Below are 115,343 nucleotides of genomic sequence, written 5' to 3'. Positions count from 1 at the left end.
CCATCTGGAAGAGTATCATCATAGACTTCCTCAGTTTCAAAGGCAATCGATTCTGTATGCGAAGCAACTTTCTCTGTAACTTCCAAGGCTGGATTTTCGTGCGTTGGTGCTGTATCTGGAAGACCAGTTACGATAGACTCTTCAGTCTTCTTTGTCCCAATTTCAATAATTTTTGGAGTAGCAGTTTTGGTAATTTCGGATGAAATTTCTTCTTCCTTCAGAACCTGACCGTCTACAAGTGTTTGCTTGATGGTAATGGTCCGCTCGCCATTTTGACCTTCTTGAACAATTTTTTCTGTCCCCTCGGCCAAGGCTGGATTTTCAACCGTTTGAGTCTCAAAGGCTACGATTTCCAACTTTGTGATAGTCTTCTCAGTAATATCAGCTGCTGGTAGCTCATGACTTGGAGCAGTATTTGGAACTTCGGTTACGATTTCTTGGTTCCCATTATCAGCTGGTATCTCCTCCTCTGCCGGAAGCTCTTCTACCGCCTTGCTATCTTTAAAATAGCCCACATAAACATAGCCTTCAATCTCAGCTGGCGCTGGCAAAGCCTGACCTGCAGAACGTTCCACCGCATGGTTGAATTGAGCCAGAATATGGCTAGTTAATGCTGAACCTGTCGGTGCCAAGAAACTTGCACCCGTTGCGGCAAGAATGATTACTCCCGCAAATTCTTTCTTCCCTTTTTTGCCTAATTTTACAGCAATAATCAGGAGAGATAGACCTGCAACAACCATCGCACTATTTTCCAATACACCTGTTTCAGGTAAGATTTTTGAATCAGAACCTGTAGACACTACAGGACGATAAACCAAATAGTAGGTAGAATCCGTTTCTTGTACCAAACCTGGCAAGTCGCGAATAATCAATTCTTTTTCCGCATCAGTCAACTCTTCTTCGGTCACATAGGTGTAATTGATAGACTGCGCACTGACTGAAGGGGCAGTAGCAATAGAAGTCACAAAAAATAGACTTGCTAGGGTTGCAGAAACAAGTCCAATGGATAATTTACGGAAAGCAAATCGTTCTCGCTTTTCATTAAAAATGTTTTTCATATTTTCTCCAATAATCGCTAATTATACATACAATTATATCGTCTCATAATGGTTCGTACAATTTTTTTGTTTATTTATTTTTCATCTTAAGGACGGCAAATTTCAATTCCGAGTTAGCCACCTATAAGAAATTCTCTCGGTGACTTGTAGCCCAAACATTTTTTGGGATAGTTATTGATCCAATTTTCGATAAAAGCGACTTCTTTCGGGGTCGTTTTTGTGGTTCCTTTCGGCAACCACCGTCGGATAGGCCTACGACTACCTTTTTGGACTTTGGTGTTCTTTGCCACCTTATCCGCTATATACGCCTTTGTATCACGTTTCTGTTCGTAGTGCCACGATGTCGCTATCCCTTCCTCTGATGGTCTTGGTTTCTAGCGTCAGACTTAAAACGGTCTCTCCTCAGACCGTTTTAATCCACTACCTCACGATAGTCAGGCTTGGGAGTCGCTAGCGGGTTCACCGGTAGCGACTCCCCACAGAGGACTTCCACCTCAGATGTACGACGTGCCCGTCGTACAAAGAAAAGTTGAAGACACTCCATCTTCAACTTTTTTCCTTTATCTTGGGCTAATCCCCAGTGTAATGCGTCCCAAACGGCTGATACGGGTCATTTTCCAGGCCGGCGACCATACGATTTCCACCTGGGCATCTTCGATTCCGTCAATGGTTTTTAGAGCCGCAATCAATTCATCCGGCATGGTATCTGCACAGGAGCAACCTGCATCCGTGAAGGTCATGATGACCTTGCATAGACCAGCCTCATCCACAGTGATTTCATAGACCAAACCAAGATTGTAGATATCCAATTCAATTTCTGGATCATAAATGGTTTCCAAAACAGCAATTAGCTGCTCAGACAGCACCTCGGCTCTCTCGTTGAGTTTAATATCCTCTCTCACAAGTCTTCCCCCATTGTTTAGATAATATAATTGTTATTCTACCACAATTTGAAGAAATCTACACCTCTTGGCTAGTTTACAAGGTCCGAATGGTGCCAGATGCACCCTTACCAATTGAAAAGACATACTTATGTCCCTGGGTTAAACTATGGTAAAAGCCTTTCCCCTCATACAATTGAAAGACCTGCATGTCATTGCTATCCTCATCCTTGTAAATATGCTGGTAATAAGGATTGTCCGCAAAAATGGTCTTCAAATAATCATTTTCCACCGGACGAACCAAGCCTTCAATCCGCACGACCTGAAGCAGATAACCATCTTCTGACATGGCTGTCAAAGCGATACGCGGATTCCCCATTAATTGCTTATAAAAATGAGTTTCGGGACTGGTCATGAAGAAAATCCCATCCTCAGTGGCCGCTGTGATATGAATGTGACGGGCATGCGGATTTCCATCTTGATCCAAGCTCGCAAAAACCCCCAACTTCATCTCTTCCAACAATTGCATGACTTCTTTTAGTTCCATGATGACACCTCTTGAAAACGGATTCTATACCTTGATTATAGCAAAAAAACAGATTTATTGTTAAGCCTAACTTAGTGATCCTATCGAGATTTTTAGAGCTTTCAACCACTTAAAAAGGGAGTGAGCTCAACTCGACAAAGCTAAGAATAGTTCGTCAACAAGTCTTTATTTCTTGTTATTGATTTAAAACGGTCTATCCCCAGACCGTTTTAGCCCACCCCGCACAGCTCCAACAGTCGGAGTAGTGACTGTTGGAGGCTGGAGATAAGGCGAACATTGTTCGCATCAGAAAGGTTTATGAAACCTTTGGAGGTTGGAAATTGAACGAACGGAGTTCGTATCATTCGTTAGGATAGGTTTGGAGCATTAAACGCGAAGTGCTGAGGATTGTTTCACAATCCCAATTTCCCACCTTTCACAGTTCCCCAAACTGTGAAAGCCAATCACCCCTGCGCTAAGATGTTAACACGAACTAAAGAAAGCGAGCCTAGGATTGAACCCAGGCTCTTAGTAATTCACGATTATTTCACTTCTACTTTTTCTGTCCAAGGACGGGCTGTTGTAGCTAGAACTCCATTGAGTTCTTCCACGTTACGACGACCTTGGTCTGCCAACCATGCCTTAGCAGCCTCTTCACCTTCTTTGGCAAAGATTGCCACAGCATCTTTCCAAGTTGCACGTCCGCAGAGAACACCGTTGAAGTCTGAACCTGCCTCTTTGGCAAAAACAAGCGTTTCTTGGAAGAGTTTTGCAGATACACCCGCACTGAGGTAGATATATGGCAAATGCGTGCTTTCAGACTGCTCTTTGAAGTAGGCTTTTGCTTCTTCTGCAGTGTAGACTGGCTCTTCTGTTGTGTAGCCTTCCACAAAGTTCATGTTGACAGGTACTTCCACCTTGAGAACGTCAGCGTTATAGCGCGCCTTGCTGAATTCACGCATAGCGCCATTGACCTTGTGTGGTTTGAGGGCAGCATATTCGCGAGAAGTCACGTCCATATCGCTGGCATCGTAAGTCAAGATTTCCACGAAGTAAGGAATATCTTCTGCCAAACACTCGCTACCGATGCGTTCAACCCAAGCATGTTTGATGTCGTTGATTTCTGGCTTGTCATCCACATCATAGTAGAGCAAGATTTTCACGGCATCTGCGCCCAATTCCTTGATCCGTTTTGCTGACCAGTTTGGCAATAAATCTGGCAAACGACCCGGAGTTGAGGCATCATAACCTGTTTTTTCATAGGCAGCGATAAAGCCACAGTCCGCATGGCGCAATTCTGACGCAGGTACACCATATTCTGCATCCAAAAGGATAGAGCTGGCATAAGGTGTCAGGTCACTTGAAATCACTTTTTTGAAATCAATCAAAATATCGTCGCCGAATTCACCACCACCAGCAGCTGCCGCCAAAAGGCGTTTCAAAGCACCGCGTTGGTCAATAGCAAGAGCCGCAATGACTTGATCACTGTTTGACAAACGTGTCATGTGATCAAACTTAGCTTGCGAAAGTTGTAGTTTTGTCATTAGAATCCTCCTTAGGAAAATGAGATAAACAAAGTTAAGTAGGCTAGCCTAGTGCCTAACAAGTTAATAACAAAGCAATAAAAGATAAACGAAATGACGAAATTTAGCCGAAGCGCTTCACACCGTCCAGATAGGTCGCTTTGAGCTGACCTTGATCATCCACGACAATGAAATCTGCTGCGCGACCTGGAGCGATTTGACCGCAGACATGGTCAATGTTAACAGACCGTGCTGGTGCAAGAGAGGCCATTCTCAAGGCATCAGGCAGGCTGACCAAGTCCCACTCGACCACATTTTGCACCGCTTGGATAAGCTCCAAGATAGAACCAGCCAAGCTACCGCTGTCTTTGAGGCGAGCTGTGCCGTCTTTGACCACGACTTCAAATTCACCCAGACGAGACTCGCCCTCGCCCATACCACCAGCCCGCATACAGTCCGTAATCAAGACCGTTTCCTGCGCTCCTCTGGCTTTGACAACAATTTCAGCTGCTGCAGGGTGGACATGATGGCCGTCACAGATCATTTCTGCGTAGACATCTTTGAGACTAAGCGCAGCGCCCACCATACCCGGTTCACGATGGTGAAGACCGCTCATACCGTTGTAGACATGGACAAAGATATTGGCACCTGAATCAACCGCTGCCTGCGCTTGTGCAAAAGTCGCATCCGAATGCGCTAGCGCTGTATGGATTTGCTTGCTATTGGCAAATTCGATAAATTCCTTAACGCCCTCGCGCTCTGGAGCAATGGCAATCTTATTGACCAAGCCATTGGAAAGGCTGTGCCACTTGTCCAATTTCTCTATCGAAGGGTCACTCATGTATTTTGGATTTTGGGCACCCTTGTATTTTTCAGTGAAAAATGGTCCTTCGAGGAAGATTCCTTGAATTTTCGCACCGGTCTCCTCACCAGCATGTTTCCCAATGGTTTCACATACTGCATCCAGATTTTCTGTGGAATCTGTCAGGGTTGTTGGAAGCCAAGAGGTCACACCGCAAGCTAACAGACCTTCTGAAATAGTCTTAATCCCCTCAAAGTCATTGTCCATGACATCGTGAGAAGCGTAGCCGTGAATATGCGTATCGACCAATCCCGGTGCAAGGTGATAAGCTGAATGGTCAATGATTTGACCGCCCGTCGGCTCTTCTGTCAAGATTTGACCGAACTGACCGTTTTCTGTAATTTCTAAGTAAGCGTTTTCTATCTCTTGTTCAGCAAGAATAATTGATTTTGCTTTAATATAGGTTGGCATGCTATTCCTCCTATTAAACTGGTTATATCCACTTGTTATTATATTGTATAATGCTTCACTTGTCAAGTAGAAACCGAAAAATCGGTCATTCTTTCCCAAATTTTACAACAAGCAAAAAGAGCTGAGAATATTCCCAGCCCATCTAACTATTCTATATATTGTCGATAAATGCGTGAAGACAGCAGACAAACCACCTCATAATTGATAGTCCCCACATAATCTGCCCAGTCTTGGACGGTGATTTCTCGGTCCCCATCCTGACCAATCAAGGTTACCTTGGTCCCCAGGGGATAAGGTTTTGGTAGACGAATGGTAATCTGATCCATGGAGACACGACCAACAATCGGACAAGGCTCCCCATCAACAAGAACTGAGAATCCCTGCATAGCCCGCAACAGGCCATCTGCATAGCCAATTGGCACCGTCCCGATATACTCGTCCCCCTGGCTCTCGTAGGTCATACCATAACCTATCTTTTGGCCCGCGTCCAAGAGCTTCGTCTGTACCAATTGGGACTCCAAGCTCAGGGCCGGCAGAAGAGCATAGGGCAGTTCTAACTCCCGACCGCTTGGGTTGAGGCCATAGAGAGCATCCCCCAGGCGAATCATATTGAAAACAGCATCTGGATGCCAGATACTGGCCGCAGAATTACTAGCATGAATCAAATCCGGCAGGCTTGTCAATTGGTCCAGAATGCTCCGGAAATTTTGCAACTGTTCCTGATAATAGCAATCGTCCGCCTGGTCTGCAGCCGCAAAATGAGTAAAGATACCCTCAAAATCTACATCAGCAGCTGCCAATTCTTCAATCAGTTCAGTGATTTCCTCAACATTCCGAAAACCCAGACGCCCCATACCTGTATCCACCTTGATATGGACAGACAGGCCGTCCAGTTCCAATCCTGCCTCCTGCACCAAGTGCCACCAATCCAGACTAGACACTGTCAGACTAATATTTGTCTGGCGGGCCAGAGGAATGCAGTCGATTGGGACCACACCAAGAATCAAAATTGGATGTTCCAGACCGGCCTGGCGGAGCTCCAAGGCCTCGTCCATATTGGAAACACAGAAGCCATCTGCCTTGGATGACAATTCACGCGCCACTTCCACAGCCCCATGGCCATAGGCACCGGCCTTAACAACCGCAAACTTCTTCGTTCGAGCTGGCAGATTCTCTGTCAGCCTATCAAAGTTGTGACCAATATTGCCCACCTTCACCTTAGCTACTGTGGGCCGATGTATGCTAGCTTTCATCCTCTTCCTCCAAAATGACACTGGCCTGGACAAAATTCCCTGAATGACTGATACTCAGCCAAACTTTACAGGCTACAGGCGATTTTGTGACCACTGGACGCCCCTTCTCATCCGGCAAAATCTCCAAATCCTGAAAACCGATTTTTCCAATCCCCGTTCCCATGGCCTTGACAAAGGCTTCTTTTGCCGCCCAACGACCAGCCAAAAATTCAACTTGTCTGCGCCCAGACAGGCTCGAAAACCATTCTCTCTCTGATTCAGTCAGCACCTTTTCTACAAAACGGGGCTTGCCCTCCATTGCCGCTGCAATCGCTGCGATTTCCTGTAAATCTATACCGTGACCAATAATCATTTTCACCTAAAAAATAGAGCGGGGAGGCTACTCATTCCTGCCCCACCACGCTCCTGTTCTGTTTATTCTTTATCTATTCGAAAAGCTGTTACTGTCTTCCGTGACAGTTTTTAAATTTCTTCCCTGAAGCACATGGACATGGTGCATTGCGATCGACACCCTCAAAGGCCTCTTTCGGAACTGCACGAGTCGGTGGGATGATATTCTTAACTGCTGTTGTATGCGCCTCATGGGCTGCACGTTCACGTTCAATATTGTCGTGAATCTGAGCCTTCATCATCAAACGCGTCACATCAAACTCAATCGAACCAATCATGTCATTGAACATGGTAAAGGCTTCTGACTGGTACTCGACAATCGGATTGTTCTGAGCATAACCACGCAGACTAACTGCATTTCGCAATTGATCCAGAGCATCGATATGATCTGTCCATTTATTATCCACTACACGCAAAATCAAGACTTTTTGGAACTCGCGAATACGGTCCTCATCTTTTAATTTGGCAATCTGTAAATCATAAACCGCAATGGCTCTGTCGTACAATTCATCTGCAATTTCCCCATAGCTGAGGTCTTCCAAATCAGATAGGCGCAAACTCTCCTCGTCAACCAAATTGGCATGAGCAAATTTGAGAATTGAATCCAAGGCCTCTTCACGACTGAAGCTCTTATGGGCGTCAATCAGGCGCTCAATTGTCCGCTGAATCATAGAGCGAATTTCCGGACCCAAATCGCGTTCAGCAGTAATCACATCATGGCGTTGGCTGTAGATAATCTCGCGCTGTTCACGCATAACATCATCATACTGAAGGACCTGTTTACGAGAATCGTAGTTGTTTCCTTCGACACGCTTCTGCGCCGCCTCAACCTGACGGGTCAACATGCCAGACTTGATGACAGACTCTTCTTCAGACAAGTTCATCCGCTCCATGAAGGCCTTGATTCGCTCTGAGCCAAAGCGTTTCATCAAATCATCTTCCAAGGATAGGTAGAATTGTGATTCACCTGGATCCCCTTGACGACCGGAACGTCCGCGGAGCTGATTATCGATACGGCGGCTCTCATGGCGCTCCGTACCGATAACGCAAAGACCGCCAAGTTCACGCACACCAGGACCCAACTTGATATCCGTACCACGACCGGCCATGTTGGTGGCAATAGTAACAGCACCACGCTGACCAGCGTTCATGATAATTTGAGCTTCACGGTAGTGGTTCTTAGCATTAAGAACCTCGTGCGGAACCCCTGCAGCCACCAATTTTTGAGAAATCAAGTCAGAGGTCTCAACCGCAACAGTACCGACAAGAACTGGTTGACCTTTTTGGTAACGTTCTTTGACATCACGCACTACAGCATTAAACTTGTATTCCAAGTTTGGATAGAGTAAGTCTTCATGGTCGATACGTTGAATTGGACGGTTGGTTGGAATAGGAATGATGCGGATATTGTAAATTTCTCGGAATTCTTCCTCTTCTGTCTTACCAGTACCCGTCATACCAGACAATTTCTTATACATACGGAAGAGGTTCTGATAGGTGATAGAGGCAGACGTCTTGGATTCATTCTGGACAGGTACACCTTCTTTGGCTTCAATAGCCTGGTGCAGACCGTCAGAATAGCGACGTCCTTCCATGGTACGACCTGTAAATGGATCGATGATCATGACTTCCTGCTCTTCATTGACCAGATAGTCAACATCGTAGGTCATGATATAGTTGGCACGGAGGGCATTGTCCAAGAAGTGGGTAATAGCCACGTTCTCAATATCATAGAGGTTGTCCAGCTTGAAGAATTTCTCAGCCTTGTCAATCCCTGAATCCGCCAAACCAATGGTTTTAGACGGTACATCGATGATATAGTCGTCGCGATCCAAAGATTTGACCAACTTATCCGCCAAGAAATAGAGCTGGTTTGTTTCTGAGCCTTGAGGACCTGAAACGATCAAAGGTGTACGGGCCTCGTCGATCAGGATTGAGTCAACTTCATCGACCAAGGCATAGTTGAGCGGGCGCTGTACCATATCTTCTGCACGCACCACCATGTTATCACGAAGGTAGTCAAAACCAATCTCCGAGTTGGTGGAGTAAGTGATATCGCAGTTATAGGCTTCACGCTTTTCAAAAGGTGATTTGGCTGCCAAGTTGATCCCAACCGACAGACCCAACCATGAATAAAGTTCACCCATCTCAGTCGCATCACGAGTAGAAAGGTACTCATTGACCGTTACTACATGTACCCCTTCACCTGTCAGGGCGTTGAGGTAAACCGGCATGGTCGCCGTCAAGGTCTTCCCTTCACCAGTACGCATCTCTGGAACGTCACCATTGTGGAGAACGATACCACCCATGACCTGAACCTTATAAGGATAGAGACCCAGGACACGACGCGCACCCTCACGAACAACGGCAAAGGCTTCATATAGGAGTTCATCCAAGGTTTCACCTTTGGCAAGGCGGTCCCTAAACTCCTGCGTCTTGGCCTGCAACTGCTCATCCGTCAAGGCTTCCATGGCATCTGCATAAGAGAAAACCTTGTCCGCCATTTTTTCTAATTTTCTTTGCTCACCCTTATCATTTTCAATAATGGAGCGGAGCATATTTCTAACCATTCTGTACTTCCTACTTAACTTGATTTTGCTTGTCTGACCTGTCACAAGGATACCCTTCCGTCTTTGGGTAAGCTACATCCATCAATAGCTGACAACCATTTGACAAGAACCTAAAAATTCCAGGCCAGATGACATAGTTCAATAATATATTCTAGCACAAGATTTGGTTTTTTTCAAGGTTGGAACAACTCTCAAACACGCTTTTCACAAAGAAAACAGCCCCTTAGCAGGACTGCCTTCCAGATTCTATGGATGACTAACTATCATTTCCAATTGCCCTGAAAATTCCCATTCCAGCACATTGCTTGGCAAAATAAAGTGGCTTCCTTTTTCAATCTCGTAGACTTGACCATCAACCTGCAATTGGCCTACACCATCAAGGACGCTGACTAGATAGTAGGGAGCTTGTTTTTTGAAAATGACCGCACCCTCGATTTCCCACTTGTAAACCGTGAAAAATTCATTGCTGACATAAGTTGTGGCCCTCAGCGCCCCAGCTTCAACAGTATCGGGGTGGCTGTTTGCTGGCTCACCAATGGTCAGGACATCAATAGACTGCTGGATATGGAGATCACGGAGGTTGCCAACATCATCCTTGCGGTCAAAATCATAGACCCGATAGGTCGTGTCGCTGGACTGCTGGGTTTCCAAAATCATAATTCCCTTGCCGATAGCGTGCATGGTTCCGCTTGGCACATAGAAAAAGTCACCTGCCTTGACCGGCACATGGGTCAACAATTTTTCCCACTCCTTGTCCTCAATCATCTGGGCCAATTCTTGACGGCTCTTGGCCTCGTGACCGTAGATAATCTCAGCTCCCTCATCCGCCGCAATCACATACCAGCACTCAGTCTTTCCCAATTCGCCCTCATGCTCTAAGGCATAGCTATCGTCCGGATGAACCTGAACAGACAACCAATCATTGGCATCCAGAATTTTGGTCAAAAGCGGAAAAACTGGACTGTCGCTGTCGCCAAATAAATCACGACGCTCAGCATATAACTTGTCCAAGGGAGTACCCTTGTAATCGCCATTGGCTACGACGGAAACGCCGTTGGGATGAGCCGAAATGGCCCAAAATTCACCGGTCGTCTGGCTGAGAATTTCATAACCGAATTCGGTCTCTAAACGATTCCCACCCCAGATTTTTTCCTGCATGACGGAGTTTAAAAATAATGGTTGTGCCATAATAGTCTCCTTCTCAATTCTTCTAGCCCTATCTTATCAAATTTCTCAATAAACGCCAATGAAGAGCCACAGAAAAGCCTGGCAGAGCCAAGCTTCTCTCTTATGTCAGACTTATTTTTCAGCTACTTTTTTGGCTAAAGCAAAGTTTCCGAGTGTCGCAGAACCATTTTCCGCAACAGCAGGTGTCACGATATAGTCCTTGACATCTGGCGTTGGCAGATAGTCATTCATGAGGCCTGTAAATTTCTCACGGACACGGTTAAGCATGTGCTCCTGCGCCATCACACCACCACCGAAAACGATGACTTGCGGACGATACAAAAGTGTTGCCTGCACTGCGGCCTGAGCAATATAGTAAGCCTGTACATCCCAGACATCAGAGTTGAGCTCAATCAACTCACCGCGGATGCCTGTACGACCTTCCAAGGAAGGACCAGCTGCCAGACCTTCCAAACAGCCATTGTGGAAAGGACAAACGCCGTTGAATTCATTTTTTACATCGTAAGGGTGGAGTGCAACGTAAGTATGGCCTGCTTCGGTATGGCCGAGACCACCGATAAACTCACCATTTTGAATAGCCCCAGCACCGATACCTGTACCAATCGTATAATAAATCAGGCTCTTCACACCCTTGCGCACCAAGGTCTCACCAAAAGCAGAAGAGTTTACATCTGTCGTAAAGTAGAAAGGAATGTTAAATTCTTTTGCAATCAAGCCCAGCAAGTCAATATTTGACCAATGAGGTTTTGGCGTTGAAGTGATATAGCCATAGGTTTGTGAGTTTTGATCAATATCAATCGGACCAAACGAACCAATAGCAATCCCAGCCAAACGATCTTCGTAGCGTTTGAAAAATTCTACCGTACGCTCAATGGTTTCATAGGGCGTTGTTGTCGGAAATTGCGTTTTTTCAATTACTTGGAAATTCTCATCACCAACCGCACAAACAAACTTTGTACCACCAGCTTCCAAGCTTCCGTATAATTTTGTCATGAATTTTCTCCCTTTTTGTTTTTTTCATTATACCATAGATAGAAATAGAAGAAAAAGGCTTACCGCCTTTTTCTGTGCTTATTTTACGGATTATTTAACAACTTTCAAGAAGTCCGCACCATGAGCGATTGTACCCTCAGCAAGTGGAGCTACTTCTGTAAAGTCTGCAGTGTTTGTCACGATGATCATGGTTGTATCATCAAGACCTGCTTCAGCAATTTTCGCTGCGTCAAATTTAGCAAGTGGTGTACCAGCTTTTACCTTGTCACCAGCAGCAACCAATTTCTCAAAACCGTTACCGTTCATAGAAACTGTATCGATACCGATGTGAATCAAGATTTCAGCACCAGTCGCTGTTTTCAAACCGTAGGCATGGCCTGTTTCAAAAGCGATGGTTACTTCTGCATCCGCTGGAGCATAGACAACACCTTCAGTTGGCTTAACTGCCAAACCTTTACCCATAGCACCTGATGAGAATACTGGGTCGTTCACATTTTCAAGAGCTACAACGTCACCTGAAAGTGGAGATACAAGAGTTTCTTGTGCAGTAGAGATTTCTGCAGTTTCTTCAACTTTTTCTGAAGTTTCAACTACAGACGCTGTCACTGCTGCCGCAGCAGCTGTTGCTGCTTCATCAGCGAAAACTGCTGATGCTTTTGTCTTACCATAAACGTAAGTAAAGGCAAAGGCTGCAGCAAAAGCAATCAACTCAGCAACTACATACATTGGGATAGAAGATGCTTTGATTGAGAGGAAGCCAATAAAACCTGCTGCCCCAAGAGATACAGCGATAACATGAGTCAAACCTGCAAAGAGGGCACCGATAGCCGAACCTGCAAGAGCACAGAAGAATGGGAATCTGTACTTCAAGTTAACCCCGAAGAGGGCAGGTTCTGTAATTCCAAGGAAGGCAGAAACTGCTGCTGAACCGGACAAACCTTTTGTTTTTGCATTTTTTGTCAAGAAATAAATAGCAAGAGTTGCAGCACCTTGTGCAACGTTAGCCATTGAAGCAACTACAAAGATGTAGTCTCCGTATCCTGTACCATTATTGTTGTAAGCAGACAAAAGTTGTGTCTCGATGGCTGGGAATGATTGGTGAAGACCAGTCATTACGATCAATGAGTAAGTACCACCAAAGATACTCATACCCAACGCACCAGTTGTATCGTACAACCAAACAATTGCGTTAGTAATCGCATCAGATACAGTCAACATCACAGGACCGATGAATGTAAATGTCAAGAAACCTGTAATCATTACTGACAATAATGGTGTGAATGTAAAGTCAACTGCTGATGGCAACTTCTTGTGGAAGAATTTTTCAAGCGTCGCAAGAAGCCAAACTGCTGCAAGAACTGGAATAACCTGATATGCATAGTTTGTTTGAGCTACTTGGAAACCAAAAATATCCCAAAAAGCTTCTTTACCACCCAAATCTGGAGTGGTCATGATCATACCAATAGCCGCACCGAGGAATTGGTTTGCACCAAAGCGTTTCGCAGCGGAGATACCTACAAGGACTGGCAAGAACATGAATGGAGCTGCTGACATCAATTGAATCATCGCAGAAATGCCTTGGATAGCAGGATACATTTCCTCAATTGATTTTGGACCAAATAAATCTGGGGAAGTCAAGAAGTTACGAAGCGCCATCAATAGACCACCAGCAACGAGAGCCGGAATGATTGGCACAAAGATATCTGACAAGAGCTTGATTAAGTCCATCAATGGATTGAACTTCTTATCTTGCGCTGCAATCTGTTTCAAATCATCTGTTGAAACTTCTTTTAAGCCTGTAGCCTTGATGAGCTCTGCATATACAAAGTTTACATCACCAGGTCCGATGATAACTTGATACTGACCATTCGTACTGAATGTCCCTTTGACATCTGCATTGTCATCGAGGGCTTTTTGGTTCACTTTGGATTCATCCTTCAGAACCAAACGAAGACGAGTAGCACAGTGTGCTGCCGCAACTAGATTATCTTTCCCAACCGCTTCGATCACTTCGGCAGAAACTTTTTTATAATCCATTTACAAAAATCTCCTTTTTGTATATTTTTATTATTGAAAGTGTTTTCACTCTTTCGATGTTTTTATTATATATGGTTTTTACGAATATGTCAAACGTTTTGCAGATTTTTTTAAAAAATTCCAAGAATCACAGTAAAAGCTTGATTTTTTTCAAGAAAACGTTTACTATATTAAATGAATAATTAGAAGATATGGAGTAGACAAATGGCTTTTACAACTGAAGAGCGCTACCGAGCTTATGCTGACTGGTCGCCAGAATACATTGAAAAAATTAAACAAAATACTGCAAGCTCACCTTGGAGAACTAACTTCCACATCGAAACACCTCACGGTTTGCTCAATGACCCTAATGGTTTTTCTTACTTTAATGGAAAATGGACCCTCTTCTACCAGTATTTCCCATTTGGTGCAGCTCACGGTCTCAAATCTTGGGTCCATACTGAGTCAACTGACCTGGTGCATTTTGAGCCGACTGGTACAGTTGTCTACCCTGACACGCCTCTGGACAGCCACGGTGCCTACTCTGGTTCTGCTATGGAATTCGGCGATAAACTCTTTTTATTCTATACAGGAAATGTCCGCGATGAAAATTGGCAACGCCACACCTATCAGATTGGCGCCCTCATGGACAAGGATGGCAAGATCGAGAAGATTGACAAGGTCTTGATTGAGCAGCCAGAGGACACGACAGACCATTTCCGTGACCCACAGATTTTCAACTACAAGGGACAATATTACGCCATCGTCGGTGGACAAAATCTGGATTTGAAGGGGATTGTTAAGCTCTACAAGGCTGAAAACAACGACTACCTCAATTGGACCTATGTGGCGGATTTGGATTTTGAAAATGACCTGACGGCCTACATGATGGAATGTCCAAACATTGCCTTCGTCGGTGACCAACCCGTCCTGCTCTACTGCCCACAGGGTCTGGACAAGTCTGTTCTGGACTACGGCAACATCTATCCAAATATGTACAAGATTGGCCAGGCATTTGACCCTGAAACAGGAAAAATTGTAGCACCGAGTGAGTTAATCAACCTTGACTACGGTTTTGAGTGCTACGCAACCCAGGCTTTCAATGCTCCGGATGGCCGTGCCCTATCTGTCAGCTGGTTGGCCCTTCCAGATGTTGAATACCCAACCGATGCTTTCGATTACCAAGGTTGCTTGTCCTTGGTCAAAGAGCTGACAATCAAGGACGGCAAACTTTACCAGTACCCAGTCGAAGCCATTACCAGCCTGCGTCAAGAAGCTCAGCCATTTTCAAACCAAGAAACAACCAATAATGTTTACGAACTAGACTTGACTATTCCTGCCAACAGCAAGCATGAAATCGTCCTCTTTGCCAATGCAGACCAAAAAGGCTTGGTGCTGACAGTTGATACAGAAAAGGGACAGATTAGCTTGGACCGCGAACATTGTGGTCAGCCCTTTGCCCTTGAATATGGAACAAGCAGAACTTGTGACATTGAGTCTGGAGCTTTGACTGCCAATATTTTCATAGACAAGTCTGTCTTTGAAATTTTCATCAATAAAGGAGAAAAAGTATTTTCTGGTCGCGTCTTCCCTGATGCTGATCAAAATGGCATTGCCATTACCAGTGGCAACCCAACCGGAACTTACTACCATTTAGATTATGGTCGCAAAACTAACTGATGTTGCTGCCCTAGCCGGTGTCAGTCCCACAACCGTGTCCCGCGTCATCAATAAAAAAGGCTACTTGTCAGAAAAAACTGTCAAAAAAGTGCAGGATGCCATGCGGGAATTGGGCTACAAGCCCAACAATTTGGCGAGGAGCTTGCAGGGAAAATCGGCCAAGCTGGTCGGACTCATCTTCCCTACTATCAATAATATTTTCTATGCCGAGCTGATTGGACACCTGGAAAGCCAACTCTTCAACCGAGGTTATAAGACCATTATTTGCAACAGCCAGCATGAATCGGACAAGGAAAGAGAGTATCTAGAGATGTTAGCGGCCAATCAGGTTGACGGCATCATCTCGGGCAGTCACAACCTGGGTATCAAGGACTATGACCGGGTTTCCGCCCCAATTATTGCCTTTGACCGCAATCTCTCTCCTACTATTCCCGTTGTCTCTTCTGATAACCACGGAGGAGGAGTCTTGGCGGCCCAAACCCTGAAAAAGGCAGGCTGCAAACGACCTATCATGATTTCGGGGAATGATAATTCCGACTCCCCTACTGGTCTGCGTCGGTCTGGTTTCCTCTCCGTCTTACCAGATGAAACCGTCTATCACGTTGCCAGCGACTTTACACCCATTCGCAAGGAAATGGAAATCAAGTCCATTCTGGAAAAGCACGCCCCCGACGGCATCTTTGTGTCAGACGATTTGACAGCTATGCTGGTCTGGAACGTTGCCCAATCGCTCAATTTGACTATTCCGCAAGACCTCAAATTGATTGGCTACGATGGGACTTATTTCATTGAAAATTATTACCCACAGCTGACAACCATTAAGCAGCCATTGACTGACATCGCCAAATTGATGGTGGATTTGTTGATTGATAAAATCGAGGGCAAGGAACTGGATAAACGGAACTACGTTTTGCCAGTCAGCCTATCCGCCGGAGCTAGTATATAAGACAAGTATTGTGTAATGCTTGTCTTTTTTGTCAAATTCTACTTCTCCTGTATCATCCAACAAACAGCCAAACTAGTCAACTCTGAACATTTCATGGCATCCTTCCGAAACTGAGCGTTTATTAAGTCAGGTGGGCTGAATTCTTTCTGAGAGTAATCTCCCTTTTCCAACTCAAAAAGAAACGAAAAAAAGAAACCTGATTAGGCTTCTTCTTGGATAAATTGGCTTAATACGCCGTTTACGAATTTAGCGGATGACTCGTCTGAAAATTCCTTGGCTAGCTCGATGGCCTCATTGACTGCGACGCGGTCTGGTGTTTCTTGGAAATATTGAATTTCAAATAAGCCCAAACGCATGATATTTTTATCAATCAAGGTCAAACGGTCCAGGGTCCAGCCAGACTTGAGCTTGCTAGACAATTCCTTGTCCAATTCTTCTCGATAGGCTGCCACACCATTGACCAAGTTGAGGAGAAAGAGAGGAATTTCCACACCTTCTGTCTCTTCCTCACGGTCATAGAGGTAAGAAAATTGAGCAGCCTGGACAGGCTCTTGGCCAAATTCTAGGGATACAATCGCCTGCAAAGCGCACTTCCGCAGGGCATGTCTATTATTCTTCATCGAGGAAATCCTCTCCGAACAAGTCTTTCAGGGCTGGTTTTGGTGTCTTATCTGGAACGATGCCGTTGACGTGGATATTAACCGCAGCCAACTCCACCTCTGCATAGTTAAAGACAGCAGTCTTGACAGCTCGCTGGATATCCATTGATACAGCAGGGACATTGACGCCATACTCCAGGTAAACGTAAATATCAGCCGTCACTTGCCCTTCCTCATCTGTATGAAGGTAGACACCCTTGTTGAGAGATGATTTTGACAGGCTATCTGCAACCCGCTTATTTTGAAGAGAATGGACCCCCTCAACTTTTGCTGCTGCAATGCCTGTAATTACTTCAAGAACGCGTGGTGCAATAACGATTTCGCCTTGGTATTCTGTTGTCATAGGCTCTCCTTTTCTAAGAGGGGCAATTAAGCGCGTGATACGTAAGTTCCCTCTGCTGTGTTGATAACGAGTTTTTGACCTGCTTCGATGAAGTCTGGCACGTTTACAACCAAACCGGTTTCCATGGTTGCTGGCTTACCTGAACCTGTTACAGTCGCTCCTTTGATAGATGGCTGGGTTTCTGCAACCACCAACTCAACAGTAGTTGGAACAGTAACACCAATCACTTCCGTTCCGTAGAATTGGATTTTCACGTCAGAATTTTCCAAGATGTAAAGTAATTCTTCTTGAATTGTTGCTACTGGAATTTCATACTGGTCGTAAGTCTCAGTATTCATGAAATAGGCAGTGTCATCCATTTGGTAAAGGTATTGAGCTGGGACGGTTTCGATGATAGCTTGTTCAAATTTCTCATCTGGACGGTAGGTCGTGTCAAAAGTTGAACCTGTACGCACATCACGCAATTTCATACGCATGATGGTATTGCCCTTACCTGGCTTGTGGTGACTTGCATCCAAAACCTTAATCAACTTACCTTCTGCTTCGAAGGTCATACCTGCTCTAAGTTTACTTGCTTCAATCATTGTATTGAATACCTCTTCAAATTTTATTTATTCGGTTTATTTTACCACAAACTGACAGATTTCTCAAATGACAATCAATTCTTTGGGGGCCAAAGTCAACACCTTACAACCCGTGTCCGTAATTAGTAGGTCGTCTTCGATACGGACACCGTATTTGCCCTCGAGATAAATGCCCGGCTCATCAGTCAAGACCATACCCGCCTGAATGGTATCCGTAGCCGTTCGGCTAAAGTAGGGATACTCGTGGACATCCAAGCCCATACCGTGCCCGATACCGTGGGTAAAGTAAGGACCATAACCAGCCTGCTCGATGACACGACGTGGGACACCGTCAAACTCCTTGTATTCCATACCCGCCTTAGCCGTCGCAATCAAGGCTTGATTCGCCGCCAGAACGGTTTCATAAATCTCTCGCTCTTCATCACTAACCGAACCGACATAGACCGTCCGCGTCATATCGCTGACATAGTGGTCATACAAGCAGCCAAAGTCCAGCGTCAAAGCCTCACCAGCCTCAATTACCTTATTGGACGCACGTCCGTGGGGCATAGCAGAGCGGTAACCCGAAGCAGCAATGGTATCAAAGGACACCCCTTCTGCCCCCATTTCCCGCATACGAAAGTCCAAGAAATTGGCAATTTCAATCTCTGTTTTACCTGGTTTGATAAAGTCTAAAGCGTCAATAAATGCCTGGTCTGAAATCTGACAAGCTCGCTGAATGGTGGCAATCTCTGCCGCATCCTTAATCATCCGCAGATCCGCAATCAGATTGGTTGTTGGTCTAAGAGTCGTTCCAGCAAAGACAGCTTCCATGGATTTGAAATAGGCTACTGAAATCTCATCCTCAAAGGCCACTTCCTTGATGCCCATGTCCTTGACCAAACCAGCTGCCGTTCCCAACTCATCTCGATTGGAAATCACTTCAAAGTCTGTGACAACAGATTGGGCGTAGGTGATATAGCGGTCATCTGTAATCAAAACCTGGCGGCTAGGTGTAATCAGCACCACTCCTGCCGACCCCCAGAATCCTGTCAAATAATAAACATTTTTCAAATTGGTCACATAGAGAGCCTCTATCGACTGCTCTGCCATTTTTCCACGAAGTTTTTCAAGTCGTTTTTGCATAACCTACCTCCAAAGATATTGTAACTATTATAGCAGAAATGCACAGAATTACCAATAAACTTCCAGCAAACAAGAAAAAGCCGCTTGGCGACTTTTTACTTCAACTTAGTTTTCAAATACTGGCCTGTAAAGCTAGCTGGGTTAGCTGCTACTTCTTCTGGTGTTCCTGTTGCAACAACGGTACCACCTCCGACACCGCCTTCTGGTCCCATGTCGATAATGTGGTCAGCTGTCTTGATGACATCCAGATTGTGCTCGATGACCAGCACGGTATTGCCATCATCAACAAAGCGAGCCAAGACTTTGAGTAACTGGGCAATGTCCTCCGTATGCAGACCTGTCGTCGGCTCATCCAAGATATACAAGGATTTACCAGTTGACCGCTTGTGGAGTTCAGAAGCCAACTTCATCCGCTGGGCTTCCCCACCTGATAGGGTCGTTGCTGGCTGACCTAGAGTAACGTAGCCCAAACCTACATCTTGAATGGTGCGAAGTTTCCGTTCAATCTTCGGAATGTGTTTGAAGAACTCGACCGCATCATTGACGGTCATATCAAGGACTTGGGCGATATTTTTCTCCTTGTAATGTACTTCCAAGGTTTCAGAATTGTAACGGTGTCCATGACAGACTTCGCAAGGAACAAAAACATCTGGCAGGAAGTGCATTTCAATCTTGATAATCCCGTCACCAGAACAAGCCTCACAACGACCACCTTTGACGTTAAAGGAGAAGCGTCCTTTCTTGTAGCCACGGATTTTAGCTTCATTGGTCTGGGCAAAGAGGTCCCGAATATCGTCAAAAACACCTGTATAGGTGGCTGGGTTGGAACGCGGTGTCCGTCCAATCGGGCTTTGGTCAATATCAATCAAGCGATCCAAGTGTTCAATTCCTGAAATGGACTTGAACTTACCTGGCTTGTCCGAATTGCGATTGAGTTTCTGAGCAATAGCTTTTTTCAAAATGGAATTGACCAGGGTTGATTTGCCTGAGCCAGACACCCCTGTCACCGCTACAAATTTTCCAAGCGGGAAACGAACAGTCACATCTTGCAGGTTGTTTTCCTTGGCACCTGTTACCTCCAGGAATCGACCATTACCAACACGACGTTCCAAAGGAACTGGAATTTCACGTTTGCCAGACAGGTACTGGCCTGTAATGGATTTCTTATTTTTAGCTACTTGGGCAGGCGTTCCAGAAGCCACGATTTCTCCACCGAAGACACCCGCACCTGGACCGATGTCAATCAGCCAGTCTGCCTCACGCATAGTGTCCTCATCGTGTTCTACCACAATCAGGGTATTTCCCAAATCACGCATTTTCTTAAGACTGGCAATAAGGCGGTCATTATCCCGTTGGTGCAGACCGATCGACGGCTCATCCAGAATATAGAGGACACCTGACAGGTTGGACCCAATCTGGGTCGCCAAACGAATCCGCTGGCTCTCACCACCCGAAAGCGTACCTGCTGCTCGTGAAAGCGTTAGGTAATTTAGACCAACGTTGTTAAGGAAGGAAAGGCGATCCTTGATTTCCTTGACAATGGGCGTCGCAATCGTCGCTTCATTTTCAGACAAGGTCAGATTTTCAATGACTTGCAAATGATCCGCTACGGACAAGTCAGATAACTGCCCGATATGCAGTCCCTGTTCGCCACCGACTTTGACAGACAAGGCTTGGTCATTGAGGCGATAGCCGTGGCAGGTTCCACAGGTCAATTCGTTCATGTATGTCTTCATGACTGTCCGCGTATAGTCACTGTTGGTTTCACGGTAGCGGCGATTGATATTGGTAATCAAGCCTTCAAAGGGAATATCGATATCACGCACCCCACCGAACTCATTTTCATAATGGAAATGGAATTCTTTTCCGTCAGAACCGTTGAAAATCAGGTTCTTCTCCTCTTCCGTCAATTCCTCAAAAGGCTTGTCCATGTCCACACCAAAGTGGTTCATGGCCTGCTCCAACATCTGAGGATAGTAGTTGGAAGAAATAGGATTCCAAGGAGCCAAGGCACCGTCACGCAGGGTCTTGCTGGCATCTGGGACAATCAAATCCGTATCCACTTCCAGCTTCATGCCCAAACCGTCACAATCGCTACAAGATCCAAAAGGAGCATTGAAAGAGAAAAGACGAGGCTCCAACTCGGGCACTGTAAAACCACAAACTGGGCAGGCATAGTACTCAGAGAACAGCAGTTCCTTCTCATCCATGGTGTCAATGATGACATAACCGTCCGCAATTCGAAGAGCAGCCTCAATCGAATCAAACAAGCGAGAACGAATGCCCTCCTTGATGACAATTCGATCGACCACGACCTCAATATTATGAGCCTTGCTCTTGGACAATTCAGGCACTTCAGACACATCATAGACATCCCCATTGACACGGACCCGCACATAGCCATCCTTCTGCACCTTCTCAAAAATGGTCTTGTGTTGACCCTTTTTCTTGCGAACAATCGGTGCTAGAATCTGCAAACGTTGGCGTTCTGGCAATTCCAAAACCTCATCGACAATCTGCTCCACCGAAGAAGCCGCAATGGCCCCGTGCCCATTGATACAGTAAGGCACCCCTACCCGAGCATAAAGCAAGCGGAGATAGTCATTGATTTCTGTTGCCGTTCCAACCGTCGAACGCGGATTCCGCGAGGTTGTTTTTTGGTCTATGGAAATAGCAGGGCTGAGCCCCTCTATGGAATCCACATCAGGCTTGTCCATGTTGCCCAAGAACTGACGAGCATAGGCAGACAAAGACTCCACATAACGACGTTGGCCTTCGGCATACAGAGTATCAAAAGCCAAACTCGACTTACCAGACCCCGACAAACCAGTCACCACCACCAACTTCTCACGCGGAATGGTCACATCAATATTTTTCAAATTATGGGCACGCGCCCCATGAATCACAATATTTTCTTGCATAATTTAAGATATAGAGCCCGTAAAACGCACGGTGAAAATAGGCGGTAAGTCCGAAATCTGTGATTTCGAAGACGCACCCCCGTCAAGACAACTAGTGCTTTCACAGGTCGAAAACCGAAGAAAGCACAGATGTCTACGACGCAGAAGCCAGTTCCACACGCTTAAACATGAAGAAACCAACAATTTTTCAAACAGCGTATAGGGCGTGTTCAGTTCCTTTCAAAATCAGCTATAAATAGGCACGCATCCTATCCAGCATAAAATATACCCCATTATATCACACTTCAAAAAAATCATTCCGTATTCCTGCATTTTTTGGTATAATAAAGGGTACGTTTACATGCAAGAATGAAAAGGAGGGCACTAATATGAAACAGATTTTTCTATCAACGATGACTGATTTAGAAGAAATCCAAACCTTTGAACCAGGCGCTTGGATCAACTTGGTCAACCCCTCCCAGAGTGAGTCCATGGAAGTGTCCGAGCATTACAAGATTGATATCGCCGATCTGAGGGCACCGCTCGATGCAGAAGAAACTTCTCGTATCACGGTCGAAGATGACTACACCTTGATTGTCGTCGACGTTCCCATCTTGGAAGAGCGGAATAACAAGACCTACTATATCACCATTCCGCTTGGTATTATCCTGACAGATGACGCCATTATCACGACCTGTTTAGAGCCACTGCCGCTCTTTGATCAATTTATCCACAGACGCCTGCGCAACTTCTTTACCTTTATGAAGTCACGCTTCGTTTTCCAAATTCTCTATCGAAATGCCCAGCTCTACCTGTCTGCCCTGCGGACCATTGACCGAAAGAGTGAGGAAATCGAGAAACAGCTCCACGAAGCCACTCGAAATGAAGAACTGATTGTCCTCATGGAATTGGAAAAAACTATCGTCTACTTCAAGGCCTCTCTCAAAACCAATGAACGCCTGGTCAAAAAACTGGCCAGCTCCACCCGCCTCCTCCGCAAATACGAGGAGGATGAGGACTTGCTGGAAGATACCCTGGTCGAAACCCAACAGGCTATTGAGATGGCGGACATCTATGGTTCTATCCTGAACTCCATGACCCATGCCTTTGCCTCAATCATTTCCAACAACCAGAATACCATTATGAAAACCCTGGCCCTCATGACCATCGTCATGTCCATACCGACCATGGTCTTCTCGGCTTACGGCATGAACTTCAAGGACAATATTATTCCCTTCAATGATATTCCCCATGCCTTCTGGTGGATTATCTTGTTTGCCTTTGCTATCAGTTTATCACTAACCTTCTATTTCATAAGAAAGAAATGGTTCTAATCCAAGGAGATTGCTATGTCATTTACAGAATTTAAAGAATTAACCAAGAAAAACCAGGAATTTATCCACATTGCTACCAACCAATTGATCAAGGATGGCAAGACGGATGCCGAAATCAAGGGGCTTTTGGAAGAAATCCTGCCGACCATCATCGAAAAGCAAAAAACAGGCCAAACTGCCCGTAGTCTTTTTGGTGCACCTAGTGAATGGGCCGCAAGCAAGTCTGCTGCTCCCAGCCAAGAAAAGCAAGAAACGGTCGAATACAATGAAAATCCATGGCTCATGTGGCTGGACTCTAGTCTCTTTATGTTGGCCATCATTGCCGGTATCAATGGTCTGATGAATCTCTTTAATCAAGGCGCTCAGTATGGTTTGGTGACCCTGCTGGTTATCGGATTCGGTGTGGGTGCAGGTATGTACTTCATGTACCACTTTGTTTACAGAGAGCAAGCTAAAACCGGTAAACGACCAAATCTACTCAAGGCCATTCTGTTCCTGGGTGTGGCAACTTTGGCCTGGTCTGCAGTCTTCTTCCTGGCTGCCCTAGTTCCAGCCAACCTCAACCCAATTCCTCATCCAATTCTCACTATCTTAATCTGTGCTATTGCCTTCGGAATCCGCTATCTCTTGAAAAAGAAATACAATATCCGCAACGCCATGCAGCCTGTGCAATAATCATTCAATTCCATTTCAACTGTTGCAAACTTGCAAGCGACGCGTTGTAGCCGTCATAGAAAGTGCTCGGGTTATCCGATCCACCTACGATATAATCTACACTCCATTTCGGTGTGATACGAAATATATTTTATACATCCCAGCTGTTGGCTTCCAAAGCTGGGATGTAACATCTGTTCATTCATTTTATGTAACACGAAGGTTGGCCACCTGGACGAGCATAACTACCTGCTCCAAGCAACGACAGCCAAGCTGATGAAGACTCCATTAACTCAGTTTGTCGAAGGGATCTTTGCCAACATCGTGGTCAACATCGCTGTCTTCATTTCTATGCGGATGAAGGACGACGCTGGACGCGTAATCTCCCTCATTTTTATCATCTTCATCTTTGCTTTCTTGGGCTTTGAGCACGTGATTGCCAACTTCTCAACCTTCTCTCTTGCTTTCTTTGCAAATGGCGGAGCTGTCGAGGGAATGACGGTGATGAGCGTATTGATCAACTTCCTCTTCTCAGGTCTTGGAAACTTCGTCGGCGGTGGTATCCTGATTGGCTTCCTTTACAGCTGGCTCAGCAATAAATCAAAACTCTATGTGGACTAAACCACAAAATGGACTGGAATGCCAGTCCTATTTTTTTTTTGAAAAAATTTCTCTCAAATGACTTGACAATTTATTTTAGTGGGTGTATATTTTATATATAGAGAATTTTGATATATACAAAAATCAGTATATAGCAAATATCAACTTAAAAGGCGATCATCATCGAAAGGAGTGAGCCGCATGCATTTTCCCGTACCTGCAGTGCTGACGGAATTTCTCATTATGGCCATTTTAGAATCCAATGATTCCTACGGCTATGAGATCTGTCAGACCATCAAGCTGATTTCCAACATAAAGGAATCCGCTCTCTATCCCATTCTGAAACGCTTGGAACAACAGGATCTCTTGACCACCTATTCTCAGGAATTTCAAGGACGGATGAGGAAATATTATAGTTTAACCCAGCTAGGCCATGAAGAATTGGTCCAACTGAAAGAAGATTGGGATATCTATACGACTACTATCAACGGCATCATAGAAGGGAGTGTCCGCCATGACAAGAACTGAGTACATGGAGCAACTTGAAAAACATTTGAAAAAGTTGCCCCACAAGGAATACTTGGAAGCCAAAAACTTTTTTGAAGAATACTTTGACGAGGCAGGTCCTGAACGTGAAGCCGATATCATGGAAGAGTTGGGGTCTCCTAAGGAAGCAGCCAATGAACTGATCAACAACATGCTCAACCGTCAATTAGAAGATACAGCTCCAACACAAGATGTGACCAGTCCACAAGACAAGCGTTTCTTGCTTACCCTAGCTTTTTTGAGCGCTGCCCTTCTCATTTCTACCTTCTTCCTCTTTGTTGAACCACTGCTTGGAATCATGGGGATCTTCCTGGTCACTATCAGCGCAGCTTTTTACATCGGTAAAAACTTAGAGCAATTGAAACATACACGGAAAACAGTTTGGTTGGCCAGTCTTGCTCTGATTACCCTTCCGATCACTATCCCTCTTCTTCTCTTGATGATCGGGGCCTTGTTGGGCTTGATATTAATAATTGTCGCCTTCATCATTGGTGCATTTGGTTTAGGAGTCGGCTTGATGGTTACTGGTGGTTCCTTGATTTGGGAAGGATTTACCTTGCTATCAAAAGGATTCAATGTCTTCATCATGGGTTTTGGTGCTGGCATATCCTTGTTTGGTGCGGCAATCCTACTCTACCTTTTGACCGGATTTTTCACCTATTGGGCATGGCGCTTGGTCAAAACCTTCTTCCAATGGATCTTGAAACGAGGTAAACGAGCATGAAAAAGAAACTTACGATCGCCCTCATCACGGGCTTTGTCAGCTTGATTTCTGGCTTGATTCTGGTTGGAATTGGATTTTTCTCTGGGGGTCTCAACCGCCTGGAAGAAATCGCAAAGCCAAATCAGGTTCAAACATCCTATACTTCCCTATCAGAAATCCAGATTAAAGATCTTCCACATTCAGTTACGATCAAGGAATCAACCGATGGACTCTTCCATGTGTCCTATGCCAACTCAAAAAATAACACCCACAACACAGTTGAAGTCACTGAGAAAAATGGCATCCTGGCTCTCAGCTCAAAAAATCCCCAACTGTCCATTCAAGGTATCATGCAGGTTCTCGGGGAAAGATTAGCCGATGACACTATTGACATCTACTCTGTTACCATTGAAGTTCCAACAGGTAAGCAACTGGACAGACTCATCAGTAACAATACCTATAATAGCTACTTCGATAGTCTCTACATTGAAAATGTCCATATCAAGGAAATGACCGTCGAGCAGGGCCGGATGCTCTATCTCAACAATGTCCAATTGGATTCAGGTACTGTAAGTAGTTACTATACAAATATCAGTAAATCAACGATTAAAAATACCACTATCTCTGCACAAGGTGACAATATCCATTTCTATCAGACCCAGCTCGAAAATGTTTCTGTTGAAAACTATGGCCAACTGGATTTGATTGAAGGAACTCTCCTAGGAGACAACAAATTCCTCCCACACGAAGACCGAGCTTATACCGTGACCAATATCGATTTGACTGACCAATCATTAGCAGACATCAACCTCCAGATTCAAAATAAGCTTGACTTGAGAAGTCTAGGCGAATTTATGGGCTACTACTACGAGTCAGATGAAGAGTGGGAAACTGCCCAAAGCGAATCAAGTCTGATTGACGAAAGTCAGTTGAATGACATTGGTATTTTTACAAGAGACCAGTATGAAAAACTAGAGGTCAAGGAAACAGAAGATGGTTTTAGTCTGACTGTTGAAAAAAAAGAAAGCAAAAACAAATTAACCGTTGAAGCAACCAACGCGACTATCAACCTCCGTGATCCAAAATAAATGACCGAACAGATAACAAAGACCAACTTAGGATTCCTAAGTTGGTCTTTTCGTTCTATTGTAGGCAGACTTACTTGCTCGTTAAGCCTTTCTTCAAGCTTCTCCAAAAGCCGATATCATCGGTCTGTAAAATCAAGCCTGCATAGGATTTGCCTATAAAGACGATTGCGCCAATCGTGGTCGCTGCGAGAATGAAGAAAGATAGCCAGGTCTCCCAATTACTTGCCCAGCCATTTATCTGGCGAATCGGCATAAAGAAGGAGGATAAAAATGGGATAAACGATCCGATTTTCACCACCATATGTTCTTGTGCTTGTTGCCCAAAGGTCATGGCCCCTAAAAAGCCGATGATAATCGGATAGATAACCGGTTGCACAGCCTTGTTGACATCTTCTGGCCTCACCACAAGAGAACCACACAAGGAAGCCAGGGTTACTCCTAGGAGCAGACCGAAAATAGCAAAGAGAATCATGGTCCAGTCCAAGTTGTCTAAAACAGCTTGCACCAAGACCTGGTTTGACTCAAAGATTTCCTTGGTCAATTCCAATTGTCCTGCTAGGTGATAGGCCAAGATGCCACCTACAAGATAGACACCCAAATGGGTCGCAATGACGAGGAAGATGCCAAAGATGCGACCATAGAAATAGGTCCAGGCTGGAACACTAGAGAAAATCACTTCCATGATTTTCGTTCCCTTTTCACTGGCTACCTCCTGGGCAGTTGTAGAAGCATAAACAATAGTCATGATGTACATGAGGAAAATCAAGCCAAAGAAGGTAATCATCTGTCCAATTTTTTCCAGCCCCTCTTGGTCACCAACTTCCTCCACATAGGAAGGCTGGATGGCTAGAAATTCAAGCTGAGTTGGTGTCAATTGAGCATTTGCTTCATTGAGCTGCTGCTGCAAGCTCTCTAGAATAGACTGGAAGGTTTGCTGAACGGATTGAGAAGGGACCTCATTTCCATGATAGGTCGCCTGGTACTGCTGGTCCACTACTGCGACCTTGATATAGCCTTCCAACTCTTCTTCTGAAAGCTGCTGCTTGGCCTCTTCTTCTGTCACAAGAACCAAGTCTAAGTCAAGTGTCGCAAAGGCCATTTGGGCCATAAAGTCCTCACTTACGAGACCAATTTTTTCCGACCCAGCATCCATGCTAGAGCTTGTTAGATAGCCTGTTCCCAAAGATATGCCGAGAAAGAGGAAAGGGGATAGGACCATAAAAACAAAGGACCAGGATTTGACCTGCCGTAGGTAGGTCTCTTTTGCGACTAGGATAAAAGATTTCATTCTGCCACCCCCGATTTGATTTTAAAGATTTCATCAATGGTTGGCGCCTGCTGGTCAAAGGTTGCCAGATAGTGACCACCACTGATCAACTGGAAGAGCTCTGGACCTGCTGCTTCATCGTCTAGGACAAGGCGCCATTTATCGTGATTGGTCATTTGAACAGAGAGGACATGGGGCAGGCCTTCTAGCTGCTCTCTCGGAATATCCGAGGAAACAAAGAGGCGGGTCCGACCAAACTGCCGACGAATATCCTGAATGCCTCCATTCAAGACCAGCTGCCCATCTTGGATCATCAAGAGTTGGTCACAGAGTTCCTCCACATTGGTCATAACATGATCTGAAAAGATGATGGTTGCCCCGCGCTCCTTTTCCTCTAAAATCACACGTTTTAGGAGGGCGGTGTTGACAGGGTCCAACCCAGAAAAGGGCTCATCCAAAATAATCAGGTCTGGTTCATGGAGCAAAGTTACAATCAACTGAATCTTTTGCTGGTTTCCTTTGGATAGGCTTTTAATCTTGTCTGTCACCTTGCCCTTGACTTCCAACTTTTCCATCCAAAACGGTAGTTTTTCAGCCACTTCCTTGCTGGCCATCCCCTTAAGGCTAGCCAAATACCTGACCTGTTCAAAAACAGAAAGCTTGGGCATGAGGCTCCGCTCTTCTGGTAGATAGCCGATTTTTGAAAACAAGTCTGGCGTGACAGCCTGCTGGTCAAGGGCAATCTCTCCCTCGTAGCTGACAAATCCTAGTAAGGAATGGAAGAAAGTAGTTTTTCCTGCACCATTTTTCCCTACCAAACCACAGATGATTCCAGATGGAATAGTAAAGGAAATGTCCTTCAAGACTTCCTTGGTCCCGTAACTTTTACATAAGCGACGAACTTCTAACATCTCAACCTCCTTAGAATTGATTGCTTTTATTGTACACCTTTTTCTTGGTATTGTAAATAATGCATGGAAAAAATGATAAAAAATAACAGAACAGAAATCTTCTCTGCTTTTTTCAGAAAATCCTTCGCTATTTTCTTATATTTTCATCATCACAGGCGAATAAATCGTGATATAATGATTACGCAAACGTTTTCTCAAGGAGATCATTATGATAGAAGCGCAGCATTTATCCAAAACCTACTACGTGGTCGATAAGGAGGTGGGGCTAAAAGGCTCAATTAAGGCCTTCTTCAAGCCCAAGAAAAAAACCATTCAGGCGGTGCAGGACATCTCCCTGTCCATTCAGAAGGGAGAGATTGTCGGCTATATCGGATCCAACGGGTCCGGCAAGTCAACTACGATTAAAATGTTGACGGGGGTGCTACACGCCGATGAGGGCACGGTCACCATTAACGGCCTGGTTCCCAAGGATAATCGCAAAGCGGTCAACAAGCAGATCGGTGTCCTTTTTGGGCAGAAATCACATCTGGATTGGAACCTGCCTGTGCAGGAGTCCTTTATTCTCCATGCCAAAATCTATGATGTACCTGAGGCGGTTTTTCAGGAACGACTGGCACGCTTGATTGACTTGCTGGATTTGGCAGACATTATGAAGCAGTCCATCCGCAATCTGTCTCTGGGACAGCGGGTCCGCTGTGAATTTGCGGCTATTTTTCTCCACCAGCCTTCTGTGGTCTTTCTGGACGAGCCAACCATCGGCCTGGACGCTAGTGTCAAGGAGACCATTCGTTCTTTTATTCGCTACATGAATGAAGAGCACGGCACGACTTTCTTGATTACTTCCCACGATATGAAGGACATTGAAACCCTCTGCGAGCGGATTTTCATCATCGATAAGGGAAAAAAAGTCTACGACGGCTCACTCAGTCAGCTCAAGGAGCGATTTTCTCAAATCAAAACCATTAGTTTTTCTACCGAGCATCCGCTGACCAAAGATATTCAGGCGACTGGTCTGGAATTTGACCGCAAGGATGATTACCACTTCGACATTCACTATCAGGCTAACCAATGGACCAGTGCCCAGGTCATCACCTTGGTCTTTGAGCAGATCGAGGTCGATGATGTGACCATGAAGGAGCTGGAAATTGAGTCCATTGTCCGTCAGATTTACGAGGAGGGCATTCATGCATAAGTACCTCTACATGACACGGCTGACTATGATGACAGCCCTGCAGTACAAGGCCTTTTTCCTGGCTTCTTTCGTATCTGTGCTAGCACGGATTTTGGTGTCTCTCTTTGTCTGGAAGACTATTTTCTTCACACAGCCTGAGGTCAATGGTTACACCCTCCAGACCTTCACCACCTATATCATCTTCGCTAGCCTTCTGGCAAGCCTCAACTCCTTTTCAATCGGTGAAGACCTGTCCCACTCGATTTTGCAAGGGCAGATTGCTGGGGAATTTTTGCGGCCCTACTCTTTTATCCTCTCCCTCTTCTTCAAGGATTTAGGGACAAAATTGATTGAACTCTTCAAGTTTTTGGTGGTCTTTTTCATCATCCTCTTGGTGCAGAGTGATTTTTACCTACCAGATGGAAAGACTATATTAGTCTTTCTCCTATCTGCTATCTTGGGAATGTTTATTGTGCAATTCTTAGACTTGGCTTTTGGTTTTGCGACTTTCTTTACGGTCAATGCTTGGGGAGTCATGCTGCTACGCATGGGACTCTTCAACCTGTCATCCGGAGCCCTCTTACCGCTAAGCTTTTACCCTGAAAAAGTCGAAAAAGTCTTGAGTTTCATGCCCTATAACTATGCAATCAATGTGCCTATTTCTATTCTCTTAGGCAGAGAAACTGACCTGTCCTTGCTGGGCTTGCAGTTGCTCTGGTTGCCTGTCCTTGCTGGCTTTATCGCGGCTCTATGGTCCCAAGCCAAGCGAAAAATTGTCATTTTTGGAGGCTAGGATGAAAAAGTATATAGGTCTTTATTTGTACAATGTCAAGGTCTTCATGATGGCCCAGATGTCTTTTCGGGTAGATTTTTTCATCGGTCTGGTCTCATCTTTGGTGGAGCAGGTGGTCTATTTGATTTTCCTCAATGTCCTTTTTAGTAATATCAAGGAGATTGCAGGCTTTAACTACGGGCAGATGCTGTTTATCTATGGAATGGCAACGGTGGGGCGGTCGGTCCACTTGATTTTCTTTGATAATCTGTGGATGTTCGGTAGCCGCTACATTCGTCGGGGGGAGTTTGAACGCCTCTTGCTCTTGCCGGTCAATCCGCTCTTTCAGCTGGTCTGCGAACGAATTCAGCCTCAGGGCATCGGTACGACGATGATTGGTGGCGTGGCTCTCTGGCAGTCTTCGCAGATTTTGGGCTTGGAATGGTCTGTCTGGAAGATTCTCCTGTTGGTTTTTATTGCCATTTGCATCGGTCTGCTCTATGCGGCAATTCAGCTGGGACCAACAGCTCTTGCCTTTTGGATCGTGGAATCCTTCCCTCTCACCATGGGGATTTTCGCACTCAACCAAATGGCCCAATACCCGCTCAATATCTATCCAAAAGTCATTCAATTCCTACTGATTTTTGTCTTTCCCTATGCCTTTACCGCCTACTTCCCAGCCCTCTACTTCCTGGACCTCTCCATGTGGGGCCTCGCACTCCCCCTCGTTGTTGCCATCATCTTTACGATTAACTATAAACTCTTCCGCTATGGTATGACCAAGTTTACGAGTGTTGGTGGTTGACGGAGCCCGGGGAGATGCTCCATCAAGTTGGAGATAGAGGCGACCAGAGTCGGCTGTCATTAACAAGTCTACGGATAGACTTGCTCAAGTTGGAGATAAAAGCTAGCGACAGCTAGCCACAGAATGAAGACAAACATCTCGATTGATGTTTGTCTTTTTCTGTTTATTGGTCTGATAGTCGGTCTTTTTGCCAGAATCGTGGCTATTTGTACAATATAAAAAGGCTTCCCTGCCCTCATTTTTACCAATTTCTTGAGATTTAAACACGCCAAAGTCAGTCCAACCTTATCTTCCATTTTGGACTTGCCTTTCTCTCTTGTATAACGAAGATTGTGGTACTCGTTGGCTGTCCCAAAGAGGCGTTCAATCTCCTCACTGCGCAATTGTGCTTCTCAAGTTTAACGAGCACAAGTAAAAACGACCTATCAGTGTTGAACCTATCTAGTTTCTAGGGGGCTAGCTAAATAGGGCTTTGAAGCTCCTAATTCGCTCTCATATTTTCAAGCTCATGAAAAAATGGTCCACTCTGTCATTGCGCTTTACACATTTCTAGAGCGCAAGAAAAAATGACCCGTTGGGGTCATTTTTTTAATCTTCGTTTACGAATGGTAGCAATGCCATAACGCGAGCACGTTTGATAGCTGTTGTTACTTTACGTTGGTTTTTAGCTGAAGTTCCAGTTACACGACGTGGAAGGATTTTTCCACGTTCAGAAATGAAACGGCTAAGAAGCTCAGTATCTTTGTAATCAACATATTCAATTTTGTTAGCTGCGATATAGTCAACTTTTTTACGGCGTTTGAAACCGCCACGACGTTGTTGAGCCATGTGTTTTCTCCTTTATATATTTAGTATCGACCTAAAATGGTAGGTCATCGTCTGAAATATCCATTGGGTTTGATGCACCAAATGGACTTTCTTCTCGAGCGAAGTTCGGTGTAGATTGTGCAGGTGCTTGATAAGGTGAATTGTAATCATTGCCACCAGCAAATGAATTACCAGCAGAATATCCGCCACCTTGACCTTCACGGGCAGTACGGCTTTCCAAGAGTTGGAAACTTTCAGCAACTACCTCAGTTACATAAACGCGTTGCCCTTGCTGATTGTCGTAACTACGGGTCTGAATGCGACCAGTCACGCCAATGAGAGCACCTTTCTTAGCCCAATTCGCCAAATTTTCAGCTTGTTGACGCCAGATAACTACGTTGATAAAGTCCGCTTCACGCTCGCCATTTTGATTTTTAAAATTACGGTTAACTGCAAGTGTAAAAGTCGCAACAGCTTGGTTTGACGGAGTGTAACGAAGTTCTGCATCGCGGGTCATACGACCAACCAATACTACATTATTTATCATATAAAACCTTCTTACGCGTCAAGTTTCACAATCATGTGACGAAGAATGTCGCCGTTGATTTTTGACAAACGGTCAAACTCTTTAAGAGCTTCGTCGTTAGTCGCTTCAACGTTAACGATGTGGTACAAACCTTCACGGAAATCTTGGATTTCGTAGGCAAGGCGACGTTTTTCCCATGCTTTTGATTCAACGATTGTTGCACCGTTGTCAGTCAAAATAGAGTCAAAGCGTGCTACCAAAGCGTTTTTAGCTTCTTCTTCAATGTTTGGACGAATAATATAAAGAATTTCGTATTTAGCCATTGATATGTTCCTCCTTTTGGTCTAATGCCCCCAGGTCCTAGCCTGTGGGAAGTGAGGGATACTCACAAGAAACTATTATATCATATTTGGACCAAATAGCAAGAAAAACATCCACAAAATACACAAGAAAAGAACAGTCAGACTGCTCTTCTCATGGATTATTCTACACTAAATAGATATGGATAGACTGGTTGGTTTCCTTGATGGATTTCAACCTCTACATCTTCAAATTTCTCTTCCAATTGATCAGCAAGGGCTTGTGCTGTATCCTCGTCACCATCCTCACCAATATAGATAGTCACGATTTCACTATCTTCATCCAACATTTTATCAAAGGTAGCAACAAGCGTCTCCATCATATCTGGATTAGAAACCACAATCTTGCCATCAACCATACCCAAGTTATCATTTTCATGAATTTCCAGACCATCGATAGTTGTGTCACGGACTGCAGTTGTCACGCTACCACTTTTCACTTCTGCAAGTGATGCCGTCATCGCTTTAAAGTTGCTGTCCAAATCACGACTTGGATCAAAGGCAAGCAAGCTAGTGAAGCCTTGTGGTAGAGTCTTGGTTTCTACCACCTTAACCGCCACTTCAGCAACTTCTGCTGCAGTCTGAGCCGCCATCAAGATGTTCTTGTTGTTTGGCAACAAGATGACATTGCGAGCATTGACCAATTCAATAGCATTGACAAAATCCTCTGTTGAAGGGTTCATGGTCTGACCACCTGAAATCACATAATCAACGCCTTGTGATTTGAAGATCTCTGTCAATCCTTCTCCAGCTGCAACAGCGATAATGCCGTATTCTTTTTGCTCAGCTGGTTTTTGGTAGGCTTCTTCTTTTTCAACTTGCGCTTCATGTTGTTCACGCATATTGTCTACTTTTACCTTGACTAAGCTACCATATTGGAGACCTGCTTGCATAACCAAGCCTGGATCTTCTGTATGGACGTGAACTTTTACAATTTCATCATCATTGACTACAAGGAGTGAATCTCCTAGGTCGTTGAGGTAGTTACGGAATTCTTCATAATCAAAGTCTTTCACATAAGTAGGACCTTGGCGAAGGGCAACCATGATTTCCGTACAGTAACCAAAGGTAATGTCCTCAGTCGCTACATGACCAGCAACTGACTTGTGGTGTTCTGCATTAATCATTTCTGTCATGACTGCTGGAGTTGCTTCAAAATCCTCAGAAGCAATGTATTCACCAGTCAAAGCTGACAAGAAACCTTCGTAGATATAAACAAGACCTTGACCACCAGAGTCAACAACCCCAACTTCTTTCAAGACTGGAAGCATATCAGGTGTTTTCTTGAGGGCACGGTTGGCACCTTCAAGAGTTGCACGCATGACTTCAATGGCATCATCTGTTTCTTCTGCTTTTTTTAGGGCAGCCGTCGCTGCACCACGAGAAACGGTCAAAATGGTACCCTCAACTGGCTTCATAACGGCCTTATAAGCCACTTCTACACCATGTTGGAAGGCCTGTGCCAAATCCTTACCATCTAATTCAACCTTGCCTTTAACAGACTGGCCAAAACCGCGGAACAATTGTGACGTAATAACGCCAGAGTTTCCGCGAGCACCCATGAGTAAACCTTTTGATAAGATTTGAGCGACTTCACCAACTGTATTTGCTGGCTTATCCGCAACTTCTTTGGCTCCATTGGTAATGGTCATACCCATATTGGTACCAGTATCCCCATCTGGAACAGGGAAAACATTAAGTGAGTTGACGTATTCAGCTTGTTTATTCAGACGAGTTGATGCTGCCTGCACCATTTCTTGAAATAAACTAGTAGTAATTTTAGACACAATTATTCTCCTACGACTTTAATATTTTGGATGAAAACATTAACGGCATCCACAGAGATACCCAATTGATTTTCCAAGTTGAACTTGACACGTTCTTGGATATTGCGAGATACTTCACTGATTTTTACACCGTAGCTCATAACAGTGTAGACATCAACTGCAATACGACCATCTTCCAAGGTCTTGATGACAACGCCCTTGGCATAGTTTTCCTTTCTCAAAAGAGCCTGGAAATTGTCTTTGATGGCGGATTTGCTAGCCATGCCGACCACACCAAAAATCTCGGTCGTAGCTCCACCGACAACTGTGGCAATCACGTCGTCAGTCAATTCAATTTGGCCGTCTTTTGTATTGATTTTAACAGTCATATTACTTTACCTCAAATAGTTTTATCACTCCATTTTACCATACTTTAGCCATTCTGTAAAAAACAAGCTTGTGACAGCAGACGGAAGACTAGGTTTCTTTGGCAAAAAAAATAACCCAAAAGGGTCATTTCTTAAACGCGTTCTACTTTACCTGATTTAAGGGCACGAGCTGAAGCCCAAACTTTTTTAGGTTTACCGTCAATCAAAACAGTAACTTTTTGAAGGTTTGGTTTAACTGCGCGTTTAGTTTGGTTCATTGCGTGTGAACGGTTGTTACCTGATACAGTCTTACGACCAGTGAAATAACATACTTTAGCCATTGTATCTTCCTCCTCATTTGATCAAATATATCGGATGTGCTAGCACCACATACCATACTATTCTAACAGAAAAGAATGAAGTTGGCAAGGAATATTTTTATTTTTTTCTTTCGACAGTTCTCCAAGAATATTGAAGCCTGTCTATCAGACAGAATTGACATTTGACCAAGCTTGTTTCAAATCTTCTAAGGACAAGCCATTGAAAAAACGGATTTCCTTGTTCGCAATCAGAGATTGCTTCACAGAATAGGACTGTTTGAAACAGTAGATTAGATAAAACTCAAAAAACCAACCTTGCGGTTGGTTTAGATAGCATTACTTATATAACATTAAGCTTTGTTCGCTGAACCAAATACGTCGATTCGCTCTTCAACAGATGCTTGGATAGCTTTTACGCCGTCAGCCAAGAATTTACGTGGGTCAAAGAGTTTTTTCTTGTCGTATTCTGCTTCGTTTGCTTCATAAGCTGCTGCAAACTTACGAGTTGCGTTTGCAAATGCGATTTGACACTCAGTGTTAACGTTAACTTTAGCAACACCCAATTTGATTGCTTCTTGGATTTGTGCATCTGGAATACCAGAACCACCGTGCAATACGATTGGGAAACCAGGTACAGCTTCAGTCAATTTACGCAAGTGGTCAAGGTCAAGACCTTCCCAGTTTTCTGGGTATGGACCGTGGATGTTACCGATACCAGCTGCCAAGAAGTCAATACCAGTTGCAACCATTGCTACTGCATCTTCGATTGGAGCCAATTCACCAGTACCAACGATACCGTCTTCTTCACCACCGATAGTACCAACTTCAGCCTCAACTGAGATACCTTTAGCGTGAGCCAATTCTACAACTTCTTTTGCTTTTGCAAGGTTTTCTTCTACTGGAAGGTGTGAACCGTCAAACATGATAGAAGTGTAACCAACTTCGATACACTCAAGTGCATCTTCGTAGTGACCGTGGTCAAGGTGAATAGCAACTGGAACTGTGATGTTCATTGACTCGATCAAGTTTGCGATCAAGTTGCGAGCTACTTTGTAACCACCCATGTACTTAGCTGCACCCATAGAAGTTTGGATAAGAACTGGAGCTTGTTTTGCTTCTGCTGCACGCAAGATAGCTTGAGTCCACTCAAGGTTGTTTGTGTTAAATCCACCAACTGCATAACCGTTGTCACGCGCTGCTTGGACAAATTTTTCTGCTGAAACTAATGGCATTTCGATAGCCTCCTAATATATTTTGAGGTAGCACCTCATACTTCTCTATTCTACCACTTTTATTTTGAAAATGCTAGCTGAAACTGTATCCGTATGAGAAAATTTTCACATAACTTTCAGACATAAAAAAAGACTGGTTAAACCAGTCTGAAAGTCCTATGCGGAGAGAGGGACTTGAACCCTCACGACCTAAAGCGGTCACAGGATCCTTAATCCTGCGCGTCTGCCAATTCCGCCATCCCCGCTGAACACTAGATAAGTATATCACGGGGTAATACCCTTGTCAACACTTTTTTGAAAAAAAGTTCATATTTATTACTTTCTTCTCTCCAGCACCACTATCTGATCATAGTCTGCCTCATGATATGAACGATGACTAATATGAATGACCGTTGTCCTCTCCAAGTCAAGCAGGGCTTGTTCCACCATGGCAAAGGTCCGATCATCTAAACCTGAAAGGGATTCATCTAGGAGCAAGACAGGTTTGTGGAGCAAGAGGGTCCGCACCAAGGCCAAGCGTTGTTGTTGCCCACCTGAAAGAGTTGATTCTGCATCAAATAGCTCACTTTCCAACTGCTGACGACTTGCAAAACGTTGTCCCAAGCCTACCAACTGCAACCAAGTAAGAACCTCCAACTCGTCAATATCCCTTCCCAAACTGATATTCTCCCAGATGCTGGCATGAAAAAGTTTCACTTTTTGTGGCAGAAAGGCAAGATAAGATTGAGCCACCTCTTCTCCCAATTCCTTCAAAGGCTGCCCATTCAGATAGACTCCTTCATCACCCTGCCCCATCTGTCCCATCAGGAGGTAGGCTAAGGTCGATTTACCTACGCCGCTCTCTCCCTGAATCAGATACTTCTTCCCAGGCTCAAAGTTTAGACTCAACTCCGAAAACAGGGGAGTTCCTTCTATAGAAAAAGAAAGATTGCGCACCTGAAGAGAGGTGAAGGGGTGTTTGGTTTTTTGGGAAAAAGGCAGAGCTGGTTCCTGTTTTAAGAGCTGCTCACGTAGATTGCGAACAGAAGCCATATCCGCAATAGACGATGCAATTAAGCTAATCGGCATGGTCAATTCTAAAGAAATACTATAAATTGCCACCAAGGCTCCTACTGTCATTTGCCCTGCCAAAATCCTTTGACCTCCCAAACAGAGAATCAGAACCGTCAATAGATAGAAGAACAAACCAGATAAGACATTCAACAAGGCTGACAGAAAAGCCTTCCGGTCTTCCAGTTGATAGATTCGTTTGTATTGATCATTTGTCTTGTCAGAAAAATACTGGCTACGATCGGCATTTTTGATAATGACTAGACCTGAAAGGAGGTCATTGAGTAGAATCTGATAGGCAGCCTTCTCCTGAGAGATGGCCTCCTGAACCCTTTGCCTACTATTTTGAAAAAGGTAGGGAAGCCCAATCGGCACCAAGGTCAAAAGCAGGATTGCTATGGATACCTGACTATCCAAGCCAAAGAGAGCCAGACAGGCAAACAAGAAGGACACCACTCCTTGATAGAGGGAAAACAGGGTATCATAGTAGAGTTCCTTGACCATCTCGCTATCATTATGAATAGCCGAAACTCGTGCCGCTACTTCTGATTGCTTGAGCAAGCTCGGCCCCTGCAAAAAACGATTGACTAGAGTAGCCTGAATCTTGTAGCCAATCCTATTCAAAAACCGCTGATTGCAGACTTGACGAACAAACTCTGCCACCAGCATCAAGCATAAAATCGCAAGCAACTGCCAAATCTGTACCATAAAACCAGCCCTATCCCCACTAGTTAAACTATCGGTTATTCCTGCTATCTGGTAGTTAAAGAGCACGTTTAATCCTGCTACCAAGCTAATCGCCACCAATGTCGCGATAAAATGAAGGTTCCTCACTTCTTCTCCCTCCTTTTCCTAGATCACTCATTACACATATTAAAAAACTAACAGAATCCACCAATTCGTCAAGCCTTGCTCAAAAAAATTGAGCACCCTTAGGATACTCAACTCAAATGCGCTTGTCAATACTTATTTGCTTTCATTCGCAACTGCAGCTGTGACAAAGGCAGTATAGAGTCCTTCAGGACGATTTGGACGAGATTGGAGTTCTGGGTGATACTGACAGGCCACAAAGAACTTGTTCTCAGGAATTTCAACAATCTCAACCAAGCGGTTGTCTGGCGATACACCAGAGAAGACAAAACCAGCTTCTTCAAATTGCTGACGGAAGTCATTGTTAAACTCGTAGCGGTGGCGGTGGCGACGCTGGACAACTTCTTGGTTGTCATAGGCTGCAGCAGCCTTGGAGCCTCGTTTGAGCTTGCTTGGATAGAGGCCAAGGCGGAGGGTGCCGCCCAAGTCTTCGACACCAATTTGATCACGCATGATGTCAATGATTGGGTATTTGGTTTCTGGATCCAACTCAAAACTATTGGCTCCTTCTAATCCAAGAACGTGGCGAGCAAATTCCACACAGGTCAACTGCATGCCCAAGCAGACGCCTAACATAGGCACATCATTCTCACGCGCATAGCGAATGGCTTGAATTTTTCCTTCGGTACCGCGTTGACCAAAGCCACCAGGTACGATGATTCCCTGGGCTTGTCCAAGTCGGTCAGCTACATTTTCTGCTGTCAGGTCGTTGGCATTGACCCAATCCAACTCAATCGCAGCATCGTTGGCATAGCCAGAGTGTTTCAAGGCTTCTACAACTGAAATGTAGGCATCTTGGAGTTCGACGTATTTTCCAACAAGGGCAATCTTAACTGTTTTCTTGAGGTTGAGTACCTTGTCAACCATAGCTGACCAGTCTGTCATATCCGCTGGCGGTGTATCCAATTTCAAATGGTCGCAGACAATCTGGTCCATATTCTGGGCCTGTAAATTGAGCGGAATTTGATAAAGATGCTCGACATCGAGTGACTCAATAACCGCCTCCGGTGTCACATCGCAGAACTGGGCTAATTTATTTTTAATCCCTTGGCCGGCTGGCGCTTCTGTACGAATGACCAACATGTTGGGCTGAATGCCCAATCCGCGCAATTCTTTGACCGAATGTTGGGTCGGCTTGGTTTTCATTTCCCCAGCCGCCTTGAGATAGGGCAAGAGCGTCGTGTGAATATACATGACATTGTCCGCGCCCACGTCTGCTTTCATCTGACGCAGAGCCTCAAGGAAAGGCAGACTTTCAATATCACCGACAGTTCCACCGACTTCTGTAATAATCACATCGGCATCTGTTGTCCGAGCAGCGCGTTTAATCTTATCCTTCAAAGCATCCGTGATATGTGGAATAACCTGCACAGTAGCCCCAAGGTATTCGCCCTTGCGTTCTTTTCGAAGGACTTCGCTGTAAATTTTCCCTGTTGTCACGTTGGAATATTTATTAAGATTGATGTCAATAAACCGCTCATAATGTCCCAAATCCAAGTCCGTTTCCGCACCGTCATCCGTAACAAACACTTCACCATGCTGGTAAGGGCTCATCGTCCCTGGGTCAATATTGATATAGGGGTCAAATTTCTGAATGGTCACCTTGAGACCACGATTTTTCAACAAACGACCCAGACTTGCCGCCACAATTCCCTTACCAATCGACGAAACCACACCACCAGTTACAAAAATATATTTTGTCATGCAAACTCCTTTCCTCTGCTCATGTCGCATGGAGGGGGTAAGCAACATGAAGAAAAAACAAAAATAGCTCCCTATCAACTAGGGAGCCCTGACCTCAAAAGAGGTGCCCGATAATATACTAACTCAATTCGATGCGTTTGTCAATCTTGAACTTAGTCTTCTGTCGACTCGTCGTCAGAATAGTCGTCATCTTCTTCACCGACATCAACTTCTTCATCATCCGTCAATTCATCATCGAGGATAATTTCATTGATTTCTGAGTCGTATGATTCTACTTCATCCTTCTCATCATCTGGATTTTCATCATCGTATTCTGAACCAGGCTTGTCTTCGTAACTATCTTCATCTTCTGGATCATCGTTGCCATAATCGATAGCATCCTCATCACCATCCATGAAGGCATTGACACGTTTTTTCTTACGTTTTGGCGCATCTTCATCATCTTCTTCGAGAGTAATAACTTCCTCATCAATCTCATCGATGGCATACCATGAACGAAGACCCCATTTGTTTTCGCCTAGCGGAATGAAACTACCGTCCACATTCAAGTCAGAATAGAAAGTTGGCAAGGCTGCACGAATCTCACTGTTTGATTTTTCTAAATAATTCTGAATTTCATTGACCAAGTCATTGAAGTACATTTCATTGTCACGTCCACGTTCTTCCAAAATAGCACGAGCTACTTCAATCATGGAAAGTTCGCTTTTTTCTTGTCCTGCAAATACGTTAAGTTCCAAGGCTTTTCTCCTTTTTTGTCTTTCCTTTCTATTTTACGCTAAAAAAAGCAAATAGTCAAAGATAATCTTTATCGTTTTTCTGTAAAAAATACCTGCAGAGCTCAGCGCTACAGGTATTTTGTTTACTATACTTGTTCTTCTAAACTTGGAAGGGAGATGGTCCGTTTGACCCCATCCTTATCTACAAGTCGAACAACTTTGCTTGCTGCATCATATTCGAAAGCTTCAAAAGAAACTCTGTAACGGTCTGAGAGTGTGACCAGACTTTGTTCAAAGGTTTTGAAGTCCATGCCAAACTCTTCTGCTCTTCGTTTTAATTCTTCTGTAAACTCGTCAATTTCCTCAGTTTCCTCAGAAATAATTTCTTCATCACTTTCTTCCGTCTCTATTTCTTCTGTCGATTCAGATGGTGTATTTGGTGTAAATACTCCCCAGCCATCGTCTGAAACTGGGCGTTCTTGTGGATTAGTCATGTAGTATTTAACTGTTGCTAGGAAATCTTCTAGACTATACCCTTCAGGACTTCTTGCACTACCTTGGTCAAACCATTTAAAGGATACATAGTGATAGTGATCTTGATGCGGAATTACCAGAGTCCCGTTGCGTACTTCGGTCGCATAGCCAGCATTGTAGGTCAGTGCTTCGAAAGGAACGACTTTCTTCGCTTCAACTCGGTTGTAAATTTCCTCTGCTGTTTCTTTGGCAACTTGCGGCTGTTCTGGCGTTGTTGTCTCGCCTGCACTTGCTTCTGTTTCAGTTGGTACAGGTGTTGACGGTGAACTAGAATTAGATTTCTCACGTTGAGCCACCATAGCCTCTGCTGGGATTAGCTCGCTTAAGTAATTCAAATCACTCTTGTTAATCCGACGGTAACCATCTGTAATTACACGTGGGATGCGATAGTTATCCGTACCTATTTTCACTTTGGGATCTAATAGGTCTGCTGGATCAAAAATATAGCCATCTTTTGTTGTGTATTTCCCTGCAGACTTAGCTTCAGCCAGTTCTGTTGCAGAGTGAACAATCTGCCAGTTTTTCAACCCTTCACGTTTTTCAATCGGTGTAACATTTTTAGCCAGTATTTCTGCATCACACTGGTCCAAGAGAGCCTGGACTGCCGCCAACTCCTGGTCTGACAGCTCTTTTTTGGCGATAGATCGGAGGGAACCACCGGTCGCCCGTGGCAGGCTGAAGGCGCCGCTGAAGATAAAGCTGGCCGGATCCAGGACGTCCTCTGGGGTAAAGATATAGCCGTCGTTGGTAGCAAAGCGGCCCTGGGCGCGTGCTGCTGCCACTTCCTCAGCCGTGTGGATAATCTGCCAGTTTTTCAGGCCGGTACGCTGAGCCTGGTCGGTCGCATTGGCAATCGGTTTCAGGGCATTTGGATCCATGACATCATCGCCATGACCTGCTGTGGTCCAAGCTGCAGGACGAACCTCTGGGTGCTGCATAATGTAACGAATGGTCGCGATCTGCTCCTTGCTCAGCCAGCTATAAGGCAGGATGTGGATATGGTCGATATGGGGAATGACAAAGGACTCGCCTGTATCGTAGGTCGCGTTGGCTCCCTTCATTGGGATCTTGTCAATGCTGACGTGCATAGCTGGTGCCAAATCTCCAGCAACCTGTGGAGCCGTGTCAAAGCGGTAGTCCTTGTCCAGTTCCATCAGGCGCAATTCTGCAAAGGAAATTTTCATCAGGTCCAATTCATCTCGGCTGTAACGGTAGCTTTTGCCGTCCAACTGAACTTGGTAGAAGACCTTGCCTGCCTCAAGCTGCTTGCCAGTCACGGCTTGCGGATCAAAGACTGGTTTGTTTACGCTCGTATCAACTGGACTTGGTTGAGCCGGTTGTTCAGGAAGAGCTGGTTGGCTTGGCAGGACTGGAAGTGTCGGCGCCGTCGGCTGACTTGGTTTTGGAGTGGCTGGTTTATTAGCAGGCTTAGTATTTCCTGTCAAGCCTTTCTTTTCCCGAACCCATTCTTCGACTTGCTTGATTTCAAAGTCTTCTAATTCGCCAAAGCCGACATAGTGGAAATGGTCACCGTGGCTACCAATCAAGCCCTGGTCATCAACAGATGTGATGCTGGCCTTGCTGAAGGTGTAGCCGTCGCTGGTGAAATAGACCTTGCCATCCAATCCCTTGCCGTAGGCAGGGATGCGACGACCTAGATAGGTAACAAATGGCTGGTTAGTGGCTTGGGAATCAGTAGGACCTTGTTTTGGTGCAGGACTTGGCTGGGATTGATGAGGGGGATTGGCTGGTGTGGCTGGCTGGGTTGTGCCTGTCGGATAGTCAGTCCGCGTAGGCTGGGCAGCTGTATGCCCTGAGCCTGCTCTGCTATTTTCCCCAATCATCCGAGCAATCCGAGCCTCCAGTGGCGACATCTGGCTGTAAGGGATGAAATGATAGTGGTCGCCGTGGGGGATGATGACGCCGGCAGCGGTCTTTTTACTAATCATGCGTGGGTCAAAGACCAGACCGTCGGCCTCTACATGGCGCTGGGAGAGCGGTGTAGCATCTAGCTGGGCCAAGAGGCTGTTCAAATCTTGACCTGAGTGGCTTGAAAGGGCGGTCGAGCCAGTCTGGCCCTGAGACGGGTAAGTGTCCTTGGTCGACTGACCCTTGTTTGAGGACTTGCCGTCAATATAGGCCTGGGCTGCCTGTAACTCGGACGGAGACAGGTCCTTCTTAGGAATAAAATGGAAGTGGCTACCGTGAGGCACGATGAAGCCGTCTCCCGTGTCCTCAATCACATCAGTAGGGTTGAAGACATAGCCGTCATCGGTCTTATAGCGACCATCTGCTGTCCGGCCGCCACCAGCCTCCTGATAGGTCTTGTCCGAAGAGGATACCCCCTTCTGTCTCTGAACTTCCTCCTTGGTCCGCACATTTTTCTGCTGCTTTTTATCTTTGAGATAGAGGTAATACTGGCCATCTACCTTAATCACATAGCCATCCTGGACTTCATTGACAATGTGGTTGTCTTGGAGGACATAGGCTGGGTCGGTCATAATCAGCTCTTCGCTGAAAATCGCGTCGAAGGGCACCTTGCCATTGTAGTAATGGAAATGGTCACCGTGAGAAGTCACATAGCCCTGGTCGGTGATTTTGACCACAATCTGCTCGGCGTCGATATTTTCCTTGGCAGAAACTTCCTCTGGCGTCAACTGTTCAGCCAGCATACTCTTTTCTGTCTGGCTGTCTTCGATGTAGGCTACTCGGTTCTTGCTGTCTTCCGTGGCTTGGTAACGTCCCAGCTGGTAGCTACAAATGCTCATGCCCAGAACCAGGGCGGCTACTGAACCAACTAATTTCTTGTTTTTCATGTTTTCTCCTTTACTGTAATTCCTTGGCGAGGGTGTCTAAGACGGCATCTAGATTTTCCAGATAGGTTAGATTGTTTTCTGGATCTGCCTCAAGCGGGTCCAAGATTTTCAGGTCAACACCTGTGGAGCTCTTCAAGGTCTGGGCCAGCTTGTCTGACTTGCCCTTTTCCACAAAAATGGTTTTGACATCGTAGGTATCGACAAATTCCTTGATTTCTGCCAATTGTCGTGGATTAGGCTCTTCCTCTGACACACCAGCTATGCCCAGTTGCTGGAGGCCGTAGCGCTTAGCCGTATAGGAAAAGGCTGTGTGCTGGGTGACGAAGGTCTTGGATCTTGTTTTTTCAAAGATAGGCTTGTACTTGTCTGCCAAATTCTGGTATTGCTGCTGGAGCTTGCTGGCATTTTCGTTGTAGTAACTAGCCCGCGAAGGGTCTGCCTCAGCCAGTAAATTACCAATCAAGACCGCCTCCTGCCCCACCAGAACTGGGTCCAACCAGGTATGGGGGTCGTATAGACTGGCCTCGTCCATGCCCTCTGTCACCTCCACATCCTCCAGACCAGGAACTCGCTGTAGCTCTAAACCACTGGAGGCCTCCAGGACCTTGACCTTGGAACCTTGCACATTCGGCTCCAGGCGACCGGCCCAGGACTCCAAAATCTTAGAATGGTAGATAAAGACATCTGCGTCGTATATCCCCTTGACATCTGCTGGCGAGGGCTCATAGGAATGAATCCCATTTCTAGAGCCAATCATACGAATGTCATTGTAGTCACCAGAAATTTCCTTAACCAGTGAATAAATTGGGTAAAAGGAAGTCACAATCCGCAGGCCAGATTGGACTTGGCTAGACTGGCTCTGCTGGCCACAGGCCGAGAGGACTAGTAGCATGAGTGATAAAAAGAGATATTTCATCCACTTCATTAGATTTCTCCTTGTTTTTCGTTAACCAGTTAACTATAACACAAAAATGGTTAACTGGTCAAGTATTTTTAATAAAAAAGACAAAACAGTTGTTGACTGTTCTGTCTGATGGATATTATAATTCTGCAATCTGGCTCAAATTCACTTCTGCAATGGTATCATTACCAAACATGGAGATAACCATCTTAACCTTGTTATTATCGATTTCAGTGATTTTACCAGTGTAGTCTGTGAAGGCACCGTCAATGATGCGGACTGTGTCGCCCACCTTGACATCGATATCTCCTTGGACTGTTTGTCCCATAGATACCAGGATTTGGCGGATTTCTTCTTCCAAGAGTGGAGTTGGTTTGGAACGGTTACCGTGAGAACCCACGAAACCTGTAACGTTTGGCGTATTACGAACCACGAACCATGCCTCGTCAGTCATGACCATCTCTACCAAGACATAACCTGGGAAGCGGTTTTCTTCCACTTCTTTCTTCTCGCCGTTCTTTTCTACCTGAACCGTCTGGGTTGGGATTTCCACGCGCAAGATGTTTTCCAACATATTGTATGTATGCGCACGTTGGAGAAGGTTTTCTTTTACCTTGTTCTCGTATCCTGAATAGGTTTGTAGAACAAACCAGCCTTTATCAAAACTATCGTACATAGTCGTTCCTTTCTTTTGAAAGCTGTATTGAAGACGCTAAAAAAAGCCCGAAGGCTTTCGCTTTTCTTTATTATACCACTTCCATTTTACAAATGGCAAGTATTTTACTAGAAAAGATTGATCAAGCTCATCAAGCCCTTGGACAAAATGAGGTCAAATATATACACAAGTACCACGAAGAAGGCTGTGTATTCTACGACTGAGAAGAAATCTTTCCAACTCTGCTTGCGCGTTGGCCAGGCAGTGTCTTTTAAAATACGGAAAATATCTGCGACGAATTTCACCTGCTACTCCTATCTAGTTTCCTTGTGGACCGTATACTGACCACAGTGTTTACAAAATTTATTTACTTCTAACCGTGTTGGCTTGGGATTGCTCGATAGGGAAATTGAATAGTTACGAGATCCACAAACTGTACAGGCTAGGCTTGCTTTTTTTAGTGCCATATAGCCCTCCAATAAACCTTATTTTATCATGTTTTAGCTCATTTGACAACTACTCAAACCAACTTCTTATATTGTCTATGAGGGTGCGTGCTCGCTCAGGTAGCTGGGCATCAATGATTTGTTGCTTGGTTTCTTCTAGAAGCTGTCTTGCTCGGTCACTGATTTCCTGGATTTGCTCTGGGCTGATGACCGGCTCTGTCGGTCCTGTCTCCACTTGATTGATAGGCACAATGCCATTCATGGCGTAAGCATTGTCCACTGTAAATGGTGTCCCGCTGGTCTGACTCAAGAGATTGGCCGCAACTGTTTGGAAGAGCACAGGCGCCTTCCAGGAATTATTGGCATCGATATAGTGGGTCTCGTCAGTCTTTTCAAAACCAACCCACTGGCTGATAACCAAGTCAGGTGTATAGGCGATAATCCACTGGTCATTGATAAGAGAGACATCAAAGTTGGTCTCGGTCGTCCCCGTCTTTCCGGCTAGATTGTAGCCGTAGACATCCGCATTGACCCCTGTACCGTTGGTAAAAGTTCCCAGCATCATAGAGGTCATCTTGTCTGCCACTGACTTATCGATCACCTTGGTCGACTGAGAACGGTGGTCCACGATGACCTTGCCATTGGCCGTTTCAATACGGCTAATCAGATGAGCATCCTTCATGGTCCCATGGTTGGCAAAGGCACCATAGGCCTGGGCCATTTGCAGGGCATTGGTCTCCACTCCAGATCCTATAGCCACTCCCAGTACCTTTTCAACCTTACTCATGTTCAGGCCAAATTTTTTCCCGTATTCAAAGGCGGTGTCAATCCCTAAGGTGTCGACAATGGATGCCACAGGCAAATTGTAAGACAGGGCTAAGGCTTGGTACATGGGAATAGATTCCGATGTAGACAGATCATTATTCTGCAAGGTATAGGTCCCGTAGGTCGTCGTGTGGTTGTCCAGCTCTTTATCAATTTCCCAGCCTGCCGACACTGCCGGAGCATAGGCAACCAAGGGCTTGATGGTCGAACCCGGACTTCTCTTAGCCTGGGTCGCGAAATTGAAGTTACGGAAGGCATAATCTTCGGATGAATTAACCCGCCCAACCAGCGCTCGAACGCCACCTGTAGACGGATCCAGGGCCACACTTGCCCCCTGAGCATAAGAACTATCATAGGCAGACTGCGGGAAGAGACTCTCGTCATTAAAAATCACTTGGAGATTGGCCTGAGAGGTCTGATCCATCTCCGTATAAATCCGGTAGCCGTTGTTGATAATGTCACTTTCTTTCAATCCATATCGGTCAATAGCCTCTGCAATAACCGCATCAAAATAAGAGGGATAGGCATAGTTGCTAGCCTTGCCCGCATAAGCATCGTAGAGCTGACTGCCCACGTCCACCTGCATTCCTGCATCAGCAGTTGCCTGATCAATAAACTGGGCATCCACCATGACCTGCAAAATAGTATTACGGCGATTAGTCGCATTTTCAATGGAATAATAAGGATTGTAAATCTCAGGCCCCTTGAGCATGCCGGCTAAAACAGCCGATTGCTCCAGACTCAAATCGCTAGCATTAACCCCAAAATACTTGAGACTAGCATCCTGAATCCCCCAGACCCCGTTGCCAAAATAGGCATTGTTGAGGTACATGGTCAGGATTTCCTGCTTGCTATATTTTTTATTGATTTCAAGGGCCAGGAAATACTCCCTCGCCTTCCGGCTAATGGTCTGGTCCTGAGTCAGGAAGGCATTTTTGGCCAACTGCTGGGTAATGGTCGAACCACCCCCAGACCGGCCCAAGGTGAGGAAGGCCAGTAGGGTCCGCTTGTAGTTGATACCAGAATTTTCATAAAAAGTCCTGTCTTCCGTAGCGATGACGGCATTTTCCAGATTATCCGAAATGGCATCCAGCTCCACATAGGTTCCTTTCTGCCCCGACAGGGTACCAGCTTCCAAACCGTCCTTGTCATAGATAACCGTCTTGGCCTTGAGGGCCTCCTGCAAATCGCCAACATTTGCGGTCTTGGCTAGGAAGAAGAGATAGCCTCCCACCGTCAGTATCAAAACACCCAGAATAATCAGCAGAATTTTAGTCAGCTGGTAACGGCGCCAAAATTTGCGAGCAGGCTCTGGAATCCGACTTTCCTTTTTAGGTTTATCGGACCTGTCACGACTGCCTCGGGCTGAGCGACGACTAAATCTGATTTTCTTCCCACTTTCTAAACCTGGTAGGTCTATGTTTTTCGTTTCTCCCATGTCAGACTCTGCGCTTGTAAATTGGTCGCTAGTATAGGCCTTGGTCTGGTCCAGAGACTCGAAATCCTCTGGCACTTCAATGGGCTCAAACTGCAAATCGTCCTTGTCCATGCCCCCTCCTCTTTCTCTAGTTTTGGACTATTATACTATATCGGCCCAAATTTTTCAGCTACCAATCCTTTGGTTGAACTGTGACAGCCCATAAAATCGGTCTTAGGACTGAAAATATGGTAGAATAGGACTATTCTCTATTGATAAGGAAAAGACTATGACTGAAATCTACGACATTACCATTATCGGCGGTGGTCCTGTTGGGCTCTTTGCTGCCTTCTACGCCCATCTGCGCCAGGCCAAAGTCAAAGTGATTGATTCGCTGCCCCAACTCGGTGGACAACCCGCCATCCTCTATCCTGAAAAATCCATCCTGGACATTCCTGCCTTCCCAAGCCTGACTGGTCAAGAATTGACGGACAACCTGCTTGCCCAGTTAGCCCCATTTGACACCACTATTTGCCTCAATGAAACCCTGATAGCTATCCAACCGGGTGAAGTCATCACTTTGACAACCAACAAGGACACCCACCAGACCAAGTCGGTCATCATCGCCATGGGTGGCGGAGCCTTCAAGCCCCGTCCTCTGGAGATTGACGGAGCTGACAGCTATGAAAACGTTCACTACCATGTGTCCAATATCCAGCAGTACGCAGACAAGGACGTCCTTGTCTTGGGTGGTGGCGACTCCGCTGTTGACTGGTCTCTGGCCTTTGAAAAAATCGCCAAAACCACCAGCATCGTCCACCGACGCGACAATTTCCGTGCCCTAGAGCACAGCGTCGAGGACCTGAAAAAGTCTAGCGTCGCCATCCACACTCCCTATGTTCCTAAGGAACTTTCTGGGGAAAATGGCAGAGCTGCTGCTATTCGTTTCGACAAGGTCAAGAGCGAGGACCAGCTCACCCTGAACTTCGACCACCTCTTTGTCAACTACGGTTTCAAATCATCGGTCGGAACCCTGAAAGAATGGGGATTAGACCTGCATCGTCACCGCATTTTAGTCAACAGCAAACAGGAAACCTCGCAGGCCGGCGTCTATGCTATCGGCGATTGTTGCTACTACGAAGGCAAGGTTGACCTGATTGCTACTGGCTTTGGCGAGGCTCCGACTGCCGTCAACAATGCTATGAACTACATCAATCCAAACGAAAAAGTGCAACCAAAACACTCAACCAGCCTATGATGAAAATTAACATTCGCATTCCCCAAGCCTTTCCAGAATTGACTGTCAAAGAAGTCTTGGAAGATTATTTTCTCATTCCCAGAAAAATCCGCCACTTCCTCCGCACCAAAAAACACGTCACCGTCAATGGGCAAACCGTTAACTGGCAGAGTTCCATTGCTCCCGGTGACCTGCTAGAATTGACCTTTGATGAGGAAGATTATCCGGAAAAGACGATTCCTATGGGGCAGGCAGACTTGGTCGAAGAGCTCTATCAAGATGAACATCTGATTATCGTTAACAAGCCCGAAGGAATGAAGACCCACGGCAATGAGCCGACGGAAATCGCCTTGCTCAACCATGTATCAGCTTATGTCGGTCAAACCTGCTATGTGGTCCACAGGCTGGATATGGAGACCAGCGGAGCCATTCTTTTTGCCAAAAATCCCTTTATCCTGCCCATTCTCAACCGTCTCTTAGAGGATAAGGTCATCTATCGCGATTATCTAGCCCTCTGCCAAGGTCATCTCAAGCAGGAGAGTTGGACCATTACAGACAAAATCGGGCGCGACCGTCATGATCGCAGGAAACGATTGGTCGATCACCGCAAGGGTCAGGAGGCTGTCACTCATGTCAAACAACTGGAAAAAGTCGGCAAGAACAGCCTGATTTCCTGTCGCTTAGAAACTGGACGCACCCACCAAATCCGCGTCCACCTAGCCCACCACGGTCATGCCCTCATTGGCGACCCACTCTATAGCAAAGTCAGCGCTCCCCGCCTCATGCTCCACGCAGCCCGCCTCAGCCTGACCCACCCACTGACACTCGAAGAAATTAGTGTAGAAGCAAGGTCGGAGAGTTTTGAGAAAGAACTGAAAAAAAGCTGAAGTTTCAGCTTTTTAACTTACATATAATTTTATGTTAATTACCCGCTTTACTCATACTCAATGAAAATCAATCTAGCCCAGCTTCAACTGTTTGGGGAACAGTTGAAGGCTGGAAACAGAGCGAACTTGTTCGCCTCAAAAATGCCGAAGGTAGAACTCTGTCGCTCTCTCGTTTCAAGGCGACAGGCTGAAAACCTCCCCCGGATCTTTTCACTCACCAAGGCTCTTGACAACGGATAAGATGATTTTCGAAGAGTATCAAATCCCCTGGCCAATCAGCTGCTCCGTCCACATGACATCATCATAGACAAAACCAAGATTGGTCTCACCGTCCAAACCATAGATAAGACGGACAGATATCTTCTCACCGGCCTTTATTTTCTCAGCCAGATTGACATCATAGGTCCGTAAGTCCAGGGTCAAAGGGAAGTCCGTTGAAAGGTCAATCAGGTTAAAATAATATTCGTCAAAGTAAATATCTTCCTGACCAGGATTTTCCACTTCCAAATCTACCACATAGGCCGAAGGGTAATAATCATCCACCAGATCCACGCTGTCGTCTTGTCCCATGGATTGCACCGTCACGCGCAGGCCATCCGCAAAGTCAACACTTTCTCCGACCTCGTGCTCTCGATAGGTCCTGGTGCTATCAAATTCCGTAGAAGGCTGGTCCAGAGAAAGCTCGCTAAAGCCAAGACCAATGATGAGTAACAAGCAAGTCACCCCTAGCACAAGACTGGCTACAGCGCCAATTATGGTGGTCCAAAAGAGGGGCTGTTTGTAGAGAGCTTTCTTAGGATAGTACATATAGCCGTCTTCGACGACGAAATCTTTCTGCTGCATAGGAACTCCTTATTTCAAGCTGGCTGTAGGCAGGTCGATGCCTGCCTGGCGTAGGGCATCTTGATAAAATCCTAAAAATTGATGGTAGATATTGCTTTGTTGACCATGTGCTACAAATAGATTGACACGGAAAACAAACTGACCATTGGTCGTATTTTGCGGTCCAAGAACTGTCACACCTGTAATCTGATCAAAGTTGCCAACTTCTCTACGGTTGACTTCCTCAATTACTCGACTTACCTGCTCCAAATCGGTGTTAAATTTAAGCGGAATATCTACCTGAGCTCGCATATCTCCACGAGATTGATTGGACACGACAAGGATATTACGATTGGGAATAAAATGCAAGGTCCCATCTGCATCACGTACTTGTGTCGTCCGAATACCCATGCTCACAATGGTGCCTGAAATAGTAATGGGACCGTTGGTTAACTTAACCACATCTCCGACGTCAAACTGTCGTTCAATTAAGATAAAGAATCCATTGACCAAGTCTGAGAGAAAACCTTGTGCCCCCAGCCCAACAGCTACCCCGGCAATCCCGGCTCCTGCAAGAAGACTAGATACCGGTAAGCCTAAAATGCTCAAGATACAATAAATGAGAATAAAGTAGAGCAAATAATTCAGAATACTCTCCACCAGACGGCTAATCGTTTTTTGGCGACCAATGTCTTGTGTAGATACCTTTAGAGAGGGAACCAAAACCTTTTTCACAGAAGCTTTGGCTATCTTCTTGATAATGTAAAATGCAACAAAGAGTAAAACTAGCGATAGAACCTTATTTAGACCTGCTGTCACAATGACCTCAATATTAAATTGAGAAAAATACTTGATAATAAAATCATTCATGAGATAATTATAGCAGAAAAAACTATAAAAACCTAAAAGACAGCCAAATGACTGTCTTTCATCTTATTTCTTCTTTGCAAAATACTGGCGTGTCTCCTTGATGATAACAGGCGAGAGAGCCAGTAAGGCAATCAAGTTTGGAAGAGCCATGAGCCCGTTCACAATATCTGCGATGGTCCAAATCAAGTCCAACTTGAGGAAACCACCTAAGGCAACCATAGCTACAAAGACCAGACGGTAAGGTAAGATGGCTTTGGTTCCAAATAGAAACTCAATACAGCGTTCCCCATAATAAGACCAACCCAGAATGGTCGTATAGGCAAAGAGAACTAAACTGATGGTCAAGGCCAAGACACCTGGCTGTCCAAATACTGTCGAAAAGGCTGCCTGAGTGAGCGGAGCCCCTGCCAACCCTTCTATAGACCACTGACCAGTTACTAGAATCGTCAAGCCTGTCAAGGTACAGATGATGAGTGTATCGATAAAGGTACCCGTCATTGAAATCAAGCCCTGTTCTACTGGATTATCTGACTTAGCTGCTGCTGCTGCAATAGGCGCCGAACCTAGACCAGATTCATTGGAGAACACCCCACGCGCAATCCCACGCTGGATTGCCTGTTGCACGGTCGCACCTGCAAAGCCACCCACAGCTGCTGCTGGGGTAAAGGCTGATGTAAGAACCATAGCTATGGTTGGCAAGAGCTGATCCCAATGCAGAGCCAAAACGATTACACTTGCCAAGACATACAAAATCGCCATAAATGGGACAATTTTAGTTGAAACATCAGAGATTTTTTCAATCCCTCCGAAGATAAAGAAAGCGATGGAAATGGCAGTTACGATGCTGACCAACTGGGGAGCCAGACCAAAGCTAGCAGACATGGATGAGGCAATGGAATTAACCTGAGAAAAAGTTCCCATCCCCAAGAGGGCCACTAAAACTCCTGAAATGGCAAAGAAAACTGCTAAAGGCTTCCACTTTTGTCCCATCCCCAAGGTGATATAATGCATAGGCCCACCAGCCGCTTGACCGTTGGCGTCCTTGGTCCGGTACTTGATAGCCAAGAAACCTTCCGCATACTTGGTTGCCATACCAAAGAAGGCTGCCACCCACATCCAGAAAAGAGCTCCTGGGCCACCTGTCGTAATGGCTGTTGCCACCCCGACAATATTTCCCGTACCAACCGTGGCCGCCAGGGCCGTACAAAGGGCCGCAAAGCTGGACACATCTCCCTGACCAGACTGGTCACTGGAGAAAATCAAACGAAAGGCGGTCGGTAACTTGCTGACCTGAAACACTCCCAAACGAAGGGTAAAATAGACACCCGTTCCGACCAAGAGTAACAAGAGGGGTGGACCCCAAACAAAATCATTGATGTGCTGCATCAATTCTAACATAGCTTCCTCCTAAGCATAATTCTTAATCCGATAAAGCTGCCGGAAAAATACAAAGAGGTTGAATAACTTCAACCTCTAGAATCAACGCGAAAGACAACAGAAAATCCCCTGTCTTCAATGCGCTCTGTCCTTTTACCTGAGAGTTTCAGCAGCCCTACTTTTCCAAGCAGAACTACCTTGCCCCTTCGGTGCCTTATGGTCTCTCCAGAGTTCCGTCCTTTGGACAGTCAGTTGCCTTTCTGCCCACTATCAACCGGTTATTTAGTTTTATCTCGCTCTATTTTAGACTATTTTTCAGAAAAAATCAAGAATGTTTTCAAAAAATTATCCCAACAAGTCCAAAAACAGGCCATATCCTGCTGCTTCCATTTCCTCTCTCGGTATGAAACGAAGGGCTGCGGAGTTGATACAGTAACGTAATCCACCCTTGTCACGCGGTCCGTCATCAAAGACATGGCCTAGATGAGCATGACCAGCCCGACTACGAACTTCAATACGGTTCATGCCGTGGGAAAGATCTTGAAAATAAGTCGCAACTTCTTTGCTGATTGGTTTGGTAAAGGAGGGCCAGCCGCAGCCTGAGTCGAATTTGTCTGTTGAGAGAAAGAGGGGCTCACCAGTCGTAATATCGACGTAGATGCCAGCTTGGTCGCTATTCCAAAACTCATTTTCGAAGGGTCTTTCCGTCGCAGCTTCTTGAGTGACTTGATACTGGAGGTCGGTCAAGCTGTCTTTTAAGACTTGCTGGTCTGGCTTTTGGTAGTCTGCTACATCAATCAGAGGGATTTTTGCCTGCCCAAGATCGATATGACAGTACCCTTGGGGATTTTTCTTGAGATAATCCTGATGGTAGTCTTCGGCGGGGATGTAATGCGCGAGTGGCTCCACCTCAACGGCTAGTGGGCGTCCGCCAAAGAGCTGGGACTGCTCCGTCATGACTTGCTCGATAGTCGGCAAATCAGCCTCATCTGTGTAATAGATACCAGTCCGATACTGGCGACCTTTGTCAGGTCCCTGCTGATTGACAGAGAAGGGGTCAATGACGCGGAAATAGTAGAGGAGAATTTCCCGCAAATTGATACGAGTCTCATCATAGGCTAGATAGAGCGTCTCTGCGTGGTCTGTTTGTTTGAGGAGTTGATAATTGGTCGTCTCCACCTGCCCATTAGCATAGCCCACGCTGGTGTCAAGAATACCATCGATCTGGGAGAAATAGCCTTCCATCCCCCAGAAACAACCGCCTGCTAGGTAGATTTCTTTCATGTGAGTTTCCTCCTATATCATCTAATCTATTCTTAAAAGTAGGACGCATACTCCTCCCGCCTACTCTATCTCATCTTGAATTTCTTCATTTTTTGTATCTGTGTTGGACAACTTTTGCTCAATATACTGGTCAATATACTGGTAAACCTCCTTAGCATCTGCCTGTGACAAGCTGGCAACCTGGTTGACCTTGACCGTCAATTTCTCTAATCCGTATTTCGACTTTTCCTTGACTAATTTTTCCAATTCTTGTTCGGTCAGTTCTTGTCCGACAATGGTAATCTCCAACTGATTTTTAGTTTTATTATAAGTCCGGCTAAGAATAGTGTGAGAGGTAAATTTCTCACTAATGTATTGATTCATGGCATCCTTACGGGCATAGTCTAAGACCAGATTTCCTGCTGAAAGCAGACTCGGAATGGTCAAGGCAAGTACTAGAGCCGTCATACCATATCTCAATTTTGGGTTCAATTTGTTCAATTCAACTGCCTTGGTCCGTCGCATCATAAAGCGGGAGCCGAAAAAGGTGGTCAACATGATGAAGATACAGTTGATCAAAAAGAGGTAGAGGGCTCCAAAGAAGTACTGGGTATTACCATGAGCCAAGCCAAAACCTGCTGTACAAATAGGAGGCATGAGGGCTGTCGCAATGGCAACACCGGGCACAATATTATTGGCCTCTTTTTTCCGACTGCCAATCACTCCAGCAATTCCGCCAGCAATGGCAATAATAATATCCCAGACTGTCGGCGAAATTCTAGCAGTCAACTCTGTACTGGCTACTGTAATCGGCGAAAGATAGAAATAGATGCCGGATACCAGCAGGCTAATAACAACTTCGACAGCCAGCAACTTCAACGCCTTCTTCATCAAGGCAAGGTCATAAATCGCCAAGCCCAGACCAAGCCCAACAATCGGTGTCATCAAGGGGGAAATCAGCATAGCACCGATAATCACTGCCGTGCTATTCATATTTAAACCAACAGAAGCAATAAAAATCGCACACATTAGGATAACCATATCACGAGTCTGTAAATCCAACTCTTCAAAGAGCTTATCACGGTATTCCATGGTTGTAAAATACTTGTTTTTCATATTCTCCACTCTCAGTTTTTTAGGTGACTTTATTATAACAATCTATTTTTTGATAGATAAAAAGGACTTTTCTCAGTCCTTCCTAGCTAGGCAATTTCTGCCAAGATTGCTTTGATTTGGTCTTTGGTATGCACACCTGCTACTTGTTTCACAACCTGTCCGTCTTTTTTGAACAATAGAGTTGGGATAGACATGATTCCAAATTGACGAGCTGTGTTTGGATTCTCATCAACATCCATCTTGTAGATACGCAGTTCATCTTCATCCACTTCGCCTGCTAATTGCTCTAAGATTGGTGCTTGCATGCGGCATGGACCACACCAAGGTGCCCAAAAGTCAACAAGGACTACGCCTTCTTGTGTTTCAACTTCAAAGTTTGCATCTGTAATAACTTGAACCATAATTTTCTCCGTTTCTGTTTTTGGTACTATCATTCTACACCAAATGAAAAGAGAATGCGAATATTTGCTACGGAAGAGAAATGATATAGACATGCTTAAACAATTGTGATTTGAAAGCATGTTGATCATTCTAAACTAGACCGCAGGAGGACGAGGGGGAATCACGTACCAGATTCATTTACAAAAAAGAAAAAAGTTGAATATGTTTCAACTTTTTTCCGTCAAATCCACCACGTAGGTCAATTCTTGATAGGCATCTTCTATGTCAAAGAGACCCAAGCCAGCTTCTTCACTGACTACATAAACACCTTCTCTCAAATAGTAGGGAACTTGCTGACCTTCAATATCTGAAAAGGACAATCTACCTCGCTCTAAATCAATTCCAAAACGGATGGTTGGGATGTCTTTGGGTGCTCCGACGACTAGATAGTCCGAGCAAACTAGCTGTCCGCCCCATTTTTGATACAAGTGATTGGCTACATCTCCCTCTCTGGTAAAGATGGCTAGTTTCTCTACACCTTGCTCTCTCAACTCCTGCTCTGCTTTTTCAAAAAGCGCCTGGGCAATACCCTGACCTTGAAAATCAGGGTGGACTGCTAGGTTAGTAAAATAAGCTGTCCGCTTACTTGGTGCGTAAATATAAGACTGGCTGCACTCTTCCGTGTAAATATCGATGTCGATTAGACCAACAATTTGTCCGTTTACTTCAGCCACCCATTCCACGCGGTAGTCATAAACGTCTGTCATTAGTTCGGGCTTCTCTGTTTCTCTATCATCAAAGAATGGGGAAAAGAGGTAGCTGAGTGCCTTGCAATAAACCCAGCCTTTTTCATCACTGGTTTGATAGTTTCTGATAATCATAATGTTACTCATAGCTCCTTACTTAAAGGTCACAATGGTACAGCCTGATCCACCAGCATTTTGTGGGGCGTAGCCGAACTCCTTGACCTGCTTGTTGCGACGGAGGTACTTGGTCACTCCTTCTCGGATGACTCCAGTACCGATACCGTGAACAATATCGACTTGGGCCATATTGTTAAGCAGGGCCTGGTCGATAAATTCATCCAGCTCCATCATAGCCTCTTCGTAGCGTTTGCCACGGAGGTCTAAGCGGGCTTTTGGTCCTCGTACATTGGCACGTTTGACTGTGTGAACCTGGCGCTTCTTAGGCTGCTCTGCCTTCTCCACCTTGACCAGTTCAAACTCATCTTTGCCCAAGGTCATCTTAATCAAGCCAACCTGAGCTTCCCAACGGCCGTCCTTGAGCTGATTGGTCAGAGTTCCCCGCTGACCATAGGCAGTAACGATAATATCATCACCCACCTTGGCAGCACGCTGGATTTTGGCTTTTTTCAGGACCTTGTTTTTAGACAGATCCACCACTTCAGGCGCCAACTTTTTCAGCTCTGCCTTGGCTTCGATGATCTGGTGAGGCTTGAGACTGGCTGCAGCATGGAGATTTTTGAGAATATCCTCGCTTTCTGCCAATGCCATATCTACAATTTCCTTGGCTTCCAAGCGTGCCTTGTTGAGCTCATTTTCCCGCTCACGATTGAGCTCGTCATAGAGCTTGCGGAGGGCTCGGTTCATCTTGTAATTTTCTTGCTCCACATCACGAATCGTATCCAGACGCTGACGACTTTCAACCGTCTGACTTTCCAATTTCTCGATAATGCGGTTCACATCGCTATCGGTGTCGGTCCAAGACTGGGCTGACTGAATGATAATATCTGATAAACCCAAACGCCGGGCAATTTCAAAGGCATTGGAACGACCAGGCACTCCCTGCATGAACTTATAGGTCGGACGCAGGCTGTTGGTATCGAATTCCATGCTGGCATTTTCAATCCCAGAGGTTTCAATCCCGTAGGCCTTGAGTTCCGGATAGTGGGTGGTTGCCATGGTCTTGATGCCCCGCAGACGCAGGTCTTCCAAGATAGCCATGGCCAGAGAGGCCCCCTCTTGCGGATCCGTACCAGCCCCCAGCTCGTCAAATAAAATCAAAGAATCTTGATCCGCCTCCGCTAAAATCTGCACCGTGTGGGTCATGTGACTGGAGAAGGTTGATAAACTCTGCTCGATGGACTGTTCGTCTCCGATGTCCGCAAAGATTTCCTTGAATATAGCTACCCGACTACCCTTATCAGCCAAGATAGGCAAACCAGACTGGGCCATGAGATGGGTCAGCCCCAAGGTCTTAAGCATGATAGTCTTACCACCCGTGTTGGGACCTGTAATCACGATGGCCGTCAACTGACTACTAAAATAAAGGTCGTTTGGTACAGGCTCAGCAATGAGCGGATGTCGAACATTGAGAAGGGCAATATCCTGCTTCTCAGATAGTTTGGGTACAACTGCTTGATAATCACGCGCAAAGAGATGCTTAGCACGGACGAAATCAATATGCCCGATAAGCCAGGCATTGTTACGAATCACGCCACTATGCGGACGGAGCATATCCGACAATTCCTGCAAGATACGGTTGAGCTCATGGCGTTCTTCTGCACGTAGCTGACTGATTTCTTCGTTCAGGGTTACGACCGCCCGCGGCTCGATATAGACAGTAGAGCCAGAGGCGGAGATGTCATGGACCACACCTGCAATTCTGTTGCGATAGGTATTTTTAACAGGAAGGACATTACGTCCATTACGGCTTGCTAAGATGCTGTCAGACAGCATATCGCTCTTGTTCTTCAAAATATCCTGCATGACCTGACGGACCTGATCCTCTGCTTCACGGATCTTCCGGCGGATTTTCGCCAGCTTTTCAGAAGCAAAATCCTCTACAAAACCAGCATCATTGATGGACTGGAGCGAGCCTTGTAGATGCGGAAAGAGCTCGATTTTCTCAAAATGCTTGTCCAACTGGCTTAGCTGGATGTTTTCCAGATTGCCATAAAAATCCAAGAGGGATTTGGACACCTCCAGGACTTTTTTGACAGCTAAGAGCTCCGTAATATTGAGGTCCGTATCCAACTCCAAACGACGCATGGCTGGATTGATGTCTGTAGTCTCAGACAGGCTGAAATAGGGATTTTCCACAAAAATCTGCCCCATGTCTGTCAATTCATCAAAGGCCTGCTGGATACGGTTGATGTCCACCATGGGCTCCAGTTGCCGTAATTCGTCCAAGCCCTGGTCTGTCAGCAGATAGGGCTCAATTTTTCGTCTTACTTTGTGAAATTCAAGGGTTTCAATAATTTTATGATTCATACTTTCCTACTTAGAAAAAGAGTAGGTTGCCCTACCCTGTAATATTACTTAGCCAGACAGCCTTGAAAAAATGAGCCGTCGGAATGTACTGGATTAGCAGATTTGCTAGGAAACTTTTCTGGAGTTGCTCCTGTACCAGGTCCACAGGAATAGTCGCCACCAGGACCAAGACCATTTGCAGAGAAAGCAAGGCCACCACTACCGCAATGGCACCACTGATAAGGTTTGATTGGATTGTATCAGGATTGTAGGCTTCCAAGAGGTGGACAAAGATTCCAACAAAACGCATGATGGCATAGACCAGGAGATAGACTGTCAGAAAGGCCAAGCCTGCATAGAAGACCTGGTCCAAATCAAATAGGTATTTTTCATCAAAATAATAGTTAAAGCTACCCTGGGTTGCATTGGCAAAGGGTACCCATAGATAGAGAATCCCTGACAACTTCTTATAGGTCAAGGCCGCCACCAAGATAGCAAAGAGGCTAGAAACACCGTAAAAGCCTTGAAGGACCAGTCCTCGACTATAGCCGATATAAAAACTCCAGGCTAGGAGGATAAGAATTGCAATTGATACCATGTCTACTCCTCAAGCTCATCTAGGTCCAGCAGGGTCACGTTCTTTTTTAAGACCTTTTCTTTCATGGCCGCCAATTCTGCCTCTGTCTTTTCAAAGGCCATCTCGCGGGTCAGCTGGACTGAGAGGGAATTGATAGCCAACAACAAGGCCAGGGTTTCAGGGTCTGCCTTGGGCATTTTCTCCTTGATGGCCTGGTATTTTTCCTGGGCTAGCTTCTCCACTTCCGTCATAAAACGATTGTCATGCTCGGTCGTCAGGGTTAATTGTTTTTCACCAAATGTAAATTTATATCGATTCAGATTTGCCATAGTACACCTCGCTTCCTATTATACCTCAAAATGACTATTTTCGCCAATTCCTACTATATAGAGTGTTTTCTACGCGCAAAGTCTACAAAGCGGAATTTGTCGATTTTGTGCTTGCTTTCAGTGTATTGGAATTGCTTGGTATCTCCCAGATAGACGCGGGATTTGATGAGGACCAGATAGTCATCTTCATTTTTCATGAGCTCTCGCTCCTCACGGCTGGTCGGCTCAACAGTAATTTCCTTTTGGGCATAGGCAATATCCAGCTTGAGGGTCTTCTCCAGATAATTGTAAATGGAAGATGCAGCAATTTCCTTGGTAATGGTCGGCACAATATCCGCAGACAGGTAGTCAGTATCCACAACCGACACCTTGCCATCAATAGAACGTGTACGGACAACTTTCCAGACCTTGCTATGGGGTTCAAACCCAGTCAAATTCGCCAAGTTGCTGCTGATAACAATCTGATCCAGGCTGACTACTTCTGTCTTGGTCTCCAGCTGCAAAGACTCAGCCAATTCCTGGTAGGAAGTCAGACCAGAAACAGGGAAATTCAGCATTTCTTGCTTGAGAACTAGGGAACCTCGGCCCTGAACTTTCTGAATCATGCCTCTTTCTGTCAACATAGACAGGGCCTTGCGGACAGTATCACGACTGACACCGTAAATTTCTTGCAGGCGCTGCTCGGTCGGCAGACTGGTTTCAGCAGGGTAGGTATTTGTACGGATTTTTTCCTTTAAGTCATTGTAAATTTCCTGGTATTTCTTCATGATGTCTCCTTAATTTGTAGCCACTTTATCATACAACTACTCTAGTATAACAGAAATTTTATAAAATTTTATAAAGAAATGTTAAAAACGCTTGCAATATTTTTTGAAATCGGATACAATGGTCTTTGTAAACAAAATTTGTCCGTACAAATTTCGAATAAGGACATACTTCGGGAGATGTCTAAAAAATATAGGGTGACGGATTCCATAAGCCGTCTAGAAGGAAAAATATATGGGAAAATTTGAAAAAGAAGCCAAACAGCTCTTAGACGCTATTGGTGGAAAAGACAATGTCACAGCTGTAACTCACTGTGCAACACGTATGCGCTTTGTTCTTGCGGATGACAAAAAAGCAAACGTCAAAGTCATCGAAGACATTCCTGCTGTAAAAGGAACCTTTACAAACGCAGGTCAGTTCCAAGTCATCATCGGTAACGACGTTCCAATCTTCTACAATGACTTTACAGCTGTGTCTGGTATCGAAGGCGTATCAAAAGAAGCTGCTAAGTCAGCCGCTAAAAGTAACCAAAATGCCATCCAACGTGTCATGACCATGCTGGCGGAAATCTTCACACCGATCATTCCTGCCCTTATCGTCGGCGGTTTGATCCTCGGTTTCCGTAACGTCTTGGAAGGCGTACAAATCGAAGCACTTGGTCAAGCTATGAAAGATGGAGAACTCCTCTTTGACGCAAGTGGTAAACCAATCTGGAACACTATCGTTCAAGTATCACCATTCTGGAATGGTGTCAACCACTTCCTCTGGTTGCCAGGTGAAGCCATCTTCCACTTCCTACCAGTAGGTATCACTTGGTCTGTATCTCGTAAAATGGGAACTTCTCAAATCCTTGGTATCGTCCTTGGTATCTGTTTGGTTTCTCCACAGTTGCTCAACGCTTATGCTGTACCTGGTACAGATGCAGCAACCATTGCCAGCGACTGGTCTTGGAACTTCGGTGCATTTAGTATTGCTCGTATCGGTTATCAAGCGCAAGTTATCCCTGCCCTCCTTGCCGGTTTGGCACTGTCTTACCTAGAAATCTTCTGGCGTAAGGTTGTTCCAGAAGTGGTCTCAATGATCTTCATACCATTCCTATCACTTCTTCCAGCAATTATCTTGGCTCACACTGTCCTTGGTCCTATCGGTTGGACAATCGGGCAATGGTTGTCAACAGTTGTATTAGCTGGTTTGACTGGTCCATTGAAATGGCTCTTTGGTGCGGTATTCGGTGCCCTTTATGCACCGTTCGTAATCACTGGTCTTCACCACATGACAAATGCCATCGATACACAATTGATTGCGGATGCTGGTGGAACTGGTCTCTGGCCAATGATTGCTCTTTCTAACATTGCTCAAGGTTCAGCAGTATTTGCCTACTTCCTCATGAACCGTAAAAATGAAAAAGAAGCGCAAGTTTCTCTTCCTGCAACAATTTCTGCTTACCTTGGTGTTACAGAACCAGCCCTCTTCGGTGTTAACGTGAAATACGTTTACCCATTCGTAGCGGCTATGATTGGTTCAAGTATTGCTGGACTTCTCTCTGTAACCTTCAACATCCAAGCTGCTTCTATCGGTATCGGTGGTCTTCCAGGTATCTTGTCTATCAAGGCTGAATACTGGGGTGCATTCTTTATGACAATGATTGTTGCGATTGTTGTCCCAATGATTTTGACAGCTGTCTTCAAACGTACAGGTGCATTTTCAAAAAAAGAAGAAACTGTTGAAGAAGTTGTAGTCGTAACTGAAACTGTCGTTGAAACTGGTTCTGCTATCGAATTGATCAGCCCCCTAACTGGTCAAGCAAAAGAATTGTCACAAGCCACTGACCCTGTATTCGCATCTGGTGTTATGGGACAAGGTGTCCTTATCGATCCTAGCGAAGGTATCTTAGTTGCACCTGTTGACGGTGAAGTATCTGTCCTCTTCCCTACTAGCCACGCTGTTGGTATCACTGCTACAAACGGAGTTGAACTCCTTATGCACATCGGTATGGATACTGTTGGATTGGAAGGCAAAGGCTTCACAGCTCACGTCAAACAAGGTGACAAGGTAAAAGCTGGCGATAAATTGATCAGCTTTGACATCGATGTCATCAAGGGTGCTGGTCTCGTCGCTGAAACACCAGTTATCGTGACCAACCAAACGGATTTCAATACAGTGGTTCTTGGAAGCCTTCCTCATTCAGTAGAACGTGGCCAAGCAATCTTGAAAGTAACAAAAGCATAAAACAAAAAGTGTAGAGAGTTGGTGACCCCAACTCTTTGCCGTTGATTACATCATTTTTGAGAAAGGAAATGGTACTATCATCATGACCATTGACAAACGTAAAGTCGTCTATCAAATCTACCCCAAATCTTACAAAGACACAACCGGAAACGGTGTCGGTGATCTACGAGGAATTATTGAAAAACTACCTTATTTGAAGGATCTAGGGATTGACATGATCTGGCTCAATCCCTTCTACCCAAGTCCGCAGCGAGACAACGGCTATGATATCTCTGACTATACGGCCGTCAATCCTGATTTCGGCACCATGGCTGACTTTGAAGAAATGGTGGCTGTCGGCAAAGAGCTGGGTATTGAATTTATGTTGGACATGGTCCTCAATCACTGCTCAACGGAGCATGAATGGTTCCAAAAGGCCCTAGCCGGCGACAAATACTACCAGGATTTCTTTATCCTGCGTGACCAGCCAACTGACTGGGTGTCTAAGTTTGGCGGCAATGCCTGGGCACCTTTTGGCGATACTGGGAAATACTACCTCCATCTCTTTGACGTGACCCAAGCCGACCTCAACTGGCGAAACCCCTATGTCCGTGACGAACTGTTCAAGGTGGTCAACTTCTGGAAAGACAAGGGCGTCAAAGGCTTCCGCTTCGACGTTATCAACCTGATTGGTAAGGATGAAGTCCTAGAAGATTGCCCAATCAACGACGGCAAACCTGCCTATACCGACCGCCCTATCACCCACGACTACCTCCGCATGATGAACAATGCCACCTTTGGAAGGGAAGAAGGCTTTATGACCGTTGGCGAAATGTCTGCCACAACCATTGAAAACTGCATTCTGTACACGGCTCCTGAGCGTGAGGAATTGTCCATGGCCTTTAATTTCCACCACCTCAAGGTGGATTACAAGGATGGTAAAAAATGGACCATCATGGACTTTGATTTTGAGGAACTCAAACGCCTCTTCCACACTTGGGGCGAGGAGATGTCAGTTGGAAATGGCTGGAATGCTCTATTTTACAACAACCACGACCAGCCTCGTGCCCTCAACCGCTTTGTTGATGTGGAGAATTTCCGCAAGGAAGGAGCAACCATGCTAGCAGCCTCTATCCACTTGTCCCGCGGTACGCCTTATATCTACATGGGCGAGGAAATCGGTATGATTGACCCTGACTACGATAGCATGGATGATTATGTCGATGTCGAGAGCCTTAATGCCTACCAAATGCTCTTAGAACAGGGAAACACACCTGATGTGGCCTTCAAGATTATCCAAGCCAAGTCGCGTGACAATGCCCGCACACCCATGCAGTGGGATGCTTCTGAAAATGCCGGTTTCTCAACAGGTACTCCTTGGCTAAAAGCTGGTAAATCGTACAAGACCATAAACGTTGAGACCGAAAAAACAGGCCCAATCTTCACCTTCTACCAAGACTTGATTCGACTTCGTAAGGAATTACCAATCGTGTCTGAAGGGGATTACAAGGCTGCCTACAAGGACAGCGACAAGGTTTACGCCTTTGAGCGCCTCCACGACGGTCAAAAACTCTTGGTCCTCAACAACTTCTTCCCAGAAGAAGTTCAACTAGAGTTGGCAGACGATTACGCACAAGGCAGCATCCTCATTGACAACTACAGCGACACCAAACTCGGAAAAACCATTCGACTGAAACCTTATCAATCCCTTGCCATTTGGGCCGATTAAAGACCAAGACTCGGAAGTTTCTCCCGAGTTTTTTAGTGTTTCTTTGATTGTAATCGCCTTTTGATAAAAAAATAAAGGCTACCAAAAGCATAAATCACAAACAAGATTGTGCCAATCAGAAAGAGGATGTACAGAACATAGGGATGGTTGGACCATAAACGTCAGAACCAATACCACCAGCCAGCGCTGTCCCCAGGTCATCTTACGCTGAAGTAACCAATAGAGAAAATCCTCTCCTGCATTGGTCCGGGTTTCCAGATATTCCTTCCATAAGCCAGATACAAAATTTGGCACAACCAGCCCTCCTCTTATTTTTAAACAGTATATCCTATTTTTGCAATCAAAAACAGAAAAATCGAACCTGTTTCGATTCGATTTCCCGTATTTTTATGGATTGAAAGACACGTGGACGTGGTCATAGTGGTTTTCTGTTACACTTCCGCGGTCTGGCATTGGATTCCAGGTATAGGCTGGTCCGTAAATGCTTGGATATGGTGAGTAGAAACGTTGCTTCCAAATGATGTAGGAAATGTTGCGGGCACCCATATTGGCAATGGCATAGTCAGCAACCTGGTCACCGAGGGCTGAGCTCACTGGCACCATGAAATCAATAGCCAATCCTTTACCGTGGTCTTGGGGATCTCCAGGACGGTATCCTGAAAAAGAAGTAATACCGAAAGTATTTGCAACTTCTTCTTTAAATGCTGCAACCTGGGGCTGGAGGCCACTATTATCATAAACTACCGTAGCAACTGGTGCTGGTGTTTCAGCCACTGGAGTCTCTACCACCGGCTCTTCTGCTACAACAGACTCACTTGCTGGCTCCACTACTGGAGTTTCAGCTACTGGCTCTGCCACTGGTGCTTCAACTGGAGCAACCTGTTCTGCTGCTGGAGCTGCCACCGCTTCTGTTGTTTCGGGTATAGAAACTTGGGGCACTTCTACTGTAGCTACCTCGGCTGGAATATCGGCAGGGACTTCTGTTTCAGCTACTGGAGCAGTCGGTTCTGTCGCTGGAGCAGGGACTTCTACCTCGTCGAGATGAACAACTGTATCGTCGATGGTCGCCTGGTTTGTCTGCAAATCCACCGTCGCTTGAACAGGCTCTTGATTGGCTGTCTGGGCAGGTGCTTCAATTTCGATTTGGGTCACTTGGTTATTTTGGTCAACTGTCGTGGTCAATACCGTATCTGGGAAAATCAGGTTGACATCTGTAATTTGATTGACCTTGGCTAGGATTTCCATATCCAGATTCATGGCATCAGCAATGGCACTCAAGGTATCGCCATACTTGATGGTGTAAGTGAGTTGGCCCCCTTGATTGACCAATTCAGCGCTAATCTCAGAGACATTGCGTGGTGTCCATTCCAAGGCGGAAATTGTCGGAGCTGCCAGGCCAGTTGCCAAGAGTGACAAGGCTACAGAGGATGCGTAGAACATTTTCTTATTCTCTTTCAGTACAGATCTTTTTCTCTTTCTTTTCATATAAACCGGTTTGTTTGTCTGTTTACGTTTCACAAAACATTCCTTCTTTCTTTTGAGATAGACCTATGATAGCGGAATTTTTTTTGCAAAACAAGCCTTTCCCAGGCTTTTAAACAAGCTGTAAACAAACCAAATTGATTGTCACTTAAGCATTATATTTGTCACAAGATTGTCATAGTGACCTGATATGTGGCTTCAAGACTGACTATCTCCTGCCATAAAGAAAAAAGGTTGGACTTCTCCAACCTCTCAAAACCTAGACTAACTACATCTCCTCCGGATACACCAAGCCCCACTCTTTTCGGAGTTGGGTCATGATCTCCATAACATCTTGGGTGTAGGCTAGGTGCATAGTATTTTCGATGCCCGCGACAGCTTTTTCCATATCCGCCACTTCATAAGAGAGGGCCTTGGCAGTCTCGCCCGCTTCGATTACCTCTTGACTACCGTCTTCAGTATAGGTAATAACCGCCTTCTGCCCGCGAGGGTATTCATAGAGTTCGATATAACCCTTATCATAAGCAATGGTCCCACGCTTAGGCTGTTTGGCATGGAGACTGAGGGCAATCGTAGCCATCTCACCCGCATCATTGGACAGGAGAATACCGACCTGTTCATCGACACCCGTTGGAGCCAATTTGACCTGCGAAGCGACTTGATTTGGTTTTTCAGTCATGAACCAGCGAACAAAGGACAGGGCATAGACACCGATGTCCAAAAGGGCACCTCCAGCTAAGTTCTTATTGAAAAAGCGGTTGGTCATGTCATATTCCTTGTAGCTGCCAAAGTTCATCTGAATCATCTTCAACTCTCCCAGCTTGCCACTTGTAGCCACTTCGCTCAACTGACGATAGATTGGCATGTGGAAAATGGTCATGGCTTCTGCCAAGATGACCTGGTTTTCCTCCGCCAGTTGAATGGCTTCTGCCAACTCATCCTTATTTAGCGTGATGGACTTTTCACAGAGAACATGCTTGCCCCCAGCCAAGGCCTTACGCAGGTAATTGATATGGGTGTTGTGGGGGGTAGAAATATAGATAATGTCCACCTCAGGATCCTCAAACACCTGATCAATGTCCTCATAGACCTTCTCAATGCCATATTTTTTTGCAAAATCGATCCCTTTTTCATAGGTACGATTGGCAACGGAGTAGATAGTCCCTCCCATTGCTTGTAGAGCTTGGGCCAATTCATTGGCGATAACACCCGTTCCCAGAGTTGCCCACTTATATTGAACTTGATTTTCCATCTTAACCTCACTTTCCTATGCACAGTAAAGTTTCTTACTGTGCATACAGGTTCTAAAACTATTATAGTAGATTCTACTCTTTTCCGCACACTCCAAGTCGCATTTATGATACAATAAGAACATGACGACCGCTGTACTTAAAGTGACTGCCTCAGACAAGGCACAGATGCTCCACCACTACGCCCGCTACCAGCAGGCCAGTAAAAATCCTTACATCGAAGCATTTTTCAAACTTCCTGGCGCCAGCCTTTCCATCTACACTTCTGGAAAAGTCGTTTTCCAAGGGGAAATGGCAGAGCAGGAAGCCAGTCGTTGGGGCTATGAGCAGGCTCAGACTGATCAGACCATCTCCGGGCAGAACCTGCCCATGATTGGGACGGACGAGGTGGGTAACGGGTCTTATTTTGGCGGTCTGGCTGTCGTGGCTAGCTACGTCACACCTGATGACCATGCCTTTCTCAAGTTGCTGGGCGTTAATGACTCTAAAAAAATGACAGACCAAAAAATCTGCCAAATCGCCCCTCTCTTAAAAGAGAAAATCTCCCACCAAGCTCTGCTATTGTCCCCGAAAAAATACAACGAGGTCATCGAGCAAGGCTACAATGCCGTATCAGTCAAGGTGGCACTCCACAATCAGGCCATCTACCTGCTACTCCAAAAAGGGGTACAGCCGGAGAAAATCGTCATTGACGCTTTTACATCTATCCAAAATTACCAGAAATATCTCAAAAAAGAGGCCAATCACTTTGCCAACCCTGTCACCTTGGAAGAAAAGGCTGAGGGCAAATACCTGGCCGTCGCGGTATCATCCATTATCGCACGCGCCATGTTCTTGGAAAATTTGGCTCAACTAGGGGAGCAACTAGGCATGAATCTGCCATCCGGTGCCGGCAGCAAGTCCGACCAGGTCGCAGCCAAGATTTTGCAGAGATACGGAATGGCGGGGCTCAGCCAGGTCGCCAAACTCCACTTTGCCAACACACAAAAAGCAGAAAAATTATTGAAATAAGAGGAAATCACATGCGTTCAACTAAAAAAAATTCCCTTGCTCGCTTCCTAGCTGAGTGGGGCATCTTCTCTCTGATTATTATCGGATTCTTGCTCTCACGGCTCTTTATCTGGCAGCCTGTTTCTGTCGATGGACATTCTATGGATCCAACCCTTCATGACAAGGAGCGCTTGATCATGGCGCGCACAACGACCATTGACCGTTTTGACATTGTCGTGGCCAGCGAAGTGGACTCGCAAGGCAAGGAGAAGCTGATTGTCAAGCGGGTTATCGGTATGCCTGGTGACTCCATCCGATTTGAGAATGACGTTCTCTATATCAATGAAGAGGTGGTGGATGAGCCTTATTTAGCAGAGTACCTGGCAGCCTTTAAAGAAGATAAACTCCAGTCCACCTACTCCTATAATAAGAGCTTCCAAAACCGTGCGGCAGCTGCTACTGCCTTCACACTGGATGCCAATGGCTACCCAAGCCTGTCTTATGTCGTACCCGAAGGACACTACTTCCTCATGGGAGATGACCGCCTGGTTTCTCTAGATAGCCGTAATGTTGGTCCATTCACCAAGGCCAATATCAAGGGAGAAGTCGTTTTCCGCATGTGGCCCCTCAACCGCATTGGTACCGTAAAATAAACTAATTAGGAGTGAGACAGCTGTCCCACTCCCTTTTGATAAGGAAAAATCATGCAAGAAGTATCTTTCACCGGAACTATCGACCGGATTATTTTTGAAAATCCCAGCAATTTTTATAAAATCCTGCTCTTGGAAATCGAGGAGACCAATGCGGATTATGACGACTACGAAATTATCGTGACCGGCACCATCGCAGACGTTATTGAAGGCGAAGATTACCGCTTTTACGGCAACTTGGTTACCCATCCCAAATACGGTCAGCAGCTGCAAATCTCCCGCTACGAACGCAGTAAACCAACTGCCTCTGGACTGGTCAAGTATTTTTCCAGCGACCATTTCAAGGGCATCGGCCGCAAGACGGCTGAGAAAATAGTCCAGCTCTACGGCGAGGATACCATTGATAAAATCCTAGCCGAACCTGAAAAATTGACCCAGATTACAGGATTATCCAGCAAAAATCGGCAGGCTTTTGTGGAAAAACTCCGCCTCAACTACGGCACAGAGATGATTTTGTCCAAACTAGCCGAATACGGCATTCCCAACAAACTCGCCTTTCAAATCCAAGACCAGTACAAGGAGAAAACCCTGCAAATCATCGAGGAAAATCCCTACCAGCTGGTCGAAGATGTTCAAGGAATGGGCTTTACCATTGCCGATAAAATCGCTGAAAATCTGGGCATCGAGAGCGACTCACCACAGCGTTTCCGAGCCGGCATGCTCTATTGCCTGCTCCAGCGCTCTATGGAGACGGGCGACACTTATGTCGAGGCGCGTGATTTGCTAGAGGCCAGCATTGACGTGCTGGAAAAATCCCGCCATGTCGAGTTGGACCCGGCTGCCGTAGCGCAGGAATTGACCGGTCTCATTAATGACGGCAAGGTCCAGCAAGCAGGCACCAAAATTTTTGACAACAGTCTCTACTTTGCTGAGGAAGGTATTCACAAGAACCTCAGCCGCCTCATGGGCAAAAATGGTTTCAAGCCCTTCCCACGCAAGGACGTCGAGACTGCCATTGCAGAGCTGGAAAGCATGTCATCACTGACCTACGATGCTATTCAGAAAGAGGCTATTGTCCGAGCTATTACCAATCCGCTCTTTATCCTAACTGGCGGACCCGGCACAGGCAAGACCACAGTCATCAACGGTATCATCGCGGTCTACGCTATCTTGCACAAGATTGATTTGACGAAAAGCCGTGACGAATGTCCTGTCCTCTTAGCTGCTCCAACCGGCCGAGCCGCCCGTCGGATGAATGAATTGACCGGCCTGCCAGCTGCGACCATCCACCGCCATCTGGGCTTGGTTGAAGGTCAAGAAGAATCCTACCGCGATGATTATCTGGATGCGGAATTTATCATCGTCGATGAATTTTCTATGGTCGATACTTGGTTGGCCAACCAGCTCTTCCAGAATATTTCCTCTCAGACGCAGGTCCTCATTGTCGGAGATGCGGAGCAATTGCCATCGGTCAGCCCCGGTCAGGTCCTGGCCGACCTGCTCAAGATTAAAAAATTACCCAGCCTAACGCTGGAGAAAATCTACCGCCAGTCCGACGACTCGACCATTGTCACTCTTGCCAGTCAAATTCGGCAAGGCAGCCTTCCAGCTGATTTCCGTGAAAAAAAGGCAGACCGGTCTTATTTCGAGGCGCAAAACGAACAAATCCCTGCCCTGATTGAACGCATTGTCGGTGCCGCCATCAAGTCGGGAATCCCAAGTCAGGAAGTGCAAATCTTGGCACCCATGTACCGAGGAGCAGCAGGTATTGACCAGCTCAATATCATGACCCAAAACCTGCTCAACCCAAAAAGCGAGGGTCAATTGGAATTTGCCCACAACGACCAACTTTTCCGTCAGGGCGACCGGGTCATCCACTTGATCAACGACGCTGAGAGCAATGTCTTCAATGGCGACTTGGGCTACATCACCGACCTCTTGCCTGCCAAGTATACCGACAGCAAGCAGGACGAGATTTCCATCAATTTTGACGGTAGCGAAGTGACCTACCCCCGCAATGAGTGGTACAAAATCACTCTTGCCTATGCCATGTCCATCCACAAATCTCAGGGGAGCGAGTTTCAGGTGGTCATTCTGCCCATCACCCGCACCAGCCACCGCATGCTCCAGCGCAATCTGGTCTACACGGCCATCACCCGCTCTAAGAGCAAGCTCATCCTGCTGGGTGAAATCTCCGCCTTTGACTACGCGGTCAAGAATGCCGGTACCCTACGCAAAACCTATCTGGTTCCCCGTTTCCAAGGGGATTTTGAAGAAAAGGCAGAGCAGCCAGAGCAGATTTCACCAAATCAGCCTACAAAATCTGCCCAGTCTATCTCGTCTGAACAGCCCGCACCAACCAAAGTGCCTGTGGAAAAAACTGTATCTGCACCCAGCCAACTTTCCCTACTGGACCAAGAACCTGTGGAAAACACCCCCATCCAGCCCACTAGCTACATTCTGAACGAAAAAAATATCCTCACCATCGACCCCATGATTGGCCTGACCGATGAAGATATTGCTCTATTTTTCAAATAAACCGACTTTTGTTACAAAAATATTACAAATGTTACAAAATTGTGTTGACACCATCCTTCTGTTTTGCTATACTAAAATCAAACAGGAGGATTTTTATATGAAAAAGAAAATAACAAACGGTATTATACTCTTATCTGCAGCTATTTTATTAACAGCCTGTGGAAAAGAAACTACCCCGGCTACATCCACTAAGACCAGTGAGAAAACAGAACAAACCAGCTCTAGTAAAAAAGCTACAGACAATTCTACTAAGAAAGAAACTGATACAAGCTCTAGCCAAGCAACCGAATCTAGTGCTACAACAACTACTTCGTCTCAAGCAGAAAGTAGCTCATCTTCAAACCAGACCAAACAAGAAGAAATTGCAAGCCAGCCTAGCTCAACAACTATGACAGGAGACCAGCTATTGGCCTTGCCATCAGTAGCTCTTCCGACAGAACTTGTCGGTACTTGGACAGGCACTAGTCCACAAGCACGTATGGTCGAGGTAACCGTCGCAGCTGATGGGACTTTCACTGTTACTCAGGACTTCCGTCAAAGCGAAGATGAGGAAGTAACCGACTGGAATGTCCAACACCGGACTGCTGTCATTACAGACTTGATTTCACCTAAACCAAACCATTACCTGGTTCGCAAGTCGACAGGAGACGGAGTAGCTTTACTTCCTGGTGTAACAGGCATTGGTGGTGCTGGAGGTCAACTCTTGCCAGGCTTCATTCTAGAAAATGGACAATACAAGGTTATTATGCAAGGTGTTTCAACCAATCCAGCATTTCCAACAACTATTGATTTAACTGCACCTGCTCAAATAATGGCAACCCTGAATAAGGAACAATAAGTCCTACCAACTAAGCTCGACTAGACCTGTCGGGCTTTTTCATTTTTTTCGATGACCAATCTGAGTACAAAAAACTAGGCTGTCACCTAGTTTTCATTGCTTGTTTCTTCTGAAGATGCTGTCACCTCTTGTGAAGGAAGTTCCTTAGCAGGATTCATATTGACTCTGTGCCACTCATTGATGACGTAGGCGAGGGCGACCACTTGATTGTAACCCATAGGATCGATTTCGGTATCGTTCTCAGATGCGCCACCAAAATGAGCTGTATAAAGGGCAATGCTGTAAGGTGTTTCCTCCATAACAATGGCATCCAGATTGAGGGCTTCACGGACATAGCCGGGTTTTTGGTAGACGGTCACCCCGTGAACATACTCTTCAAACCAAGTTCCCGGAAAGGCATCATCTAGGTACTTCATCAGGTCTGCGTATTTGTCCTGACGCTGATAAAGGTAATCCAAGACCTGCGAATAGTAGCTCGTTGTCGTCTGATTACCATTAGCAGAAATAGTTGGCACGTCAGGATTTTTCGATTTGCCATAGCGGCCAAACATGGTGTAGGCCTTGTCCATACCACCGATGCGCTCCGCCAAGGCATAGGCTGGAGTATTTTCAGACACTACAATGGAGCCGTATTGCATATCTGCGATTGTCATCATCCCATTATAATTGGCAACATAGGCGTCATGCTCAGGCTTGTATTCATAAGTTGTGCCGGTAATATCGTAAGCCTCTGTCGCTGAAACTTCACCTTTTTCCACCGCATCTACCACCAACATATTGAGGGGTAACTTATAGGTGGAGCCAGCTGTCATAGGCTGGGTATCGTTCATGGAGAAGACTTCATTGGTTTTGAGATTCTTATAGGTAAAGGCCACCTGTGATGGGTCCAATCCCTGCTCCAAGAGATAGGCCTTGACCGTATCTTCTAAACTCAGATTAGGATAATCATAATAGAGATAGAGACTGTTCATGTAAGCCAAATCTTCCTGCATGACCAAGTCTTTGGCCTCCTGAGACTTATGGACAGGCTTGACCACTTCTTTTTTGGTTTCTGTTTCCTTCGATCCACTCGCCGCTGCTTGGTTGGAAGAATCGGCTTTGCCTATCCCTTTCTTGGTCGAATCCAGATTGAAAAGGGCAACCATACCAAGCGTAAGGAGGACTAGTAAACCTAGAGCGATAGGAATATAGTCTGTCCAAACCTGCTTTTTACCATGCCGCGACCCACGTTTTTTTCTTCTTTTTGGCAATTTCCAAAATGAAAGAAATTTATCCACAGTCGGTTTGACAACTCCCTTAATCCTGTCTGTGTTTGGAAGAAGACGCTTTTCTGCAAGTCTTCCTGGTACAATCTGCTTCTCTCTAGACTGATCTAGCGCAATCGTTCTTGGAAAACGCTGATGAATCTGACCACGATTTCTCTTAGATGGAACTCTTCGGGGATATTTTCTCTTGGCAGGCTTGGTCCAAACCTGTCGCCGAGATTTTCTTTGCTCATTCTCTCTAGTCATAACTCTACTAGTATAGCTGATTTACTTGGTTAAAACAAGCATTTATCATTGGAAAAGAGCTGATATAAGAAATTTTAGAATATCAGACAAGCAAAAAAAGGCGATAGGCAGTCATCCACCAATGGAAAACTACCTTATCCGCCTTTTTATAAACAGATTCTATCTCTTCACCAAGGTCTTACGAATATCGAGGGCAACTGCCACCACGATAACGATACCTTGGATAACGTTGGTCATATCTGGTGTGACACCCAGGTAGGTCAAGCAGACCTTAAGGAGCTCAAAGACGAATACCCCTAAGAGAATGCCCGGAACGGTACCCTGACCACCGGCTGTCGAAACGCCACCGATTGTCGCTGAGGCAATGGCATCCAGCTCGTAACCCATACCTGCACCCGCACCAGCAGAACCTGTCTTGGCTGACAGAAGGAAACCTGCCAATCCGTAGAGCAGACCTGCTAGAAGGAAGATCTTGATTTTGGACATGCGGACATTGACACCAGACACCTCAGCCGCATTTTCATTACCCCCGATAGCGTACATGTACTTACCATAGCGAGTCTTATTGTAGAGCACCCACATAGCCAGGCCGACTAGGCCTGCGATAATGGTAATGTAAGGGATAAAGCCGAAGAGCTTGCCTTGCCCAATCGCTACAAACTCATCCTTAAAGGTACCAATCGGCTTAGACTGGGAATAAATCAAGACAAAACCATAGGTCATGATTTGGGTACCCAGAGTTGCCAAAAATGGCGGCACACTGAGGAAGGAAATAATAGCACCATTGAGCAGACCGAGAACAGCTCCCACCGCTAAGGCTGCCAAGAGAGGGACAACAATCGGTAAATCCGGCAAATTTGGGAAGAATTTCTGGGCGAAATCAGGACGCTGCACCAGAGTTGCTGTGATGATAGCTGTCAGACCGACGATACGACCAGCTGACAGGTCAGTACCACGGATAATCAAACAGCCCGACACACCCAGGGCAATGATGAAACGAACAGAGGTATTGGCCATGATGTTGGCCGCGTTCCCCAGGGTAAAGAAGTTGTTTTGGGTCAATCCTGTATAGAGAATCATAGCCGCTACCACGATGTACATGGAGTTCTTGGTTAGAAATTCTCCTAGGTTAAAGGATTGAGTGGCTTTTGTTTCTAATTTAGGCATTGTCATCTCCTCCTTGATTGCCAGTCATAAATTTAGTTGCCAGTTGCATCACGGCCTCCTGGGTTGCCTCTTCCTTATCCAAGAAACCAGAAATCCGTCCTTCACACATGACCATGATGCGGTCAGACACGCCCAGAAGTTCAGACATTTCAGACGTAATCATGATAATGGACTTACCTTCGGCAGCTAGATTGTTGATGATTTGGTAGATTTCGTACTTGGCACCAACGTCGATACCACGGGTCGGTTCGTCCAGGATGAGAATATCTGGGTCATTGGCCAACCAGCGGGCCAGGATAACTTTTTGTTGGTTACCACCTGACAGGCTTTCGATGTGGGTCTTGGTCGACGGTGTCTTGACGCGCAGACGATCAACATTGTGATCAACAACATTCTTAATCTTTTTGTCATCTAAGAGACCGAAGGCACCCAGGTATTGGTTGAGAGAAGCTACAGCGGCATTATCAGAGACCGATAGAACGCCGAAGATACCGTTGAAACGCCGGTCTTCTGTTACCAGGGCAATCTTATTGGCAATGGCTGTGGCTGGATTTTTAATCTTGACTTCCTTGCCCTTGATGTAAATCTTACCTTGTTTGAGGGCCCGAATACCGTAAAGGGCCTCCATAAGCTCGGTCCGTTGGGCACCGACCAGGCCACCAATCCCAAGCACTTCACCTTTTTTGAGGTCAAAGCTGGCTTGCTTGAAGGATAGAGGATTTGGCGAGGTCATCTCTTCTAAATGAAGAACGACTTCCTCCTCCACCTTGTTGGTCTTAGGCGGAAAGAGGCTGGTCAATTCCCGACCAACCATGGCTTGGATAATCTTGGCCGTCGTCATATCAGCTGCTGGCCAGGTACCAACGTACTGCCCATCCCGCATGACTGTGATGTCATCTGAAATCCGCAAAATCTCATCCATCTTGTGGGAAATATAGATGATTCCAATGTTTTTGGCCTTGAGCTGAGCAATGATTTCAAAAAGTTTCTCCACTTCTGAGCTAGTCAGAGAGGAAGTTGGTTCGTCCATGATGACAACCTTGGCATTATGCGAAATGGCCTTAGCAATCTCCACCGATTGCATCTGTGATACAGTCAGGGCATTAAGCAAGGTTTTGGGGTCCATGTAAAGACCAACCTCTTCCAGTAAAGCCCTTGTATCCTGGTTCATCTTGGCATGGTCAACTAGATTGAACTTACCCAGAGGGTAATTGCCTAGAAAGACATTTTCAGCGATGGTCATCATGCGGATGGGCTGCAATTCCTGGTGGATCATGGACACACCTGCATCAATGGCCTCTTTGGAATCCTTGAAATCCACTTCCTTGCCATCAAAGATGATAGTGCCACCATCTCGATGGTAAATTCCAAACAAGCATTTCATGAGGGTGGATTTGCCTGCACCATTTTCACCCATCAGGGCATGAACGGTTCCCGGACGGAGCTTGAAGGTCACATCGTCCAAGGCCTTAACACCCGGAAATGTCTTGGTAATATGTTTCATTTCTAAAATATATTCACTCATTCTCCTAGGTCTCCTTTTCAAAAAATAAGAACCTGCATTCACAAGTAAGGCACATTTAGATAAGAGATAGCTTTTTGCTAATCAAGGCCGTTTTTCACAGGAATACTGGCTGTATTCCTGTGAAAAACGAACGATGAGTGGCAGAAAATTGGCCTTAGCTAAAAGTGCCGGGTTGCGAATACAGGTTCTAAGTTCTCACTATACTAATCAGGACCATTGTTACTGGATATCATAGAATAGTGAGAACGCACTGTCGTTTACCAAAATTGATTACACTAGTCAGTTTGCTTATTTATCGGCATCACGTTTTGCATAACGCTCTTTGATTTCGTCGATGGTTTCTTTTCTAGCTTCTGCTTCTTTGAGTTCAGCATCTTCTGCTTTTGTAACTTTCACATAGTTAACCCAGTAGTAAGGTGAAACGTCTTTACCACTCATCAACTCAACTGCGATATTTGCTGCGGTGTGAGATTGGTTGAAGTGGTCGTTCAATACTGTACCTGTCAACTCGCCTTTACCAAGAAGTTCCATAGCATCTGGAATAGCATCTACACCGACTACTAGGATATCTTTACCAACTGTACGGCCAGCAGCCTTGATAGCTGTTACCGCACCGACAGCCATACCGTCATTGTTAGCAAATACAACTTCCAATTTGTCGCCGAATTGTTCTAAAGCAGCTGCAGTCACTTCTTGACCTTTAGCAGTATCCCAGTTTGCAAGATATGGTTCAGCCAAGGCTTCGCGTTTGATACCTGCGTCGTCAAGAGCTTTAACAGAGTAGGTAGTACGTTGTTGAGCATCTACGTTAGCTGGGTCACCGAAGAGAGTAATATAGGTCACAGTACCGTCACCGTTGATATCCCCTTTAGAATCAGTTGCTGCGATGATTTCGCCTTGATAAGTACCTGATTGAGTTGCATCAGCACCGACATAGGCAGTCTTACCAGGCCAGATTTCCAACTCAGCTACTTCAGGCTCGCGGTTGATGAAGACAACAGGGATATTTGCAGCTTTTGCTGAGTTAATGATGGTACCTGCCGCTGTTGGGTCAACCAAGTTTGCAAGGATAATATCTTTACCTTGAGCGATAAAGTTATTGATTTGCTCTGTCTGGGTAGCCTGGTCTTGCTTACCATCCTGGATATCCAAGTTGTAGGTATTACCAGTTTCTTCGCCTAATTTTTTGAAATATGCGTCCAATTCTTCACGATAGAGTGTCATGAAGTTATCGTTAAATTGATAGATAGCAACGCCGACTTCGAAGGTTTCTCCAGTTCCACCTGAACCTCCGTCAGAATCTGAACCCGATTTTTGAGCTGCCTGGCCACAAGCAACCAAAACCAAACCTACAAAAGCAATTGCTAAAAATTTCAATACTTTTTTCATTCCCTATTCCTTTCTATTTATGAGAAGCACAAACCTGTATTGCAAGCAATTTTTGTAAACGTTTTCTTGTATATCAATATAGTAAAACTTATTGGCTTTTTTGTCAATAGTTTTTTACCATTATCGATATATTTATTTTTTCTGAAAATTTTTAACATAAAGCAAAGCATCCCCGTTTCCGAGGATGCGATAAGGAATGACTAGACTAATTCTTCAAATTGAACTTCTGCTAAGATTTCTGCGAATTGCTCTGGCGCAACTTCTGGGAAATAATTGAGGCAGTTGGCAGTTGCATAGGCAGCAGCCTCCTTGAGGAAGATTTCTGGCTCTTGATTTTGGCTGATCCCCTTGACAAGGAGACCCAGATAGAAATCTCCAGCTGCAATTGGATTTTTAGCCTCTTTCTTAGGGGATTGGATACGGAAAAAGCGTTGACCGATTTTGGCCAGACTTCCCTTGCTGCCCAGGGTCACGATAAGATTTTCGTGAGGAGTCACTTCTTTGAGGATACGCAGTACATCTTCTGGGTCATGTTCATCCAACTCTGGATAGATGTCCTTGAGCTCCTCATTGTTAATTTTAATCAGGGCTGGACGAGCCTCGTAAGCGGCACGAAGGGCTGCACCACTGGTATCCACAATGGTGCGGACCGCAGGGAATTTTTCAATAAACCGCTGGATATAATCATCCGGCATCCCCTTCATCAGACTGCCTGAAAAGACCAAGGTATCACCTGGTTGCAGGCTTTCCTCGATTTGCTTAGTAAATTGATCCAGGAGTTCTGCAGTCAATTCCAGGCCTTTTTCATAGAAGAGAACCACATCCCCTGTCGATGTTTCAACGTAGATATTGCAGGTGCGGGTGTTTTGCCCAGACTGAACCACCTTGAGGGCATTGCCCTTGTCAGCATTGAGTTCCTCGATGTAGCGACCAATCGCTCCACCTAAAATAGTATGGATAACATAGTCCGTCTGGCCGTTTTCCTTGAGGGCATGGGCCACATTGAAACTCTTGCCACCTGGATAATCTCGGACTTCAAAGGGACGTAGGGGAATATTTTTCTCAATAGCCTCAACCAAGAGGGTTCGGTCAAGAGCAGGGTTGGGACAGACAAGATGAATCATAGCAATCTCCTTTTTTGATGTGATGTTCTATGATCATTATAACAGATATGTTGATATATGGTTTAAAAAATTATAAAAAGGAACCAGAAATTTTCTGATTTCCCTATTTGAAATTGGTAACGGTCACACCCAGCAAACGAATGCCCTTTTCTGGCTGGCCGACTTCTTCAAAGATTTGGCGGACTTCCTTCTCAATCCTATCGGCCTGGTCAGTCGCCTCCGAAAAACTATGGCGCTTGGTCAGGGTCGAAAAATCTCCGTAGCGGATTTTGAGGACAATGGTCCGTCCTTTTTTCTGGTGCTTGGTCAGACTAACCGCCACCTTCTGACAGAGCTTACCCAACTCTTGCAGAGCATCCTCTTCACGATAGAGCAACTTGCGGTAGGTCCGCTCCTTACCGATAGACTTGCGGATGCGATTGGTTTTTACGGGTGAATTGGAAATACCTCTGGCCTTGCGGTAGAGATCAAAACCAAAACGACCGAAAGTGTCAATCAAAGTCATCTCCGATACATCTAACAAATCTGCCCCAGTATAGACTCCCATCTGATGCAGTTTTTCGACGGTCTTCTTACCAACTCCGTGAAATTTCTCGACAGGGAGACTGGCCAAAACCGGCACCGCATCCTCCGGCTTAATCAGGGTCAATCCATGCGGCTTTTCCATGTCCGAGGCGATTTTAGCCAGAAATTTATTGTAGGAGACGCCAGCTGATGCCGTCAGGTGTAGCTCCTTCCAGATATCGTACTGGATGAGTTTGGCAATCTTGACAGCCGAAGTGATGCCCAGCTTATTTTCCGTCACATCCAGATAGGCCTCATCGATGGACATGGGCTCGACTAAATCCGTATAGCGGTGGAAAATTTCGCGGACCTGGAGACCAATTTCCTGGTATTTATCATAGTTCCCTGAAATGAAAACCGCCTGGGGACAGCGTTCATAAGCTTCTTTGGAGGACATAGCCGAATGAATTCCAAAGGCACGCGCCTCATAACTACAGGTGGACACCACCCCCCGACCGCCAGACAGTCTCGGATCCGCCCCAATGATAACCGGCTTGCCCTTGAGACTGGGATTGTCCCGCACCTCAATAGCAGCGAAAAAAGCATCCATGTCAATGTGGATAATCTTGCGGGATAGGTCATTGATAAGCGGAAAAACTAACATGATGCTCCTTTCTGGTGAAATCTATTTTCAACCATTATACCCCTTTCCGCACAATATTTCATCACAATCGATTTTTCACAAAGAATTTTATTATAACAACACATAAAATCATATTTCTTACCAAGCACTTACAATCCGTATACTCAGGCATTTTCTGAAATATTCCGAAACAACTTTCACAAACTTTCATTGATTTTTGCCTTGAAGAAAGCGTTTTATAGTGTTATAATAATCACAAGCATATTATTTGCAAAAACTCAAAGGAGAACCCTCATGTCAACAAAAGTAAAAACTAAAAACGTTACTGAAGACATTTTCGCCCAAGCCTGGGAAGGCTTCAAAGGTACCGACTGGCAAGATAAGGCTAGTGTAACTCGTTTCGTACAAGCCAACTACACGCCATATGATGGTGATGAAAGCTTCCTTGCAGGCCCAACTGAGCGTTCACTGCATATTAAAAAAATTATCGAGGAGACAAAAGCAGGCTACGAAGACACTCGTTTCCCTATGGATATCGACCGTGCAACTTCTATTGCTGATATTGGCCCTGGCTTCATCGATAAAGAAAATGAGCTCATCTTTGGTATCCAAAATGATGAACTCTTCAAGCTTAACTTCATGCCAAGAGGCGGTATCCGTATGGCTGAGACTACTCTCATCGAAAACGGCTACACTCCAGATCCACTCTTGCATGAAATTTACACCAAACACGCAACCACTGTAAATGACGGTATCTTCCGTGCCTACACAGCTAACATCCGCCGCGCCCGCCACTCCCACCACGTTTCTGGTCTGCCAGATGCTTATTCTCGTGGTCGTATCATCGGTATGTACGCACGTTTGGCACTTTACGGGGCTGACTACCTCATGGAAGAAAAGGTAGCCGACTGGAATGCTATCACTGAGATTGATGAAGAATCCATCCGTCTCCGCGAAGAAATCAACATGCAGTATCAAGCTCTCCAACAAGTTGTTCGCTTGGGTGACCACTACGGCGTTGACGTCCGTAAACCAGCCATGAACACCAAGGAAGCTATCCAGTGGACCAACATCGCCTTCATGGCAGTATGTCGTGTCATCAACGGTGCTGCAACTTCCCTCGGTCGTGTACCAATCGTTCTTGATATCTATGCAGAACGTGACTTGGCTCGCGGAACATTTACAGAATCAGAAATCCAAGAATTTGTTGACGATTTCGTATTGAAACTTCGTACCGTTAAATTTGCTCGTACAAAATCATTCGACGAAATCTACTCTGGTGACCCTACCTTCTTGACCACTTCTATGGCAGGTATGGGTAATGACGGTCGCCACCGTGTTACCAAGATGGACTACCGTTTCCTCAACACGCTTGACAATATCGGCAACTCGCCAGAACCAAACTTGACCGTTCTCTGGTCTGACAAATTGCCGTATGCCTTCCGTCGCTACTGTATGGCTATGAGCCACAAACACTCTTCTATCCAATACGAAGGTGTAACAACCATGGCCAAAGACGGCTACGGCGAAATGTCTTGTATCTCTTGCTGTGTGTCACCACTTGACCCAGAAAGCGAAGACAAACGCCACAACATCCAGTACTTCGGTGCTCGTGTCAACGTTTTGAAAGGTCTTCTTTCAAGCTGGAACGCTGGTTACGATGATGTCCACAAAGAATACAAGGTATTTGACGGTGTTGAGCCAAACCAAGAAGAAATCTTCACCTACGACCGTGTCATCAAAGACTTTGAAACTGCCCTTGACTGGTTGACAGATACCTATGTGGATGCCATGAACATCATCCACTTCATGACCGACAAGTACAACTACGAAGCAGTTCAAATGGCCTTCTTGCCAACTCACCTTCGTGCAAACATGGGCTTCGGTATCTGTGGATTTGCTAATACAGTCGACTCCTTGTCAGCTATCAAGCACGCGCAGGTTAAACCAATCCGTGACGAAGATGGCTTTATCTATGACTATGAAGTAATCGGTGACTTCCCACGCTACGGTGAGGATGATGACCGTGTAGATGATATTGCGAAATGGCTCATGGAAGCATTCTATACTCGTCTTGCAAGCAAGAAACTCTATAAGAATGCGGAAGCTGCCGTGTCTATCTTGACTATCACTTCAAACGTTGCCTACTCTAAACAAACTGGTAACTCACCAGTTCACCGTGGGGTATTCCTCAACGAAGATGGCTCAGTCAACACTTCTAAAGTAGAATTCTTCCCACCAGGTGCCAACCCAACTTCTAAAGCTCGTGGTGGTTGGTTGCAAAACTTGAACACCCTTTCTAAATTGGACTTCAACCATGCCAACGACGGTATCTCATTGACCACTCAAGTTTCTCCAAAAGCGCTTGGTAAGACCTTCGATGAGCAAGTAACAAACTTGGTGACAATCCTTGACGGTTACTTCGAACAAGGGGGTCAGCACGTTAACTTGAACGTTATGGACTTGAACGACGTTTATGAGAAAATCATGGCTGGTGAGGACGTTATCGTTCGTATCTCTGGATACTGCGTAAACACTAAATACCTCACTAAAGAGCAAAAAATGGAATTGACCCAACGTGTCTTCCACGAAGTTCTCTCAATGGACGACCACGCAGCTGAAGTTTCAGGTGTGAATGCTTAATCAAAACAAACTGAAAAGGACTTGCAATGCAGGTCCTTTTTGCTGTATAAGAATTTTTCTTCTGAAGAAACAACGGGCTCCCTTGATAATTATTCGTTTCCGTCACCGCATCATTAAGAAGATACTACCGAGCCATAGGCACTCCTTATTCTTTCTAGCAACTATTCCACATGATTGAGAGATAGGATAGATAGGTAGATAAATACATATCTAATATCTCATTCAAATAAGGGGCAAACAAATCTTCCATTGCTGACAAACTTCCTTTGGCATGAAAGTCATCAAAGGCCTTGCAGTAAACTAGTCAATCCGAGAATTTTATATCAATCGGAGGGTAGCCAGCCTTCATCAGCTCCAGGTTAACCAAAAGCCTACCCGTCCGACCATTCTCATCAATAAAGGGATGGATACTTTCAAAGGCGATGTGAAAACGAGCCATCTTGGTCACGATGTCTTCCTGACTTTGAGCATAGTCCGCCAGCCATTGCTCCATAAAAGGCTGGGCAGGTTTATTTGTAGCTCCCATGATACGTACCGGCACTTTTCGATAGACGCCCCTACCGTCTTTTTTATCCGATAATACCAGATAGTGAATATCCTTCACGACTTGCTCAGTCAAGGGAGCACCCTCTGCCACCAGGGTCTGCACATACTCAAAAGCTTCCCTGTGACCAATGGCCTCAAGGTGATCTTTCACAGGTTTCTGGTCAATGGTCAAACCGCGCAAGACCATATCTGTCTCACGGAGGGTCGGAAGGAGAGGCGATAAACGGAAGGATAGGGAGAGGATTTTCGGAAGGATATGGATAACTTAACAACTTTGATAGAATAACAGATCGTCAAAATCAGACTGAAATCGGTAGAATAGTAATTCTAAAAATCAATCACATTCAGCAACCAAATTCTCTTCAGCTACTGAAATTGGCTATACCGTTCTTTCTTCAAATTTTGAATGGAGAGCATTGCTACAAAGCTAATCAGGTAAAGACTAGATAGGAAGACCATGACAGTGGCTGGGCTGGAAGCATCCAGAATCATACCGATAATGACAGAGGAGAAGCCTCCTACTGCCCGACCGACGTTTAAGATAACGTTATTGGCTGTAGAGCGGATGTGATGTGGATAAAGTCGGGTAATCATAGCACCATAGCCTGCGAACATCCCATTTACAAAGAAACCAACAATCATACCACCCAGAATCATAGTCACTTGGGAATTAGCAAACTGGAAGAGATAGACACAGACGACCGAGGCAAGGAGAAAGGCACTGTAGACTGGCCGAGGACCAAATTTATCCAGGATATGGCCGAAAACCAGCATACCGATACACATGCCAAGAATGGTAGTGACCATCCACAAAGAAGAATCTTTGACACTAATATTTAGACTGGTTTGAATAATGGTCGGCAACCAATTCATCATACCGAAGTAGCCTGCGATTTGCACCGTTGTCATAACCATCAATGCCAGTGTCTGGGCTGTCAAAGCAGGCGTTTTGAACAATTGACTAACATGAGCAACTTCCGTATCTTCCTTGTCCTGGCCTGGAGAATGGTCTAAGATGGCATCATCTTTTATAGCCACTTGCATCCATAAGACCAGAAGGAGAGGCAAGAGTCCAAAAAGGAAGAGCCCCTTCCAGCCTAAACTTGGAGCCAACCAGCCTGCCAAGAGAGCCGAACTGATAGAACCAATCTGGCCCGCTATACCATTGAGGGAAGAAATTCGTCCCATCTTTTCCTTGGGGACAATACCCGCCATAATAGCAATAGCGACACCATACTCACCACCGACCCCGATGCCGGCAATAAAACGCATGAGGTAAAGGTAAGGCAGGCTATTGGTAAAGTAGATGAGTCCCGTGGCAACTGCAAAGATGACAATGGTCCACTTGAAAACCTTAAATTTATTGTAGCGGTCAGCAAGGACACCGAATACTAGTCCACCCAGTAGCATACCCAGATTGGTGATGGTCGCAATCCAGCCGGCCTGGGCTCCAGAAATGCCCAGCTCTGCTATGATATTAGCCATAGAAAATGACAGGAACATGACATTTAAATCGTCTGTTCCAGAAGCCACAATGGCCGCCGCTAAGGCACGCTGATTATTTTTATCGAGTTTCAAACCCAACATAGATAATTCTCCTTTTTAATGGTGGCTCACAGACCACCTTTATTAAAAATTGAGAAAAGCTCAAACAAAAACAGGAACTACCGTCCCTGCTCTTAAAAGTGCATTAAAATAATGTGGAAAAATACCTTTCCATCTCTCATTGATTCACTTTTATGCCTCACAGGACACAGTTAAAGCTATTAACAATTTTTACCAGTCTACTAAAAAAGAGAAGAACTGTCAACTAAATTTATGCAGTACTTCTAAAAGTAAGTCCCCAACTTCTCAAACGTCTTATCATTCCGGATGGTCAATTGCTTGTAAAAGTGAGAACCAGCTAATTTTTTATGATAGGCCGTGCCGTGGTAGCCTGCCTCAGAAGTCACCGCCCAATAAATAGCCCGATCCGTCAAATGAACAATCTCATCGCCTAGATCTAGCTTAGTCAGATAGGTTTTCAATTTTCCTAAATCAAGTTTCTCTGTAAAGAAGAGAACATTCTTTCGGAAATAATCTTCCTGCCACCAAGCTGGTAATTGGGCTAGCTCCGCCCCGTAATCTTCTTCGCTCAGAAGAGCAAAGGTCTCAACAAAAGGATAATTCGCCGCAAAAAACTGGTCAAAGTCCGCCACGATATCCGCTCTGCTATGGGCCGACGAGAAAAACAAATTCCCAGAATTGATATAGGTCTCAACATCTGTGTAGCCCAAATCAACCACCTGCTGGCGGAGCTCCGCCATGACGATTTTATTGCGACCGCCGACATTGATGCCCCGCAGTAACAAGACATATCTCACGATACTTCCTCCTCCAAAACCTGTTTTATCAATTTCATGACCTGATTGCGGTCCAACTTCCACTGAGCCCGCTCGTCCTTATCGTAGGTCCGATTAGACAGGAAAATAGCCGCCAGCTGTAAAGGACGATTGTACATGATAAAGGTGCCTGTATAGCCTGTGTGAGACAACCAGTTCCCCTTCTTATCCCAGGCTAGCGAACGGCTACGATTGGCATCAAAGCCATAATCTTGGGTCAATTGACCTGCAAAATCCGCCGTCAAATACTGGTCCAAAAAGATTTCTAAATCCCTGACCGTTGAAAAGAGGCCCGCACTCCCCGCATGGAGCCCCAAGACACGCGCCTTAGGATCGTGCACCACACCTGCCTTGACGCCCTTAAGGGTTGGCACTGCCTCGCTAACTGGTCCGTAGCTGGTTTGGGACATGCCAAAGGGCTCTAGGATACGGCGTTTAATGAGCTGGTCCAGACTGTCCCCCAGCATTTCCTCCAGCAAAAAGCCCAAGAGCAGAAAATTGATATCAGTATAGAAAAAGTCCTTCTTCTCCGTCACCCTAATCTTCAAAATCGCTTCTTTTAATTGGTCTGCATCCAGACTATCCCGATTGGGAATGAAAGGATCGATACCGCTAGTATGGGTCAATAATTGCCGGATGGTCACTTGACTATTCTGAAAAGCAGGATAGTAAGACTGCAAGGTTCTATCTAGCTCCAAAGCTCCGCTATTGACCAAAAAAGTCGCAAGAGTGCCAACTCCCACCACCTTGGAAACAGAAGCCAAATCATAGGTCAAACCCGCCTCAACTGGCGTCTGACCATCCTGAGTACCCAGATAATACTCCTGCCACTGACCCTTAGAAAAAAGAGCCAGACTGGCACCAGGATAGACTCCTTGCCCAATCTGCTCTGAAATCTTGTCTAAAATTGCTTGTCTCATTTTTCAAACCACAATTCAATACCGCTTGGGTCTGTTGTTTGGATAAAAGTCGCTTTCTTGTCTTTGAAAAATGGAACGTCCAGCTTGCTCTCCAAATCAGACCAATCATAATCACTCTCTACCGCAAAACGGAGGCTGTCCAAGTCCCAGATCTCTTCTGCTGGTGTCAGTAAATCTTCACCCTCTGCCCCAACAAAACGCAAAAAGTCCTGGTTGGGCAAGATAGTCTCATAAAAATCCTGGCTAACTACTGGATGAGGGCTGTTAATCCAAACAGACTCCACCTCAAAATGACTTAAACCAGCGAAATCAGCATCCCCCTTAAAAGGAACTGGTGGCAGAATAGCTGTTAAATCATCGATGCTTGCCTCACTGTGGAGCAAAAAAGTATCTCCCTCAGGCGATACTGCCTCAAAACCATAGCCATTATGCCCCTTGTAGAGCTTGCTGTAAACCGTTCCATTAGCCAACAGAGCCTCAATTTCGTGAACCTTCTCGACCTTGATAATGATTTTATTGAGCTTCTTCAGTCCATGAACAGCCCGGCTACGATTGCCTGGCGATTCCTGCAAAACCAGCCTAATCTCGCTGTCTTGATGACCAGCAAATTCCGCAAATGGGCCGTCTTCCAGCTTGGTTTTCATCCCCAAATTATCTTCTAGGAAGGCTTGATTAACACTTCTATTATTGACCCGCAGCACAGGTACTACGGCTTGATTTTCCCTTAACACAATCATTTCCCTCCTAATATCATTCCTAGATATTATATAGAATTTTACTTAATTTTACAAATGATTTCCTGTAGATTTCGACATTTTTCCTTACAGAATTTCTAACTATTCTTAGACAAATTTGCCCCTTTTCCGCTATAATGGAAGGTAGATAATTTCAGAAAATAAGGAGCTCCTATGCGTTTTAATCAATTTTCATACATCCCACAAAATCGGGAAACCATTGTAAACGAACTCCATTCTATCGGCTTTGCGGTCGATAGTCAAGCAGAAATAAAAGAAATCCTGGAAATCTTCGTAAGAACCTGTCATTTTCTGACAACCAACACAGACTTTGCCCTGTCCAATATGATTGCAGACTGGGAGACAGACCTCTTGACCTTCTTTCAGTCGGACCGCCAAGTCACTGCGGAAGTTTTCTACCAAGTAGCCTTTCAATTGCTGGGCTTTGTGCCAAACTTTGACTATACTGATGTTGCGGCTTTTGCCGAGAAAACCAATTTCCCAATTGTCTTTGGCGACATCATTGAAAATCTCTATCAGCTACTCAATACGCGTACCAAGTCAGGCAATACCTTGATTGACCAGCTGGTCAGTGACGACCTGATTCCTGAGGACAATCGCTACCACTTCTTCAACGGAAAATCCTTGGCGACCTTTTCAACTAAAAATCTCATTCGTGAGGTGGTCTATGTCGAAACACCTGTCGATACGGCTGGGACTGGCCAGACTGATATTGTCAAAGTTTCCATCCTCCGTCCGTACTTTGACGGGAAAATCCCTGCGGTTATTACCAACAGCCCTTATCATCAAGGAGTCAATGAAGTTGCCAGCGACAAGGCCCTGCACAAGATGGAAGGGGAGTTGGCGGAAAAACCAGCTGGCACCATTGAGGTCAAGCAGACCAGCATCACTAAGCTAGACTTGGACCAGCGGGACCTGCCTGTCAGCCCTGCCACCGAAAAACTGGGCCACATCACTTCTTACTCCCTCAATGATTACTTCCTTGCTCGTGGTTTCGCCAGCCTCCATGTGTCTGGAGTTGGAACTCTAGGATCGACTGGCTACATGACGTCTGGTGACTACCAGCAGGTTGAGGGCTACAAAGCGGTGATTGACTGGCTGAACGGTCGCACCAAGGCCTACACAGACCACACCCGCTCGCTAGAGGTCAAGGCTGATTGGGCCAATGGTAAGGTAGCGACGACGGGACTGTCTTATCTAGGGACCATGTCCAATGCCCTTGCGACAACAGGTGTTGACGGACTTGAGGCAGTTATCGCCGAGGCAGGGATTTCGTCTTGGTATGATTACTACCGTGAAAATGGTTTGGTGACCAACCCCGGTGGTTATCCGGGAGAAGACTTGGACAGCCTGACTGCTCTGACCTACTCCAAGAGTTTGCAGGCAGGTGACTTCCTGCGCAACAAGGCTGACTACGAGAAGAGATCGGCTGCTGAGCGCTCTGCCCTTGACCGTCAGACAGGCGATTACAACCAGTATTGGCAGGACCGCAATTATTTACTCAATGCCGACAAGGTCAAGTGTGAGGTCGTCTTTACCCACGGCTCGCAGGATTGGAATGTCAAGCCTATTCATGTCTGGAATATGTTCCACGCTCTGCCAGCCCACATTAACAAGCACCTCTTTTTCCACAATGGTGCCCACGTTTACATCAATAATTGGCAATCCATTGATTTCCGTGAAAGCATGAACGCCCTGCTCAGCCAAAAACTGCTGGGCTACGACAATGCCTACCAACTTCCGACCGTCGTTTGGCAGGAAAATACTGGCGAGCAAAGCTGGACCACACTGGAAACCTTTGGCGGAGACCAGCAAATCAGCTTGGGTCTGGGACAGGCTGAGGCAGCTATTCAAAACAACTATGATGAGGAAACCTTTGCTAAATACGGCAAATCCTATCCAAGTTTCCACCAAGACTTGTTTGCGGACAAGGCCAATCAGATTACGGTGGACATTGAACTGGACCAAGATGTCCAGCTCAACGGTAGAGCCTGCTTAGAACTCCGTGTCAAATCCAATCTAGCCAAAGGGCTCTTGTCTGCCCAGTTATTGGACTTTGGACCAGCAAAACGCCTGGCACCAATCCCAGTACCGCTGGCTCGCCTCAGCTTAGACAACGGTCGCTACCACGCTCAGGAAAATTTGACCGAATTGCCATTCAAAGAAAGCCCACAACGAGTCATCACCAAAGGCTATCTTAACCTGCAAAATCGCTGTGACTTGATGACCGTTGAGTCCGTCACACCAGATGAGTGGATGAACCTGACCTGGGAACTCCAGCCAACCATTTACAAGCTGAAAAAAGGCGATAAACTCCGCCTGGTCCTCTATACGACCGACTTTGAAATCACCGTGCGCGACAACACAGACTATCGCATCACAGTGGACTTGGCACAGTCCAAGCTACATTTACCGCATGCATAAACCAGAAAACGAGCTGCACCTGCAACTCGTTTTTTTTACTGCCTATTTTTCTAAAGGATGAATAATCACACCTTGCACCACTCGATTCACCGTTCCGGTTGGCGACGGAGTGTCTGGCAAGTTCTTGCACTTGATGGCTGCCATGATAGACACCGTTTGGGCAAAGACCACGTATGGGAAGGTCAAGAAGACGTCTGGTAGCTCTGCTCCGCCTTCTGCGAGGACGAAATTTGGTGCCTCAGTGCCTTCCAATTTCGATGCAGAAAGGGCAACAATTCGCTCTGCTATTGCATCCCCATGCACCTCATTCAAGAGGTCCACATCGTACTGACGTGTATAAGCATCATTTGAGACAAATTGGAAAATCAAGGTCTTGTCGTTGATAAAGGATTTTGGTCCATGACGGAAACCGAGCGGAGACTCGTACATGGTCGCAATCTTACCAGCGGTCAATTCCAAAATCTTCAGCTGAGCCTCGTGGGCAACCCCGTAGAAACCGCCTGCTCCCAGGTAAATCACGCGCTCAAAATCCAGATCAATAATCTCTTGGATGAAGTCCTCACGGTCCAAGACATCCTGGCCAAGGCGAGCAATGGTGTCGACCCATGCAGCTTTTTCTTCTTGGCTAGCTGACGAGAAGACAAGCAGGGCCGTCAAGGACATACAGCTGTAAGAACCTGTCATGGCAAAGCCCTTATCGTTGGAGCCGGCTGGTTGCAAGAGCAAGAGATTGTCTGCATCTCCCTCTGCCGCTTGAGCCAATTTCCCTTCAGGTGCACAGGTAATGGTTACTTGGTAAAGGGTGTCAACCAGTGTCTTGGCAATTTCCACCGCTGCCACACTCTCTGGAGAATTTCCAGAACGGGCAAAGGATACCAGGATAGTCGGTACATCAGCCTGAAGATAATCATGCGGACGACCAACCAATTCTACCGTACCAATGGCTGAGAAGCGAATGCGTTTCAAGTCATTGACATTATTGAGGTAGTTGGCGATGCTCTGACCAACGAAGTCAGATGTCCCTGCCCCTGTCAAAATGACATGGACAAAATCATGTTTCTCCTTGATGTCAGCCACAAAGCGCTCTATGACTTCAAGCTTATCGAGATAGAGCTGGTAGGCCTCACGCCAGAGTCCAGGCTGTTGAAAAATCTCACCCGCTGTAATATGGGCACCCAACTTTTCAAGTTCTTCTTTTGCTAAACGGAACATAGGTCCTCCTCGTTTCATCTGGTTATAACCAGTTTTTCTTTTATTATAAGCGATTTTTTCCACAAAGTCAACTTAAAGTAGGTTAATATTTTAATTTTCTCTAACTTTTTTCCTACTCAATTCGGCGCTTTTCATGCTATAATACTTCCAGAATACTTTTGGAGGAAAGACACTATGATGAATATGCAACAAATGATGAAACAGGCCCAGAAATTGCAAAAGCAAATGGAGAAAAGCCAGGCTGAACTGGCTGCAACCCAGTTTACAGGCACTTCTGCACAAGACTTGGTCACCGCAACTTTGACAGGCGACAAGAAATTGGTTGCCATCGACTTCAAACCTGAAGTTGTTGACGCTGACGACATCGAAACCTTGCAGGATATGACCATTCAGGCGGTTAATGCAGCGCTGGAACAAATTGATGAGGCAACCAAGAAGAAACTCGGTGCCTTCGCAGGGAAATTGCCATTTTAGAAAGGAGCACTCCCGTGTCCAACCTAGAACTCCTCCCTCTTACAGAGCAAGCACTCCGAACTATTTGGAAAATAGGATTCTCTGACGAAAAACCCTACTGGAAAGAGTTCGCAGCCCCCTATTTCGATGACTATCAGGCTTATAAAGACTTCACCAATTTCCAAGAATCACCGCGCTATCCTTGGTTCCAAACAGAAGAAGTTCGAGGCATCTTGGTAGATGGAAAGCCAATCGGAATGGTTAGTTATTATTGGGAAAATCAAGCCACACGCTGGCTAGAAGTTGGTATCGAAATCTATAATGAGGACCAATGGGGAAAAGGATTCGCAACCCTAGCCCTCCAGAAATGGATTCGTCAGATTTTCACAAGCATGCCAGAACTGGAACACATCGGACTGACCACCTGGTCTGGTAATCCTGGCATGATGCGGGTAGCTGAAAAGATTGGCATGCGAAAAGAAGGACAGATTCGCAAGGTTCGCTACTGGCAGGGATACTACTATGACTCTGTCAAATACGGCATTCTCAGAGAAGAATGGCACAACTCCTAGGCTAGTATGAAGCTCTCAAAACTTGCTTTCGATGGGAATTCCTTCCCATTTCACATTAAAAACGTGGGTTCCATCCGAACTCACGTTTTTTACAATCCATATAACAAAGACTCGACCTGCAAGAGGAACAAATCTGCATAGCGAGTGGTTGACCGCAGACTGTCTTCAACCCTCTGCAAGCTCTCAAGCTGGTCGGTGATAATCCCATCCACCTGAAGCATAGCCATTCGTGTCATTTCGTCCTCATCATTGGGCGTCCAGACATAGACCGACTTGCCGCGTAACCAAGACTTCATCATGAAATTTTGGTCCAGAGAAGTATATTCCATGGTGTAGCCATCCGCTACTGTCTGAGGATAGATACTGTTAAAGGGCAAAATCAGATAGGTTTTTAGCTGGGGCAGAACCTTCTCGATTTCTACAATGATCTGATAATCTAGCGAATGAAACTGATGCCCCTTGGCCAAGAGGCGTTTCCCATATTTTTTGACAAAATTCTTAGCTAAATCAGGACTATCTTGCTTGGTCTCCTTGATTTCGACCAGGAGTTTCTGACCCAATTGGTCTGCCTTATCCAGATAGGCATCGAAGGACGGAACTGGTGCAGACTGACCATTTTCCGAGGCGGTCATGGAGGTCAACTCCTGCAAGCTATAATCGTGCGTACCTCCGGTATTTCCCGTCAAGGCCAACAAATTCGTATCATGCATGACGACAAACTGACCGTCCTTGGTCTCCTGAATGTCCATCTCCACAAAATCCGGCCTGAGCTGGGCAGTTAACTCCAGAGATTCAAGGGTATTTTGGACACCATTTTCATCATCCACACCTCGGTGAGAAATGGTCACTGGCAGGCTTTCAAAGGGATAATAAAGGCTGAGAGCCCCGTCCAAACCAAAGAGTAAGGCAGAGCTTACCACAATCAGCAAACGGAGGCGGTGACGCAGGCGCTTTCGTCGGTAGCTTGGTAAATGCTGACCAGTCAAGAGAGTCACAAACTTGGTCATAAACATGGCAATAGCCCCATAGTAGGTCAGCCTGAAGAGGATGAAGCTCAGCAAGGCCAGGGGATAGGCCAGGGAAGGCAGAGTCTTGTCCACCAAAAGCTGGAACAGATAGAGGGTGAGCCCAACACCAAGTATAACCAGACCAGGCAAGGTCATTGTCCACAAGAGGCGGGCGTAGGCTACCAACTGCTGCCACCCCCGGGTTTGATTCCAGGAGTGGGCTACTGATTCCTTGACCCCTCGGTGTTCAAAATAAATCTTAGGTATAGCATACATGAGCCTAGCAGATAACCAAGAAAAGACCAACAAACTTAGAGCAATCACTAAGGCTACAAGATTGTTCTTTTCAAGATAATCCAACACAAATTGAGGAATGACTAGCTTATTAAAATAATAAATATTCAAAATCCTACGCAAAAAGGGCAATAACACCGTTGCATAGCATAGGAGAAAGCTAATTTTAGGGAGACTGGTATGGCTGATAATCCTCACCATATCCCGTCCAACATCCTTAATATAATCTCTCAAATGCTTGACCCGATTGTCCAACAACTGCCTAACCCCAGTAAAGATGAGGGCAATTTCCAGATAGGCAACCAAGATATTTAGAATGACCAGCAGAGCAAAAAGAACAGTAACAAAAAGATTGCTAGATAGGACTTGGAGGACATTTGTTGGAGATAGGTAGGCATGGCCTGTCAGCGACAGAAGAAATTCTGCCAACCAGGAATTGAGCGGAATCCATACAAACTCCATAACAATAAAGGAGACAAAAAACAAGAGCAGGATTTTATCCAGATTATAATAAACCTTTTGAAATTCACGACGTATTCTATCCATAGACCTAGTGTCCCATAATTCAAGGAATTTTTCAAGCCAAGTTAGGTGAGAAGGCGACAAGATAAAAAGCTGGATACAAAATCTTTTCGAATAAAAGTATAGAGATAAATAACTAGTTGGCGCTGTTCCTGAGATAAATAGATTTGCCTATTGCTAAACAACTGAAATATTTGATCCTTACTCTTTAATAATGAGTCTGGGACACTATAGTATTCCTCATTAAAATCTATAGAGTCTAATGACTGCTCTTTTAATAACTGATTGACAATTTCGATACTGGCTTGAAGTGTGCCTTTGTCGATTCCCGTCTGAATACTTAATTCATATAGGTTCATTTGACTAGTAGCAAATAATTCCATGAGGATTGCAAGTGTACGATTATCAATCATAAGTTCCTCCTTAACAACATTGTAAACCCTTTCAAAAATAATTTCTACCCAATTTGAGCCCAATTTACTTCTCTTGAAATCAAATTCAGACTGGGCTCAAGAACGACTAGTAAACATAATGCCAGCTAAATTTAGCAGATAATAAAGATTAAAAGAGTTTGGAAAACGCCAAACTCTTCTATAATACTAATTCTTATCATATTGATTGATACAGGTCATACGCCTATATCACCCAAACACCTTCTGCAAGACTTCGCCAATGGTTGTCACACCGATAACCGTGATTTCCTTTGGTACCTTGATTCCTGTCAGGGAATTTTTAGGGGCATAGACCTTAGTAAAGCCTAGTTTGGCGGCTTCGTTAATCCGTTGTTCAATCCGATTGACGCGGCGGATTTCCCCTGTCAGACCGATTTCGCCTATAAAGCACTCTTGTGGGTTGGTAGGCTTGTCCTTGTAGCTGGAGGCAAGGGCAACTGCGACCGCCAGGTCAATCGCTGGCTCATCCAGTTTGACTCCACCTGCTGACTTGAGATAGGCATCTTGGTTTTGGAGGAGCAGGCCTGCCCGTTTTTCCAAAACTGCCATAATCAAGCTGGCACGGTTGAAATCCAAGCCTGTCGTGGTCCGCTTGGCATTGCCAAACATGGTCGGCGTCACCAGAGCCTGCACTTCCGCAAGAATGGGGCGAGTGCCCTCCATTGTCACGACAATAGCAGAGCCTGTCGCTCCGTCCAGACGCTCTTCCAGAAAGACCTCACTTGGATTGAGAACTTCGACCAAGCCCTGCGACTGCATTTCAAAAATGCCGATTTCGTTGGTAGAGCCAAAGCGGTTTTTGACCGCCCGCAAGATACGGAAGGTGTGCTGCCGCTCGCCCTCAAAATAAAGAACGGTATCTACCATATGCTCCAAGGTCCGAGGTCCAGCCAGAGTACCTTCCTTGGTCATGTGGCCGACGATAAAGGTTGCGATATTGTTGGTCTTGGCAATCTGCATGAGTTCATTTGTCACTTCACGGACCTGACTGACAGAGCCTTGCACGCTGGAGATGTCAGGGCTCATAATGGTCTGGATAGAGTCGATAATCAGGAAATCTGGCTTGATTTTCTCAATCTCGGTCCGAATGCTCTGCATATTGGTCTCCGCATAGAGATAGAACTCGCTGTCGATGTCGCCCAAACGCTCGGCACGGAGCTTAATCTGCTGGGCCGATTCTTCACCAGAGACATAAAGAACAGTGCCGATGGTCGACAGCTGGGTCGAAACCTGCAAGAGCAGGGTGGACTTGCCAATCCCCGGATCGCCACCGATCAAGACCAGACTGCCCGGCACTACACCACCCCCGAGAACGCGGTTGAATTCCTCCATATTGGTCTTGGTGCGAGCGACTTGAATAGACGAAACTTCATTGAGCTTCATAGGTCGGGTCTTCTCACCAGTCAGGCTGACGCGGGCATTTTTGACCTCCGCCACTTCGACTTCTTCAACAAAGCTAGACCAAGAACCACAGTTAGGACAGCGCCCCAGGTACTTGGGCGAATGATACTCGCAGTTCTGACAAATGAAGGTTGTTTTTTTCTTAGCTATGGTAATCTCCTCCTATTTCCCCGTACTCCCAAATCCACCTGTCCGCACACCGTCGGCCTGGTCGCCATCTGCTAGTAGGAAGGGGGCAAAAACGGCTTGCACAATGCGTTCGCCAGCTTCCACCACAACGGTTTCTTCTGTGATGTTTCGCATCTGGGCAAAGATATGACCTTCATTGGCTGGATTGCCATAATAATCACCGTCAATAACCCCAACCGAGTTAATCAAAACCAGCCCCTTTTTGCGAGGGTTGGACGAACGGTCGTAGAGATAGAGAACCTCGTTGGCCTGCATGTAGGCCTTGACACCCGTTGGCACCAGCTTAATCTCGCCTGGCTCCAAGCTAACCATCTCCGCAGCTTTCAAGTCGTAACCTGCTGCGTGGGCTGTCTCTCGTTTTGGCAATAAATTTTCATCAGTAAACTGGCTGACCAGTTCGAATCCACGGATTTTCATAAGAACTCCTTACATCATTTTCTTCTTTTTATTCATTGTATTCATTCGCATTTTTCGTCACAAATGCAAAAAGTGTTGTTAAGGGAAAGGCATACTCGTCATCAAAGCGAGCCGCACGTAGCCACAAGTCTTGGTCAACCTTACGAAGATAGACACTGCGAGGGAAGGTGAATTCTTCCAACTGAGGCGACAGCAGGCAAATGGCTCCGTCTGGTGATTTTCCTTGGGAGAGTATAGCATCTTGACTAACTTCCTGTTCCAACAAGGCCAACCGAAGATAAACTCCCAGATGAGCTGGTGGTAATTGAAAACCCATCTCCACGGCTCTCTCCTCTATCTGAGGAGCAGTTGCTTCCCTATCAAATCCCATGTCAGCTAGGCTGACAATCTCAACCAAGCACTCTTGCTGCTCCTCCACCACTTGATATGTCGAGTGAGCTAGGTAGGTCTTGAAATAGTCATTCACTAAAACACCCTTGTCATCTAAGTAGGCATGGATTTCTTCTTTTTTCAGGGGAAATAATTCAACTCGAACGCTCAGTCTTTTCATAGGTCTATTATACACTAATTCATCAAAGCCTGCGATTTTCAACAAAAAACACCTGACAAACAGGTGCTACTACTATAAACTAGCTCAAGCAATTCAATCCTTTTCCGAGCCAAAAATCTCCCAATACTCCTCGACTTCTTTCTCCAAATGTTCAACCAGCTCCAGCAAGTCTGCAGCTCGGAGAATGGCAAGCCCCTTGTCCACCATCCCTCTATCCTGCTGAAAGATACCCATACGGACATTAGCCATGCCTACATAATCAATCCGCATACTTTCCTGAGCCATGGCATAAACTCTCTCCATTACTGAAACACAAAGTTGATACTCCCCATTTTTCAGTAAAACGGTTGATAGGTTGTAGAGAAAAGCAAACTGGCTAACCTGTACATCTCTGAAGTCCTTATACTTGTCCAAGGAAAGCAAGATTTTATCTACAAAGCCTTTCAAATGAGATACAGGAATAATCGGAAGCACCAACCCCAACTTACGAAAGTCAGCTAAATACCAAGTGTCTGACTTCTCCAATTCCTTCCAGAGTGCTTGACCCAACTGTCTGGTTCGCTCCCCATCTCCTGTTTGATAGATAGAGAGAGCTAACTGTATCTGTTGTTCTATCCGCTGAACCCGTATATCTTCTTGCTTCTTCAAATACTGATTTACTTGGTACAAAAAATCTTGACAGTTTGATTCAGAAAAAAATTGTCCTCTCAGATTTTCAAAGCGATGGATGATAGTAGAACGTTCCGAAGGCTGATAGGCATGGCAGATATAGTCAAACTCTGCAAAGGTCATATCCAACTGACGAAGAATATGGGAAAAGTGAGCAATGGTCGGGTATTCTTTGTTGTTTTCAATTTTTGATAGGGTTGTCCGTGACAGGGCATCTCCACAAACTTCCTGCTGGCTAAGCCCTTTGGACTTACGAATTTCTTTTAAGACTGTCCCAAAATCCCATTTCATACAAGACCTCCAAAAATATATGTGAGAAATGTTTACGTTTTCATCAATCGCATTTATTATATGATACCATAATAGTAAAGAAAAACAAAAATAATAATAGGAGGTACTCTTATGAAAACTTGGAAAAATTATCTTTTGCTTTTAACTTACTCAGCCATCCTACTAGCCCCTCAACTTTTAGGGGATGGATGGGTTATCATTTGGCCAGTTATCAATAAATAAGCTATTACCATCTCACCACTCTGGAAAGGAGGAAAATGACTGGAAACCATATGTTGGGTGGAGGGGATGGGAAAGCTAATCTTAAAAATAAAAATACACTTAGAAAGGAAAATTATCATGAAAAAGTTTGCTAAATTGGGTTTTGCCTTGGGAATTGCTTGTAGTTTAATGGTATCCACAGTCGCCTTTGCAGATTTTGTCGATGGTGGTGAATGGCATTATGGAGTTGGATGGACAGGAACCTACGGGTATTCCAACTACCATCATCCAACGCGTTCTCATACCGCTACTGTTAAAAATGGGCAACATGAAAACCGTCAACGCCAAGGCGCAGGTATTTGGGCAAAAGCATCTATTACTAAAATCCCACCAACTGGCATGGAATATTTCTATGGTTTTTGATATGCACTGAAATTAGTTTTCCACAGACCATGAAATTAAGAGAAAAACGATTACCATATTCAAAAATGTTTGATAGTAGGGTAATCGGGAACAACTATTGCTCCTCAATTGATGAATGACTGATAGTCAATTTCAAAGAGATAATTATTTTCCAACCAGCTCTATTGGTGTGCTGGTTGGAAAACGTTTATAAGGAGGTGTTCAGATGAAAAGGCTAAACCATTTCTGTATGATTCTACTTCTGTGTTGTGTCAGTTTTATCGTTGTAAATCTACACTATACTAAGGAAATCAATCGCATACGTGAATTAGGAACGACTGACTATTCATTTCAATTTTATTTACGCGATAGTGCCGTTCCTTCACAGGATTTACTGCATTTTTTTGAAAAAATTGCTGATAAATACGACGTTTCAATTGTCAAAACAGATAGCAACACCGAGGTAATAAAAGCAGGTGTTTTTTCTCATGAGACATTTCCTTATAAAGATTTTGGAATCCAGCAACTTACTTTTAATGAAGACGGAAGTGGATCTTATACAAATATACAATCTTCCGACAAACTAGGGCATATCCCAACATTTTTGCAGGCCAAGACGATACGGCTCATCACTTTAAAAAACTATTTTCAAGATACATCCCATACACTAAATGGTCAGTATACCGTCACATCAACAAAATCAATAAACGATACTGAAATAGTACAGGAATTAAGTCATTTTTTCAATATTGATTCTTCTACACTATTGACTCCAACCTTTGAAACAGCAGTAGAATTAATAAACAGAGACCTGCTACTAGTAGCACTCATCTGCTGTATCGCATTTTTACTCCTTTCATTAACTTCTGTTTACCAACCAATTTTAGATATCAAACATATCGGCGTTGAAAAAATACTTGGATACACTAACTTAGAGATTTTCTATCGCTATGTAAAACAAAATATACTAATTATGGGAATCGGTAGCATCATTCTAAATAGTTTACCGTTTTTGTTTTTTGACTACATACCTCAAGGTTTTACAGCTATGATGCTGTTAGCGCATTTTATCCTCCTTCAAGTCTATCTACTCATCAACATTTTAGTCATCACAATTATCCAACGCATCAATGCCGCATCTATCATAAAAGGATTTGTTTCCTTCAAAACAGGGTTCTATATCAATAATTTCTTCAAATGCTGTCTCACACTTCTTATCACTATATTGATGATTGGTGTCGGAAACAGCATTTATGAGGAACACCAAGAATTGAACTATCAAGAACAATGGGAAAAACAGGGAGATTTCCTAACACTCGAAACCGTAAAATCAGGAAATCAACTCTGGCAAGATAGCCTGTCTGGTTCTGACAAAGCTCATCAATATTATTACTCCTTATATAAGAATTTGACAGAAAATCTTCCAACCTATTATATTCGTTCTAGTATCATAAACCCTAGTAATTTCTCACATCTCAAAGAATTTGAACATTCAACATTGGCTAATGACATCCCTGTTCTATATGCCAACAAATCCTATCTCGAGAGCATAGGATTTCCGATTCCACATACAAGTAAACAGATGACTATTTTCTTTCCAGCATCAATGAAAAAGAATGAAGAGTCTGACGAAAATCTAGCAAAATTGATTGGTTTGCTGTTACTGAAATATGAAGAACAAGTGACAAAAACAGTCGGCGAGGTAGATGTTGAATACATTTATTATGACGACGACTGGACATTCTTCCCATACAACGAAACCTTATCCAACAATTTTACTAATCCAATGATTAGTTTAGTCAATGACAACGACATGTCGTGGGAGGATAGAGCGCATCTATCCAATACTGGACTAAGTAGCCCAATTAAAATTGCAAACACCCCTCAACATCAACAAAAAATTGAACAAATTCTTCAGAAATTACCTGATGATAGCTATTTCAAGTTCTCATCAATAAAATCTATTCAGCAAGGGCGTGTAGATAGTTTCCGAGACGCTAGTCGTAACTTCGTCACCCTGTTTGCGATTATCTGCTTACTGAGCATTGTTGTTTCCTATTTTATTGTAAAAAGTATGTTTCTTTGGAGAAAATCTCATATCATCACTATGAAATTTTTAGGATGGTCACTTTTTGACCGCTACAAACCTATTCTAATCGGACTAACTCTACTATATTTGCTACCTCTTCCAGTTATTTTGGTAGCTGGTAAGTCACTATTTCCTCTTGCACTTTTTTTACTATTTGCCATTGCTGATGGAGGTATTTTCCTATTTACATCACTGCGCATGGAGCAAAAAAATCTTGTACAATACTTGAAAGGAGAGAACTTATGATTCATTTAGAACATATCTTTAAAAAGATTGGTCAAAAACATATCCTACATGATTTTTCCCTCAACATTGAACAAGGTGAACTAGTCGCAATTGTTGGAAAAAGTGGTAGCGGAAAAACAACATTACTAAACATCATTGGCTTGCTTGACGGTGAATACGAAGGAAATTACCTCCTATTTGGTCATTCAAACGTACCTGTAAACACTAGGGTATCTCAAAAAATAATTCGGGAACAAATTTCCTATCTATTCCAAAATTTTGCTCTAATTGAGAACGAAAGCGTCGAGTATAATCTCCTAATGGCATTAAAATATACCAGATTATCAAAAAAGGAAAAGGAAGAGTCTATAAAAAATATACTAGAAAAAATCGGACTAGCAAACACGCTAAAACAAAAAATTTCAGAGCTGTCTGGAGGAGAACAGCAACGAATCGCTATCGCTCGTGCTCTACTCAAGCCAAGCAATCTTATCTTAGCAGATGAGCCAACGGGATCATTAGATCAGGAAAATAGGGACTTAATCCTGCAATTTCTCATAGAAATGAATGCTAGTGGAAAAACAGTGATTATCGTCACACACGATCCATATATTGCCGATAAGTGTCAGCGGATTATTCATTTATGATTTAGATAATTTCTACACACTTGGCAAATGGGCTTTCACTATCAAAATCAATGTTCTTGAATGAATACCAATTTTACCTGACACAAGGCTTGCAAGAAATAAATACGCACATTACTCATTCCTCCCTCTTTCATAAAACATAGCTAGGAGGTGCAACCATGACTGCTGCATTCATCATTTTTTTAATCATAAAACTATTAGCACTCATTCTATTCCTTGCTTGTTTATTTCTAGGTTATAAACTAGTTAAAACATTAAATAAAAAGCAAGTATCTCCTGCAAAAAAATGGGGAATCATTGGTCTCTATAGCCTATTTTTGCTTTTCGTAGCCTATCTTGCAACATTTGTTGTCGTACTGGGAATCAATACTTAGGCTTCGAATTTTGTGATATATATGTAAGGAGAGATAATAAGAGATATCAAAATGAACAAAACTTTATTAGGGCAAATTGAGACTATCCTTAACACACAGCTCTTATCGGTCCAAGAGCTTGCGATATTACAACATGCACAAACTGCCCTTCAACATGACGAATACCTTTTAAAGGTCATCGCTTACTTAAAACAAGAACTTTCGCCTCTTGCAATAAGCAACTCATTGACTCCAGAAGTTTCAGAGTTATTCCTTGAAATAAACAGACAGCACCCAGCAACACGAGCTGCGGCCATTTGGAATTTTCTTGTTCCAAAAACTAAATAAATGGGAATGGACATAACCAACATAAACATCTTGATTATCTACTAATCTCACGGATAAATCCAACCCCTTTCTTAGGAGGTGCTCACCATGGTTTACTTGAAAATAATCATTCTCTGGATTTCTCTAGCCCTTGCATTGTACGGGGACAAGTTCATTCAGAAAGATTTCCCAATTTGGCAAGGGATTTTCCTACTTATTGCTCTGGCAAGTTCACTTTCTTTTCTATTTTAATCCCACATAGAGCATTGGGGAAAGGAGAACAATTATGAAACGAACCAATCTCTTTCAAAAAAAATCAATCGTTTTCACTCTAATCGGCCTCCACTCAGTTGTTTTCCTACTTAGTGGACTTCGCTCTTGGATGTTCCACCAACCCTTCAAATGGTGGATTACCCTAGGGATTAGTGTCGGTTTTTCAGTTGCTTATCTCTTAGTAACAAAAAATGACACCTAGTCATACAAAAAAATCACTAATAAACTACATCAGATGAACATGAAAACATTCCAAAAAAATCCATCTTACAAGACTGAATGCATCAAGTTATCTATCTTAAACTTGAAGTCTTGTAGAACACATACTTAAAAACCAGTCAATCACAGATATAGATTGACTGGTTTTTGCTATTCACATTCTTATATTCAATGAAAATCAAAATCGGACTATGCGACACATATACAATTCTGTTCCTCTAACCTTTCATGGGAACAAACTGAAATCCACCACTGAAGTCATTTAGTCAACAAGGTCTGTCTGTGGTTTTCGAAGTGGATTATTCAAACACAAACTGGTTGTGGTAGAGTTCGGCGTAGAAGCCGTTGAGTTTGAGAAGTTGGCTGTGGTTGCCCTGCTCGATGACCTTACCGTCTTTGAGGACGATGATTTCATCCGCATTCAAGATAGTCTTGAGGCGGTGGGCAATGACGAAGCTGGTCCGTCCTGCGATAATGGCCTCCATAGCCTTTTGAATTTTGGCTTCCGTTACCGTGTCCACGTTTGAGGTTGCTTCGTCCAAAATCAGGACTTGAGGGTCTGTCAAAAGGGTACGGGCAATGGAAATCAGCTGTTTCTGACCAGTTGAAAAGACATTTTCATCATCAGTCACATATGTCTCATAGCCCTCTGGCAGACTCATGATAAAGTCGTGGATATGGGTGGCACGCGCCGCTGTTTCCACCATTTCCTGCGAAATAGTCTCATCGCCAAAGCGAATATTGTCCGCAATGGTACCAGAGAAGAGGACAGATTCCTGCAAGACGATACCAACCTTATCACGCAGACTATCCAAGTCGTATTCACGGATATCGCGACCGTCAAATGCCACGCTACCCCCATTGACATCGTAGAAACGGTTAATCAGGTTCATAATGGTAGTCTTACCAGATCCCGTCGGCCCAACGACCGCCACCATTTTGCCCTTAGGAGCAGAGATAGTCACCTTGTCCAAAACCTTCTGACCTGGCAGGTAGCCAAAGTCAATGTTCTTGATTTCCACTCCTTCTTTGAGTTCGGTGAAATGCGGTGCATTTTCAGGGCGAACTTCTTCAGGTTCGTCAAACATTTCCTGGATACGGTGAGCACCCGTGAAAGCCAGTTGCAACTCCGCCCAGCTGGCTGCAATCTGCATGATTGGCTGGTAGTATTGTTGCGAATACTGAACAAAAATCACCACCAAACCAAGAGCTGCTGCTGTTTCCAAGGAAGAATCATTGAGTACTATGCTGGAGCCTGCAAAGATAACGATGGCCGTATTAACCAGGCTCATCCCGTTCATGAAGGGGAAAAGCACCCCACTGAAGAGACGCCCTTTGAAGGTCGTCCGACGCACTTCTTCATTGAGCTCCATAAAGCCATCGATCGTTTCTTCCTGCACCCCTTGGACGATAATGGCCTTCTGACCAGAAATTTTCTCGTCCATATAGGCATTGAGCTTAGAAACGGCTGCCTGCTGCAAATCCGTGTATTTACGAGACAGACGGATAATAATCACCAAAGCAAGTAGGGCAATCGGTGTTGATGCAACGGTCACCAAGGCCAGACGGACATCCTGACGGAACATCATCCAGACCATACCGATATAGAGGGCAATATTGGTCACAACCTGGGTCAGCGACTGGTTAAAGGCATTTTGAATATTGTCCAAATCCGATGTAAAGCGTGACAGAATATCTCCATCCTTATGCTTATCGAAAAAGGCAACCGTCAAACGCTCCAGCTTACCGAAAAGTCCCTTACGCATACGGTTGGTCGAATGCGCCACAATCCGAGTGAACAAGAGCGTGTAAATCAAGGTCGACACAACTGTCACCACATAGGCCATGAGAAGGTTGAGCATAACCCCGTTAAAATCAGCTATGTCCGGCTTAAAACCAGTCTGTCCCATTTGCTTCGCCGCAAAATAAGCCTGACCAATTTTTCCCAATTCTGTAATGGCATTCCCCAGTAAAACCGGTGTCTTCACCTGCAAATAAGTCGCCGCAACAATAGCCACAAAAATCATAGCAAAGGACAGTTTATAACGTTTAAAATAAAACCAAAAGAAACGTAAAGTCTTCATTTATTCTTCTCTCCCTTTCTGCGTTTCGTAGATTTCACGGTAGACATCGTTCGTAGCTACCAGCTCGGCGTGGGTACCTTGGCCGATCAGATGACCTTCATCAAGTACCAAAATCTTATCAGCTTTGACAACAGAAGAAATCTTCTGGGCAACGATAACCGTCGTTGTCCCCTTCAAATCATGATTGAGGGCCTCTTGTACCAATTTCTCAGACTTGGCATCAAGGGCTGAAGTCGAATCATCTAGTACCAAGACTTTTGGCTCAGAAATCACACCACGGGCAATAGACATCCGTTGCTTCTGACCACCGGAGAAGTTATTTCCCCGCTCCTCGACCTGGCTTTCATAGTTATCATCCAAACGGTCGATAAATTCCTTTGCCTGGGCAATACCTGCGGCCCGCTCCAAGCGTGTCAAGTCCGCCCCAGGCGCGCCCTGACGCAGGTTGTCTGCAATAGTACCCGAGAAGAGAATGGCCTTCTGCAAGACGATAGAAACCGTGTTACGAAGAGTATTTTGATTGACTTCTTTCAAGTCACGACCCCCGATAGATACCGTTCCCTCCTGCGGGTCAAAGAGACGCGGAATGAGTTGGGCAAGCGTTGATTTACCAGCGCCCGTCGCTCCAACCACACCGACCATTTGGCCTGGCTCAATCTCAAAGGAAATATTTTTCAGAGTCGGCTCCGTGTCATGCGGATAGGTAAAGCTGACATTGTCAAAGACAATCTTACCAGTCAATTCTTCATCCGCCACATCCTTGAAGGTCATAGCAGGCTCGGTATCCAAGACCTCGCTGATCCGTTTGATGGAAATAGCTGCGCGAGATGCCTGCATGCCCATGAAAGAGGCCATGATAATAGCAAACATAATCTGCATAAGGTAGCTCATGAAGGAAGTAAAGCCACCAATCGCCTCAAAATTCGTATCCACCATCCCAGATACCAGGTAGAGGGACAAGAAAATAGCCATGAAAGAAATAAACATCATCAAGGGTTGCAGGATTGAAAAACCATAACCGATAAAGAGGTTGAGGTCCAAGAGTTCATTAGACACGGACTTGAACTTGTCGTATTGATTTTTTTCCTGTACAAAGGACTTGACCACACGGATACCACGCAGATTTTCCTTGGCAATGCCGTTCATGCGGTCCATCAGTGTCTGGAATTTCCCAAATCGTGGACCCATAACCCCCATGACCACAGCCATAATCGCCATGATCAAAATAACCATCAGAACGATGACCCACCACAATTCAGGCAAGGTCCGAACCGCCATGATGAAGGCCCCGACAAACAACATAGGAACCCGCATGAGGATGGTAAAGAGCATCATAACCAGGTTTTGAATCTGAGTGACATCATTGGTCATCCGAACGACCAAATTCCCCGCATTAAACTCTTCCACATTTGCATAAGAAAAACTTTGGATTTTTCTAAAAGTTTTTTCGCGGATATCCGCCGAAACCCCTTGGGAAATCTTCGCTGCCACGATAGTATTAGCTAAACCAGCCAAAAGTCCAATCCCAGCAATAACCAGCAAGAGTTTACCGACTTCAACAATCTCTGTCTTATCGTTGGTCAAGACAGCTGTCAAGACATCCTTCAAGTAGCTCGGCTGTAGCAGAGCAGTTGTCACGACCGTTGCAGTTAATAAAACCGAGGCCAAGGCATACCACTTATAACGCAGTATCGCTTCTTTAAACATTGTGCTTCTCCTTATATTCCTTAATATTTTCAGTTAATTGATGGGCCCACTGCTCCACCAATTGAAAATCTTCTTTTGTAATCTTATTAAACAATGATTGGTGCAGTTCCTGATGGAAGTCATCTAGGCGACTAACTTTTTCCTGCCCATTCGCCGTCAGGATAATCTGCTTGTAGCGCTTATCCTGCTTGGATGGAATGACTTGAATAAAATCATTTTTCTCCATTCGTTTGACCAGATTACTAGCAACTGATTTAGAAATTTTCATTTCTTTTTCAATGTCCTTAACAAAGACTTCCTTGTCAGAACACTTAGCTAGATAAAGCAAGGCCCATCCCTGAGGACCAGCGAGATGCTCTACACCATGTTCCTTGGCAATCTTGTCACCAATCTGTTCCACCTGATTGAGTAGGGAACGAAATTCTGCTAAAAAATCTCCCATCGAAACTCCTTTCATTGTTAATTAATGACCATGAGAACCATTATAGTTTTCTAGAGAACTATTGTCAAGCAAAATGAAACATTTTCTTTGTTTTCATAGATTTTTTCATTTTGTAAAAACCGACCTGTCCTTTTCCTGCAAGCCGCCTTTTTCGCTCTGCTATTTTCAAAAAAATTTTATATATGATATAATGGTAAAAACATGAATTCAGAGGAAGCATTATGGAAAAGCAAACCATTGCTATCTTGGGACCTGGCTCATGGGGAACAGCCCTAGCTCAGGTGCTCAATGATAACGGGCATAGTGTCCGTATCTGGGGAAATATCCCGGAGCAGATTGATGAAATCAATGAAAAACATACTAACACGCGCTATTTCAGGGACATTGTTCTAGACGAGAAGATTGTTGCCTACAAGGATTTGGCTGAAACGCTAGATGGGGTCGACGCTGTACTCTTCGTTGTTCCGACAAAAGTTACCCGTCTGGTAGCCAAGCAGGTTGCCGAGACCCTCAAGCACAAGGTCGTGGTCATGCACGCATCTAAGGGCCTTGAGCCAGAAACTCATAAACGTTTGTCAGAAGTCTTGGAAGAAGAAATTCCTGCTGACTTGCGTTCAGAAGTCGTTGTTGTCTCCGGTCCTAGCCACGCTGAAGAAACCATCGTCCGCGACTTGACCTTGATTTCTGCCGCATCTAAAGATTTGGAAACTGCAACCTATGTCCAAAATCTCTTCAGCAATCGCTACTTCCGTCTCTATACTAACAACGACGTAATCGGTGTAGAAACAGCTGGCGCTCTTAAAAATATTATCGCAGTCGGAGCCGGGGCCTTGCATGGTCTGGGCTATGGTGACAATGCCAAGGCTGCTATCATCGCTCGTGGCTTGACAGAAATCACTCGCCTCGGTGTCGCCATGGGTGCCAATCCCTTGACATACAGTGGACTGTCTGGCGTCGGTGATTTGATTGTCACCGGTACATCAGTTCATTCCCGCAACTGGCGGGCTGGAGACCTGCTTGGTAAGGGCGAGAAACTGGAAGACATCGAAACCAATATGGGCATGGTCATCGAAGGAATTTCCACGACCAAGGCTGCCTACGAATTGGCCCAAGAACTCGGGGTCTACATGCCAATTACCCAAGCCATTTACAAGGTCATCTACCAGGGTGCCCAAATCAAAGATGCCATCCAAGAAATCATGTCCGGCGAATTCCGTCATGAAAATGAATGGCACTAATAAAATTGTTAATCATCAATAAATACAAAGGAAAAATGTATGAAAAAAGTTAGAAAAGCCGTCATCCCTGCTGCTGGTTTAGGAACACGTTTCTTGCCTGCAACAAAGGCTCTCGCTAAAGAAATGTTGCCAATCGTAGACAAGCCGACCATCCAATTTATCGTTGAAGAAGCCCTTGCATCTGGCATTGAAGACATTTTGGTGGTTACTGGTAAATCAAAACGTTCTATTGAGGACCACTTCGATTCAAACTTTGAATTGGAATACAACTTAAAAGAAAAAGGTAAGAATGAATTGCTCAAACTGGTCGATGAAACAACTGGTATCCGCCTGCATTTCATTCGTCAGAGTCATCCGCGTGGCTTGGGCGATGCGGTCTTGCAAGCCAAGGCCTTTGTCGGCAATGAGCCTTTCGTTGTCATGTTGGGTGACGACCTCATGGATATTACCAATAAAAAAGCTGTCCCATTGACCAAACAATTGATGAACGATTTTGAAAAAACACATGCTTCAACCATTGCTGTTATGCCGGTTCCCCACGAAGAGGTGTCAGCCTACGGTGTCATTGCACCTCATGGCGAAGGTGTCAATGGCCTTTACAGTGTCGATACATTTGTGGAAAAACCAAAACCTGAAGATGCTCCATCTGACTTGGCCATTATCGGTCGCTATCTTCTTACACCGGAAATTTTTGAAATTCTTGAAAATCAAAAACCAGGTTCCGGCAACGAAATCCAATTGACCGATGCCATTGATACCCTCAACAAAACCCAACGCGTGTTCGCTCGTGAATTCAAGGGCGCTCGTTATGATGTCGGTGATAAGTTTGGTTTCATGAAAACTTCCATTGACTACGCCCTACAACACCCACAGGTCAGAGACGATTTGAAACAATATTTGATTGACCTTGGTAAATCATTAGAGAAAACAAAGAAAAACTAGCAAATCGCTAGTTTTTTTCTTATACCAGATAAAAGATGCCCAACAAGAGAATGAATATAGCTAAATAACTAATAAAACTGTAAAAGATTTGCTTACCAGAAAACAGATTTTTTTCCACAAGCGGTGGAAGAAAAATGACGACTAGGGCACCGCCGACCGCGCCACCAATATGACCTGCCATAGAGATCGAAGGTGTGAAAAGCCCGAGCAACAAGTTCATCCCCAAAAGCATCATGTAGCGTTGCCCAAGAACCTGTAAATAGCGACTGCGACTAAATTTTCTCAGGAGAGCCATAGCCGCAAAGAGGCCAAACAAGGAGGTCGACGCTCCCGCTCCGACCACTCCTGGAGTGAAAAAGAGAACAAAAAGATTGCCCATCATTCCCGACAGCATATAGAGCAAAAAGAAGCGGCGCGGACCAAACAGTCCTTCCAGCTGGTAACCCAGCCCAATCAAGGTGATACTGTTAAACAAAAAATGTTCCCAGCCGATATGAACAAAAATCGGCGAAATCAGGCGCCATAGCTGACTAGGATCCTGGCGTACCGCCTCTCCATACATACCGCCAAATTCAAAAATCGTATAGGCCGCAGTCGTCTGCCCAAAACGCAAGATTTGGATGAGCAAGAATACAGCCGTCGTCACAGCCAACAAGCCATTGGTCACAGGGTACCGTCTATCAAACATCTGTCTCAACAATCACTAACTCCTTTACTGCTTGGTCAAATATCTCCGGCTCAATAGCCAGTAGCTGAAAATCTGCCAAAGTCGACACCGTCTGCCCGTGAAAATCTGCTAGGTAGCGATCATAAAATCCACCGCCATAGCCAATCCGAAAACCGGCCTTATTCCAAGCCAAACCGGGCACATGAATTAAGTTAATCACAGACTTATCCACAGGTTGTGAATAAGTTCCCGGTTCCCAGACACCAAAAGCCGACTTGACCAAATCATTTGGATTATATTCTACAAAATCCATCCGCCCTTGTGAATAGGTCTTAGGGATGAAAATCTGCTTACCATCCGCTTGCGCCTGCTCAATCAGATAACACGTATTCCACTCATATGGCATGGAAAGATAGGTGGCAAGAGAGGTTGCAGACTTGTAAGCCTCTGTCTCTACCAACAAATCAGTCATGGTCTGACTGCTCTTCTCCCGCTGACTCGAGGACAAGAACTTCAATTGAGCCAACATTTCCTTACGAATGATTTTTTTATCCAAAGAATATTCTCCTTTTCAGAAAAAAGGCTGGAAAACCAACCTTAGTTCACTTTCATTTTCAAAAATCCACTCAACTTATCCACAGCCAAGGGAAGAGCAGCCTCATTGGGGTTGAGACGGGGATTGTGGAGGGGATAAGGCGTATCCACTCCTAACCAGAACATGACCCCCGGTACCTTGTTGAGCAGATAACCAAAGTCCTCACCCGTCATGGCAGGTGGGCAGTCAATCATCTCAACTCCCTCCACACCATCAAAGTAAGTCATGAATTCATCTGCTAGTTTCGGATTGTTTTCCACAGGCAGATAGCCGCTTGGGTTGAGTACGATGTCTAGCTCTACACCAAAAGATTTGGCAATGCCTTCAGCCACCTCACGGACACGTTTTTGCACTAAAAGGCTCATGTCTTGCGTTAAGGCCCGAATGGTGCCGTGCAAAAAGGCCGTTTCGGCGATGACGTTATTGGTCGTGCCCGCCTGCATGTGCCCAAAGGTTACCACTGCCCCCTCTATCGGGTCCACATTGCGGCTAACCACCGACTGGACTTGGGTCACAAAGTAGCTAGCCGCCACAAGGGCGTCATTTGCGGTATGGGGAAATGCTGCGTGGCCACCTTTTCCAGTAAACCGTATCTTGACTTCACAAGTGCCCGCAAAAAGGGTCGCACGGTTGGTGGCCATTTGACCAACTTTGAGGTCTGGTCGGACATGGAGCCCATAAAATTCATCTGGCAACCACTCACCAAAGGCACCTGCCTCATACATGAGCATGCCGCCAGCCAGATTTTCCTCTGCAGGCTGAAAGAGGAAGAGCAGATTATGCTTGGGTTGCTGTTCTGCCATTTTCTCCAAAAGCCCCAAGGCAATGGTCATGTGAAAATCATGTCCACAGGCATGCATACGGTCAGGATGGAGAGATTTGAAATCCAGCCCCGTTTCCTCAACGATAGGCAAGCCGTCAATATCCGTCCGCCAACCGATGTTTTTTTCCGGCGCAGAACCTGTCAGATGGACCAAAATACCCGTTTTCCAGGTCCGAACTTGAGCAAAAGCACAATTTTCCAGTAGCTGACCAATGACGTCCATCAAATAGGCATGGGTCTTGAACTCTTCCATCCCAATTTCAGGAATTTGGTGGAGAGCACGCCTAGTCGCAATTAAATCGAGCATGAACTACCTCTTAGAGTGTACGGAGAGCCTCTTCCAAGGCTGTTTTTTGTTGGGTTTGAGCGTCGATTTCTTTGATAATGCGGGCTGGAACACCTGCTACTACCACATTTTCAGGCACGTCTTGAGTCACGATGGCACCTGCCGCAACGACAGAGCCGCTACCAATTTGCACGCCTTCGATGACAACGGCATTAGCACCGACCAAGACATTATCGCCGACGCGAACTGGGTCTGCTGACGCTGGCTCAATCACGCCTGCAAGCACTGCACCTGCACCGATATGGCTATTTTTACCGACCGTCGCACGACCACCAAGAACGGCACCCATGTCAATCATAGTCCCTGCACCGATTTCCGCACCGATGTTGATAACGGCACCCATCATGATGACCGCATTATCACCGATAGCGACTTGGTCACGGATAATAGCCCCCGGCTCGATACGAGCGTTGATAGCGCGCTTGTCAAGCAATGGCACAGCTGAGTTGCGAGCGTCATTTTCCACCACATAATCCACATTTTCCGTCAAGCCAGCCAAAAGCGGCTCCACATCCTTCCAGTCACCAAAGAGGACATTGCCCAGCTTGATGACAGTTGCCGGAACTTCTGCCACCAACTGACCTTCAAAGGTCACTTTCACAGCCGTTTTCTTCTCAGCATTGGCGATAAATTGGATGATTTCTTGAGCGTTCATTTTTGTTGCCGTCATAGTATTTCCTATCTAAAAATTATTTTTTACTATTATACCAAAAATTTTCAGAAAATTCGGGGAATATGGTTTGTAAATGGAACAAAACTTTGTAAAGGAAATTTCAACAGCGGCAAACATTAAAAACGAGAAGATTAAGCTGGTCCTCTCAAGAATATAGCTTTTCGAGCTCTATAAGACTGTAGTTGGTAAATCCCTGTGGAGATTATGGAGCCTTTTTAGTGTAGAAAAAAAAGTCCCATATGACCTATAATGAAAAGCGACTAAACCATCATTAGAAAGGAATCATATGGAATAGATAAACAGTCACTTCCCTGACTGTTTATCCCCGAGCCAAGAAAGAATAAAGCGGGGATAGTATCACAAATTTTCTCGGAATAAAAGACAAAATTTCTGCCTTTCTTCTCAAAGCGACAAGATTTGGGAACAGTCAATGGGACGATGGGGTGTGACATAAAAAATCCTCCAGTTCCGTTTTCTCTAACAGTATACTGGAGAATAGGGAAGCTGAAACAATACTCCGTTATTGGGCGGTTACGATTAAGCTGGTCCTCTCAAGAATATAGCTTTCGTCTACCCACTACAGTTGACAACGATCCTATCACAAAAAGGAACGTCGACAAATCAACGTTCCTTTCACAACTATACCGGCGGCCGGGGTCGAACCGGCACGTCCTTGCGGACACTGGATTTTGAGTCCAGCGCGTCTGCCAATTCCGCCACGCCGGCATATAGTTATAACTGGGGTAGCTGGATTCGAACCAACGCATGAGGGAGTCAAAGTCCCTTGCCTTACCGCTTGGCGATACCCCAATATTAAAATAGGCGAGTGAGGGGAATCGAACCCCCGAATGTCAGAGCCACAATCTGATGTGTTAACCACTTCACCACACCCGCCATAGAACACGGGCAGTAGGAATTGAACCCACACTGAAGGTTTTGGAGACCTTAGTTCTACCTTTAAACTATGCCCGTAAAGGTATGGAGAGAGAGGGATTCGAACCCCCGAACCCGAAGGAGCGGATTTACAGTCCGCCGCGTTTAGCCTCTTCGCTATCTCTCCAAAATATTAAGTTAATGGCGCGAGACGGAATCGAACCGCCGACACATGGAGCTTCAATCCATTGCTCTACCAACTGAGCTACCGAGCCAAAATTGCGGGAGCAGGATTTGAACCTACGACCTTCGGGTTATGAGCCCGACGAGCTACCTAGCTGCTCCATCCCGCGACAATAAAAAGGAGGATGTGGGATTCGAACCCACGCACGCTTTTACACGCCTGACGGTTTTCAAGACCGTTCCCTTCAGCCGGACTTGGGTAATCCTCCATAAAATATAGTCCGTACGGGATTCGAACCCGTGTTACCGCCGTGAAAAGGCGGTGTCTTAACCCCTTGACCAACGGACCATATATGGGCACGAGTGGAATCGAACCACCGACCTCACGCTTATCAGGCGTGCGCTCTAACCATCTGAGCTACGCGCCCAAACCTAAGTTTGGTAAAATGAACAATAAGTTCAAAGCGGGTGACGAGAATCGAACTCGCGACAACAGCTTGGAAGGCTGTAGTTTTACCACTAAACTACACCCGCTTATAATGGGAGTTAACGGGATCGAACCGCTGACCCTCTGCTTGTAAGGCAGATGCTCTCCCAGCTGAGCTAAACTCCCCTTCTGGTCATTCAACTCAACGGTCGAGCATCTGTAGTGTGGAAAGCTACGCTTTCTTCATCCACAACCTGAAACAATCACTAGATTGTTTCAGCTCTCCCAGTGAGCTAAACTCCCAAATGGAATCATCTGATTCCTATGCGCTAAGCGACTACCGTATCTAACAGGGGGCAACCCCCAACTACTTCAGGCGTTCTAGGGCTTAACTGCTGTGTTCGGCATGGGAACAGGTGTATCTCCTAGGCTATCGTCACTTAACTTCTGTTGA

The 115,343-nt window shown here is 45.2% G+C and carries 102 protein-coding genes, 13 tRNA genes, 1 rRNA gene, 4 pseudogenes and 1 riboswitch (1 of these 121 running past the window's edge); of the genes and pseudogenes, 32 read left to right on the top strand and 88 right to left on the bottom strand.

Going from position 1 to position 115,343, the window contains the following annotated elements; genetic code table 11:
• From ACVC7T_RS03255 to ACVC7T_RS03200, 12 genes and pseudogenes are all read right to left on the bottom strand, one after another.
• A protein-coding gene (locus ACVC7T_RS03255) for a ZmpA/ZmpB/ZmpC family metallo-endopeptidase (protein ID WP_447262452.1) crosses the window boundary here: on the bottom strand, nucleotides 1-1,058 show its 5' end (the start). 5,302 nt of this gene lie to the left of the window's left edge; 1,058 of the gene's 6,360 nt are visible here — the first part of the coding sequence; it begins with the start codon at nucleotides 1,056-1,058; the stop codon falls past the left edge of the window.
• 113 nt (nucleotides 1,059-1,171) lie between these two features.
• Nucleotides 1,172-1,312 (bottom strand): annotated as a pseudogene (locus ACVC7T_RS03250) (IS30 family transposase); the annotation flags it as partial.
• 306 nt (nucleotides 1,313-1,618) lie between these two features.
• The gene (locus ACVC7T_RS03245; RefSeq protein ID WP_105122899.1) at nucleotides 1,619-1,960 is read right to left on the bottom strand and encodes a metal-sulfur cluster assembly factor; all 342 of its coding nucleotides are present in this window, start codon (nucleotides 1,958-1,960) and stop codon (nucleotides 1,619-1,621) included.
• Between the two features lie 76 nt (nucleotides 1,961-2,036).
• Nucleotides 2,037-2,486: a pyridoxamine 5'-phosphate oxidase family protein gene (locus tag ACVC7T_RS03240; RefSeq protein WP_105122898.1), complete on the bottom strand. Its 450-nt coding sequence runs from the start codon at nucleotides 2,484-2,486 to the stop codon at nucleotides 2,037-2,039.
• A 521-nt stretch (nucleotides 2,487-3,007) separates the two neighbouring features.
• Entirely contained in the window at nucleotides 3,008-4,009 is a 1,002-nt protein-coding gene (gene lacD / locus ACVC7T_RS03235; protein ID WP_105122897.1) for a tagatose-bisphosphate aldolase, read from the bottom strand.
• A gap of 103 nt (nucleotides 4,010-4,112) precedes the next feature.
• Nucleotides 4,113-5,261 (bottom strand): N-acetylglucosamine-6-phosphate deacetylase, encoded by a 1,149-nt coding sequence (gene nagA / locus ACVC7T_RS03230; protein WP_105122896.1) that lies wholly within the window; start codon nucleotides 5,259-5,261, stop codon nucleotides 4,113-4,115.
• 146 nt (nucleotides 5,262-5,407) lie between these two features.
• Complete coding sequence (gene alr / locus ACVC7T_RS03225; RefSeq protein WP_105122895.1) at nucleotides 5,408-6,514, bottom strand: alanine racemase; 1,107 nt, start codon at nucleotides 6,512-6,514, stop codon at nucleotides 5,408-5,410.
• A complete protein-coding gene (gene acpS / locus ACVC7T_RS03220; protein ID WP_105122894.1) occupies nucleotides 6,504-6,866 on the bottom strand; it encodes a holo-ACP synthase in 363 nt (120 codons plus the stop codon). The genes alr and acpS overlap by 11 nt, the downstream gene beginning before the upstream one ends.
• 88 nt (nucleotides 6,867-6,954) lie before the next feature.
• Nucleotides 6,955-9,474 carry a preprotein translocase subunit SecA gene (gene secA / locus ACVC7T_RS03215; protein ID WP_447262451.1) on the bottom strand — a complete coding sequence of 840 codons (2,520 nt, stop codon included), beginning with the start codon at nucleotides 9,472-9,474 and terminating at the stop codon, nucleotides 6,955-6,957.
• Nucleotides 9,475-9,720: 246 nt separating this feature from the next.
• Complete coding sequence (manA, locus tag ACVC7T_RS03210) at nucleotides 9,721-10,662, bottom strand: mannose-6-phosphate isomerase, class I (RefSeq protein ID WP_105160196.1); 942 nt, start codon at nucleotides 10,660-10,662, stop codon at nucleotides 9,721-9,723.
• A gap of 111 nt (nucleotides 10,663-10,773) precedes the next feature.
• Nucleotides 10,774-11,655 carry a fructokinase ScrK gene (scrK, locus tag ACVC7T_RS03205; protein ID WP_394733595.1) on the bottom strand — a complete coding sequence of 294 codons (882 nt, stop codon included), beginning with the start codon at nucleotides 11,653-11,655 and terminating at the stop codon, nucleotides 10,774-10,776.
• Between the two features lie 90 nt (nucleotides 11,656-11,745).
• Entirely contained in the window at nucleotides 11,746-13,692 is a 1,947-nt protein-coding gene (locus ACVC7T_RS03200; protein WP_172008914.1) for a sucrose-specific PTS transporter subunit IIBC, read from the bottom strand.
• Nucleotides 13,693-13,896: 204 nt separating this feature from the next.
• Here ACVC7T_RS03200 and ACVC7T_RS03195 point away from each other — a divergent pair, with 204 nt between their 5' ends.
• Nucleotides 13,897-15,351 (top strand): sucrose-6-phosphate hydrolase, encoded by a 1,455-nt coding sequence (locus ACVC7T_RS03195; protein ID WP_447262450.1) that lies wholly within the window; start codon nucleotides 13,897-13,899, stop codon nucleotides 15,349-15,351.
• Complete coding sequence (locus tag ACVC7T_RS03190) at nucleotides 15,332-16,297, top strand: LacI family DNA-binding transcriptional regulator (RefSeq protein WP_105111512.1); 966 nt, start codon at nucleotides 15,332-15,334, stop codon at nucleotides 16,295-16,297. Before ACVC7T_RS03195 ends, ACVC7T_RS03190 begins: the two co-directional genes overlap by 20 nt.
• Before the next feature lie 200 nt (nucleotides 16,298-16,497).
• Here ACVC7T_RS03190 and nusB read toward each other — a convergent pair whose 3' ends face one another.
• The 5 genes from nusB to uvrA all read right to left on the bottom strand — a co-directional run bounded on the left by nusB (nucleotide 16,498) and on the right by uvrA (nucleotide 21,929).
• The gene (gene nusB, locus ACVC7T_RS03185) at nucleotides 16,498-16,917 is read right to left on the bottom strand and encodes a transcription antitermination factor NusB (protein ID WP_394731630.1); all 420 of its coding nucleotides are present in this window, start codon (nucleotides 16,915-16,917) and stop codon (nucleotides 16,498-16,500) included.
• A complete protein-coding gene (locus ACVC7T_RS03180; protein ID WP_105111510.1) occupies nucleotides 16,907-17,299 on the bottom strand; it encodes an Asp23/Gls24 family envelope stress response protein in 393 nt (130 codons plus the stop codon). The genes nusB and ACVC7T_RS03180 overlap by 11 nt, the downstream gene beginning before the upstream one ends.
• A 26-nt stretch (nucleotides 17,300-17,325) precedes the next feature.
• Complete coding sequence (efp, locus tag ACVC7T_RS03175) at nucleotides 17,326-17,883, bottom strand: elongation factor P (RefSeq protein ID WP_105122500.1); 558 nt, start codon at nucleotides 17,881-17,883, stop codon at nucleotides 17,326-17,328.
• Between the two features lie 63 nt (nucleotides 17,884-17,946).
• Nucleotides 17,947-19,008, bottom strand: coding sequence for a M24 family metallopeptidase (locus ACVC7T_RS03170; RefSeq protein ID WP_394731629.1), 1,062 nt, complete (start codon nucleotides 19,006-19,008; stop codon nucleotides 17,947-17,949).
• Nucleotides 19,009-19,103: 95 nt separating this feature from the next.
• Nucleotides 19,104-21,929, bottom strand: a complete 2,826-nt coding sequence (gene uvrA / locus ACVC7T_RS03165; protein WP_222292748.1) for an excinuclease ABC subunit UvrA — start codon at nucleotides 21,927-21,929, stop codon at nucleotides 19,104-19,106.
• A gap of 368 nt (nucleotides 21,930-22,297) precedes the next feature.
• Between uvrA and ACVC7T_RS03160 the strand changes: the two genes are divergently transcribed.
• From ACVC7T_RS03160 to ACVC7T_RS03135, 6 genes and pseudogenes are all read left to right on the top strand, one after another.
• Nucleotides 22,298-23,242, top strand: coding sequence for a magnesium transporter CorA family protein (locus tag ACVC7T_RS03160; protein ID WP_105111505.1), 945 nt, complete (start codon nucleotides 22,298-22,300; stop codon nucleotides 23,240-23,242).
• A 15-nt stretch (nucleotides 23,243-23,257) separates the two neighbouring features.
• Entirely contained in the window at nucleotides 23,258-23,917 is a 660-nt protein-coding gene (locus tag ACVC7T_RS03155) for a DUF1129 domain-containing protein (protein ID WP_105111504.1), read from the top strand.
• A 159-nt stretch (nucleotides 23,918-24,076) separates the two neighbouring features.
• Nucleotides 24,077-24,517, top strand: a pseudogene (locus ACVC7T_RS03150) (formate/nitrite transporter family protein); the annotation flags it as partial.
• 180 nt (nucleotides 24,518-24,697) lie between these two features.
• Complete coding sequence (locus tag ACVC7T_RS03145) at nucleotides 24,698-25,024, top strand: PadR family transcriptional regulator (protein WP_105111503.1); 327 nt, start codon at nucleotides 24,698-24,700, stop codon at nucleotides 25,022-25,024.
• A complete protein-coding gene (locus ACVC7T_RS03140) occupies nucleotides 25,011-25,766 on the top strand; it encodes a DUF1700 domain-containing protein (protein ID WP_105122496.1) in 756 nt (251 codons plus the stop codon). The genes ACVC7T_RS03145 and ACVC7T_RS03140 overlap by 14 nt, the downstream gene beginning before the upstream one ends.
• Nucleotides 25,763-26,833 (top strand): DUF4097 family beta strand repeat-containing protein, encoded by a 1,071-nt coding sequence (locus tag ACVC7T_RS03135; protein WP_105122495.1) that lies wholly within the window; start codon nucleotides 25,763-25,765, stop codon nucleotides 26,831-26,833. The genes ACVC7T_RS03140 and ACVC7T_RS03135 overlap by 4 nt, the downstream gene beginning before the upstream one ends.
• 70 nt (nucleotides 26,834-26,903) lie before the next feature.
• On the opposite strand, the gene ACVC7T_RS03130 is transcribed toward ACVC7T_RS03135, so the two are convergent.
• Together ACVC7T_RS03130 and ACVC7T_RS03125 are read right to left on the bottom strand one after the other, a co-directional pair.
• Complete coding sequence (locus ACVC7T_RS03130) at nucleotides 26,904-28,121, bottom strand: ABC transporter permease (RefSeq protein ID WP_105122494.1); 1,218 nt, start codon at nucleotides 28,119-28,121, stop codon at nucleotides 26,904-26,906.
• Nucleotides 28,118-29,011, bottom strand: coding sequence for an ABC transporter ATP-binding protein (locus ACVC7T_RS03125; protein ID WP_394731628.1), 894 nt, complete (start codon nucleotides 29,009-29,011; stop codon nucleotides 28,118-28,120). The genes ACVC7T_RS03130 and ACVC7T_RS03125 overlap by 4 nt, the downstream gene beginning before the upstream one ends.
• 208 nt (nucleotides 29,012-29,219) lie before the next feature.
• On the opposite strand from ACVC7T_RS03125, the gene ACVC7T_RS03120 reads away from it, so the two are divergent.
• Genes ACVC7T_RS03120 through ACVC7T_RS03110 form a run of 3 tightly spaced genes read left to right on the top strand, consistent with a single transcriptional unit; the run spans nucleotide 29,220 to nucleotide 31,759 of the window.
• Complete coding sequence (locus ACVC7T_RS03120) at nucleotides 29,220-30,203, top strand: ABC transporter ATP-binding protein (RefSeq protein WP_105122492.1); 984 nt, start codon at nucleotides 29,220-29,222, stop codon at nucleotides 30,201-30,203.
• A complete protein-coding gene (locus tag ACVC7T_RS03115; protein WP_105122491.1) occupies nucleotides 30,196-30,975 on the top strand; it encodes an ABC transporter permease in 780 nt (259 codons plus the stop codon). Before ACVC7T_RS03120 ends, ACVC7T_RS03115 begins: the two co-directional genes overlap by 8 nt.
• Nucleotide 30,976: 1 nt before the next feature.
• Entirely contained in the window at nucleotides 30,977-31,759 is a 783-nt protein-coding gene (locus ACVC7T_RS03110; protein ID WP_105122490.1) for an ABC transporter permease, read from the top strand.
• 68 nt (nucleotides 31,760-31,827) lie between these two features.
• Here the strand turns inward: ACVC7T_RS03110 and ACVC7T_RS03105 are convergent.
• The 18 genes and pseudogenes from ACVC7T_RS03105 to pbp2a form a co-directional block, all read right to left on the bottom strand.
• Nucleotides 31,828-32,145: pseudogene (locus ACVC7T_RS03105) on the bottom strand (transposase); the annotation flags it as partial.
• A 202-nt stretch (nucleotides 32,146-32,347) separates the two neighbouring features.
• The gene (gene rpsR, locus ACVC7T_RS03100; RefSeq protein WP_002939250.1) at nucleotides 32,348-32,587 is read right to left on the bottom strand and encodes a 30S ribosomal protein S18; all 240 of its coding nucleotides are present in this window, start codon (nucleotides 32,585-32,587) and stop codon (nucleotides 32,348-32,350) included.
• A gap of 31 nt (nucleotides 32,588-32,618) precedes the next feature.
• Nucleotides 32,619-33,113, bottom strand: a complete 495-nt coding sequence (locus tag ACVC7T_RS03095; RefSeq protein ID WP_002942409.1) for a single-stranded DNA-binding protein — start codon at nucleotides 33,111-33,113, stop codon at nucleotides 32,619-32,621.
• An 11-nt stretch (nucleotides 33,114-33,124) separates the two neighbouring features.
• Complete coding sequence (rpsF, locus tag ACVC7T_RS03090) at nucleotides 33,125-33,415, bottom strand: 30S ribosomal protein S6 (protein ID WP_105111495.1); 291 nt, start codon at nucleotides 33,413-33,415, stop codon at nucleotides 33,125-33,127.
• Between the two features lie 158 nt (nucleotides 33,416-33,573).
• Nucleotides 33,574-35,238 (bottom strand): DAK2 domain-containing protein, encoded by a 1,665-nt coding sequence (locus ACVC7T_RS03085; RefSeq protein WP_394731627.1) that lies wholly within the window; start codon nucleotides 35,236-35,238, stop codon nucleotides 33,574-33,576.
• Between the two features lie 2 nt (nucleotides 35,239-35,240).
• The gene (locus tag ACVC7T_RS03080; RefSeq protein WP_105111305.1) at nucleotides 35,241-35,606 is read right to left on the bottom strand and encodes an Asp23/Gls24 family envelope stress response protein; all 366 of its coding nucleotides are present in this window, start codon (nucleotides 35,604-35,606) and stop codon (nucleotides 35,241-35,243) included.
• Between the two features lie 131 nt (nucleotides 35,607-35,737).
• Complete coding sequence (rpmB, locus tag ACVC7T_RS03075; protein WP_001140948.1) at nucleotides 35,738-35,926, bottom strand: 50S ribosomal protein L28; 189 nt, start codon at nucleotides 35,924-35,926, stop codon at nucleotides 35,738-35,740.
• 329 nt (nucleotides 35,927-36,255) lie between these two features.
• Complete coding sequence (locus ACVC7T_RS03070; protein WP_105111306.1) at nucleotides 36,256-37,137, bottom strand: class II fructose-bisphosphate aldolase; 882 nt, start codon at nucleotides 37,135-37,137, stop codon at nucleotides 36,256-36,258.
• Nucleotides 37,138-37,296: 159 nt separating this feature from the next.
• Nucleotides 37,297-37,382 (bottom strand) — tRNA-Leu (locus tag ACVC7T_RS03065).
• 70 nt (nucleotides 37,383-37,452) lie between these two features.
• Nucleotides 37,453-39,021, bottom strand: coding sequence for an ATP-binding cassette domain-containing protein (locus tag ACVC7T_RS03060; protein WP_447262449.1), 1,569 nt, complete (start codon nucleotides 39,019-39,021; stop codon nucleotides 37,453-37,455).
• Nucleotides 39,022-39,153: 132 nt separating this feature from the next.
• On the bottom strand, nucleotides 39,154-40,761 hold the full coding sequence (locus ACVC7T_RS03055; protein ID WP_447262448.1) for a CTP synthase: 1,608 nt from the start codon (nucleotides 40,759-40,761) through the stop codon (nucleotides 39,154-39,156).
• Between the two features lie 152 nt (nucleotides 40,762-40,913).
• Nucleotides 40,914-41,498, bottom strand: a complete 585-nt coding sequence (rpoE, locus tag ACVC7T_RS03050) for a DNA-directed RNA polymerase subunit delta (protein WP_105111758.1) — start codon at nucleotides 41,496-41,498, stop codon at nucleotides 40,914-40,916.
• Nucleotides 41,499-41,623: 125 nt separating this feature from the next.
• Entirely contained in the window at nucleotides 41,624-44,827 is a 3,204-nt protein-coding gene (locus ACVC7T_RS03045) for a pneumococcal-type histidine triad protein (protein ID WP_447262447.1), read from the bottom strand.
• 10 nt (nucleotides 44,828-44,837) lie between these two features.
• Complete coding sequence (locus ACVC7T_RS03040; protein ID WP_172095363.1) at nucleotides 44,838-45,752, bottom strand: metal ABC transporter solute-binding protein, Zn/Mn family; 915 nt, start codon at nucleotides 45,750-45,752, stop codon at nucleotides 44,838-44,840.
• A 115-nt stretch (nucleotides 45,753-45,867) separates the two neighbouring features.
• Nucleotides 45,868-46,404 carry a transcription termination/antitermination protein NusG gene (nusG, locus tag ACVC7T_RS03035; RefSeq protein ID WP_105111755.1) on the bottom strand — a complete coding sequence of 179 codons (537 nt, stop codon included), beginning with the start codon at nucleotides 46,402-46,404 and terminating at the stop codon, nucleotides 45,868-45,870.
• Nucleotides 46,405-46,511: 107 nt separating this feature from the next.
• On the bottom strand, nucleotides 46,512-46,688 hold the full coding sequence (gene secE / locus ACVC7T_RS03030) for a preprotein translocase subunit SecE (protein WP_105111754.1): 177 nt from the start codon (nucleotides 46,686-46,688) through the stop codon (nucleotides 46,512-46,514).
• A gap of 9 nt (nucleotides 46,689-46,697) precedes the next feature.
• The gene (rpmG, locus tag ACVC7T_RS03025) at nucleotides 46,698-46,850 is read right to left on the bottom strand and encodes a 50S ribosomal protein L33 (RefSeq protein WP_002940258.1); all 153 of its coding nucleotides are present in this window, start codon (nucleotides 46,848-46,850) and stop codon (nucleotides 46,698-46,700) included.
• 49 nt (nucleotides 46,851-46,899) lie between these two features.
• Nucleotides 46,900-49,092: a penicillin-binding protein PBP2A gene (gene pbp2a, locus ACVC7T_RS03020; RefSeq protein ID WP_447262456.1), complete on the bottom strand. Its 2,193-nt coding sequence runs from the start codon at nucleotides 49,090-49,092 to the stop codon at nucleotides 46,900-46,902.
• 268 nt (nucleotides 49,093-49,360) lie between these two features.
• On the opposite strand from pbp2a, the gene ACVC7T_RS03015 reads away from it, so the two are divergent.
• Together ACVC7T_RS03015 and ACVC7T_RS03010 are read left to right on the top strand one after the other, a co-directional pair.
• Nucleotides 49,361-50,329, top strand: coding sequence for an NAD(P)/FAD-dependent oxidoreductase (locus ACVC7T_RS03015; RefSeq protein WP_105161229.1), 969 nt, complete (start codon nucleotides 49,361-49,363; stop codon nucleotides 50,327-50,329).
• Entirely contained in the window at nucleotides 50,329-51,195 is an 867-nt protein-coding gene (locus ACVC7T_RS03010) for an RluA family pseudouridine synthase (RefSeq protein ID WP_125266554.1), read from the top strand. Before ACVC7T_RS03015 ends, ACVC7T_RS03010 begins: the two co-directional genes overlap by 1 nt.
• A gap of 258 nt (nucleotides 51,196-51,453) precedes the next feature.
• Here the strand turns inward: ACVC7T_RS03010 and ACVC7T_RS03005 are convergent, their stop codons facing one another.
• From ACVC7T_RS03005 to treR, 11 genes are all read right to left on the bottom strand, one after another.
• Nucleotides 51,454-52,038 carry a DUF4352 domain-containing protein gene (locus ACVC7T_RS03005; RefSeq protein ID WP_105161228.1) on the bottom strand — a complete coding sequence of 195 codons (585 nt, stop codon included), beginning with the start codon at nucleotides 52,036-52,038 and terminating at the stop codon, nucleotides 51,454-51,456.
• Between the two features lie 9 nt (nucleotides 52,039-52,047).
• On the bottom strand, nucleotides 52,048-52,887 hold the full coding sequence (locus ACVC7T_RS03000) for a mechanosensitive ion channel family protein (RefSeq protein ID WP_105161227.1): 840 nt from the start codon (nucleotides 52,885-52,887) through the stop codon (nucleotides 52,048-52,050).
• 63 nt (nucleotides 52,888-52,950) lie between these two features.
• A complete protein-coding gene (locus ACVC7T_RS02995) occupies nucleotides 52,951-54,285 on the bottom strand; it encodes an alanine/glycine:cation symporter family protein (RefSeq protein WP_447262446.1) in 1,335 nt (444 codons plus the stop codon).
• 114 nt (nucleotides 54,286-54,399) lie between these two features.
• Nucleotides 54,400-54,503: riboswitch (glycine riboswitch) on the bottom strand.
• 106 nt (nucleotides 54,504-54,609) lie between these two features.
• Nucleotides 54,610-55,548: a peptide-methionine (R)-S-oxide reductase MsrB gene (gene msrB, locus ACVC7T_RS02990; protein WP_105122379.1), complete on the bottom strand. Its 939-nt coding sequence runs from the start codon at nucleotides 55,546-55,548 to the stop codon at nucleotides 54,610-54,612.
• 60 nt (nucleotides 55,549-55,608) lie between these two features.
• Nucleotides 55,609-56,658, bottom strand: coding sequence for a DUF389 domain-containing protein (locus ACVC7T_RS02985; protein WP_447262455.1), 1,050 nt, complete (start codon nucleotides 56,656-56,658; stop codon nucleotides 55,609-55,611).
• 71 nt (nucleotides 56,659-56,729) lie between these two features.
• Nucleotides 56,730-57,044 carry a thioredoxin gene (gene trxA, locus ACVC7T_RS02980; RefSeq protein WP_105108141.1) on the bottom strand — a complete coding sequence of 105 codons (315 nt, stop codon included), beginning with the start codon at nucleotides 57,042-57,044 and terminating at the stop codon, nucleotides 56,730-56,732.
• A gap of 207 nt (nucleotides 57,045-57,251) precedes the next feature.
• A complete protein-coding gene (locus ACVC7T_RS02975; RefSeq protein WP_105111746.1) occupies nucleotides 57,252-57,905 on the bottom strand; it encodes a GNAT family N-acetyltransferase in 654 nt (217 codons plus the stop codon).
• Nucleotides 57,906-57,923: 18 nt separating this feature from the next.
• Nucleotides 57,924-60,257 (bottom strand): endonuclease MutS2, encoded by a 2,334-nt coding sequence (locus ACVC7T_RS02970; protein ID WP_447262445.1) that lies wholly within the window; start codon nucleotides 60,255-60,257, stop codon nucleotides 57,924-57,926.
• 31 nt (nucleotides 60,258-60,288) lie between these two features.
• Complete coding sequence (locus ACVC7T_RS02965) at nucleotides 60,289-60,834, bottom strand: CvpA family protein (protein ID WP_105111744.1); 546 nt, start codon at nucleotides 60,832-60,834, stop codon at nucleotides 60,289-60,291.
• 2 nt (nucleotides 60,835-60,836) lie between these two features.
• Nucleotides 60,837-61,142 (bottom strand): cell division protein ZapA, encoded by a 306-nt coding sequence (zapA, locus tag ACVC7T_RS02960; protein ID WP_105111743.1) that lies wholly within the window; start codon nucleotides 61,140-61,142, stop codon nucleotides 60,837-60,839.
• Nucleotides 61,143-61,195: 53 nt separating this feature from the next.
• Nucleotides 61,196-61,909 carry a trehalose operon repressor gene (treR, locus tag ACVC7T_RS02955; protein ID WP_105111742.1) on the bottom strand — a complete coding sequence of 238 codons (714 nt, stop codon included), beginning with the start codon at nucleotides 61,907-61,909 and terminating at the stop codon, nucleotides 61,196-61,198.
• Nucleotides 61,910-62,141: 232 nt separating this feature from the next.
• On the opposite strand from treR, the gene treP reads away from it, so the two are divergent.
• Both treP and treC read left to right on the top strand, forming a co-directional pair.
• A complete protein-coding gene (gene treP / locus ACVC7T_RS02950; RefSeq protein ID WP_447262444.1) occupies nucleotides 62,142-64,136 on the top strand; it encodes a PTS system trehalose-specific EIIBC component in 1,995 nt (664 codons plus the stop codon).
• 82 nt (nucleotides 64,137-64,218) lie between these two features.
• On the top strand, nucleotides 64,219-65,844 hold the full coding sequence (treC, locus tag ACVC7T_RS02945; protein ID WP_447262443.1) for an alpha,alpha-phosphotrehalase: 1,626 nt from the start codon (nucleotides 64,219-64,221) through the stop codon (nucleotides 65,842-65,844).
• Between the two features lie 387 nt (nucleotides 65,845-66,231).
• Here the strand turns inward: treC and ACVC7T_RS02940 are convergent, their stop codons facing one another.
• Nucleotides 66,232-67,284, bottom strand: a complete 1,053-nt coding sequence (locus ACVC7T_RS02940) for a LysM peptidoglycan-binding domain-containing protein (RefSeq protein ID WP_447262442.1) — start codon at nucleotides 67,282-67,284, stop codon at nucleotides 66,232-66,234.
• A gap of 310 nt (nucleotides 67,285-67,594) precedes the next feature.
• A complete protein-coding gene (locus ACVC7T_RS02935) occupies nucleotides 67,595-68,578 on the bottom strand; it encodes a Gfo/Idh/MocA family protein (RefSeq protein ID WP_105161221.1) in 984 nt (327 codons plus the stop codon).
• Nucleotides 68,579-68,699: 121 nt separating this feature from the next.
• Between ACVC7T_RS02935 and rnhC the strand changes: the two genes are divergently transcribed.
• From rnhC to ACVC7T_RS02915, 4 genes are all read left to right on the top strand, one after another.
• Entirely contained in the window at nucleotides 68,700-69,587 is an 888-nt protein-coding gene (gene rnhC, locus ACVC7T_RS02930; RefSeq protein WP_447262441.1) for a ribonuclease HIII, read from the top strand.
• An 11-nt stretch (nucleotides 69,588-69,598) separates the two neighbouring features.
• On the top strand, nucleotides 69,599-70,219 hold the full coding sequence (gene lepB / locus ACVC7T_RS02925; RefSeq protein ID WP_105111737.1) for a signal peptidase I: 621 nt from the start codon (nucleotides 69,599-69,601) through the stop codon (nucleotides 70,217-70,219).
• Between the two features lie 51 nt (nucleotides 70,220-70,270).
• The gene (gene recD2, locus ACVC7T_RS02920; protein ID WP_447262440.1) at nucleotides 70,271-72,754 is read left to right on the top strand and encodes an SF1B family DNA helicase RecD2; all 2,484 of its coding nucleotides are present in this window, start codon (nucleotides 70,271-70,273) and stop codon (nucleotides 72,752-72,754) included.
• A gap of 97 nt (nucleotides 72,755-72,851) precedes the next feature.
• On the top strand, nucleotides 72,852-73,592 hold the full coding sequence (locus ACVC7T_RS02915; RefSeq protein WP_105161219.1) for a hypothetical protein: 741 nt from the start codon (nucleotides 72,852-72,854) through the stop codon (nucleotides 73,590-73,592).
• Nucleotides 73,593-73,678: 86 nt separating this feature from the next.
• On the opposite strand, the gene ACVC7T_RS02910 is transcribed toward ACVC7T_RS02915, so the two are convergent.
• From ACVC7T_RS02910 to dinB, 6 genes are all read right to left on the bottom strand, one after another.
• Nucleotides 73,679-74,737 carry a serine hydrolase gene (locus ACVC7T_RS02910; protein WP_105160115.1) on the bottom strand — a complete coding sequence of 353 codons (1,059 nt, stop codon included), beginning with the start codon at nucleotides 74,735-74,737 and terminating at the stop codon, nucleotides 73,679-73,681.
• A gap of 525 nt (nucleotides 74,738-75,262) precedes the next feature.
• Entirely contained in the window at nucleotides 75,263-76,270 is a 1,008-nt protein-coding gene (locus ACVC7T_RS02905; protein WP_105160110.1) for an ABC transporter permease subunit, read from the bottom strand.
• On the bottom strand, nucleotides 76,263-77,795 hold the full coding sequence (locus tag ACVC7T_RS02900; RefSeq protein ID WP_105160111.1) for a sugar ABC transporter ATP-binding protein: 1,533 nt from the start codon (nucleotides 77,793-77,795) through the stop codon (nucleotides 76,263-76,265). The genes ACVC7T_RS02905 and ACVC7T_RS02900 overlap by 8 nt, the downstream gene beginning before the upstream one ends.
• A 288-nt stretch (nucleotides 77,796-78,083) precedes the next feature.
• Complete coding sequence (locus ACVC7T_RS02895) at nucleotides 78,084-79,184, bottom strand: galactose ABC transporter substrate-binding protein (RefSeq protein ID WP_105110626.1); 1,101 nt, start codon at nucleotides 79,182-79,184, stop codon at nucleotides 78,084-78,086.
• 200 nt (nucleotides 79,185-79,384) lie between these two features.
• On the bottom strand, nucleotides 79,385-80,308 hold the full coding sequence (locus ACVC7T_RS02890) for a 1-phosphofructokinase family hexose kinase (RefSeq protein ID WP_125266510.1): 924 nt from the start codon (nucleotides 80,306-80,308) through the stop codon (nucleotides 79,385-79,387).
• A gap of 103 nt (nucleotides 80,309-80,411) precedes the next feature.
• Nucleotides 80,412-81,476, bottom strand: coding sequence for a DNA polymerase IV (gene dinB, locus ACVC7T_RS02885; RefSeq protein WP_105160114.1), 1,065 nt, complete (start codon nucleotides 81,474-81,476; stop codon nucleotides 80,412-80,414).
• A gap of 273 nt (nucleotides 81,477-81,749) precedes the next feature.
• Between dinB and pflB the strand changes: the two genes are divergently transcribed.
• Nucleotides 81,750-84,098 (top strand): formate C-acetyltransferase, encoded by a 2,349-nt coding sequence (gene pflB / locus ACVC7T_RS02880; protein ID WP_105110623.1) that lies wholly within the window; start codon nucleotides 81,750-81,752, stop codon nucleotides 84,096-84,098.
• Nucleotides 84,099-84,252: 154 nt separating this feature from the next.
• On the opposite strand, the pseudogene ACVC7T_RS02875 reads toward pflB, so the two are convergent.
• The 5 genes and pseudogenes from ACVC7T_RS02875 to ACVC7T_RS02855 all read right to left on the bottom strand — a co-directional run.
• A pseudogene (locus ACVC7T_RS02875) lies at nucleotides 84,253-84,849 on the bottom strand (Fic family protein); the annotation flags it as partial.
• Between the two features lie 161 nt (nucleotides 84,850-85,010).
• The gene (locus ACVC7T_RS02870) at nucleotides 85,011-86,231 is read right to left on the bottom strand and encodes an MFS transporter (RefSeq protein WP_105160752.1); all 1,221 of its coding nucleotides are present in this window, start codon (nucleotides 86,229-86,231) and stop codon (nucleotides 85,011-85,013) included.
• A 242-nt stretch (nucleotides 86,232-86,473) separates the two neighbouring features.
• Nucleotides 86,474-87,010, bottom strand: a complete 537-nt coding sequence (locus tag ACVC7T_RS02865) for a DUF1697 domain-containing protein (RefSeq protein ID WP_447262454.1) — start codon at nucleotides 87,008-87,010, stop codon at nucleotides 86,474-86,476.
• Entirely contained in the window at nucleotides 87,004-87,945 is a 942-nt protein-coding gene (locus ACVC7T_RS02860; protein WP_447262439.1) for a serine hydrolase domain-containing protein, read from the bottom strand. The genes ACVC7T_RS02865 and ACVC7T_RS02860 overlap by 7 nt, the downstream gene beginning before the upstream one ends.
• Nucleotides 87,942-88,682 (bottom strand): CppA family protein, encoded by a 741-nt coding sequence (locus ACVC7T_RS02855; RefSeq protein WP_238143437.1) that lies wholly within the window; start codon nucleotides 88,680-88,682, stop codon nucleotides 87,942-87,944. The genes ACVC7T_RS02860 and ACVC7T_RS02855 overlap by 4 nt, the downstream gene beginning before the upstream one ends.
• 171 nt (nucleotides 88,683-88,853) lie before the next feature.
• Between ACVC7T_RS02855 and ACVC7T_RS02850 the strand changes: the two genes are divergently transcribed.
• Nucleotides 88,854-91,124 (top strand): Xaa-Pro dipeptidyl-peptidase, encoded by a 2,271-nt coding sequence (locus ACVC7T_RS02850; protein ID WP_447262438.1) that lies wholly within the window; start codon nucleotides 88,854-88,856, stop codon nucleotides 91,122-91,124.
• A 42-nt stretch (nucleotides 91,125-91,166) separates the two neighbouring features.
• Here the strand turns inward: ACVC7T_RS02850 and ACVC7T_RS02845 are convergent, their stop codons facing one another.
• Nucleotides 91,167-92,336 (bottom strand): SIS domain-containing protein, encoded by a 1,170-nt coding sequence (locus ACVC7T_RS02845; protein WP_447262437.1) that lies wholly within the window; start codon nucleotides 92,334-92,336, stop codon nucleotides 91,167-91,169.
• Nucleotides 92,337-92,510: 174 nt separating this feature from the next.
• On the opposite strand from ACVC7T_RS02845, the gene ACVC7T_RS02840 reads away from it, so the two are divergent.
• Both ACVC7T_RS02840 and ACVC7T_RS02835 read left to right on the top strand, forming a co-directional pair.
• Complete coding sequence (locus ACVC7T_RS02840) at nucleotides 92,511-92,810, top strand: YbaB/EbfC family nucleoid-associated protein (protein ID WP_105110617.1); 300 nt, start codon at nucleotides 92,511-92,513, stop codon at nucleotides 92,808-92,810.
• A gap of 14 nt (nucleotides 92,811-92,824) precedes the next feature.
• Entirely contained in the window at nucleotides 92,825-93,361 is a 537-nt protein-coding gene (locus tag ACVC7T_RS02835) for a GNAT family N-acetyltransferase (RefSeq protein ID WP_447262436.1), read from the top strand.
• Nucleotides 93,362-93,450: 89 nt separating this feature from the next.
• On the opposite strand, the gene ACVC7T_RS02830 is transcribed toward ACVC7T_RS02835, so the two are convergent.
• The 6 genes from ACVC7T_RS02830 to ACVC7T_RS02805 all read right to left on the bottom strand — a co-directional run bounded on the left by ACVC7T_RS02830 (nucleotide 93,451) and on the right by ACVC7T_RS02805 (nucleotide 99,153).
• Complete coding sequence (locus ACVC7T_RS02830) at nucleotides 93,451-95,208, bottom strand: glycerophosphoryl diester phosphodiesterase membrane domain-containing protein (protein WP_447262435.1); 1,758 nt, start codon at nucleotides 95,206-95,208, stop codon at nucleotides 93,451-93,453.
• Between the two features lie 41 nt (nucleotides 95,209-95,249).
• Nucleotides 95,250-95,597: a hypothetical protein gene (locus ACVC7T_RS02825; RefSeq protein WP_172063943.1), complete on the bottom strand. Its 348-nt coding sequence runs from the start codon at nucleotides 95,595-95,597 to the stop codon at nucleotides 95,250-95,252.
• A gap of 228 nt (nucleotides 95,598-95,825) precedes the next feature.
• The gene (gene radA / locus ACVC7T_RS02820) at nucleotides 95,826-97,193 is read right to left on the bottom strand and encodes a DNA repair protein RadA (RefSeq protein WP_172059839.1); all 1,368 of its coding nucleotides are present in this window, start codon (nucleotides 97,191-97,193) and stop codon (nucleotides 95,826-95,828) included.
• Between the two features lie 6 nt (nucleotides 97,194-97,199).
• Nucleotides 97,200-97,643: a dUTP diphosphatase gene (locus ACVC7T_RS02815; protein WP_447262434.1), complete on the bottom strand. Its 444-nt coding sequence runs from the start codon at nucleotides 97,641-97,643 to the stop codon at nucleotides 97,200-97,202.
• Nucleotides 97,644-97,671: 28 nt separating this feature from the next.
• The gene (locus tag ACVC7T_RS02810; protein ID WP_447262433.1) at nucleotides 97,672-98,193 is read right to left on the bottom strand and encodes a hypothetical protein; all 522 of its coding nucleotides are present in this window, start codon (nucleotides 98,191-98,193) and stop codon (nucleotides 97,672-97,674) included.
• 93 nt (nucleotides 98,194-98,286) lie between these two features.
• Nucleotides 98,287-99,153 carry a helix-turn-helix domain-containing protein gene (locus tag ACVC7T_RS02805; protein ID WP_394733936.1) on the bottom strand — a complete coding sequence of 289 codons (867 nt, stop codon included), beginning with the start codon at nucleotides 99,151-99,153 and terminating at the stop codon, nucleotides 98,287-98,289.
• Between the two features lie 339 nt (nucleotides 99,154-99,492).
• On the opposite strand from ACVC7T_RS02805, the gene ACVC7T_RS02800 reads away from it, so the two are divergent.
• The 7 genes from ACVC7T_RS02800 (at nucleotide 99,493) to ACVC7T_RS02770 (ending at nucleotide 103,872) form a co-directional block, all read left to right on the top strand.
• The gene (locus ACVC7T_RS02800; RefSeq protein ID WP_024384175.1) at nucleotides 99,493-99,777 is read left to right on the top strand and encodes a lactococcin 972 family bacteriocin; all 285 of its coding nucleotides are present in this window, start codon (nucleotides 99,493-99,495) and stop codon (nucleotides 99,775-99,777) included.
• Nucleotides 99,778-99,982: 205 nt separating this feature from the next.
• A complete protein-coding gene (locus ACVC7T_RS02795; protein ID WP_394733935.1) occupies nucleotides 99,983-102,091 on the top strand; it encodes an amino acid ABC transporter permease in 2,109 nt (702 codons plus the stop codon).
• Complete coding sequence (locus ACVC7T_RS02790) at nucleotides 102,088-102,717, top strand: ABC transporter ATP-binding protein (RefSeq protein WP_394733934.1); 630 nt, start codon at nucleotides 102,088-102,090, stop codon at nucleotides 102,715-102,717. Before ACVC7T_RS02795 ends, ACVC7T_RS02790 begins: the two co-directional genes overlap by 4 nt.
• 158 nt (nucleotides 102,718-102,875) lie before the next feature.
• Nucleotides 102,876-103,091 carry a hypothetical protein gene (locus ACVC7T_RS02785; protein WP_099811549.1) on the top strand — a complete coding sequence of 72 codons (216 nt, stop codon included), beginning with the start codon at nucleotides 102,876-102,878 and terminating at the stop codon, nucleotides 103,089-103,091.
• 51 nt (nucleotides 103,092-103,142) lie between these two features.
• Entirely contained in the window at nucleotides 103,143-103,418 is a 276-nt protein-coding gene (locus ACVC7T_RS02780; RefSeq protein ID WP_394733933.1) for a bacteriocin immunity protein, read from the top strand.
• An 87-nt stretch (nucleotides 103,419-103,505) separates the two neighbouring features.
• Nucleotides 103,506-103,649, top strand: a complete 144-nt coding sequence (locus ACVC7T_RS02775; protein ID WP_394733932.1) for a hypothetical protein — start codon at nucleotides 103,506-103,508, stop codon at nucleotides 103,647-103,649.
• Between the two features lie 34 nt (nucleotides 103,650-103,683).
• Nucleotides 103,684-103,872, top strand: coding sequence for a hypothetical protein (locus tag ACVC7T_RS02770; RefSeq protein ID WP_394733931.1), 189 nt, complete (start codon nucleotides 103,684-103,686; stop codon nucleotides 103,870-103,872).
• A 316-nt stretch (nucleotides 103,873-104,188) separates the two neighbouring features.
• Here ACVC7T_RS02770 and ACVC7T_RS02765 read toward each other — a convergent pair whose 3' ends face one another.
• The 3 genes from ACVC7T_RS02765 to ACVC7T_RS02755 are packed head-to-tail and all read right to left on the bottom strand — an operon-like array spanning nucleotide 104,189 to nucleotide 108,122.
• Nucleotides 104,189-105,973, bottom strand: a complete 1,785-nt coding sequence (locus ACVC7T_RS02765) for an ABC transporter ATP-binding protein (RefSeq protein WP_172073899.1) — start codon at nucleotides 105,971-105,973, stop codon at nucleotides 104,189-104,191.
• A complete protein-coding gene (locus tag ACVC7T_RS02760; protein ID WP_125266529.1) occupies nucleotides 105,974-107,680 on the bottom strand; it encodes an ABC transporter ATP-binding protein in 1,707 nt (568 codons plus the stop codon).
• Nucleotides 107,673-108,122 (bottom strand): MarR family winged helix-turn-helix transcriptional regulator, encoded by a 450-nt coding sequence (locus tag ACVC7T_RS02755; protein ID WP_105122345.1) that lies wholly within the window; start codon nucleotides 108,120-108,122, stop codon nucleotides 107,673-107,675. The genes ACVC7T_RS02760 and ACVC7T_RS02755 overlap by 8 nt, the downstream gene beginning before the upstream one ends.
• 221 nt (nucleotides 108,123-108,343) lie before the next feature.
• Between ACVC7T_RS02755 and ACVC7T_RS02750 the strand changes: the two genes are divergently transcribed.
• Nucleotides 108,344-109,360 carry an NAD(P)H-dependent glycerol-3-phosphate dehydrogenase gene (locus tag ACVC7T_RS02750; RefSeq protein ID WP_105160260.1) on the top strand — a complete coding sequence of 339 codons (1,017 nt, stop codon included), beginning with the start codon at nucleotides 108,344-108,346 and terminating at the stop codon, nucleotides 109,358-109,360.
• 39 nt (nucleotides 109,361-109,399) lie between these two features.
• Nucleotides 109,400-110,302 (top strand): UTP--glucose-1-phosphate uridylyltransferase GalU, encoded by a 903-nt coding sequence (galU, locus tag ACVC7T_RS02745; protein WP_105122343.1) that lies wholly within the window; start codon nucleotides 109,400-109,402, stop codon nucleotides 110,300-110,302.
• A gap of 19 nt (nucleotides 110,303-110,321) precedes the next feature.
• Here the strand turns inward: galU and ACVC7T_RS02740 are convergent, their stop codons facing one another.
• The 17 genes from ACVC7T_RS02740 to rrf all read right to left on the bottom strand — a co-directional run bounded on the left by ACVC7T_RS02740 (nucleotide 110,322) and on the right by rrf (nucleotide 115,333).
• Entirely contained in the window at nucleotides 110,322-110,990 is a 669-nt protein-coding gene (locus ACVC7T_RS02740; RefSeq protein WP_394733045.1) for a rhomboid family intramembrane serine protease, read from the bottom strand.
• Nucleotides 110,983-111,525, bottom strand: a complete 543-nt coding sequence (locus tag ACVC7T_RS02735) for a 5-formyltetrahydrofolate cyclo-ligase (RefSeq protein ID WP_447262432.1) — start codon at nucleotides 111,523-111,525, stop codon at nucleotides 110,983-110,985. Before ACVC7T_RS02735 ends, ACVC7T_RS02740 begins: the two co-directional genes overlap by 8 nt.
• 41 nt (nucleotides 111,526-111,566) lie before the next feature.
• Nucleotides 111,567-112,694, bottom strand: a complete 1,128-nt coding sequence (locus ACVC7T_RS02730) for an N-acetyldiaminopimelate deacetylase (protein WP_105111783.1) — start codon at nucleotides 112,692-112,694, stop codon at nucleotides 111,567-111,569.
• Nucleotides 112,695-112,704: 10 nt separating this feature from the next.
• Nucleotides 112,705-113,403, bottom strand: a complete 699-nt coding sequence (gene dapD, locus ACVC7T_RS02725) for a 2,3,4,5-tetrahydropyridine-2,6-dicarboxylate N-acetyltransferase (RefSeq protein ID WP_105111782.1) — start codon at nucleotides 113,401-113,403, stop codon at nucleotides 112,705-112,707.
• 645 nt (nucleotides 113,404-114,048) lie between these two features.
• Nucleotides 114,049-114,132 (bottom strand) — tRNA-Leu (locus ACVC7T_RS02720).
• Nucleotides 114,133-114,144: 12 nt separating this feature from the next.
• A tRNA-Gln gene (locus tag ACVC7T_RS02715) sits at nucleotides 114,145-114,216 on the bottom strand.
• A gap of 11 nt (nucleotides 114,217-114,227) precedes the next feature.
• Nucleotides 114,228-114,300 (bottom strand) — tRNA-His (locus tag ACVC7T_RS02710).
• 7 nt (nucleotides 114,301-114,307) lie between these two features.
• Nucleotides 114,308-114,378: transfer RNA gene (locus ACVC7T_RS02705), tRNA-Trp, on the bottom strand.
• Nucleotides 114,379-114,385: 7 nt separating this feature from the next.
• Nucleotides 114,386-114,466: transfer RNA gene (locus ACVC7T_RS02700), tRNA-Tyr, on the bottom strand.
• 15 nt (nucleotides 114,467-114,481) lie between these two features.
• Nucleotides 114,482-114,554 (bottom strand) — tRNA-Phe (locus ACVC7T_RS02695).
• Between the two features lie 4 nt (nucleotides 114,555-114,558).
• Nucleotides 114,559-114,632, bottom strand: a tRNA-Met gene (locus tag ACVC7T_RS02690).
• Nucleotides 114,633-114,641: 9 nt separating this feature from the next.
• A tRNA-Ser gene (locus ACVC7T_RS02685) sits at nucleotides 114,642-114,731 on the bottom strand.
• Nucleotides 114,732-114,739: 8 nt separating this feature from the next.
• Nucleotides 114,740-114,811 (bottom strand) — tRNA-Glu (locus ACVC7T_RS02680).
• 5 nt (nucleotides 114,812-114,816) lie between these two features.
• Nucleotides 114,817-114,890 (bottom strand) — tRNA-Ile (locus ACVC7T_RS02675).
• A 35-nt stretch (nucleotides 114,891-114,925) separates the two neighbouring features.
• Nucleotides 114,926-114,996 (bottom strand) — tRNA-Gly (locus tag ACVC7T_RS02670).
• A 6-nt stretch (nucleotides 114,997-115,002) separates the two neighbouring features.
• Nucleotides 115,003-115,075, bottom strand: a tRNA-Val gene (locus ACVC7T_RS02665).
• Nucleotides 115,076-115,217: 142 nt separating this feature from the next.
• Nucleotides 115,218-115,333 (bottom strand): 5S ribosomal RNA (gene rrf / locus ACVC7T_RS02660).
• Nucleotides 115,334-115,343 lie beyond the last annotated feature (10 nt).

This window comes from Streptococcus sp. P25B114, assembly GCF_053010325.1.
Note: the sequence above shows the minus strand (reverse complement) of the source record. Positions and strands in the feature narration are given on the sequence as shown.

What these genes read in the sequence shown, in the direction of transcription:
- ACVC7T_RS02785 (WP_099811549.1), top strand. Translation starts at nt 102,876, where the DNA reads ATGACTGCTGCATTCATCATTTTTTTAATCATAAAACTATTAGCACTC.
- ACVC7T_RS02810 (WP_447262433.1), bottom strand. Translation starts at nt 98,193, where the DNA reads ATGAAAAGACTGAGCGTTCGAGTTGAATTATTTCCCCTGAAAAAAGAA.
- ACVC7T_RS02815 (WP_447262434.1), bottom strand. Translation starts at nt 97,643, where the DNA reads ATGAAAATCCGTGGATTCGAACTGGTCAGCCAGTTTACTGATGAAAAT.
- rpsF (WP_105111495.1), bottom strand. Translation starts at nt 33,415, where the DNA reads ATGGCTAAATACGAAATTCTTTATATTATTCGTCCAAACATTGAAGAA.
- secA (WP_447262451.1), bottom strand. Translation starts at nt 9,474, where the DNA reads ATGGTTAGAAATATGCTCCGCTCCATTATTGAAAATGATAAGGGTGAG.
- zapA (WP_105111743.1), bottom strand. Translation starts at nt 61,142, where the DNA reads ATGGCAAATCTGAATCGATATAAATTTACATTTGGTGAAAAACAATTA.
- ACVC7T_RS02775 (WP_394733932.1), top strand. Translation starts at nt 103,506, where the DNA reads ATGGTTTACTTGAAAATAATCATTCTCTGGATTTCTCTAGCCCTTGCA.
- ACVC7T_RS02870 (WP_105160752.1), bottom strand. Translation starts at nt 86,231, where the DNA reads ATGTTGGGTTTGAAACTCGATAAAAATAATCAGCGTGCCTTAGCGGCG.
- uvrA (WP_222292748.1), bottom strand. Translation starts at nt 21,929, where the DNA reads ATGCAAGAAAATATTGTGATTCATGGGGCGCGTGCCCATAATTTGAAA.
- ACVC7T_RS03120 (WP_105122492.1), top strand. Translation starts at nt 29,220, where the DNA reads ATGATAGAAGCGCAGCATTTATCCAAAACCTACTACGTGGTCGATAAG.
- ACVC7T_RS03115 (WP_105122491.1), top strand. Translation starts at nt 30,196, where the DNA reads ATGCATAAGTACCTCTACATGACACGGCTGACTATGATGACAGCCCTG.
- ACVC7T_RS03240 (WP_105122898.1), bottom strand. Translation starts at nt 2,486, where the DNA reads ATGGAACTAAAAGAAGTCATGCAATTGTTGGAAGAGATGAAGTTGGGG.
- ACVC7T_RS03130 (WP_105122494.1), bottom strand. Translation starts at nt 28,121, where the DNA reads ATGAAATCTTTTATCCTAGTCGCAAAAGAGACCTACCTACGGCAGGTC.
- ACVC7T_RS03110 (WP_105122490.1), top strand. Translation starts at nt 30,977, where the DNA reads ATGAAAAAGTATATAGGTCTTTATTTGTACAATGTCAAGGTCTTCATG.
- alr (WP_105122895.1), bottom strand. Translation starts at nt 6,514, where the DNA reads ATGAAAGCTAGCATACATCGGCCCACAGTAGCTAAGGTGAAGGTGGGC.
- pflB (WP_105110623.1), top strand. Translation starts at nt 81,750, where the DNA reads ATGTCAACAAAAGTAAAAACTAAAAACGTTACTGAAGACATTTTCGCC.
- ACVC7T_RS03140 (WP_105122496.1), top strand. Translation starts at nt 25,011, where the DNA reads ATGACAAGAACTGAGTACATGGAGCAACTTGAAAAACATTTGAAAAAG.
- ACVC7T_RS02975 (WP_105111746.1), bottom strand. Translation starts at nt 57,905, where the DNA reads ATGATTATCAGAAACTATCAAACCAGTGATGAAAAAGGCTGGGTTTAT.
- efp (WP_105122500.1), bottom strand. Translation starts at nt 17,883, where the DNA reads ATGATTGAAGCAAGTAAACTTAGAGCAGGTATGACCTTCGAAGCAGAA.
- ACVC7T_RS02840 (WP_105110617.1), top strand. Translation starts at nt 92,511, where the DNA reads ATGATGAATATGCAACAAATGATGAAACAGGCCCAGAAATTGCAAAAG.
- treR (WP_105111742.1), bottom strand. Translation starts at nt 61,909, where the DNA reads ATGAAGAAATACCAGGAAATTTACAATGACTTAAAGGAAAAAATCCGT.
- ACVC7T_RS02790 (WP_394733934.1), top strand. Translation starts at nt 102,088, where the DNA reads ATGATTCATTTAGAACATATCTTTAAAAAGATTGGTCAAAAACATATC.
- ACVC7T_RS03145 (WP_105111503.1), top strand. Translation starts at nt 24,698, where the DNA reads ATGCATTTTCCCGTACCTGCAGTGCTGACGGAATTTCTCATTATGGCC.
- ACVC7T_RS03160 (WP_105111505.1), top strand. Translation starts at nt 22,298, where the DNA reads ATGAAACAGATTTTTCTATCAACGATGACTGATTTAGAAGAAATCCAA.
- ACVC7T_RS02900 (WP_105160111.1), bottom strand. Translation starts at nt 77,795, where the DNA reads ATGAGTGAATATATTTTAGAAATGAAACATATTACCAAGACATTTCCG.
- nusB (WP_394731630.1), bottom strand. Translation starts at nt 16,917, where the DNA reads ATGAAGAATAATAGACATGCCCTGCGGAAGTGCGCTTTGCAGGCGATT.
- treP (WP_447262444.1), top strand. Translation starts at nt 62,142, where the DNA reads ATGGGAAAATTTGAAAAAGAAGCCAAACAGCTCTTAGACGCTATTGGT.
- pbp2a (WP_447262456.1), bottom strand. Translation starts at nt 49,092, where the DNA reads ATGGGAGAAACGAAAAACATAGACCTACCAGGTTTAGAAAGTGGGAAG.
- ACVC7T_RS02750 (WP_105160260.1), top strand. Translation starts at nt 108,344, where the DNA reads ATGGAAAAGCAAACCATTGCTATCTTGGGACCTGGCTCATGGGGAACA.
- ACVC7T_RS03170 (WP_394731629.1), bottom strand. Translation starts at nt 19,008, where the DNA reads ATGCAAAAACGACTTGAAAAACTTCGTGGAAAAATGGCAGAGCAGTCG.
- scrK (WP_394733595.1), bottom strand. Translation starts at nt 11,655, where the DNA reads ATGACAAAATTATACGGAAGCTTGGAAGCTGGTGGTACAAAGTTTGTT.
- ACVC7T_RS03095 (WP_002942409.1), bottom strand. Translation starts at nt 33,113, where the DNA reads ATGATAAATAATGTAGTATTGGTTGGTCGTATGACCCGCGATGCAGAA.
- manA (WP_105160196.1), bottom strand. Translation starts at nt 10,662, where the DNA reads ATGGCACAACCATTATTTTTAAACTCCGTCATGCAGGAAAAAATCTGG.
- lepB (WP_105111737.1), top strand. Translation starts at nt 69,599, where the DNA reads ATGCGTTCAACTAAAAAAAATTCCCTTGCTCGCTTCCTAGCTGAGTGG.
- ACVC7T_RS02910 (WP_105160115.1), bottom strand. Translation starts at nt 74,737, where the DNA reads ATGGTTGCCCTTTTCAATCTGGATTCGACCAAGAAAGGGATAGGCAAA.
- ACVC7T_RS02845 (WP_447262437.1), bottom strand. Translation starts at nt 92,336, where the DNA reads ATGTTCCGTTTAGCAAAAGAAGAACTTGAAAAGTTGGGTGCCCATATT.
- rpmB (WP_001140948.1), bottom strand. Translation starts at nt 35,926, where the DNA reads ATGGCTAAAGTATGTTATTTCACTGGTCGTAAGACTGTATCAGGTAAC.
- msrB (WP_105122379.1), bottom strand. Translation starts at nt 55,548, where the DNA reads ATGAAAGAAATCTACCTAGCAGGCGGTTGTTTCTGGGGGATGGAAGGC.
- rpmG (WP_002940258.1), bottom strand. Translation starts at nt 46,850, where the DNA reads ATGGCACTAAAAAAAGCAAGCCTAGCCTGTACAGTTTGTGGATCTCGT.
- ACVC7T_RS02805 (WP_394733936.1), bottom strand. Translation starts at nt 99,153, where the DNA reads ATGAAATGGGATTTTGGGACAGTCTTAAAAGAAATTCGTAAGTCCAAA.
- ACVC7T_RS02940 (WP_447262442.1), bottom strand. Translation starts at nt 67,284, where the DNA reads ATGTTCTACGCATCCTCTGTAGCCTTGTCACTCTTGGCAACTGGCCTG.
- ACVC7T_RS03200 (WP_172008914.1), bottom strand. Translation starts at nt 13,692, where the DNA reads ATGGATTATAAAAAAGTTTCTGCCGAAGTGATCGAAGCGGTTGGGAAA.
- ACVC7T_RS02905 (WP_105160110.1), bottom strand. Translation starts at nt 76,270, where the DNA reads ATGCCTAAATTAGAAACAAAAGCCACTCAATCCTTTAACCTAGGAGAA.
- ACVC7T_RS03010 (WP_125266554.1), top strand. Translation starts at nt 50,329, where the DNA reads ATGAAAATTAACATTCGCATTCCCCAAGCCTTTCCAGAATTGACTGTC.
- rpsR (WP_002939250.1), bottom strand. Translation starts at nt 32,587, where the DNA reads ATGGCTCAACAACGTCGTGGCGGTTTCAAACGCCGTAAAAAAGTTGAC.
- ACVC7T_RS02770 (WP_394733931.1), top strand. Translation starts at nt 103,684, where the DNA reads ATGAAACGAACCAATCTCTTTCAAAAAAAATCAATCGTTTTCACTCTA.
- ACVC7T_RS02995 (WP_447262446.1), bottom strand. Translation starts at nt 54,285, where the DNA reads ATGTTAGAATTGATGCAGCACATCAATGATTTTGTTTGGGGTCCACCC.
- ACVC7T_RS03080 (WP_105111305.1), bottom strand. Translation starts at nt 35,606, where the DNA reads ATGACTGTTAAAATCAATACAAAAGACGGCCAAATTGAATTGACTGAC.
- nagA (WP_105122896.1), bottom strand. Translation starts at nt 5,261, where the DNA reads ATGCCAACCTATATTAAAGCAAAATCAATTATTCTTGCTGAACAAGAG.
- ACVC7T_RS02850 (WP_447262438.1), top strand. Translation starts at nt 88,854, where the DNA reads ATGCGTTTTAATCAATTTTCATACATCCCACAAAATCGGGAAACCATT.
- ACVC7T_RS02855 (WP_238143437.1), bottom strand. Translation starts at nt 88,682, where the DNA reads ATGATTGTGTTAAGGGAAAATCAAGCCGTAGTACCTGTGCTGCGGGTC.
- ACVC7T_RS03155 (WP_105111504.1), top strand. Translation starts at nt 23,258, where the DNA reads ATGTCATTTACAGAATTTAAAGAATTAACCAAGAAAAACCAGGAATTT.
- ACVC7T_RS02800 (WP_024384175.1), top strand. Translation starts at nt 99,493, where the DNA reads ATGAAAAAGTTTGCTAAATTGGGTTTTGCCTTGGGAATTGCTTGTAGT.
- acpS (WP_105122894.1), bottom strand. Translation starts at nt 6,866, where the DNA reads ATGATTATTGGTCACGGTATAGATTTACAGGAAATCGCAGCGATTGCA.
- ACVC7T_RS02965 (WP_105111744.1), bottom strand. Translation starts at nt 60,834, where the DNA reads ATGGTATCAATTGCAATTCTTATCCTCCTAGCCTGGAGTTTTTATATC.
- ACVC7T_RS03015 (WP_105161229.1), top strand. Translation starts at nt 49,361, where the DNA reads ATGACTGAAATCTACGACATTACCATTATCGGCGGTGGTCCTGTTGGG.
- ACVC7T_RS03000 (WP_105161227.1), bottom strand. Translation starts at nt 52,887, where the DNA reads ATGAATGATTTTATTATCAAGTATTTTTCTCAATTTAATATTGAGGTC.
- ACVC7T_RS02895 (WP_105110626.1), bottom strand. Translation starts at nt 79,184, where the DNA reads ATGAAAAAAGTATTGAAATTTTTAGCAATTGCTTTTGTAGGTTTGGTT.
- ACVC7T_RS03005 (WP_105161228.1), bottom strand. Translation starts at nt 52,038, where the DNA reads ATGCAGCAGAAAGATTTCGTCGTCGAAGACGGCTATATGTACTATCCT.
- trxA (WP_105108141.1), bottom strand. Translation starts at nt 57,044, where the DNA reads ATGGTTCAAGTTATTACAGATGCAAACTTTGAAGTTGAAACACAAGAA.
- ACVC7T_RS02795 (WP_394733935.1), top strand. Translation starts at nt 99,983, where the DNA reads ATGAAAAGGCTAAACCATTTCTGTATGATTCTACTTCTGTGTTGTGTC.
- ACVC7T_RS02755 (WP_105122345.1), bottom strand. Translation starts at nt 108,122, where the DNA reads ATGGGAGATTTTTTAGCAGAATTTCGTTCCCTACTCAATCAGGTGGAA.
- nusG (WP_105111755.1), bottom strand. Translation starts at nt 46,404, where the DNA reads ATGTACGATAGTTTTGATAAAGGCTGGTTTGTTCTACAAACCTATTCA.
- lacD (WP_105122897.1), bottom strand. Translation starts at nt 4,009, where the DNA reads ATGACAAAACTACAACTTTCGCAAGCTAAGTTTGATCACATGACACGT.
- ACVC7T_RS03125 (WP_394731628.1), bottom strand. Translation starts at nt 29,011, where the DNA reads ATGTTAGAAGTTCGTCGCTTATGTAAAAGTTACGGGACCAAGGAAGTC.
- ACVC7T_RS02830 (WP_447262435.1), bottom strand. Translation starts at nt 95,208, where the DNA reads ATGGATAGAATACGTCGTGAATTTCAAAAGGTTTATTATAATCTGGAT.
- ACVC7T_RS03135 (WP_105122495.1), top strand. Translation starts at nt 25,763, where the DNA reads ATGAAAAAGAAACTTACGATCGCCCTCATCACGGGCTTTGTCAGCTTG.
- ACVC7T_RS02730 (WP_105111783.1), bottom strand. Translation starts at nt 112,694, where the DNA reads ATGCTCGATTTAATTGCGACTAGGCGTGCTCTCCACCAAATTCCTGAA.
- ACVC7T_RS02825 (WP_172063943.1), bottom strand. Translation starts at nt 95,597, where the DNA reads ATGATTGATAATCGTACACTTGCAATCCTCATGGAATTATTTGCTACT.
- ACVC7T_RS02780 (WP_394733933.1), top strand. Translation starts at nt 103,143, where the DNA reads ATGAACAAAACTTTATTAGGGCAAATTGAGACTATCCTTAACACACAG.
- dapD (WP_105111782.1), bottom strand. Translation starts at nt 113,403, where the DNA reads ATGACGGCAACAAAAATGAACGCTCAAGAAATCATCCAATTTATCGCC.
- ACVC7T_RS02740 (WP_394733045.1), bottom strand. Translation starts at nt 110,990, where the DNA reads ATGTTTGATAGACGGTACCCTGTGACCAATGGCTTGTTGGCTGTGACG.
- ACVC7T_RS02760 (WP_125266529.1), bottom strand. Translation starts at nt 107,680, where the DNA reads ATGTTTAAAGAAGCGATACTGCGTTATAAGTGGTATGCCTTGGCCTCG.
- rnhC (WP_447262441.1), top strand. Translation starts at nt 68,700, where the DNA reads ATGACGACCGCTGTACTTAAAGTGACTGCCTCAGACAAGGCACAGATG.
- ACVC7T_RS02935 (WP_105161221.1), bottom strand. Translation starts at nt 68,578, where the DNA reads ATGGAAAATCAAGTTCAATATAAGTGGGCAACTCTGGGAACGGGTGTT.
- ACVC7T_RS03180 (WP_105111510.1), bottom strand. Translation starts at nt 17,299, where the DNA reads ATGACAACAGAATACCAAGGCGAAATCGTTATTGCACCACGCGTTCTT.
- ACVC7T_RS02970 (WP_447262445.1), bottom strand. Translation starts at nt 60,257, where the DNA reads ATGAATCATAAAATTATTGAAACCCTTGAATTTCACAAAGTAAGACGA.
- ACVC7T_RS02915 (WP_105161219.1), top strand. Translation starts at nt 72,852, where the DNA reads ATGAAAAAGAAAATAACAAACGGTATTATACTCTTATCTGCAGCTATT.
- galU (WP_105122343.1), top strand. Translation starts at nt 109,400, where the DNA reads ATGAAAAAAGTTAGAAAAGCCGTCATCCCTGCTGCTGGTTTAGGAACA.
- recD2 (WP_447262440.1), top strand. Translation starts at nt 70,271, where the DNA reads ATGCAAGAAGTATCTTTCACCGGAACTATCGACCGGATTATTTTTGAA.
- treC (WP_447262443.1), top strand. Translation starts at nt 64,219, where the DNA reads ATGACCATTGACAAACGTAAAGTCGTCTATCAAATCTACCCCAAATCT.
- ACVC7T_RS03190 (WP_105111512.1), top strand. Translation starts at nt 15,332, where the DNA reads ATGGTCGCAAAACTAACTGATGTTGCTGCCCTAGCCGGTGTCAGTCCC.
- ACVC7T_RS02765 (WP_172073899.1), bottom strand. Translation starts at nt 105,973, where the DNA reads ATGAAGACTTTACGTTTCTTTTGGTTTTATTTTAAACGTTATAAACTG.
- ACVC7T_RS03040 (WP_172095363.1), bottom strand. Translation starts at nt 45,752, where the DNA reads ATGAAGTGGATGAAATATCTCTTTTTATCACTCATGCTACTAGTCCTC.
- dinB (WP_105160114.1), bottom strand. Translation starts at nt 81,476, where the DNA reads ATGTTAGTTTTTCCGCTTATCAATGACCTATCCCGCAAGATTATCCAC.
- ACVC7T_RS03055 (WP_447262448.1), bottom strand. Translation starts at nt 40,761, where the DNA reads ATGACAAAATATATTTTTGTAACTGGTGGTGTGGTTTCGTCGATTGGT.
- ACVC7T_RS02860 (WP_447262439.1), bottom strand. Translation starts at nt 87,945, where the DNA reads ATGAGACAAGCAATTTTAGACAAGATTTCAGAGCAGATTGGGCAAGGA.
- ACVC7T_RS02890 (WP_125266510.1), bottom strand. Translation starts at nt 80,308, where the DNA reads ATGATTCATCTTGTCTGTCCCAACCCTGCTCTTGACCGAACCCTCTTG.
- ACVC7T_RS03045 (WP_447262447.1), bottom strand. Translation starts at nt 44,827, where the DNA reads ATGAAAAACAAGAAATTAGTTGGTTCAGTAGCCGCCCTGGTTCTGGGC.
- ACVC7T_RS03070 (WP_105111306.1), bottom strand. Translation starts at nt 37,137, where the DNA reads ATGCCATTAGTTTCAGCAGAAAAATTTGTCCAAGCAGCGCGTGACAAC.
- ACVC7T_RS03195 (WP_447262450.1), top strand. Translation starts at nt 13,897, where the DNA reads ATGGCTTTTACAACTGAAGAGCGCTACCGAGCTTATGCTGACTGGTCG.